The following is a 115,343-nucleotide window of genomic DNA, read 5'->3' as shown; positions in this document are numbered from 1 at the left end:
GGTTCTTTGGCTTTTTCAACGATATCTTGCAGCTCTTTTAAGAATACAGACATATCCTTGAACTGACGATAGACACTGGCAAAGCGAATATAAGCAATTTCATCTAGATCGACCAATTCTTCCATCACAAACTCGCCAATCATAGTGGTTGATACTTCATTCTCACCTAATGAGCGGACCCGTGACTCGACATGATCAACGATCGTTTCCATTTGATCCATTGTTACTGGACGTTTTTCAGCTGAGCGGATCAAGCCCCGCAAGATTTTTTCTCGATTAAACTCTTCTCGGGCACCATTTTTTTTGATCACAAGCAATGGTGCTTCTTCGATCCGTTCAAAAGTTGTAAAGCGGTAGCCGCAGTTTTCACATTCTCTACGTCGACGAATCACACGACCGTCATCTGCTTGACGGCTGTCAACGACCCGTGAATTGTTATGGTGACATTTTGGACATTGCATGGTTTCACCCCATTTTTTTCTCTTGTGCGTTTACGTTTTTCTCTAAAGTGATTAAATTATATAGATAATTATAACATGAAATGTATTGGTACAATAGGTAAAAACGCTCATTTAGTCCTTTTAATAGAAAATTTAAATAATAGAAAGCTTGTTTTTTTAAAGCAAAATGAAAAAACGGCAGAAAGTTTCCTACCGTTGTTTCCGTTATTTTTCTTTCATTTTGACCAGTGAAATAAATTCGTTCACATGGTGCCTATCTGTTAGTTGGGCATTGCATCGTTGACTGTCTCGGCAAATATAGTTGCCGCGTTTGGTATAGGTGCCATCCCCGCTTGATTTCGTCAAGGATAGAAACATCGACACATTGCTTTCATGCTGACAGATGGGACAGATTCCTTTTTTGACCTCTGTTGACATATGCCCGTGAACAGCAGTATAGCCTTCATCACCCGCCGCAATCAAAAATTTACTTTGACTGCCGATATCGTCCCAAGCCAAATACGTCGTTCCTTTCAAGTCAAACTGGTTAAAATCAGGGACTTTCAATTTTTTGACTTTGCGGAATAGCTTTTCCGTTTGTTTGACTGATGGTGTTTGAAAAGCTTCGACATAGGTTTTCAAATCAGCTAAATGCGCTTCCGCTTTTTTGATACTTAGTCCTCTCTGGAACATTTCTTTGACGATCAATAGGGCTTGCTCTTCTTGTGGATCGAATTGGCGCGTCACTACGTCTTTCGTCATATCTTCAATGGTTTTGATGGTTTGCGGATCATTGACAGATTGGTATGTGCGGACCAATTGAAACATTTGTTCTTTGATCAGATTGAATTGATAAGGTTGAATCATCTACTTGCCTCTTTCTTTTGAGAATACTATATACAGTCAGCACTTCTTCCTAGACACAATGCGAAAATCTGCATTTGATGACCACCACCTCATTGAACATGAATGACTAATTTGCACTAGGTATTGTATGCGTTCTGATCTCATTTGTCAAATGACGACTGAGAAGAGATCAATAAGAAACCCGCAGCCTCTGCAAAGAAGCTGCGGGGTTTGTTTATAATTTGTCTTCAATACCTGTGAAATGTTTTAATTGATCTGCATCACGCCGTTCAGTTGAAGTCATCTTGTTTAGATCTGGATGTTCTTCACTTAACAATTCTTCTTGGCCGATCGTTTCTGGTGTCGTACGGTCGTTACGGGCATCTCGTTCATCATTTTGTCGATCCAATTCATCCACCCGTTGTTCTCGGTGCTCTTGACCGATTCGTCCTTCCATTGCTTGTTCTTTACCCGATTGTTCCAATTCTTCGTTCTTGGTCCATCCACCGATTTTTTCTTTGGCGGAACCAACGATCACGTCTTTTTCATCTTTAAACGTTCCCATGAATATCCCTCCTACTGTATATATCTATCATAGCAAGGAACTGAAGATAAAACAAAAGATACGAATGCGGATACATCCTTTATCCTATGAAGATAAATATGGTATACTACACACCAGACGACAATCGTCAGAATATTCAGTTTCAAACAAAGGAGAAAATGATGCCGAAAATCGACTTTAAACATCTTACATTTATCCGCAACGAACAACCACTATTAGATGATATCTCATGGCAAGTCGATGAAGGACAGCATTGGGGAATTTTGGGACTTAATGGCGCCGGTAAAAGCTTGCTGCTTCAAATGATCACTGGTGCACTATGGCCATCTGCCGGTACCCGCAACGTCTTAGGAGAAATATTAGGCAAAACATCTGTACCAGACTTGCAAAGGCGCATCGGCTGGGTCAGCGCTGCTATCCAAGGTAAATTTTATGCTAGTGACCCTATCGAAGACATCGTTTTGTCAGGAAAATTTGCTAGTATAGGTCTCTATCAGCATTATGATCGTGCATTACTTGAACAGGCAAAGCACCATTTGTCTTCCCTTGGCATCAGTCATTTGATCGGCGCACCCTTCAGGCAGCTGTCTCAAGGAGAAAAGCAATTGGTGATGATTGCCAGAGCACTCATGGCTGACCCGGAAATCATGATTCTTGATGAACCTTGTACCGGCTTAGATCTTTTCGCTCGGGAAGAATTTTTGCATAGAATCTCGGCATTGCAATATGCTGAGCATCCGCCAACCTTTATTTATGTGACCCATCATACGGAAGAATTGCTGCCGTTTTTTGATCATTTGCTGCTGCTGAAAAAAGGAAAGGTCTATGCGTCTGGCCCAAGGAAACAGGTCTTTACTGAAGACAATTTGGCGGCATTTTATGAAAAACCGATCACTATCTATCCCTTCACCGAAGCGCGGCAAATCGTCTTACCAAAATAAGTAAAAGCATCCGAAGGGATTGGTTTTCTCTTAAACCCAATCCCTTCGGATGCTTTATTAGCTTTTCAGATGACCGTGTTTAAACTTGTACTTTTCCGATAAAATCCTCGATCCATGCATCGATCTGCTGTATCAAGTCCGCAACTGAGTCTTGATTATCAAAGACAACATCGGCACGAACCTTTTTCTTTTCAATCGGTAATTGACTGGCGATCCTCAAGTCTGCTTCTGCTTCACTTAATTGATTGCGTATCATCAAGCGCTGTTTTTGGATAGCTTCCGGCACATAAATCACTGCTACTTGGTCCATATATTGATCATACCCCGCTTCATAAAGCAGTGGGATATCCACGATCACGAGGGGCTGTTCCTTGAAAGTAGCCATCTGATGTAGAATTTCCTGACGAATAAAAGGCGAAAGCAATTGGTTCAACTGTTTTCTTTTGTCTCCGTCAGAAAAAACGATTTCTCCTAAAAAATCTCGATTCAAAGCGCCTTGATCAGTCAAAATCGTTTCGCCAAATGCCGCCACGACTGATGCTAATCCTGGTGTGCCAGGAAGAACGACTTCTCTAGCGATTAAGTCGGCATCAACAATCGGAAAGCCCAATTGTTGAAAATGAGCAACAGCCGTACTTTTCCCTGTCGCTATCCCACCAGTGATCCCCAAATAAAAACTCATAGGAAGTCCCTCATCTGCAATTGTTGGCAATGAGGACAAAAATGGGTTCCTCGTTGGGCAACTTTGATTTTGACGATTGGGGTGCCGCAACGGGGACATGGATTGCCTGTTTGACCATAGACATGCAGGGATTGTTGGAATTTACCTGCTTCTCCCAATGCATTTAGATACGTACGAATCGTTGTTCCACCGGCTTTTACAGCACGATCCAAGACATCAATGATTGCGGCATGCAGCAACACGATCTCATCTGAAGTCAATGTATTGGCCGGTTGTTCCGGATGGATCTTGGCTTCCCATAACGCTTCGTCCACATAGATATTCCCTAATCCTGTCACCAATTTTTGATCCAGCAATAAAGGTTTGATTGCTTTTTTGGCTTTCTTTAGACCGCGTTCAAATGCAGGCAGCAAAAACAGTTCCGGCTTTGGTTCAGGGCCCAGTTGCTGAATGCCTTTATACATGTTGCTTTGATCTTTATCAACGAGGGTCATTCGTCCAAATTTGCGGACATCATGATACTGCAATTGACTGCCATCCGTGAAATGAAAAATGATATGGGTATGCTTATCAATGATAGGTTCATTTGCAAAAAATTCATATTTGCCTTCCATGCGTAAATGTGAAATCAAATCATAATCGGTCAATTTGAAGATCAGAAATTTCCCTCTGCGATCGAATCCCAACAATTGCTGTCCTTTCAACAGTGCCGAAAACATCGGCACTTCGGGACTTTCAATGATTCGTGGCCAGCGTACATCTACGGAGGCAATGGTTTTGTTCAAGACTAATGACGCTAATCCTTTACGGACTGTTTCGACTTCCGGTAATTCTGGCACAACTTTCACCTCATTTATTTTGCTTCATACCATGTTTTGCCCCAATTGCTGTCAGTCAGCAATGGTACTTGTAAGGAAACAGCTTGTTCCATGACTTCTTTGACAAGGGCATCTAAACGTTCTAATTCATCCGCAGGCACCTCAAAGACCAACTCATCGTGGACTTGCAGCAGCATCGTGGCAGCCAAGTTTTCTTCTTTTAATCGTTTGGCTAAATCGATCATTGCGATTTTTAAAATATCTGCCGCACTTCCCTGGATTGGGGTATTGATGGCCGTGCGTTCCGCGAAGTTTCGAATATTGAAATTCCGTGAATTGATATCAGGCAAATAACGTCTACGGTTATACAAAGTTTCGACATACCCTTTGTCTTTGGCTTCTCGAACGACATCTTCCATGTATGTTTTGACCCCTGGGTATTTATCGAAATACGTATCGATGTATTGCTGCGCTTCTTTACGGCTGATTCCTAAGTTTTGAGATAGACCATAATCAGAGATACCATAGACGATACCGAAGTTGACAGCTTTGGCTTGTCGACGCATGTTGCCGGTGACTTCTTCCGGCGTTGAGATGCCAAAGACCCGCATCGCTGTGCTGGAATGGATATCTTGTCCTTCGATAAAGGCCTCTTTCAAATGGGTATCATTCGAAATATGGGCCAACACCCGCAATTCGATCTGAGAATAGTCGGAGGAATAAATCAACCAATCAGGATTTCTCGGCACAAAGGCTTCCCTAATCTTCCGGCCTTCTTCCAAACGAATCGGGATATTTTGCAAGTTCGGATCGACAGAACTCAAGCGACCTGTTTGAGTCAATGTTTGAACATAGCGGGTATGAACCTTGCCGTCACTTTGAATGACTTTCAACAGCCCTTCCACATAAGTCGATTGGATTTTAGCGATTTGACGATACGTCAAAATATCTTCAACGATTGGGGCTTGCTCTTTTAATTGTTCTAAGACATCCACCGCTGTGGAATAACCCGTCTTGGTTTTTTTGATCACTGGCAGACCCATTTTCTCAAATAAAATCACACCCAATTGCTTCGGTGAATTCAAATTAAAGGTTTCCCCGGCTTCTGCGTAGATTTTTTCTTCGATTTCTTGCAATCGTTGGGCAAATTCGCCTTTCATCGTATGCAGACGGGCTGCATCCACGTGAATACCTGTGATTTCCATCTCAGCCAAGATGATCGATAATGGCAATTCCATATCTTGGAACAAGGCAGTCTGATTTTTTTCTGCCAATTCATGTGTCAATTTTGGTGTTAAATCAACGATTGCCGCAGCTTTTCTGGCCAAGTGGGCGAAGAAAGCTTCTTCATCTGCCGGCAAACCTTTCTTGGCCCCTTTGCCGTAGACAGCTTCATCAGATTGGATATCTGTATAACCATAGTGGGCAGCGACACCTGCAATATCGTTGTTGTTGTCATTGGTATCTAAAAGGTAAGCTGCCAATAACACATCAAAGTTGATGCCAACAGGCGCTTTTGCATACCGATTCAATGCGACATAAGTGCGTTTTGCATCATAGACATTGATGTGTCGTTGCGGGTCTTGCAACCAAGCAATAAAATCCGGATGCTCAAATAATTGATCTTGTGTGGTCACATAAATTTTTTCTTTATTGCCCCAAGCGACGCCAACAATATCTTCCAAATGGTAGTTATCCCCTAGCATTTCAACATATAATGCCATATCGTTTTGGAACATATCTGGTGTGAACGCCTCCACTACATCAAATAAAATATCCGCCATTTCTACTGGTTCAGCAGTGATATTCAATTTTTCGAGGAATCCGTTAAAGTTCATTTCTTGGTAGAAAGGCACCAATTTATCTAAGTCTTTGCCTTCGTACTTTAAATCATCGATGTTGATTTCCACTGGCGCATGTACATTAATCGTGGCCAACTGTTTCGATAAAAGGGCAATGTCATGATCATTGATCAAGTTTTCCTTCATTTTGCTTTTCTTCAAGTCATCGATATGCTCATAAATACCTTCAACTGATCCATATTCCTTTAAGAGTTTGATCGCTGTTTTTTCGCCAATCTTGGTGACACCAGGAATATTGTCTGATGCATCACCGGCCAAGCCTTTCATATCAATGATCTGCAGTGGCGTCAAACCATCATACTTCTCTGCGACATGGGCTGGGGTATAGCTTTCGATCTCGCTGACACCTTTGACGGTAATGTCAACTTTGACATGATCTGTGGCAAGCTGAGTCAAATCTCGATCCCCCGATAATACCACTACATCAAATTGGTCTTTGTCTATTTGATGGGCCAACGTGCCGATGATATCATCTGCTTCATAGTTGGGCAATTCATAATGTTGCACACCTAATGCATTGATCAATTCGCGGATATACGGCATTTGTTCTCTAAATTCACCCGGTGTTTTGGCACGACCACCTTTATACGCGTGATACATGGAGGTACGGAAAGTCGTCTTGCCTGCATCAAAAGCCACAAGCACATGCGTAGGTTGTTCTTTGGCCATCACATTTTCGAACATATTATTGAAGGCATAGATCGCATTTGTATGCAATCCGTTATTGTTTTTGAAGCGTTCCAGTGAATTATGTAAAGCAAAGAATGCGCGAAAAGCGACACTGTTGCCATCCACAAGCAATAATTTATTTTTTGACATGATTTTAACCCCTTCTTAGAAAAAAGTTCTTCTTTATTTTAACAAAGAAATCGTGTAAAAGCGATGAATTGCTTTACTGATTCCATCATTGAATGCAAAAAAAAAGGCGCGTTTCAGCGCGCTTTTTTTTAGTTATTTTTACCAAAGATGCGCAATAGCGCCAAGAATAAGTTGATAAAGTCTAAGTATAGTTGCAATGCCATAAAGACAGCCACTCCGGTATTTGCGCCACCATTTGTTGCCATGTAGGTTGTACGGATCCGTTGATTGTCATACGCTGTGATGCCCATAAAGACAAACACTGTCACGATCGACAAGAAGAAATCAACCGGCTGGCTGTTTAAAATAAAGACATTCAATAAAGTTGAGATAATGATCCCGATCAATAAGCCATAACCGATCCGACCTACGACACTTAGATCACGTTTGGTCATGATCCCAAATGCCGACATGACACCGAAAGTCACAGCAGCTGAGATGAAGGCCCCAGCAATCGAGCCGAAATCATAAACCATCAAAGTGACAGACAATGTCAATCCGTTCAATAGTGAATAGACGAGATAGCCCGCCAATGTCAGCGAAGGATTTTTTTGTGCCTTGGCACCTAAGACTAAGACTAAAACGATTTGCACGAGCCACAATCCAGTGAATCCTAAAGGAAAGTTTTGAATAAATTGCAGCGTTTGAGTCGCAAAGACTTCTCCAAAAAAGTAAGCCGATATCGCACTGATCCCTAATCCTAAACCAAAGAATAGATAGACTTTTGAGTAAAAACGATTCAATCCTTGGGCTTGTACAGTTTCATTGTTCATATTATTCATGTTGCGCTTCCTCCTGTTCTGCCATTTCTTTTGGCGGTTGGACCATGACAACAGCGTCTAAGATACGATCTCCTTCGCCGTTGATGGCTTCCACTGAAATCGTCACGACATCTTTCATTTTATCAACTTTGATGACTTCAAAATCAAAAGTCAATGTTTCATAATGAAAAACTGGTTCTATAAAGTTCACCGAAAAATTCACGACATGAGAGCCTGGTCCAGGCAAGTGTTTGGACACCGCGCTGGTAATGATTCCCATCAGCATGACTGAAGGCACGATCGGACGTTGATAGTCCGTTTTTTGCGTGTAATCATGTTGAATGTAGAGCGGATTTGCATCATTCGTCAATCCTAAATAAAGCAATAGTTGATTGTCTTCGATCGACTCGGTTAAAGACAACGAATCGCCTTCCTCGATATCTTCGATACTTTTGCCGATCTTTCGCGGTTTACCTATGTTCAAGTGTGTTTCCTCCAAAAAAATAATTTTTATCTGCTTTCATTTTATCAGAAGCAGACAAAAGTGCAAGTTCGCAAGATTTATTTCACAAAATCTTCAATGTTTAAAAAAACTCTTGCAACCTTGAACGGTCACAAGAGTCTTGTCTATAGTACGTTGCGTGTCGTGTTGCTCAATAGTTTTTCGTAAGCTGCTTCGAATTTTTGAACATCCCCAGCGCCCATAAAAATCACCACTGCATTTTTATGGTCTAGAAGCGGAGACACATTGTCTTCTTTCAAAACGAAACCGCCTTTGCTGATTTTGTTGCCTAAATCCTCAATTTTGACATCGCCACGGTCTTCCCGTGCTGAGCCAAAGATATCACATAAGTAGACATTGTCTGCTAAATCAAGTGCTTCCGCAAAATCATCCATCAACGCAATCGTCCGTGTAAATGTATGGGGTTGGAAGACAGCGATGATTTCTTTGTCTGGATATTTTTGACGAGCACCATCAATGGTTGCTTTGATTTCAGCAGGATGATGGGCATAGTCATCAACGATTGTCATATCAGCGACGATTTTTTCGCTAAACCGACGTTTCACGCCAGGGAAAGATAACATTTCTTCCGCCACTTCGTGCATATCTAGCTCTTCTTTGTAGGCAACAGCAATCACACCCAACGCGTTGTTGATGTTATGTTGGCCATAGGCAGGCAATACAAAATGACCGATATTTTCACCGTGAACATAGACATCAAAAGCTGAGCCTTGCGTTGTCCGTTCAATATTTTTTGCTTGGACGTCATCGTCATCATTGATGCCATAGTAATAAATTGGGACATCTGCTTCCAACTTGCGCAAGAAAGTGTCATCGCCATAGGCAAAGATGCCTTTTTTGACTTGATTGGCCATTGATTGAAAAGCAGAAAACACATCTTCGATGGAATGATAGTAATCTGGATGATCGAAATCGATATTGGTCATAATGGCATAATCCGGAGAATAAGCCAGAAAATGACGGCGGTATTCACAGGCTTCAAAAGAGAAGAATTCGGCATTTGGATCGCCATGCCCGGTGCCATCCCCTATTAAATAACTTGTTGGCCGAACCCCGCTCAACACATGAGATAATAAACCGGTGGTACTGGTTTTTCCATGGGAGCCAGTTACGGCAATACTGGTATAGGGTTGAATAAACTTGCCGATGAAGTCATGATAACGGGTTACTTCCAGACCTAATTCATTGGCGCGAATGATTTCTGGATGTGTATCAGGAAAGGCATTTCCTTGAATGATGACCATCTCAGGTTGGATATTTTCTTTATCAAAAGGCAATAATAAAATGCCCGCTTTTTCTAAGTCACGCTGGGTAAAAAAGTATTCCTCAACATCTGAGCCTTGCACATGGTAGCCTTTTTCGTGCAGCACTAAAGCCAATGAGCTCATACCAGAACCTTTGATACCAACAAAATGATAAATTTTGTTTTGATTTTCCATTCTATAATCCTCTTTTCTCAATTCCACGATTGAATAAACGTGTATTTTGACAAATATCAGGTTGTCGCACGTCCTACATTATCATACAAAATGAAAAAAATAGCAATGAAATTTATTTTAGCGCTTGACTTTTCTCATTATTTCCTATATTTACCAAAGGTCCGCGGCACTTTCCACAGACGTATTTTTTGGTATCGATGCGTTTTTGACGACGGTATATGGCATGGCATTGTTGACATTGGTATTGATAGTTCGTTGTTTTTACAGAAGTTGGCGCGTAGCGCAGACCACCTGTTTTGGCCAACAATGCCTTAAACGCAGGGTCGCGATGCCGGTGTCCTTCCCCTGTTAGGTGCAAATGGTAATGACACAGCTCGTGTTTGATGATTCCGATGAACACCTCTTCCCCATGTTCTGCTAACATAGCTGGATTAAAATCTAAGTGATGATCGTTTAAATGATAACGACCGCCGGTGGATTTTAAGCGGCGATTAAAAACGGCTTTGTGTAAAAATGGCCGGCCAAAACAGTCGATAGAGACTTTTTCTACGTAATGCTGCAATTCTTGATTGGTCATTTTTTTGTAACAGGATCAACCATCGTAAGGCTGATACGCCCTTTTTTGCTATCTACTTGTTCGATCCAGACAGTTACTACATCCCCAACTGCGACAACATCTTTTGGGTGTTTGACAAAGGAGCGGCTCATTTTCGATAAATGGACCAGTCCATCTTGTTTAACACCAATATCAACGAAGGCGCCAAAATCGATCACATTGCGGACCGTCCCTTGTAATTCCATTCCGGGAAGCAGATCGTCCATGCTTAAGACATCTTTTCTTAATAACGGTGCTGGCATCTCGTCTCGCATATCGCGTCCGGGTTGCATCAATGCTTTCAAAATATCAATGATCGTTTCCTTCCCTACATTTAGGTTTATTGCCAACGTCGCCGGATCAAGAGTAGCCAATGCAGCTTTGTTTTCTTCTTGATTGCCTGAAGCGAGTGCTGACAAAGAAATACCGGCAATGCGCAAGACTTCTTTTGCTGTATCATAGCTTTCCGGATGGATCCCAGTTTGATCAAGAATCACTTTTCCGCCAGGAATCCGCATAAAACCAATCGCTTGTTCATAGGCTTTCGGTCCTAAGCGAGGGACTTTCTTCAATTGGGTCCGTTGGCTAAAGGCACCATTTTCTTCGCGATATAGGACGATGTTTTGTGCTGTCGTTTTGTTTAGACCAGCGACATGCTGCAGCAATTGGCCACTGGCTGTATTAACATCTACGCCAACTTGATTGACCGCTGTTTCTACTACGAAATCCAACTGTTCAGCTAAACGTTTTTGAGAGACATCATGCTGATATTGTCCAACACCGACGGATTGTGGATCGATTTTCACTAACTCCGCCAACGGATCTTGCAGGCGGCGTCCAATACTGATTGCACTGCGTTCTTCCACTTGAAGATCCGGAAATTCTTGCCGTGCCAACGGACTGGCAGAATAGACAGAAGCGCCTGCTTCGTTGACGATGACATAATAGACATCTTGATCGACTTGTTTGATTTGTTCCGCAACGAATTGTTCTGATTCGCGGCTAGCCGTGCCGTTACCGATGGCTACCATGTCGACATGAGAGGTTTCAAGTAGCCGTCGAAATGCCGGTCCGGCCGCTTCACGTTTGTTCATCGGCGCTGGCTTGTGGGGATAGATGACTTCAATGGCCAAAACTTTCCCTGTTGCATCGATCACGGCTAATTTACAGCCGGTACGGTAAGCAGGGTCAAACCCTAACACGACTTTGCCTTTTAATGGTGATTGTAATAATAAATTTCGTAAATTATCCCCAAAAATCGTGATGGCTTGTTCATCCGCCTGTTCCTTTAATTCATTGCGAATCTCCCGCTCAATGGCTGGAGCGATAAATCGTTTGTACGCATCTGCTATAGCCTCTTTGACGAAACCAGCAGCTGGTGAGGCTGTATTTCTGATCAGTTTTCGCGCCAAATAATCAAAGATTTTCGTGTCATCTACTTGCAGCGACACTTTTAAAATCCCCTCTTGCTCACCGCGGTTGGTAGCTAAAATACGATGAGAGACCATTTTGTTGATCGGATGCTGAAAGTCATAATACATTTCAAACACGCCTTTTTCATCTTTCTCCGCATCTTTTACAGTGCTCTTGTACAATCCTTTGTTTTGAAAATAACTTCTGATCCACGTCCGAAATTCAGCAGTATCGCCGATTATTTCTGCGATGATCTCATGCGCACCTTGCAATACATCCTCAATCTCAGGTACTGCTTCATTCAGATAGCCAACTGCTTCCTCTGTAATCGGCGTACCGACAGGAAACGTCAGTATCCATTCAGCAAAGCCACCTAAACCATTCTCTTTGGCAATCGTTGCCTTTGTCCGCCTTTTTTGTTTATATGGACGGTATAGGTCTTCTACTGTTTGCATTTTGGCAGCAGATTGAATTGCTTGCGTCAATTCAGGCGTTAATTTTTCTTGTTCTTCAATCAAACGCAGGACTTCTGCTTTTCGCTTCGATAGGTTTTCTAAATAGGTATAGCGTTCTTCAATGTCTCTGATTTGGACCTCATCCAATCCATTGGTCATCTCTTTACGATAACGGGCAATAAACGGTACCGTATTGCCATCTTGCAACAATTGAAGGACCGTCGTGATTTGTTTTTTTGTAAATGCCGTCATTTCTGCCGTCACTAATTGTAAAACATCTTGATTCATTTCAGCCATTTTTTGTTCACCTTTCTCGTTTCATATTCTTAATGATACCACAAAAAAAACAGCTGATGACGCTCAATCGTGATCGAGAGACAGCCAGTCTGTTCTTTTTATCGTATGCTTGTTTGTCAGGGTCCAGCAGAAATCTTTTAAAAGTCTGGTTGCCAAGGCCCTGCTAAATTTTGGTATTCGATGTCTTGCAAGATGCCCTGTTCATCAAAAATGACACCATGAACGGAACCGCCAAAAACTGCCCCACCATCAATACCAATTTTCTGATCACTGATCCATAAATCAGTGGTTTGCATATCGCCATGCAGCATCGGAGTGATCGTATGGCCAAAAACAATCGTTTTGCCCGTTTGATTCTTTCCTTGATGGAATGGTTCCCGGATCCAGATAAAATCATGATCTGATGTATCTTGCCAATTCGTCTTGGTCAAGTCAACCCCAGCATGGACAAACAGATACTGATGCCATTCATAATACAGGGGACGTTCCATCAAAAAGGCAATCAGCTCTTGGTAACGACTGCGTATCATCATAGCGATCTCGGTTGGGGAATATTCTTCAGTTGCCCCTTTGTGCAAAAGACTTTCTAACGTTTCTTTGCCGCCATTGCGCACATAAGGTGCAAACCAATCTTCTGGTGCTTGCAGGAATTGCAGGAAATATTCTTCATGATTTCCTCTCAAATAGATCGCTTGTTGTTCTTCGACAAGTTGTTTCCCTAATAAAAAACATTCTTTGGTTTTTGGCCCGCGGTCATTTAAATCGCCGATCAATACTAGTTGATGTCTCTCAGGGTCATAGTCTTGCAAAAGGTTTTTAAAAAGATCAGCCATACCATGGATATCGCTGATGGCATAGATCAAGTCTTTCATGAATCTTCCCTCCTCCAATAGCTGCATGTATGGCAGCAATGTAAATAAGCAAAACAGAACCTAACTAAAAAAATCTTTTAAAAGATTTTTTTAGCATCATCTTGTAAAGGGTATATTATTTGCCAGAGACCGCATAATAATTGCCGTCTGGGTCAGCAAAATTGAAGACCATCATTTCTTCCATTTGAATCAAGTCTCCGACTTCAACATTCGCCTCAAGCATCTGTTTGTAAAGTCCTGTGATGTCCTCTGAAAAGAACATGATTGATGGTGCATTCAATGCTACTTCCGGGGAATGTGACTCGATAAAGGTGCGGTCGTAGATCACAAATCGTGTATCCGCCTGCGCACTAGGTGCGATTTCCACGACTGACGTGCCATCGACTGATTGCTGGTCAATGATCACAAAACCAAATGATTGCCAAAATGCGACGGCCGCTGGCACATCTGCGACATAGATCATGACTTGCATTTTATTTGAAAACATCGTTTCCCCTCCTATCAGTCTTCTTTTGCTTCATTTTCTTGATTGTTATTGGTGTTAAAGTTCAATTGCAAACCAGGTTTGTCCGTAATGATTTCTGTTACTTCATAGGTCAATCGTTTGATGATATCAAATAACGGTTCGACCAAGCGATCTGTTTCAGCTTTTGATAAATCTTCACCTGACTCCACTTTGCGATTTAAGATATGATTGACTTGGCCCACACGGCCAGACAAAACATATTCTGGAAAGACCAATTGAAATTCTAATCGGGCACCGATAATGCTATTTTTTTCCATGTAAGCTTCATCTTTCACTTTTAAAGGGGCAAAGCCGACATTTAATTTTGTTTCCATTTCTTTGTCTTTTGGTTTCATATCGAAGTGATAGGCTTCGACGATTGGTTGTTGTCTTTTGATTTCCACTATTTTCACGCTCCTTAGATAAAAGTATAGCACAACAGATTCTATGCGCCTACTTGAATTCATGACAAGACAAAAAAAACGACCATTTTGGTCGTTTTCTGTCAGGTTATTCTGATAATCCAGCTAGATAATCCAACGCATCTTGTACATTGGATACAGGAACGATCTTCATATCTGTGCCCAATTTTTTGGCAGCCGCTAGCGCTTCTTCATAATTGGTTTTGATATCAGGATCCGCTGCTCGTTCATCATCCGTGATTTCGTCTTCTGGCGCAAAGAAAATCTCTGCCCCATTTTCGCTGGCACTTGCTACTTTTTTATCGATGCCGCCTATTCTGCCAACAGTGCCATCACTGGAAATCGTTCCAGTCCCAGCGATTTGATGGCCTTTGCGAATATCACCAGTTACTTGTTGATAAATCTCTAATGTAAACATCAATCCGGCTGACGGTCCACCAATATTCCCCGCATCGATCACGATGTCCTGATCTGAGGAAATCTCTGTATGATCGACAAGTGAGATGCCAATGCCAGCTTTTTGATTGGTAGAAAGTTCCATCAAATCGCCGGTTGCTTCTTTTTCTTCCCCATCTTGGGTATAAGTTACTGTCACTTGATCACCAATCGTCTGGCTCTGTACATAATCGATAAAGTCTTGGCTACTGGTAAAGGATTTGCCATTCACGGCAGTTACTGTATCTCCGACAGAGATTGTGTCTGCAAAGCTAGAGTCGGGGTCGACCCCCATCACATAGACGCCTTTATACGTCATTTCATAGGGTAGACCAGCCAGCTTTAGGGCTTGTTCAATGGCACTGTTTTGAGAAGATTCCATATAATATTGTTGAATGCGATTATACTCTTCATCGGTGGCTCCGCCCAGCAGGTCTTCTTCACTGACCAGTTCTTGGAATTGGTTGAACTTTGTGGCGATCGCACTGAAGACAGTTGCTTGTCGAATACCGACACTCGTCAGAGAAAAGGAGCCATCGGATGTGTCTTCTTTTTGATTGACAGTGATCAGTTCTTTTAGATCAATGGTTGCACCTGGTTGCTCGATATAATATGGAATGGGCAAAAAGGCAGCAGCTGCAATCAGTATGGCAAGGATAAATAGTGATACATATTTGATCGTAGATTTAAGATTCATCGGTTTCACGCTTCTTTACTATGGCTTCATAAATATTTTGTGGCAAATAGTCTGCCACATCCCCACCGAAAGTCAAAATCTCTTTTAACAGACTAGAACTAATAAAACTATGTTTGGCATCCGCTAATAAAAAGACTGTTTCAAGAGTGGGCTCCAAATGGTGATTCATTTCCATGATATCTCGTTCATATTCATAATCTTTGACACTACGGATCCCCCGTAAGAGAAACTGTGCCCCTAACTTCTTCGCGGCAACCACCGTCAACTCAGAAGCTTGAGCAATCACCCGGACGTTAGGGATGTGAGCCAGCGCCTCTTGAATCAATTGCACTTTTTCTTCGCTTGAAAAGAAGCTTTTTTTGTTGGTATTGACAAAGACCCCAACAATGATTTCGTCGAATAGCGTGGCACCGCGCTCGATCAAATCGACATGTCCTGCTGTGAGCGGGTCAAAGCTACCCGGAAATAAGGCGATTTTTTTCATATTATTCCTCATTTCTATAAATTGTGACCTGTGAGATGCCGTATGTTTGCTGCTTGATCTGGACCAAAGAAGCGATTTGTTCTGGCAAGTGAATCGATATGTCCGTTTCGCAGATGACTTTGGCGCCTTTAGACAACAAATCGGCAGACAGCATCTCGGTCAATTGATCAACGATTTGCTGTTTGGCATAAGGCGGATCTAAAAATAGATAGTCAAAGCATTGCGCCTCGTCAGTAAATTTTGCGATGGCATGTTTTGCATCCATTTTTAATACAGTAAACTTTTCTGGCTGTTTGGTAACCGCAATATTCTCGCGAATAATGTTGATCGCCGGAAAACTGCGATCGACACAAACTGCATGATCTGCGCCCCGTGAAACAGCTTCAATCGCTAATCCGCCGCTGCCGCTGAATAAATCGAGCACCCGACCGCCAGGTAAGTATTGGCCCAGCATATTAAAGATTGCTCCCTTGACTTTATCGGTTGTCGGCCGTGTATTATCGCCTGCCAAGCTTTTTAACTTTCGTCCACCAAATTCTCCTGCAACTATCCGCATCGTTCTCTCCTCCAACTTACATACATCTCTAAGGTAAAATAAATATAGCACTGTTTTTCAAAATAGCAAGCATGATTCTCCATTTCTTTTCATTGGTTACCCATACTTGCATATACAGCTGATTCTGAACAAAAAAATAGCGGCGTTGCGACACGCCACCATTTTCTACACATTCTCAGCTAAGCGAATCATCGTATTTTTTTCTTCAACATCAAACCCGTCACCTTTGCTAGGATATGCTTCATCCGTGCCGATTTTATCGGCAAAATCCATCGCCACATCCGGCCGATAAGAAGGTTCCACCTGACGCACAAAATGGAATTGTTCGATTTTGGCCTTTTTGGCTTCATATTCTTCTTCATTCAAGTACATGACAACATACTTCATCTTGCGGGAAACGTAATGGACAAAACCAAAACGACGCAAGTTTTTTAATTGACGCAAACTATAGACCCATACGATCAGTCCTCGGCGTTTCTGTATTTGAAAGGGTTCTTTTTCTTCATGCATGACAATTTCCTCCACAACTCGATTTTGAATGAAAAAACGGACTGCCGGCATCGACTTTGATAGAAGCGGAAAAACAGGTTGCGATCGATACAGTGATTTCATCCAGTAAGCGTTGTAAATTGGTTTCAGCCACACGGTACTCACTCACGCGATCATTCATAACCAACTCACGCTTGGCTAGACGCATCTTTCGCCTACGCTCTTTGAACCCTGGCGCGAATGCCCCATACGCTTCGATTTGTTCAAATGCCTGCTTTTCCACCACAAAGGATTGGATCAGCACTTGTACTTGATCGTCTTGATACATATTTTGTTGAGTTGCTGTATAGGCAGCAAAAGTGTCGCTGGACTTGATTGTCTGCGCCACATGATCGATTTGATCTGCAAGCTCAAAAAATTCGTTATTGTATATCATTCGTTGTACTAGCCTCGGTTTCTTCTTCTTGTTCTTGCACTAAGACTACCATATTTTCTTGCGAAAAAGCAATTCCTATCTTTTCTAATGTTTCGTGAGACAAACGATCGGCTGTGGCCGGATCACTGAACCAAGATAGGATACTGAATGTCGGGTCATAGACCGGTGCTTCAAAAATCGTTGCCGTTGCTTTGATATCTTGGTCATTCAGCAATTCGCGCCATTCATCATTGGTCAGGTTAAAATTACTGGTTTTTTCGCTGGATAAAGCCTTTTGATAAGAATGGATCCTTTGGGATGTCAGATGATCTGAAATATTATCAGTCAATTCTGCCAAAAGTGTGGCGGCCTCTTTTTGCGTCTCCAAATTCGCTGAATACGTCTCCAGCATTTGAAGATTGCGCAGCTTTTCGATGATTACGAAAGCCAACGTTTCTTTATCCAAACCTGCCTGATCCGCTGAAATCGTCTGGGAGGTCTGAAATAGCGGACGTTCGCCTTCAGTTATCGGATAGGGTGCTAACTTCAACAGTGTGGCTTGATCCAAGTAACTGATTCCTTGCAGCGTGGCCGTTACATGGTCAAAGAACAACACCGCAAATGTTCCATTGTCAAATGCGACCAATGGACGGTAATTCATATCTTCTTCCATCAATTCAAAACTGACAGTTCGATCATTTTGCTTCAGACTAAAATTGGGATAGATCATGGTCAAATCGGTTAGTTCCGCCAATGACATGCCCATCGTAAATGGCGCTAGTGAAGACCCTCCGTCACCTATGACTTTGATTGATTGAACGCTTTCACCATCTGTATTGATCTCAATGTATTGCTGATCATCCAGCTGATTATAGACCCGCACTTCAAAATCATAGCCGGTGCGATATGTTCGCACCGGCAAGCCATAATCTTCTTCGAAATCAGAAACTGGTTCACCAATCGCCTCAGCAAGGCCGCTGGCTTGAATCGTTTCATAATTCATTGTTGTAGGCGCCTTTATTGGATTCTCAGAAAGAAAACTTGTATCTGAAGCATGCTGGAAAAATACCGGTTGTAAATAGACCACCGCTAAAGCAAGGATGAACAAACCCCCGAACAACATACCTCTATGTTTCATTTTGAGTCAGCTCCCTACTTTTCTTTGATTTCAATCAACAAATCTCCAGATTGGATCGGTTCTCCAGCGGCAACATAGACATAATCTACTATGCCGGCAAAGCGCGCTTCAACTGAAGTTTCCATCTTCATCGCTTCCGTTACCATCAGCGTTTGGCCTTTCGCCACACGATCTCCTTTTTTAACAAGGACTTCTAGAACGGAACCGCTCATTGATGCTCCGATTTGTTCTTTGTTGGTTGGTTCTGCTTTACGCTTGGTTTGGACTGAACTGATAACTGAATTGTCTTTCACGACGATTTCACGGCGCTGTCCATTCAAATTGAAGAATAAGGTACGATTACCTTCGATATCCGCTTCACCGATCTCATCTAAACGAATGATCAGGATCTTGCCTTTCTCCAATTCAACGTTGATTGTTTCACCAAGACGCATACCATTGAAGAATGTAGGTGTATCCAACACTTTGACATCTGCAAATTGTTCATATGTTTTGCGATAATCTAAGAAGACTTGCGGATACATCAAGTAGCTTAAGACTTCTTCTTGTTTCGGTTGATAGCCGATTTTTTCAGCAAGTTCTTGTTTGACTGAATCAAAGTTGACAGGTTCTGCAAAAGCCCCTGGACGATCCGTATACGCTGGTCGGCCTTTCAGAATAATCTTTTGCAGTTTTTCAGGGAAACCGCCAACTGGTTGGCCCAATTCACCTTGGAAGAAGGTAACAACTGACTCTGGGAAGCTGAGGTTATCTCCTTGGTCATAGACATCTTGTTCGCTCAAACCATTTTGAACCATGAACAATGCCATATCCCCTACGACTTTCGATGAAGGCGTGACTTTGACGATATCGCCAAACATCATATTGACTTCATGATACACCTCTTTGATTTCGTCCCACTTCTCACCTAAGCCGACCGCTTTCGCTTGCTGCTGCAAGTTCGAATATTGTCCACCAGGCATTTCATGTTTATAGACTTCCGTTTGCGGTGCATTCAACCCATTTTCAAATGAATGGTAATACATTCGGACATCTTCCCAATAATGGTTCAATTGTTGAATGTTATCGACATTGATTTCTGGACAACGTTCGCCATTTACTAAGGCATAGTATAGACTGCTCATACTTGGCTGGCTGGTAGCGCCGCTGACTGCCGACATTGCCACATCAACGATATCGACACCGGCTTTTGTTGCAGCTGAATACGTAATGATACCATTGCCGCTGGTATCATGGGTATGCAAGTGGATCGGCACATCAATACTGTCTTTCAATTCGCTGATCAAACGGTACGCTGCTTGTGGTTTTAATAAGCCAGCCATATCTTTGATCGCTATGATATGGGCACCCAAGTTTTGCAATTCCTTAGCCATATCTTTGTAATATTGAACGGAGTATTTTTGACGTGTTGGATCGTTGATGTCTCCTGTATAACAAATGGTTGCTTCGGCAATTTTTCCAGTGTCTCGCACGGCTTGAATACTTTTCTCCATTTGCGGAATCCAGTTCAAACTGTCAAAAATACGGAACACATCGATGCCCTGATCTGCAGCTTCTTTGATAAATGCAACTAAGACATTATCAGGGTAGTTAGAATAACCCACAGCATTTGACCCTCTAAAGAGCATTTGCAACAACGTGTTCGGCATACGCTTTCTAAACATGCGTAATCTTTCCCACGGATCTTCAGTCAAGAAACGATAAGCAACGTCAAAAGTAGCTCCACCCCACATCTCACTTGAGAATAGTTGCGGAATTGCTGCTTCCGTTGCAGCAGCGATTTTCTTAAAGTCTTGGGTCCGAACCCGAGTCGCTAACAAGCTTTGGTGCGCATCACGGAAGGTCGTATCTGTCAAAAGAACATTCTTTTGGTCGCTGATCCATGAAACGACCGCATCAGCCCCTTGTTGGTCTAACACATGCTTGGCACTGGTATAATCAGACAATGTTTCGATGCGTTGCGGTAATCGTGGCTCATTGTAAAACGGCTTATTTTGTTTCTCGATCCCAGGGAATCCATTGATTGTGATTTCACCAATATATTTCATCGTTTTGTTGCCACGGTCACGAATACGCGGAAAATCAAATAATTCTGGTGTATTGTCGATAAAGGTCGTTTTGGCTTCGCCTGAACGAAATGCTGGATGTGAAACCACATTCCGCATAAAGAGGATGTTGGTTTTGACACCGCGGATCCGAAACTCTTTCAAACACCGCATCATCTTCTGAATAGCTTGATCAAAGGTCGCTGCATGGGTACAAACTTTGACTAAAAGTGAATCAAAGTAAGGCGTCACGACTGCACCTGCATAAGCGTTACCGACATCTAAACGGACGCCGAATCCACCTGGTGAACGATAGGTATCGATTTTCCCAGTGTCCGGCATGAATTGATTTGCAGGGTCCTCTGTGGTGACGCGGCATTGGATTGCCACACCTTCAAAATGAATATCTTTTTGTTGCGGAATACCGATTTCTTTGTGCAGGTCTTTGCCCTGCGCAATCAAAATTTGGGTAGTCACAATATCAAGATTGGTGATCATTTCAGTGATCGTATGCTCTACTTGGACCCGAGGATTGACTTCGATAAAATAAAATTTGTCGCCTTCAACTAAAAACTCAACAGTTCCCGCATTGATATAGCCAACGTGCTTCATCAGCTGCACCGCTGCTTGACAGATTTTTTCTCGTTGCGCTGCATCCATCGACACACATGGCGCTACTTCCACCACTTTCTGGTGGCGTCGCTGTACAGAACAGTCACGCTCGAACAAATGAACGACGTTTCCATGGGTATCCCCTAATATCTGTACTTCAATATGTTTGGGGTTGCTGATATATTTTTCAACATAGACTTCATCACTGCCAAAGGCAGCTTTGGCTTCACTTTTGGCACGATCATATCCGTCACGGGCTTCTTTTTCATTATGAGCGACCCGCATCCCGCGTCCACCGCCGCCAAGAGCTGCTTTGATCATAATGGGGTATTCATGAGTACTGGCAAAGTCCAAGACTTCGTCAATCGTGTCGACTGGTCCGTCAGAACCGGGGATCGATTGGATACCCGCTTCAACAGCCGCCGCTTTGGCTTTGATCTTGTCGCCAAAAATATCTAAATGGTGGGTAGAGGGACCGATGAAAATCAATCCTTCTTCTTCACAACGTTGTGCAAAACCAAGGTTTTCTGATAAAAAGCCGTAACCCGGGTGAATCCCTTCTGCGCCAGCTTTTTTTGCGGTACGAATGATATCCTCAATATCTAGATAAGCGTCGATCGGCCGTTTGCCTTTGCCGACTAAATAGGCTTCATCTGCTTTGAACCGATGCACTGAATATTCATCTTCAGCAGCATAGATCCCTACTGTTTTGATCCCTAATTCTGCACATGCACGAAAAACACGGATCGCGATCTCTCCGCGATTGGCAACAAGAATTTTTTTCATCTAACCACTCCATTCAATTGATCAATCGTTTAAACTATACTGTTTCCTCTTTTCTTCAGCGCTGATATTCAGCACAAAACCAATACATATCGACAACATCAACAAGCTTGATCCTCCTTGGCTAAGGAAAGGGAATGTGATCCCAGTCAAAGGGATGATTCCTGTGATCCCACCTAAGTTGATGAAAATCTGCGACATAAACAACATACCGATCCCCATACACATCATTGAGTTGAAAGAATCTCTGGAGCGAATACCAATCAAGAAAATTCGACCAACCATATAAAATAAAATCCCTAAAATAATGATTGAGGGAATCAATCCTAATTCTTCCATCACGATTGAAAAAATATAATCGGTATGGGCTTCATTTAGAAATCCGCGTTTTTGGATACTATTGCCCAGACCGCGACCAAATAATCCGCCGTTGAACATTGCGTAATAGCCATTGACCATTTGGTGTCCGGTATTATATTCATCCGCAAAGGGATTCAAATAAGAGGCAAATCGGCTATAGACATATGCTGGCAGGAACTTCCCACCTGTCAAACGGACGATGAAAATGATCAAACCGCTGGCAATCACACCGGCGCCGCCTAAGATCAGTGTATATAAATAATTCAATCCGCTAGACAATAGGACAGTGAAAGCCAAAAGCAAAACGATCACAGCATTCCCAAAATCGGGATAAAACCCTAAAATCGCGGTATAAACCAAGACAATCCCTATAGGCCGCCATACGGTCTTAACAAAATCTTGTTGTATACCTTTTTGACGGTACGACAATGTCATTGCCAAAAACCATACAACAATAAATTTCAGATATTCTGCTGGTTGCACTGAAAAACCGGCGATTGATAGCCAGCCATAAGCACCATTTCGTTTTTCAAAGAAAAAAGCGGCTATCAGCAAAACCAAAATCACGATCATCGCAATCTGGACAAACTTTTTGTGACGAAAGACGTCTGTTTTCATCTTGTACATGATCGTGATCAATATCAAACTTAAGACCCAAAAAATCCCTTGATTGATGACGTATGATACGGATGTTGTGGGGTTTTTTGCTGTCATTGCCACATAGGACGTTGAGCTGTAAACCATCATCAAACCGGTGATACACATAAAAATATAAGGTAATAAAATACTAAAATCTAATAAATGTCTTTTTTTTACTTTTTCCGGCAAGATTATGCCTCCTTGCCTATCTCATTTGTACGTTGGTCTTCATAGACATCACTGTACAACTGGTTCAAATCTTTTTCTAAATCTGCCATTAACTGTTGGCCTGTTTGATTATCGACGATCCCTAAGCGAATCGCGAAGGCAACTTGTCTTGATAACCCGTACATCTGGGTATCGACGACTTCTTCAAAGGCTTTACATTGCGCAATACATAAACTATTTTCTTGATTCTGAATCAACTTCTTGATTCGTTCTGCATCATCTTTCAGCAGATCAAGTGCTTTTGCGGAATCGATTTGCTCCATTCCAGTCCCCCCATTTCTTCGTTTCATTATTATAGCATACTCTATTGTTGAATTACATCCATTGCATGCAGATATTCTTTTTAAAAACGAACTATCCCGCAGAAATTTACATATAATTCGTCTTTTGCTTTTTTTAATCCGCAATACGATTGAATCATTCGGGAATTAACTGATATCCATCCAACAACCTGTGAAACAAAAGTCATTTATGAAACAATGACTACCGATGATTGATTTGCGCATTTGAAAGAAGCTTGTTCTATCAATGTTCATTCGTTTCCAATAGGATTATTTTTCCACAATTTGCAAAAAGAACAGAGGCAGTCGCCTCTGTTCTCTATCGCTTGTTCGTCAACCGATGGTCATTGTTCATCGCCGATTTTGCCATCGCCATTAATATCTTCATCAGATAAACGCTCCACTTCTTTAATGAAGCCTTCACTGATTTCTTGATAACTTTGATCGCCAACGACCGCTTGGTCTGGGATCTGATCAACGTTGGCATAAAACTCAATGTGGTTATGCAAGTTTTCAAAACGCATCGGCGCATCGCCGCCATACTCTCCGTCCAAATTGATCATTAACCGATTGGCTTGTTCTGGCGCATCGACCTCCAGAAAAGAGGTCTTGGTATAAATCAATCGACGATCATTGATGTGCTTGCCGCCATTCACCATCAACGCCAGCAAATGGACGATTTCAAATATATTGGCGGTTTTTACGATGATCAACGAAAATTTTCCATCATCTAACTTGGCATCTGGGGCGATTTGTTCAAATCCACCCACAGAATTGGTCAGCCCTAAGAAAAACATCGAAGCTCCACCAATATATTCACCATCTTCATACTTCAGATGCATTTTGATTGGTTTGACTCGCGGCAAAAGCTCAGCCCCCTTAGCCAAATAGGCCAAGTAGCCAAAGACACTCTTCAACTCAGACGGTACATCATAAGTCAACTCTGTTAAATGACCACCAGCAGCAATGTTGATAAAATAGGTATTCGGTGTTTTCCCAATATCCATTTTGACCGTTTGCTGTTTCAAAATGACCTCAGCAGCTGCTTTGATATCATTTCTAGGAATCTTCAAGGCGCGGGCGTAATCATTGGTGGTTCCCCCAGGAATGATCGCCATTTTAGGACGGACCGCCAAAGGGGCGATCCCATTGACGACTTCATTGATCGTTCCGTCACCACCAGCGGCAACGACTAGATCAAACCCCGCTTGACCAGCTCTGCTGGCTTCATCACGGGCTGAAAAAGGTGTTGCGGTGGTAGCGAAGGCACTGGCTTCATATCCGGCTGTTTCTAAAACATCTAGAATATCTGCCAAATGTTTGCGAATCAATTCTTTTCCAGATGTCGGGTTATAGATCACTCTTGCTCTTTTCATAGCTAGCCTCTTATCGTTTTGCTAATTCTTCTTGCAACAGTTTGTTGACGACACCCGGATTGGCTTGTCCTTTTGTTGCTTTCATGATTTGACCAACCAAGAAACCAACAGCACGATCTTTTCCGTTTTTGAAATCATCTACTGATTGTTGATTTTGATCCAAAACATCATTGATCATTGGTAATAATTGCGCTGGGTCAGACAATTGGATCAATCCTTTTGCTTTGACGACTTCTTCTGCATTGCCGCCATTGGTAATCAATTCTTTAAAGACTTTTTTGGCAATTTTTGAACTGATTGTACCATCTTCGATCAAACGGATCATACCTGCTAAGTTGTCCGGTGTTAACTTGGTATCTGGCAATTCGATTTTCTCACTGTTTAAATAGGCAGATACTTCCCCCATCAACCAGTTTGAGGCTTGCTTTGGATCAGCCCCAGCATCGATTGACGCTTCAAAGAAGTCTGACATTTCCTTGGTCAGTGTCAAGACCATTGCATCATACTCAGGCAAGCCTAACTCAGAGATGTAGCGTGCGCGACGTTTTTGCGGCATTTCCGGTAAAGCTTCGCGGACTCGTTCGATCCATTCATCATCAATCACAAAACGCGGAATATCTGGTTCTGGGAAGTAACGGTAGTCAGATGACCCTTCTTTGATCCGCATCAACAATGTTTTGCTAGTTGCTTCATCAAAGCGACGGGTTTCTTGTTGGATCTCGCCACCGGATAATAGAATTTTGGCTTGACGTTTTTCTTCAAAGGCTAACCCTTTTTTGACAAAAGACATCGAGTTTAGATTTTTCAATTCGGTTTTGGTACCGAAGGCTTCTTGGCCATAAGGGCGCAACGAGATATTGGCATCACAGCGCATAGACCCTTCTTCCATTTTGACATCCGATACTTCAGTAAACAAGATGATTGAGCGTAAAGCTTCTAAGTATGCATACGCTTCTTCAGGAGAACGCATGTCTGCTTCAGATACGATTTCAATCAATGGTGTACCTTGGCGATTCAGGTCGACATAAGAATACCCGCCTTTGCCGTGCATGTTTTTACCGGCATCTTCTTCTAAATGGACGCGCTCGATCCGAATTTTTTTCTTTTTGCCTTCTACTTCGATTTCGATCCAGCCATCATGACCGATTGGTTGATCAAATTGAGAGATTTGGTACGCTTTGGGATTGTCAGGATAAAAATAGTTTTTGCGATCAAAATGGGTTTCCTTTGAAATTTCACAGTTCAAAGCCAATGCTGCCTTCATACCAAATTCAATGGCTGTCTTATTCATGACCGGCAGTACTCCTGGGTAACCCCAGTCGATGACGTTGGTATTGCTGTTTGGCTCCGCACCAAAATGAGCAGGCGCTGGAGAGAAAATTTTTGATTCAGTTTTTAATTCTACGTGGACTTCAAGCCCAATGACTGTTTCGAAGTTCATGCTTTGTCCCCTCCTAAAATCACTGGTTGTTTGGTATGGAAATCAGTGGCTTGTTCAAATGCATAAGCTGCTTTATACATGGTTGCTTCATCGAAATGTTTCCCGATGATCTGCAAGCCAACAGGCAGGCCTTCTGAGAAGCCGGCTGGAAGAGACATTCCTGGCAAACCAGCCAAGTTAACTGGAATGGTTAGGATATCGTTCATGTACATTGTGATTGGATCATTGATGTTTTCACCAATCCCAAAAGCCACTGTTGGAGAAGCTGGGCCAATGATCAAATCATATTGGTTAAAGACTTTATCGAAGTCTTGTTTGATCAGTGTCCGGACTTGACCGGCTTTTTTGAAGTAGGCGTCATAATAGCCAGCACTTAATGAGAATGTTCCCAACATGATCCGGCGTTTGACTTCTTCACCGAATCCTTCACTTCTTGAGTTGACATACACGTCTTCTAAGTTCGAAATATTTTCAGATCGGAAACCATAACGGATCCCATCAAAACGTTGCAGATTTGAGCTGGCTTCTGATGAGGCGATAATGTAATAAACAGCCACACCGTATTTTGAATGAGGCAAGCTGACCTCTTCGACCGTTGCGCCTAATGCGCGGAACGTGTCAGCAGCTTTCAAGATAGCTTCACGAACACCAGGTTGGATCCCTTCACCCATATATTCTTTCGGCAAAGCGACTTTCATTCCTTTGATATCACCAGTCAAACCAGCAGCAAAGTCAGGTACTGATGCACCCGCTGATGTGCTGTCTTTGGCATCGAACCCGCTGATTGCATTCAATACAAGCGCATTGTCTTTGACCGTACGGGTCATTGGTCCGATTTGGTCTAGTGACGATGCAAAAGCAATCAATCCATAACGAGAGACACGACCATACGTTGGTTTCAACCCAACGATTCCATTAAATGCAGCCGGTTGACGGATTGAACCGCCTGTGTCACTCCCTAAAGAAACCGGTACTTGTCCAGCGGCAACTGCAGCTGCAGAACCACCCGAAGATCCACCAGGTACTTTCGTTTGATCCCAAGCGTTCTTGGTTTTTTTGAAATATGAGGTTTCGGTACTCGCCCCCATAGCAAATTCATCCATGTTCAATTTACCAACTGGAATCAAATCTGATTGATAGACTTTATCCATAACAGTGGCATCATAGATTGGATCAAAGTTACCTAAGATTTTAGATGCTGCTGTTGTCCGCAGATCTTTGGTCACGATATTGTCTTTGATACCGATTGGGATACCAGACAAGACATTGCTTTCAGTAATGCCTTTGCGATCGATGGCTTGTGCCAAGTCTAGCGCTTTTTCTTCATTCAAAGCCAAGAAGGCATCGATTTGCGGTTCCGTTTCTTTGATGCGGGTATAAGTTTCCTTTGTTAGATCCGTTGCAGTGATTTCTTTGGAAACCAATAAACCATGCAATTCTTCAATACTTTTGTTAAACAATTCAGTCATTAGGCTCCGGCCTCCCCATTGTCGATAATTGCAGGCACTTTGATAAAGCCATCTTCTGATTCAGGTACATTTTTCATCAATTCATCCCGATCCCATCCGCCGATCGTTACATCTTCTCTCATCACATTGATCGTTTCAGCAACATTTGACGTAAATGGTACGCCTTGGGTATCAACTTCTTCAAGTGTTTCCACCATATCAATAATTTTTCCTAGCTGAGAAGTAAACTCATGTAATTCATCCTCTGAGAATGAGAGTTTCGCTAGTTTGGCAACGTGTTTGACTTGTTCTTCGCTGATCGCCATAAAATCCTCCTCTTTCTTGCATACGTATCATACGTTTTGCGTTTTTCCAATGTATTGTATCACTTTTTTCACGATTCATGAAATAGAAATTGAAAATTATCATAGTTAGTTGAAAACAAAACTCGAAATCGTTTCACCATCTGCGTCTCTTGACAGAAAGGCTTGTTGACCAGATATAGAGCCAATTTGGACTTCGATCACTCCTGGTACGTCACTGAAAACTGTTTCGACTTGTTTTCCCGCATATTGCGTAAAGCTGGTGACTTCTGTTTTGCTGTAGTAATTTGAATCAATCGTGATCACTAATTTTTGAACTTGATCATTCACATAATAGACTTTCCCACTGACCCCTGCTAAATCTGGGAAGAAAGAGATGATTGCATCTCTGAAAGTTATAAATTTACTATTCAGACCATCATCCGTTGCTGCATTTGCAGTTCCGGAAGCAACGGGCAATATGAGATGTGCTTCATTGACCGGCTCGAATTGGTCAATGGTCGTGCCGCCGTCTGTACTTACGGCCTGATAAATGTAATTGCCACCAGCTGTATCATTCTTCGCGCTTTGTTCAAATAAACCAATGACGATTGGTACAGAGGACAAACCATCGATTTGTCGAACATAGGTCAAAACCGTATTCACCGTTTTGAGGGCGTTGGCCATTAAAGTATCTCTGGAGATCGTCATCGTTTCCTCACTGCCGTAGTAAACACTGTTAAAAGCGAATCCTAAGCTGATTCCCCCTAATGTCTTGCCATCTTCTTTGAGAAAATTATGCTCCATCAACTGTTGAAATATGATTGGCTCATCCTCACTAGCCGGGTTCAATCCCTGGCTGTCTTGGTCATCCGTCCCACGTTTCAACCAATTCTTTATGATGTCTGCAGCAATATACTGCCCTTCTTGGAAGTAATGATCATCGACGGAGAACGTATCGTAGCACAACCGCAATAGACCATTTTCAAAATTTGTTTGATTAAAGCCATTATTCAACTTTTCGGCATTCAACTTGCGGGCGGCGCTCGTCTGATATTTGCCCTCCGTCATGACCGCTTGATAAACACCTTGATCGATGCGACCAGTGGTAATATTGCCGCCGGTGGTGACATCGCCTTGATCGATATTCGTGATCCCTTTTTCAAGATTCCCGCAGCCACTCAAAATCAAGCATACAGCTACTACAAATAGCCAGTTACGTTTCATTCACCTGACTCCCTTCAATAGCAGCAACCATTTGTGCTTCTTCCCACACAGTCACCCCTAAATTCTGGGCTTTCGTCAATTTACTGCCGGCATCTTCGCCAGCAACCACGATGTCAGTCTTCTTGGAAACACTGCCTGTTACTTTCCCACCGAGGGTTTCAATCTTTTCTTTCGCTTCATCACGGGTAAAGTGCGTCAATTTACCAGTCAAGACCACCGTTTTGTCTTTAAAGGGTGATTCAACAGCAGATAAATCAGCTTGCCGAATACCGTGATAGTTGAAATTGACACCCCCATTTTCAAATTCATCCAATAATTCATGCACTTCATGATTGGCAAAGTATGTGACCACACTTTCTGCAATCGTTGTGCCAATTGATTCAAGTGCGATGATCTCTGCTTCTTCCGCTTTTTGCAGGCTGCGCAGATCACCAAAATGTTCCGCTAAGATTTTGGCAGCTTTCGCGCCAACATGGCGAATCCCTAAGCCGAAAATCAAGCGTTCGACTGAATTGTTTTTGCTTGCTTGAATCGATTGCAATAAATTAGCTGCTGATTTTTCTTTGATTTTGTCTAGCGTCAACAATTGTTCTTCAGTTAGGAAATACAAGCCTGCCGCATCGTTGATCAAACCTTTGTCAAACATCTGTGCTAAGACTCTTGGACCCAAGCCATCAATATTCATCGCATTACGAGACACAAAATGACTCAATCCTTCTTTGATTTGTGCTGGGCATTTGGGATTGATACAACGCAATGCCACTTCTTCATCCAGATGGATCAACTCACTGTCACAGATTGGACAGTGGGTAGGCATGGGATACGGTTGACTATCTGCACTCCGTTTATCCACCAGCACTTTTGATACTTCGGGAATGATATCCCCTGCTTTATAAATAATCACAGCATCGTTTAGCCGGATGTCCTTCATCTGGATAAAGTCGACATTGTGCAGACTTGCCCGACTGACTGTTGTTCCAGCCACACGCACGGGGGTCATCACTGCAGTCGGTGTCACGACACCTGTTCGGCCAACGGTCCATTCAATCGTTTCAACCACGGTTTCTGCTTCTTCCGGTGGAAACTTATATGCTGCTGCCCAGCGCGGTGCTTTGACAGTAAAGCCCAGCTGATCTTGGTCTTCAAATTGATTGACTTTGATGACGACCCCATCGATCTCATAGGGGAGCTGACTGCGTTTTTCATGGAATTCTTCAATATAGGCCCAAACTTCTTCAATTGAATGACAAACTCGCCGTTCATGATTGGTACGAAAACCTAACTGATCCAATTCATGCAACGCTGCAAATTGGTCATGGGCCTCGATTGGACCAAAGTCGGCCAATGTATATAGGAATGTACTTAAATTACGCTGCGCAGCAATCCGCGTATCCAATTGCCGCAAACTGCCGGCAGCGGCATTGCGAGGATTGGCAAATACTTCTAAGCCATCTTCTTCCCGTTGTGCATTTAGCTTCAGAAAAGAAGCTTTTGGCATATAACATTCTCCACGAACTTCAAGAGAAATCGCTTCTTTCAGCACCAACGGAATGGATTTGACTGTTTTCAGATTTTCGGTGATATTTTCACCAACTGAACCATCTCCACGGGTGGCGCCACGAACAAAGCGGCCATTTTCATATTTCAATGAGATCGACAGCCCATCGATTTTTAATTCACAGACGTAGTCGACTGGTCTGCCTAATGCTTTTTGTACTCGGGCATCAAATGCGATGATTTCTTCTTTATCAAAGACATCATTCAAACTATATAATGGAATATCATGGGTGACTTTCTCAAACCCAGGTAAGATCACGCCGCCTACCCGTTGTGTAGGAGAATCTTCGGTCACAAGTTGCGGACATTGTGTTTCTAAGTCAACAAGTTCAGTATACAACTGATCATAGACATAATCTTCCACGGCTGGTTGATCTTTTACATAATAGGCGTAAGCATACTGATTCAATTCGGTGCGCAATGCCTCGGCGCGGTCCTGTTGCGCTTTTGTCGGAATATCCATGAGCAAGACCTCCTTACTTTTCGATTTTTTCGATTGGGGCAAATGCTGCCAACAATCGTTTGACCCCTTGTTGCGGGAAAGCCACATCTAATTCAGTATCTTGGGCGCTTCCTGATGTGCGTACGACCGTACCCACACCCCATTTTTTATGATTGACTTTCTCACCCACTTGCCATTGACTACCGGCTGTAGCTGTTGTTTGTTTGGAATTGACCGTCGTTTGACGGGGTTGTGTGTAGCCTGGTTTGAACACTTTGGGTTGGAACGGTATTTGGGCCTTAGGCTGCTGCCTTTCACCTAAAGACTGTACTAAGTCTTTTTCGATTTCTTCTATAAATCTTGACGGGCGGTTGTATTGGGTCCGACCATAGAGCGTGCGAGAAAACGCATTGGTCATGAACAATTCCTGTTCCGCTCGGGTGATCCCTACATAAGCCAACCGGCGCTCTTCTTCTAACTCGCTCTCTTCCATCAACGCTCGTGAAAGTGGGAAGACATTTTCTTCTAACCCGATCAAAAAGACCACCGGAAACTCAAGACCTTTTGCAGCATGCAGGGTCATCAAGGTGACTTGGCTGCTTTCTTCTTCATAGCTGTCGACATCTGATAATAATGCCAAGTCATTTAAGAACACGGTTAATTTTTCATCCGGAGCATCGGCATCATCTTCGTTCTGACTTTCAAAACGTTTGTCAAATTCTTGTGTGACAGATAAAAACTCTTCTAAGTTTTCTAATCGTGCTTGGGCTTCTAAACTGTTTTGGTTCTCAAGCTCTTTGCGATAGCCAGTTTTTTCTAAAATTTCTTTGGTCAATTCTGTGATGGACAGATAAGGGATCATTTGCGCAAAACCATCCATCATCATGCCAAAACTACCGATTTCTTTGCCCGCTTTTCCAGAAATATTGGCCAAATCGACATTGATGGCAGCTTCTAAAAGCGACCATTCATGCATCGCAGCAAATCCGCGCAATTTTTCGACAGATGTGGCACCGATGCTTCGTTTTGGCACATTGATGATACGTTCTAAGCTCAAAGAGTCGCTGGGATTGGCGATGGCTGATAAGTATGCAAGAATATCGCGAATTTCTTTGCGGTCATAAAACTTTCTGCCGCCAACCATCGTATAGGGTACATTGGCTTTCAACAGCATTTCTTCAATGATCCGTGATTGGGCATTGGTACGGTATAAGATCGCAAAATCGCCAAATTTCCGGTTCTTTTCAGCAATTTGCTTTTGCATTTCACTGACAATAAAGCGGGCTTCATCGCGTTCACTATCCCCGCGATAATAGGTGATTTTTTCGCCGGCAGTGTTTTCTGTCCACAATTTTTTATCTGGACGATTGCGATTGTTGCGGATCACTTGATTGGCAGCCGACAAAATCGTTTGGGTTGAGCGGTAATTTTGCTCTAATAAGATAGTTGTCGCATTGGGGTAATCTTTTTCGAAGTCCAAAATATTTTGCATGTTGGCCCCCCGCCAACCATAAATACTTTGATCCGCATCACCGACAACACAGAGATTTTTGAAGCGAGCGGCCAACAAATTGACCAATGTATATTGGGCTTGGTTGGTATCTTGATACTCATCGACATGGATATACTGGAATTTTCGTTGATAAAACTGTAAGGCATCTTCATTTTCTTGCAGCAAACGGATCGTGTTCATGATCAAATCATCAAAGTCCATACATTGATTGCTGCGGAGTTCCTTTTGATAACGCACATAGCAACGACCCACGATTTGCTCAAACAAACTACCTTCCAAAGCACTATAAGCTTCCGGCGTTTGCAACTCATTCTTTGCATGTGAGATCGCCCCTAAGATCGAACGAGGATCGTATTTTTTCGGATCAATATTCAATTCCTTCAAAATTCGTTTCATCAAGGTATTTTGCTCAGATGAGTCGACGATGGTAAAACTTTTGGCATAGCCGATCCGATCAACATCTCTGCGCAAAATACGGACACACATCGAGTGGAAGGTGGATACCCAGACATCTTCTCCCCCACTGCCTAATATATTGATGACCCGTTCCTTCATTTCTTTGGCTGCTTTATTGGTAAATGTGATCGCCAAGATATTCCATGGATTGACATCTTTTTCTTCAATCAAATAGGCAATGCGGTGAGTCAAGACCCGGGTTTTCCCACTGCCAGCACCCGCCATTAATAGAAGCGGTCCTTCAGTATGCATAACGGCTTCTTTTTGCCGTGGATTCATTCGTGCCAATAATTCATTTTTGGATGACATGTTTTTAAACATCCTTTCTTTCTCAATCTCTTCAATTATAGCATTATCCATGGTTTCGGAAAACCGAACGCATTGAAAAAAATCTTTGATTGGCAGGTTAATTGTCTTCTATTAAATCATACGTGCGGTTTCATCCTTTCTAATAAAATGTTTTACTGATTCATCTAATTTAGGCGCAACCCAATTGGCGCTGGCGCAAAAAAGATCATTATTCAAAGAGGATAGACTCAACATAAATATGAAAAAAAAAAGGAAAAGACGCTTGCCGGCCCCTTTTCCTTTTTTCTCTTCAATCATTGAAAATACTTTTCAACCAGTAACTGATTGACATAGATCGATACTTGTCCATCGTTGACCGGGAATGATCCTTTACCCGTATCATCAAGAACAACTTGTGCTTCATTGTTGCCTAAAATGTCTACGAAAGTTTCACCGCCGTGAATGGCGCTGATCGTCATTTCTTTTTCTGCCCCTTGTGCATTGGTCATCACAACCGCTAAGCCAGAAAGCTCATGCTCATAATCACCGGTCAAGACCCAACCGATGGCACTAGGATCATCGAAATAATCGATTTGATTGCCAAAAGCTAATTTTTCTCTTAATTTCAACAAATTGATTAAAGCATCCCCTACTGGACCAACGTCTTGTTCCGGAATCCCAAACAGGTCACCCCAGAAAACAACTGGTGTCCCTGCTTTACGTAACAGTATAAGCGCATAGGCATGGACTTTGAACCAGCCATCGACCCATGACTCTAAACTTTGACCGACTTGTGTATCATGGTTATCAACAAATGTTACGGCATAATCTTCTCTGGCATCAATCAATGTATTGGCAAAAATTTGGCTCATATCATATTCACCATTTGAATGTGACGCTTCATATAAATTGTAATGCAACGGGACATCAAACAAGTTGATCAAGTTCCCGGAAGAATCAAGATACTCCTCCAGCTTAGGCAGATCACCGGACCAATATTCGCCAACAACAAAAAGCGGTTCCCCTTTTTCTGCCCGTCGATTCAATAACCAGTCAGCATAATAGTTGAACTCGATATGTTTGACAGCGTCCAAGCGGAATCCATCTACATTGGTCAATTCTAAATACCATTTGCCCCACTTGTCTAATTGCTCCACAGTTTCAGGATTTTCCATGTCGAGGTCGCAACCCATTAAATAGTCGTAGTTGCCCATCTCGTCATCGACTTGATCCTCCCACCCCTTATCAGCGATGTTGAATAAGGCATGATCTTTCGTACGATCATCATAATCGACACCGGAAAAGTTTTTCCACGTCCAAATATAATCATTATACTTGCCTTTACGCCCTGGAAATGTAAACTTCGTCCAAGCTTCGATCTCCTCTTCACTACTGATTTGTTCATTCCGATTGTCCCAGTCATACTTGACTGCCGGGACCACCTCTTTTTCATCTCCGCCGATCAAGTGATTGAACACAATATCGGCATACACGTCAATGCCTTGTTCTTGCAATGCATGGATTGCGGCAATATATTCATCTTTGGTACCGTATTTCGTTGGGATCGAGCCCTTTTGATCAAACTCACCTAGATCATAATAGTCATAAACCCCATATCCGACATCTTTAGAGCCAGCTGTTCCTTTATATGCAGGAGGCAGCCAAATTGCTGTAAAGCCATATTCTTTTAATTCTTGACTCATTTCTTTCAACTTATTCCAATGTTGGCTATCTGCTGGTAAATCCCATTCAAAACCTTGTAAAATAATTTTGTTTGTCATTCAAATCCCCCCTTGAATTAATTAAGCCAAATAATAGCAGATCTTGTCAAATATTAGACTATTCTCATCCTATAAATGACGGGTTATTTGATTGCTTATGACCGTTTAAATATATTTACGCTTACATTTTGAATGTTTTTTGTTGATTATGATTGATTTTGAATGTTCTCTATGGTAATATGACATTTGAAGAGGTGATGAAAATGCTTACAGAAGAGCGACATCAGACGATTTTGAACCGTTTAGAGCTAGAGGAGATTGTGAAAGTCAGCGACCTTATTCTATTGCTTGAAGCGTCAGAATCTACCATTCGCAGAGATTTGCAAGACTTAGAAGATAAAGGCTTTCTTGTCCGGATCCACGGCGGCGCAAAGAAAAGCCAACAACTTGGATTTGAACCGAACATGAGTGAAAAAACGGCAAAGTTTCAATCTGAAAAACAAGTGATTGCAAAACATGCGGCGCAGTTGATCAAAGACGGTGAAGTCATATACTTAGATGCAGGAACAACCACCTTAGAAATGATCCCCTACCTGCAAAAGATTCAAAAGTTGAAAGTCGTTACAAATTCTGTTAAACATGCCTCGTTGTTGATTGATTATGGCATCGATACGTTGATTCTAGGTGGCACTATCAAGATTGCGACAAATGCAGTTTTAGGTATCAGTGCTGCTGAACAGTTGCGCAAGCTGCGTTTCAATCGCTGCTTCATGGGTATGAACGGCGGGCACACTGAGGCCGGCTTTACGACACCTGACCCAGAAGAAGCGACGATCAAACAGATCGCAATTGAGCAAAGCCAACAAGGGTATGTGCTTTTGGATCATTCGAAGTTTCAACAAACGACCTTTGCCCAAGTGGCGGCCATCGAAGCAGCAACGATCATTACCGATTATTGCCCGAAAAATTATCTTACCAAATTCCGAGCAAAAACAACTTTATTGGAGGTTTTCACATGATTTACACGGTAACACTCAATCCATCCATTGATTTTATAGTTCATGTCGATCAATTGGAGATTGGTGCCCTAAATAAAATGACGCAAGACTTTAAATTACCTGGCGGAAAAGGAATCAATGTTTCACGTATTTTGAAACGAATCAAGATTGAATCGACCGCACTTGGTTTTGTTGGTGGATTTACTGGAACATTTATCAGTGATTGGCTAACGGAAGAATCAATCCAGAACCAATTTACGACTGTCGCTGATGATACCAGAATCAATATCAAACTTAAATCGGGTGAAGAAACGGAGATCAACGGTTTAGGCCCTGCGATCACCGCTGATGAGATCGCTGATTTAAAAGCCAAATTCAGTCAGTTACACCCCAATGACATTGTGATTTTATCCGGCAGTAAACCAGCTGGACTCGCTGCTGATTTTTATGAAGAATTGATTGCTTTGGTTCAACAAGCTGGTGCTGATTTCGTGATCGATACCACTGGCGCTGAATTATTTGCCGCACTGCCTGCGCACCCACTGCTGATCAAACCGAATAATCATGAATTGGCGGAATTATACGACACATCATTCTCAAGTATCGAGGATATTTTGCCATATGGTCAAAAAATGTTACAAGACGGTGCCAAAAATGTCATCGTATCTTTAGGCGGCGACGGCGCATTATTATTCAGCGGCGACAAAATCTATCGAACAAATGTCTTGACACGCCCATTGAAGAATTCGGTTGGCGCCGGTGATTCAATGATAGCAGGTTTTATCGGACGTTATGCGCAGACGCAGGATGTCGTAGACGCATTTAAATGGGGAGTAGCTTGCGGGAGTGCAACGGCTTTTTCGGATGACTTGGCCCAAGCAGACTTTATCCAAGAATTATTACCTGAAGTCGAAGTCAAAGAGATCAATATCTAGGAGGATGGAAAAAATGAAAATCAATGAATTGCTGCTTAAAGATGCCATGATCATGGATTTGCAAGCTGTTGACAAAAAAGGTGCCATTGATGAAATGGTAGCAAAGTTACATGCGGTTGGGCGAATTTCAGATGAACAAATCTACAAGGACGGGATTTTAGCCCGTGAAGCACAAACATCAACTGGCTTGGGCGATGGTATCGCAATGCCCCATGCCAAAAATAGTGCAGTGAAAGAAGCAACGGTTTTGTTTGCCAAAAGCAAATCAGGTGTGGATTACGAAGCATTAGATGGTCAGCCGACCTATTTATTCTTTATGATTGCTGCCCCTGAAGGAGCCAACGACACACACTTGCAAGCTTTGGCTGGCTTATCTCGCCTATTGATCAACCCAGATTTTGTCGAAAAATTAAAAGCGGCATCTACACCTGAACAAGTCCAACATCTGTTCATTGAAGCGGAAGCACAACAAGAAGCCGATGCACTTGCTGAAGAACAAGCCGCGGCCACACCTGTCGAATCAACCAGTGATCGTCCTTATTTAGTCGCTGTTACAGCATGCCCAACTGGTATTGCTCATACGTATATGGCAGAAGATGCATTAAAGAAAAAAGCCAAAGAGTTAGGTATTGATATCAAAGTTGAAACCAACGGGTCTGAAGGAATCAAAAACCGACTGACCGAAGAAGATATCGCCCGTGCGGCTGGTGTCATCGTTGCGGCAGATAAGAAAGTTGAAATGGATCGTTTCGACGGCAAACACCTAGTCAATCGACCAGTCAGTGATGGTATCCGCAAAACAGAACAATTGATCAATGAAGCTTTAGGCGGCAAAGCCCCTATCTTCCACGGTTCTGGTCAAGCAGCTACAGGTGATGATGACGGATCTGCAGATGGTTCTATTGGTCAACGTATTTACAAAGATCTAATGAACGGTGTATCTCATATGCTGCCATTCGTTATCGCTGGCGGAATCATGATCGCTATCTCATTTATGATCGACCAATTTATGGGTGTCCCTCAAGATTCATTGAGTCAATTAGGCAACTATAATCAAGCGGCGGCTTGGTTCAACCAAATCGGTAGTGCTGCTTTCGGCTTCATGTTACCAGTATTGGCTGGATTTATTGCTTCAAGTATCAGTGACCGACCTGGTTTAATCGTTGGTTTTGCAGCTGGCGCGTTAGCAAGCAGCGGCGGTGCCGGTTTCTTAGGCGCTTTGATTGGTGGTTTCCTAGCAGGCTATGTCATCAAATTCTTACGCAACGTATTCAAAGGCTTGCCAAAATCATTGGATGGAATCAAAACGATTCTCTTCTACCCTGTTTTCGGTTTGTTGATTACTGGATTCTTGATGTTGATGATCAATGTACCAATGAAAGCAATCAATGATGGCTTGAATACATTCTTAACAGGTTTGAGCGGAACCAATGCAGCATTGCTAGGTGCATTATTGGCTGCTATGATGGCAGCAGATTTAGGTGGTCCAATCAATAAAGCCGCTTATGTCTTCGGTACAGCAACCTTAGCAACAACTGTTGCAGAAGGCGGCAGCGTCGTGATGGCTTCTGTTATGGCCGGTGGTATGGTTCCTCCTTTGGCTATCTTTGTAGCAACATTGTTATTCAAAAACAAATTCACAAAAGATCAAAAAGAAGCCGGTTTGACCAATATCGTTATGGGACTATCGTTTGTCACAGAAGGTGCAATTCCTTTTGCAGCAGCTGATCCCCTACGTGCCATCCCAAGTTTCATCGTTGGCTCTGCATTGACAGGTGCCTTAGTGGGTGCTTTTGATATTCAATTAATGGCGCCTCATGGCGGTATCTTTGTAGTCTTGCTACTGTCTAAACCATTACTATTCTTGTTGTTTATCTTGATTGGTGCGATCGTTTCAGGTATTATTTTCGGCTTATTGAAAAAAGAACCTGAAGTCATTGCTTAAATCACAAAAGGAACAGTTCACTTGACGTGAACTGTTCCTTTTTTTTATTCGTTTGCTGAAAAATGCTGATCAGCCAGTTTTTGAACATTCATAAAATAAACCCGCAGTTTTTTGCCATTCTTCTTTACGGTAACTCTGGTATAGGTGCTGCTTTTATGAAAGTAACCAAACCGAATGTCCGAAAGTGCTTCTTTCAAGGCAGTTATAGGCAAGTTCGCTATCGCTTCTGGTGGCAAATAAAATTGTAGGCATACGGCATATTCTTTAAAGGCATCTGCTGAAAAAGTGATATCCAGATGATTGCGAATATAAAATTCATACGCCGCAATGCCATCATCTAAGGTCAATTCAGGTTGCAAGATCACATAATCCATCATTCGCAATCGTTCCCGATCAATCCATGGAAAATATGCCTGCGCATTCAAATAGCCTTTGACACGCCTTTCTTGGTAATTTTGCTGTACCAAATCAAAACTGCGGGTCACAAAATGAGTCGCTTTCCGCTTTGTGGTTGGCTGCATCTGATCATTTTGATACTGGATCGTCTGAATGATTTGCGGGCCAAAGGCATACTCGATCAAAGGCTCTCTCAGCACGCCAACGCCATTGTCCCACGTCAGCTGATCGATACCCGTTTGATCTCGAAAGAGTTGTTGATACATTAAGTTTACCTGTTGATCCCATTGATCAGGCTCGCGATATAACTCCACCATCACGACATTTTGAGGCAAAACAAGCACCTTTTCAACTTGTTGGGCATCCTTTATGATCACGCTGGGTATAATTTGTTCATAATACGCCGAAAAATACATCCGCCAACAAGCGGTCAATGTATAGCCGTTATAAAAAACATCATAACCTGCAAATTGATTACAGTCGATCACGATTTCATGATTCAGATTTTTCCTTTTAGGTAATGACTCAATTTCCTTTGGGCTTTGAAAATTCTGGCGTTTCTCAATATTTTCAACATTATGGGCCAAATATTCATCATACGATCGAATATATGCAAATAGTCCATTGCTAGACATGGTGGTGTCAAAATAGTCTTGGATCACCTCTCTGAAGTTGCCAAAAACCTGTTTGGTCAATAAGTGCCTTTGCAATATTGCATCTTGAATAATATGGATACTAGACTCATTTTCACCATCTGTAACAATCAATTCGAAATTGGCTTGGTCTTTTCCCTCTTGTAGCAATCCCTTTACTACTTTGAAATCATACGCTTGTTTCAATTGCTGATTCACATAGTATTCTGTTGGCTGATAGCAAACACGGATCAGTACAAGCCAATTATCGATCTGCTTTTCAAGCGCAGCGGCTTCCAGAGGCGCTGACTGAATGAATCCATACATTTTCTCTGTCTTGATCAAATTGTTCACCTCATTTCACGCCTTTTAATTAATTATAGTAAAGCATGGGATGAATGAACACTATTTCGCTTAATTTTGATGAAAATCAGCAGGATTCATGGTAAACTAGAGTTCCTTGGAGGTGAACAATATGGGCTTAAAATTCCAACGAGAAGATTCCCTAGACAAAATGTTCGATGATTTTGCCTTTCTTCCCGACAATGACAAAGACAACAAAAAACAAGAACTTGATATTGAACGTTTTTTGAAAAATGAACCAAACAAAACAGCTGATACCAAGACAAAAGACGATAAAAAAACCAAATAAGTCAAAAAGAGAACTGACAGTTTGTCGGTTCTCTTTTTTTGACTATTGGCTCTACTTTTAAACATGATCGATTATAAACTGTGCTCTAAATTGCAAAACACCAATGATCACAAAAGAGAGAATGATGATTATAAACAAGATAATCAGCAAAACAAATATGACGATTTGCATTGGAGAATTGATGAAATGGAGCAAAGGTTCTAAAATTAGCACTTTGATTCGAACAGGCAAATCTTGATCTAACAAATGTTGAATGGCAATTTGCAAAGCGAAATCATCTTGTCCGCTTACAGGAGTCAATGCCAAAAAACTGCCGATACCCGTATTTGCGACTCCAATCCAAGCAATCAGAACATTCCCTAATCCGATGATACCCAGCCCCAGATTACCAATCACTAATGCACCGATCGCGATATTGCCAACGGCCAAAAATAGAGCCATACTCAAGTTTCCAACGCTAATCAACCCCAGACTCACAGAAGCAACAGAGAACAATCCGCAGGAAAACAAACCAAGGGACAACAACCCTATGGATAAGACACCAATGGACAAGCAGCCCTTGGCTTTGACCCCCAGACTGAACCAGCCTTTGGCCCACGGTAAATCCTTAAAATAATTGAAAAAATCGCTTACTGAATGAGACTCTTTGAAGATATAAAAGACATTTGGTATCAGAAGATGCATCAAAGGGACGTTCAGCCACATCTTTTGGCTTCGATAGTCAAAATACAGCTGTTCTTCACGGTAAACCAACAATTCTTCTACTGGTTTATTCAGCAATTTTGCCAATTGCAGCATCATTTCAATATCAGGCAGTCCACGACCACGTTCCCATTTGGATATTGCTTTGTCCGTGACATGCAGGATTGTGGCCAGCTCTTTTTGCGTTAACTGATTTTTGTCGCGATATTCTTTTAAGTGTTTTCCTAAGTTTTCTTGCATAACTTCCCTCCTCTTCTTGGATTTTATTGTATCAAAAAAGGAGCGGGATTCGTCAGAAAACCTAAGATTCCACACTCTACGAAACGTAGAATCAAAAAAACCGCAGATTTTATCTGCGGTCCATCGTTACGAAGCTATTTGATAGCATCCTCGATTGCTTGCCATGCTTCTTCTTTTCCTTGTTTGGTCACAGCGGAAAATAGAATAAAGGTATCATTGGCATCAAATGAGAGGGCCTTTTTGATCATACTTTCATGTTTGTTCCATTTGCCACGAGGAATCTTATCGGCTTTCGTGGCAACGACGATCACGGGAATCTCATAGTATTTCAAAAAATCATACATTTGAATATCTTCTTGCGAAGGTGCGTGGCGTAAATCAACCAAAGAAACGACTGCCCGCAACTGCTGGCGTTCAGCAAGATAGGTTTCAATCATTTTCCCCCATTTGGCACGCTCTGTTTTTGACACTTTCGCATAACCGTATCCTGGGACATCGACAAAATGCAATGCTTGTTCAATCAAATAAAAATTAAGGGTTTGTGTTTTCCCCGGTTTAGAAGACGTCCGGGCCAAATTTTTACGATCGATCAATGTATTGATAAAAGAAGATTTGCCGACATTGGAACGACCTGCTAGGGCGATTTCTGGTAAGTTGGTATCTGGGTACTGGGCTGGTGCTACGGCACTAATAACAATTTCAGCTTGATGTACTTTCATCCACTCACTCCTTTCCTGACTCTTTATTTTACTCAAAAAAAAGCCGGATAGCAATAAGACTATCCGACTATGTCTGAATTAGACTGCTTTCTTGGTTTCTTCATTGTAGATGATTTTCGGTTCCCCTTGTTCTTTCGCCGCTTCTTCTGTGATAATGACCTTTTCGATCGTTTCATCAGAAGGAACATTGAACATAACATCCATCATGATATTTTCAATGATAGACCGTAAGCCGCGGGCACCGGTATTGCGTTCAATTGCTTGGTCAGCGATCGAGCGCAACGCTTCAGGTTCGAAGCTCAACTCAGTGTCATCTAATGCCATTAATTTTTGGTATTGTTTGACCAACGCATTTTTCGGTTCAGTTAGGATATGGACCAAATCATCCGTAGTTAATTTTTCTAAAGCGGCCATTACAGGCAAGCGACCGATAAATTCAGGAATCAAACCAAACTTCAATAAGTCTTCTGGGATGATTTGCTGCATGACGCTTTCGCCTTCAGAAAAACGTTGGTTCTTCGTCCCGAAACCAATCGTTTTTTCACCTAAACGGTTTTTGACGATCGTTTCGATCCCATCAAATGCACCACCCACGATGAATAAAATATTGGTCGTATCGATTTGGATCATTTCTTGATGTGGATGTTTGCGTCCACCTTGAGGCGGTACACTAGCTGTTGTGCCTTCCAAGATTTTCAGCAATGCTTGTTGGACACCTTCCCCAGATACATCGCGAGTGATCGATACATTTTCGCTCTTGCGGGCGATCTTATCGATTTCATCGATATAAATAATGCCTTTTTCAGCCATTTCCACATTGTAATCCGCTGCTTGTAGCAGTTTCAACAGAATGTTTTCAACATCTTCACCGACATACCCTGCTTCTGTCAAACTTGTAGCATCTGCAATAGCAAATGGGACATTCAACGAACGAGCAAGTGTCTGTGCTAGAAATGTCTTACCAGACCCAGTAGGTCCGATCAAACAAATATTGCTTTTTTGCAATTCAACATCTTCCGCGGATGCTTCCACGTTGACACGTTTATAATGATTATAGACAGCGACCGCCAACGTACGTTTGGCACGGTCTTGCCCAATAACATATTCATTCAGCACATTCAACAATTCTTGTGGTTTAGGCACTTCAGTAAACTCACGGATTGCTTCTTCATAAAACTCTTCATCGATAATGTCTTTACAAAGATCGATACATTCGTTACAAATATAGACCCCAGGTCCAGCAACAATCTTTTTGACTTCTTCTTGTGTTTTGCCGCAAAAAGAACAACGAACAGCTTCATTTCCATTTGTGTTATCGTACATACTGTTCACCCCTTGAATATTTTCCAACCTGTGTGAAAGGAGTGGAATTTTGTAGATCAACTTTACAGTCTTCATCAATCATATCATAACTTTTTTGAAAGAAAAAGTTCTTTTTACTTTCTATAAGTCTTTCTTATCATTTGTTAGTAAAGTGGCCATTTTCTCCTTCAAATCCATAGTAAAAAGCGGCAAACACCAAATGATGTTCGCCGCAAATGTCATACCTGATTACGCTTCTTTGGCAGTTCCAGTTACAAGTTCAACTGCTTTTTTCATCGTAATGTCATGTTTCAACATATCTTCTGTTAAGACACGTTTGATTTGATCAACTGGCATGTTGTATGCTTCAGATAATTCTTTGATTTCGTTATCGATATCTTCATCTGATGCTTCCAAGCCTTCCGCTTTAGCGATTGCTTCGATCACAAGATTTGTTTTGACGCGTGTTTCTGCTTCGCCTTCAAATTGTGTGTGCAAATCAGCTTCAGTAGAACCAGTTAATTGATAGTACATTTCAGGAGAGATTCCTTGTTGTTGCATATTGTTCAAGAACTCATCCATTGAACGGTGTACTTCATCATGAACCATTGAGTGAGGCAATTCAACGATTTCTGCGTTTTCAACTGCTTGACGGATCGCAGCTTCATCTTTCGCATCTTCTGCTGCTTTTTCTTTGGTTTCTGTTAATTCTGTGCGATATTTTTCTTTCAATTCTGCCAATGATTCAACGCTGTCGTCGATATCTTTTGCGAATTCATCGTCTAGTTCTGGTAATTCTTTTGCTTTAACTTCATGAACAGTTACTTTGAAGACTGCTTCTTTGCCAGCTAAGTCTTCCGCTTGGTAGTCTTCAGGGAAAGTCACAGTAACGTCTTTGCTTTCGCCTGCTTTTGTACCAACAAGTTGTTCTTCAAAGCCAGGAATAAATGAATTAGAACCTAATTCTAATGAATAGTTTTCACCTTTTCCGCCTTCAAATGTTTCTTCACCTAAGAAGCCTTCGAAATCGATGACGACAGTATCGCCATCTTCTGCTGCTTCGTCTTCTTTGATGACCAATTCAGCTTGTGCTTCTTGTTCACGTGTGATGCGTGCGTCCACGTCTTCATCCGTTACTTCGCGGTCTTGTTTTTCAACAGTTAAATCTTTGTAATCGCCAAGTTTCACTTCAGGTTTGACAGTGACTTCAGCTTTGATTGTCCAATCTTCGCCTTTTTCCATGCTGACAACATCGATTTTAGGTTGAGAAACTGGATCGATTCCTGCTTCTTTGACAGCTGCTTCATACGCTTCTGGCAATACAGCGTTCAATGCATCTTCGTACAATGCTTCTTCACCGTACATACGGTTGAAGACTTGACGTGATACTTTCCCTTTACGGAAGCCTGGTACGTTCAAGCTGCCTTTCACTTTGTTGAATGCAGTTGTTAAGCCTTTTTGGATTTCAGCTTGTGCAATCGTAAATGTTAAAGCACCATCATTCGTGCCTGTTTTTTCCCAATTTGCAGTCATTTATTTCCCTCCGAATATAAATTATGTTTGACATATGAAATAGCTTCATGCATACCTTTAAATAGTACACTAACGTTGTTTAATTGTAAACATTTTACAATGAAAGTTGCAAATTTTTCTTTTAAAACTGGGTTTCTTGTAAGATTCTTCGCAATCTTTCTTTGCGGATTTGAATGCTATTTTTTGCTTTGGTCTGTGATTCTTGTTCGTTCTCGCCACGATAATCAGCTACATAGCTGTCGATCCATGCATTGACTTGCCTTTCTGGCGGCAGAAATGGATAACTGATCGCTAAGTGATCACTGATTTCTGCAATCACACTCTCTGCCAAAATCGGATCGTCTTGTGCGATCGTGTCATTGATTCGTGCCATGATCTGCTGGTAGACCGGCATGTCTGGCAAGACAGCTAATTTACTGGGATCGATTGTTTTGGTCTCTCCCATGTAATCCACGACTGAAAATGTCTCATGGACATCTAAGCGAACCAGTTCTTCTACCAGCTTGGGAATCAGATAAAGATTCCTCATCCGTGGCAACAGATCACGGACCAAATCAATAAATTGCTGGCTCGTCATCCCTTGTACAAGGCTTTGCCATGAATGATAGTTGACGGGCTGGCGAAGATTATCGATGTTCAACAGCAGTTCCTTTTTGGCTAAATGGTCTTCCATCCCTAGTATTTGCTGGACTTCTTCTACTTTTTCGATCTCAAAGCGCAACTGCTGTAGCATTTCCGTGTCAACTTGTTGACGATGTCCAAGGTGCAGCCATCGATGCGCCTTTAGATATTGACCATCTAAGACATACAAATGGCCCACTTGCAAAAAACCATCTCGGTCCTTCAGATAGTCATCCAAATAGTCATCTGCGGTGTCCAATGCTTCGCTGAATTCCTTTAATTGCTGCAGACATTCAACCAACCATTGATTGATCGCATACGTATGCTCTAAGGTATAGAGCTCGCGATATAGACGATAGGCTTGCAAAAATTCTTTCGCTTGATAGGCTTTTTCTGCAGCTAGTTGCAGTCTTTGTTCTGGACCTGGAAAGTCGATTGTTTCTCCCATTGATAACACCTCAGTCTTCTTTGATCGTATAGCTATCTAACCTTAGCCAGCAGACTATACTTCTTGATGCACATCCGCATGCTTATTGAACGCTTTGATCAGGTTGATCGTCACTACACTTGTATCCGCAAAGTAATCGGCTGCATGCTGCTTGTTTTTGCTGAAGATCGTTGGCAAATAGCCTACATAAAACAACCAGTAAAATTGCAACACATAGCGGCCGCATAGCTCCCTGATCAAAACGGTTTGCCAACTTAACTGCGCTTCTCGAAAAGAAATCACGCGAATACCGAATATCATTTTTCCAACCGTCTGACCATGATTGTATTTTGTCAGCAAGACAAAATAGGCCAAGTAGATTGCTAATGAAACCAACTGATACAGACCGAATGGGTGCGTGCCGATTGATAACCCACTGAGTCTATATACACTGCCAATCGTGATTGCAGTGATCGAATGGATCACGCTCAAATCGATGACGAATGCAAACAGGCGGATCCAAAAGCCAGCAAAGAAATAGTCGGGAAAGTCATTGATCAGTGGTGCCTGTGCCACTTGCCGATCCGGCTCCTCAAAATGCTGCCATGCTTGTTGATTGTCTTTGATCGTTTCTTCAGTATACGCTTCTTTTTCGAAAGACGACAATACTTGTTGATAAAAATCGTCTGGATGTGACGGACCGGCATGCGTTTGTTTTGGGTTCGGATGCTGATCGATTTGTTTGTCTTTATCCAATTTACGCACCTCCGTAATAATACAAAGGTTTCGGTGCATCACTGGTACCCAGACTTTCCATCAATTCCAAAATACGTTCTGTGTTAGAGGCTTTCAGCCCTTGGAATTCAGCCAATCTCGAGCCAAGCCAAGTGGCTGCAAAACCTGTATTGTCGACATCATAGGTAAAGATTTCTGCATTTTCCAAGTGCAAATCTTGCTGCATCGCAGACAATGCATCTTCTGGAAAACCAATCTCATCGATCAAACCAACTTCCAATGCCTGTTGACCATCATAAATTCGGCCATCAGCAATTTTGCGCACAGCTTCTTCCGTCATCCCTCGACCTTCAGCGACAATGGAAACAAAACGACCATACGCATTGTCAACGTACGTTTGCAACACTTCTTTGTCAGCTTCTGTTGCCTCTCTTGTTGCCGATCCGACATCTTTCAAAGCGCCACTTTTATAAGTACTGTCCTCGATACCAAGTTTTTCAAATAAGCCCGCATAATTGATGCCCGACATGATCACACCGATTGATCCGGTCACAGTTTCTTCCGTCGCAAAAATCTTGTCAGCCCCTGCAGAAATATAGTATCCGCCACTAGCAGCCATATTTTTCATTGATACATACATCGGGATCTCTTGTTCTTTGATCTTCGCCAACTCACGGGCAATCTCCGCACTTTCATAGACGCCGCCTCCTGGCGTATTGACTTCTAGCAAAATCCCGCTGATCGTTGGGTCTTGCTGGATCATGCGCAGCTCTTCCAAAAAGCGTTGATGATCGTAGGTTTCTGAAGTAAACAAGCCGCCACTTGATGTACTTGCGATTGTTCCTTCCAATGTCAAACGGACGATCCGTTGTGTTTCATCCCCAGCCACAACAGGTGTTTCTGCAATTGTGTTACTGCCATAAAACAGTGCATTTAATCCTTGTAGCGCTGAAGTGTCTTCTGTTGTTTCTCTGGTGGTCATCAATGAAAACACACCTGAACAAATAAATAACCCCGCCGCAATACCTACGGCAATCCATCTTCTTTTATTCATTGTTTCCTCCTGCCTAAGTTTTATTTATAAATGATCAATATAGATTCTTGATCACGATCACATCTTCAGCTGAACCGCTGCTATCAAACTTCTCACTTTTTTCCGCTAACACATACCCGCCAAAATATTCCTTTGTCAATTCGTCTTGCACTTGAAAGGGTTGCGCCGATGCCACAGACACTGCCCCTGGCAAAATCTCTTGCAAACTATCCCAACCCGTATCTAAGAAAATTTTGGTTTCGTCTGTTACTTTGTCGTTGGCCGCTAAAGCCGCCACCAATTCTTTCAATTCTGAAAATTTCATACAATTCACTTGTTCTGCCATTTGATTTCCTCACTTTCTTTCAGTTTAATTGTAGCGAAATTGAAAAAAAAAGGATAGCCATATGGGCAAATTTCATCGGATTCTTTTCTAAGCTCAAAACAGGTTGACGACTGCTGAGACACGCCATGCTTGTTTATTTTTAGTGTCATCTATACCAATTTTATTTATTTTTTGTAATCTGTTGACAGGCGTTTCTATAAATAGTATCATATTGCTTGTATTTCTATAAAATAATGTCAAGGAGGATAGATAGACCAATACGGATAGCGCCTGATCTGGCAACAGATGACGAGGAAAGAGTTGATCGAAGTTTTCGGCGGATGGCTCTAGGGACTGCACTCTACAAGCAAACACAAACCCACATTGAAACATGTGCACAAAAGTTTGCTACGCAGATAGAAATACATAATCGACAGAAAAAATTTTTGAAAGTAGGATTGTCATTATGTGTGGAATTGTAGGAATTGTTGGAAAGTCAAATGCAGAACAGATTATTTTGAATGGATTGGAACGTTTGGAATATCGCGGCTATGATTCAGCGGGAATGTACGTTGCAGATCGTACTTCTGATCACTTGATCAAGGCACAAGGAAGAATCAAAAACTTGGAAGCCAAAGTGACACCAGAGGTAACAGGAACGATCGGTATCGGCCATACACGTTGGGCAACCCACGGTAAGCCATCAGAAAGAAATGCCCATCCCCATACGTCAGGTAATGAAGAATTGGTTTTGGTCCATAACGGCGTGATCGAAAACTTTGAGGAATTACACGACACCTATTTGGCAGATCATCACTTTGCTGGCCAAACAGATACCGAAATCGTTGTTCACCTGATCGAAGTCTTGAAAGCACAAAACAGCAGCACAACAAAAGAAGCCTTCAAACAAGCGTTGACTTTGATTCGCGGCTCATACGCATTTGCATTAGTCGACAAAAAAGATTCAGAAACAATCTATGTTGCAAAAAACAAAAGCCCATTGTTGATTGGTCTTGGCGACGGCTTCAATGTCATCTGCAGTGATGCATTGGCGATGTTGGATCAAACCACCCACTTTGTTGAAATCGAAGACGGTGAAATGGTGACTGTCCAAGCGGATGAAATCACCATCGAAGACTTAAAAGGCAACTTAGTCTATCGTGAATCTTACGAAGCACAACTTGATTTGACTGATATTGAAAAAGGCACATACCCATACTATATGTTGAAAGAAATCGATGACCAACCCACTGTGATGCGTCGTCTCATTCAAGAATATCAAGGAACGAATGGCCAAGTGACCATTGATCCGCAATTAAAAGCAGAAATGATTGCAAGCGACCGGATCTATATCATCGCATGCGGCACCAGCAATCATGCCGGTTGGGCAGCAAAAGCCATCCTTGAAACATTGACGCAAATTCCAGTCGAAGTCCATTTGTCTAGTGAGTTTGGGTACAATACACCATTGCTTTCAGCCAAACCTTTCTTTATTTTCTTGACTCAAAGCGGAGAAACTGCTGACAGCCGTCAAGTATTGGTTAAAATCAATGCATTAGGTTTGCCAAGTCTCACAATCACCAATGTAGCCGGTTCTACATTGTCTCGGGAAGCCAAACATACATTGTTGTTACATGCTGGTCCTGAAATCGCCGTCGCATCAACAAAAGCTTATACAGCACAAATCGCAGTCATGACTTTATTGGCCAAAGCGATTGGTGATGAAAAAGCCGTACAAGCAGCGTTTGATTTTGATGTCTTTCATGAATTAAGTATCGTTGCATCAACCATGGAAACATTGGTGGATGAAAAAGCAGTCATCAGTCAATTTGCCGAAGACTTCTTATCAACAAGCCGTAACGCCTTTTATATCGGACGTGGCAATGATTACTATGTATCTATGGAAGCAGCCTTAAAACTGAAAGAAATCTCTTATATCCAAGCCGAAGGTTTCGCAGCTGGCGAATTGAAACATGGAACGATTGCCTTGATTGAAGAAGGTACGCCGGTGATCGGTATTATTTCAGAAGCAGTCACTGGTTCTCATACCCGAGGCAACTTGAAAGAAGTTGAATCCCGTGGTGCCCATACGTTGGTCATAGCCAGTCAAGAACTCGCGAAACCAACCGATCAAATTATCATCCCGAATGTGCACCCATTAGTCACGAGCTTAGTATCGGTGATTCCTACACAACTACTCGCTTACTTTGCAACATTGCAACGGGGTTATGATGTAGACAAACCCCGTAACTTGGCAAAATCAGTAACAGTTGAATAAAGTTTTTTAAACGTTTATTACTTTAAATGAACTGAATACAAACCAATCCCCAGTGCCTGCAGTATCGACACTGGGGATTGGTTTGTTCTGGTTGGTTTTCTAAAAGTTTTCTACATATCCTGTTCTGAAAAATACTTTAACCCGATTGCCCCCTCACCGCTTCATACACCACGTACCATTAAGCACCACAATAACAATAAGCACGATAATGAAAAACACCAGAAACAACAACTGCCAAAGCATTGTCCTGTCGTCAACAAAAACATTCATGGTAGCCACCAATATACCTAATACAAGCATGCCGATCCCATTGACCAAATACAAACGTTGCAAATCATACTTGGCTTTCTTTTCTTTTGAAGCCGTATTATAACCTGCGATCAATCGCCAGCCATGACCAGTTAAGAATAAAATGCCTACAAAAACAAATACGATAACGATCAGCCATTCAACGGCAAACCCCATAAGCAGTCCTCCTTTGATTCAACAGTTTTTTGACCAATTATACTATCATTTTTCAGATTATATGCTCATTTTATCACAATGACTTTAGAACATCTCTTGAATCCAGAAAAAAAACCAACGAATCATCGTTGGTTTTGGCATTCTCTATTCAGCCCCGATTTCCTCACGGACAACCGCAGCGATTTTATCAACATAATAATCTACTTTTTCAATCGTTGGTGCTTCAGCCATGACACGGAGTAATGGTTCCGTTCCTGAAGGGCGAACCAAGATTCGGCCTTCGCCATTCATTTCAGCTTCAGCTTCAGCCACGATTTTGGCGATTGCTGGCACTTCCATGGCACCATTTTTATCAGTCACACGGATGTTGACCAATTTTTGTGGATAGATGGTGACTTCACCAGCTAGTTCAGATAGCTTCTTACCGGTTTGTTTCATAATATTCAATAATTGGATCCCCGACAATAAGCCGTCACCTGTTGTATTGAAATCCAAAAAGATCATATGACCCGATTGTTCGCCGCCAAAGTTATAATCATTTTTGCGCATTTCTTCAACCACATATCGGTCACCGACTTGTGTGATGACATCTTTCAAGCCAATTGCTTCAACGGCTTTATGGAAGCCAAGATTACTCATCACTGTCGTAACGATTGTGCCTTGATTCAAGCGTTTTTGTTCAGCTAAATACTTGGCACAGATATACATGATCTTATCGCCATCGACGATATTTCCTAATTCATCGACCGCGATCACACGGTCGCCATCACCATCAAAAGCCAAGCCTGCATCAGCGCCTTTTTCCACCACAAATGCAGCCAGTTTTTCTGGATGTGTCGAACCAACGCCGTCGTTGATGTTCAAGCCGTCAGGTGACGTACCCATCGTATAAAAATCAGTCTCCAAGTCTGCAAACAAACGATTGACGCTGGTTGCTGTGGCACCATTGGCTGCATCGACACAGACAGTGATTCCTTCTAGATCTCCCGGAATCGTTTGGCGCAAGAATTGAGAATACTTCAACAAGCCTTCTGGAAATTCATCCACCGTACCCAATCCTTCTGCTGAAGGACGTGGCAATGTGTCTTCTGGTGCATCAAGCAATGCTTCAATCTCCGCTTCTTGCTCATCCACCAATTTGAACCCATCATTTCCAAAAAACTTGATGCCGTTGTCCAAAGCTGGATTATGTGAAGCAGAAATCATGACACCGGCGCTTGCTTTTTGGACTTTCGTCAAGTAAGCCACACCCGGTGTGGAGATCACACCCAATTGGAAGACTTCGATCCCAACAGATAAAAGACCAGCAATAAGCGCATTTTCCAGCATTTGTCCCGAAATACGGGTGTCTCTACCCACCAAAACTCGTGGTTGACGGTCGTCCGTTTCGTGCTGGCTTAATACGTACCCACCGTATCGTCCTAATTTAAACGCTAATTCTGGCGTTAACTCCTTATTTGCTTCTCCTCGCACACCATCTGTACCAAAATATTTTCCCATTTTAAAAACCTCTCTTATTCGTACTCATTTCAATTTGTTGATTCAGTTTCACTGGTTGCTGCACTTTCAACGCTTTCTTGATCACTTTCTTGTCCAAGACTCGTTGACGACGCATTATCAGACGTTGCAGTCGACGAATCACTCGTTTGATCAGCAGCTGCTTCCTCACTGTCATTTGCTGATTGGGCAACTGGTGTGATTTGGATCGTCACTTCGACAGGATTGATCGTTGTGCCATCAGGTGCAGGTATTGTCACCGTTTGTTCAGTGGTTGCAGTGATCCCGCTGATATCTACCGGAACACCGATTTGCGTAGTTTGATCTAGTATATCCTGCGGTCCAGTTAAAGCAGCACTGATACTGCTCATGCGATAAATATAATGCGAAATACCGTTTGGCAACGTCCCTTGTTGTGTCACGAATAGCTCGACATCTTTAGTCGGTGCTTCCATTGTGATTGCGACATCTACCGTATCGGGATCCGCAACGATTGCCAATGGATTTTTGTTGATATCCCATGCTTCGATCACGGCAGAGACTGTACCTGAATCATTCGGAATATCATCAGGATCGATCACCGCTACAACACGATCGATATCAGCCGCTGTTTGTTCACCAGTAGTGATCGTCACTTCTTGGGGTGCAGCTACCATTGATTCGATCGCATAGCCGCTGCTATCATCTTCAGTCGAAACAACAGGTTCAACTGTATATGTTTTGGTGACTTTCTTCTCAATGGTCACCGTGACTGTTTTTGGCTCGATCTCAGCCGAAACACTGGAGCTGATGTTTTGAATTTCTAATGGCACTTCATGGGTGCCGACATCCAAATCAGATAAATCAGCCACAACCCGAAAGCTGCGGGTCTCTTCATTTTTTTCTGCATTCAATTGCACCCGATTGCGACTGCTCAATGTCACGTTGACGGTTGTTTCAAATCCTTGAATGAAATAATCATTCGTATCATATATGGTTTGAATCGGCACAGCATCAATTTCTTCTTGATAGGCATTGACTGAGCCAGACAGATCAACTTGTAAGGAGGATCCGCTAGCGATAAAAAATAATACCAAACTAAAGAACAGCGCTAGTATACCATAAAATAGATTCTGACGGCGATCCTTCTTAATCATTTTCTTCCCCCTTTATTGACCCCTTCTAGGAAAGATTGCAGGACATTGCGCTTGCCGATTTTGTCTTCAGGTACCAATTCGCGATTCAAGATTGCTAAGTATTCTTGTCTTGATAATTCAGTCATCATGCGATTATTCAAGGTAATACTGACATCTCCAGTTTCTTCAGAGACAATCAATGTCAAGGCATCACTGACTTCAGAGATCCCCACAGCCGCACGATGCCGCGTCCCAAATTCTTTAGGGATCAGCGGACTTTCAGATAGTGGCAAGTAGGCACTTGCTACAGCAATCTTGTCTTCTCTGATGATCACCGCACCATCATGTAGGGGTGTATTGGGAATAAAGATATTGATCAACAATTCTCCAGTCACATCTGCATCCAATGCAATCCCTGTTTCAATGTATTCTTCCAGACCTGTCGTCCGTTCGATGGTGATCAATGCACCAATTTTCCGTTTGGCCATGTATTGGACCGCTTTATCTAATGACTGGACCAACACTTCATCTTGATGCTTCTCATTCTTAGATGTTTTGAATAATGAACTGCGTCCTAAATGTTCTAGCCCTCGCCGGATCTCCGGTTGAAAAATAACAATCGCCGCTATCACACCATAGGTGATGACTTGATCCATCAACCAGGACAAGGTCTTTAATCCAATGATACCCGCTAAGAAACGCAAAACAATGAACAGGCCGACCCCTTTGAATAGTTGGATTGCTTTGGTGCCCCGCACCAGTTGGATCAATTTATAGACGAGATACCAAACAACGATGACATCCAAAAGATTGACAAAAAACGAGAGTGAAAATATATCAAATGAGAGTAAATCTCTCCAATAATCTAGGTTAAAAAAATCAGTAAAATTTATCGACATAAACAGCCTTCCTTTATTCTTAAGACTTCAAACAATAGTATAACATAGGTCTGTATTCAAAGATTCAAAAAAAAACAAAATTATGAAAAAGTTTCAAAAACAATGAAAATCCCTATTTTCAGTCTACCATGTTTTTCTCATCATCGTTGATGAGAAGGCCTGCCCTCAACCATTTATTTTCAAAAATGAGTCAAAAAGAAAAAACAGAAGTATGAAAAAGCTTGCTGCTTTCTATACTTCTGTTTTTTTGATGCAATAATCAAGCTTGAAAAGATCACTCTTGGCCTTGTTTACGACGAGCTGCTCTAGCCGCGCGTCTTGCCTCTTTTGCTGCCTGCTCTTCTGGTGTCAGTGTTCGTGCTTTGCCTTCTTTTTTTGCTTCTACTGGGGTTGATTCTGCTGCCTGATCAGGGTCAGCTTTTTTTGTAGCGCTATCTTGAATCGTTTTTTCCAATTTGGCGCGAATTTTTTCTTCCAGACCGGCCAGCCGTGCATAGCGATAAAAACGTGTTTGGGCGTCATTAACGGTTTTAGCAAACAAGCCTTCACTTGCTGCTGCATTGGCATTTTTTAATGATGAGAAACGGATTTGCGTATCCATAAAGGCTGGCATCAAAGCAAAATTAGGTTTCTTGTAATCTAGAATCATCGGAATTTTTCCGGCTTCTGCCAGTAGAGGATTGTACCGATATAGGGACCAATAACCTGAAGCCACTGCTTCTTTGGCTTCTTTCAATGATTGCCGCATCCCGCCAGCTAAGCCGTGGGTGATACATGGTGTATAGGCAATGATCAATGATGGTCCTGGGAAGCGTTCCGCTTCTTCAAAGGCTTTGATCGTCTGCATTTGATTGGCACCAGAAGCAATCTGAGCCACATACACATGCCCATACGTCATCGCCATCATCCCAAGATCTTTCTTCGCTGCATACTTGCCGTTCGCTGCAAATTTAGCAATAGCGGAAGCTGGCGTTGCTTTCGATACTTGGCCTCCGGTATTGGAATAGACTTCATTATCTAGAACCAAGATATTGACATCAGCACCGGATGCCAATACATGGTCAATCCCCCCAAAGCCAATATCATAGGCCCAACCATCTCCACCAATCATCCATTGACTCGGTTTCACGAATAAATCATTGTCTGTCAAAATAGTTGGAATCGATGGATGCTTGTCTGCGTCCTCAGTCAGAGCCGCTGTTAATTTGACTGCCCGTTGTTGTGTCCCAGCACTTTCTTCACGGTGTTCCTGCCAGTCGCTGATCAGTGCTTTGGTTGGATCAGAAACGAAGGCCTTCACTGCTTCTAATTGTTCTGCTAGTGCTTCTCTGCGGGTTTGATTGGCCAGGAACATACCATAGCCATATTCTGCATTGTCTTCGAATAATGAATTAGACCAAGCAGGACCCTGTCCCTCCTCATTCGTTGTATAAGGCGATACTGGTGCAGCTGCACCCCAGATAGATGAACAGCCGGTGGCATTGGCGATCATCATTCGGTCCCCAAACATTTGTGTCAACAGTTTGACATAGGGCGTTTCCCCGCATCCCGCACAAGCGCCGGAAAATTCTAGCAAAGGCTTGGTGAATTGCGAGCCCATGACCGTACCCGGTTTGGCAGGATTTTCTTTTTGGCGTAATGTCATCGCAAATGCCCAATTGACCGCTTGCTCTTTTTGTTCGTCATATGGACGCATCATCAACGCTTTGCCTTTGGCTGGACAAGCTTCCACACATAGCCCACATCCGGTACAATCTTCAACAGACACTTGGATACGGTACTTTTGACCATTAGCACCGCGCATTTCTCGAACGATGTAACCTTCTGGCGCTTCAGCCATTTCGTCTTCATCTGCCAAGAAAGGCCGTATAGCGGCATGAGGACAAACAAAGGCACATTCATTACACATCGTGCACCGATCAGCTAGCCATTCGGGCACTTCAACAGCAACGCCACGTTTTTCAACAGCGGTTGTCCCCAAAGGCATGGTACCTTCTGTCATATGATTACGCACGAGGGTCCCCACACTTAGTTCATTGCCTTCTTGACGATTGACAGGTTCAACGATTTCTCGTACATACCGTGAATCGGCATTAGAGGTTTTGACAGGTACAACGATCGTTGCCCATTCTTTAGGAATCTCGATTTTGTGCAATATTTCGATCGTTCGATCAATCGCAAGCTGATTTTTTTCAACGATGGCCATTGATTTGTGGCCATAACTTTTTCGCGCTTCTTCTTTCAAAATCGGTATAATCTGTTCGATAGGTATAATTCCAGCCAGATAAAAGAAGGCTGTCTCCATCGCCGTATTGATCCGACCACCTAGACCAACTTCCATTGCCAGTTGCATGGCATTGATCGTATAAAAATCGATGTCATTTTCTGCTAGATATCGCTTCATCTTTTTCGGCAGATTTTTCATGATCTGCGCTTCATTCCAGGTCGTATTCAGCAAGAATGTTCCGCCTTTTTTCAACCCTTTCAATAAATCATAGGTATGCAAATAGGCAGGTGTATGACAGGCAATAAAATCTGCATGTTCAATCAAATACGTCGAGCGAATCGGTGTATCGCCAAAGCGCAAATGTGATACGGTCAAACCGCCAGATTTTTTGGAATCATAATGAAAATAACCTTGTACATATTTATCTGTTCGGTCACCAATGATTTTGATAGCAGACTTATTGGCACCGACTGTCCCATCTGACCCGAAGCCCCAAAACTTCGCTTGAAAAGTAGCTGGGTTGGTCAGATCTAAAGTGCCTTTAGAAGGCAATGATAATGCTGTGACTTCATCAACGATACCGATGGTGAATCTTTTCTTCTGTAAGGCACTTGGCTTGATCAACTCATCATATACGGCCACGATTTGGTCTGGTGTGACATCCTTTGAACCCAGTCCATACCGTCCGCCAATGATTACTGGACGAATCACAGCATCATACATGGCACTTTGCACATCCAACAAGAGAGATTCGCCATTGGCACCGGGTTCTTTGCTGCGATCCAGCACTGCTATTGATTGAACAGTGTGGGGCAATTTCTCCAAAAAGACCGCCAATGGGAACGGACGGTATAAGTGAATCGTCAACAAGCCGACTTTACGCCCTTGTCGGTTGAGATAATCAACCGTCTGTTGAACCGTTTGTGCACAAGAGCCAATCGTAACGATGACCTCGGTTGCATCTTCAGCACCATAATAGTTCACCAAGTCATATGACGTTCCCCGCAGTTGGTTGATTTGCTGCATATAATGCCGAACGATTTCCGGCAATTGATCATAATAACGATTGACAGTTTCTCTTTGTTGAAAATGAATCTCAGGACTCTGATTTGTCCCGCTGACCGTTGGATGATTCGGGTTCATCGCTTTTTTGCGGAATGCGGCTACTTTCTCTTGATTGACCATTTTCGCCAAGTCTTCATATTCGATAACCTCGATTTTTTGGATCTCATGACTGGTTCGAAAGCCGTCAAAAAAGTTTAAGAACGGGACGTTGGCTTCGATAGCTGCCAAATGAGCTACTGGTGCTAAGTCCATGACTTCTTGCACAGAACTTTCTGCCAGCATCGCAAACCCCGTCTGTCTAGCAGCCATCACATCCGTATGGTCGCCAAAAATATTCAACGCATTGGTGGTCACAGCACGACTGGCCACATGAAATACGCCTGGTAAGAGCTCACCAGCGATCTTATACATATTCGGCAGCATCAAGAGCAAGCCTTGTGAAGCTGTATAGGTGGTCGTCAACGCACCCGTTTTCAGCGAACCGTGGACCACGCCTGCGGCACCTGCTTCTGACTGCATCTCCACGACTTTAACTGGCTGACCAAATATATTTTTCTTTCCTTGTGCCGACCATTGATCCACCAACTCTGCCATCGTTGAACTAGGCGTGATCGGATAAATCGCAGCTAATTCGGTAAAGGCATATGAAATATACGCAGCAGCTGTATTGCCGTCCATAGTTTTTCTCTTCATTATTATCTATCTTCCTTCAATCATTCGATTTGCACAATAAAACACAACTCATTATAGCTGATTCAGTTGAATTAATAAAGATTTCCTTGGTGATTCTCTTTAAATTCGTGAAATCACATACATATATTAATTGTCACCTTATTGATCAATTTGTCGTAGAAATAAAAGTGCGAGATGCTTTTCTTTCTCTTCTTTATTCGCTAAACTAAAGAAAAAGGAGGTTTTACAATGGATATATCAATTATTAAGGCCGAACAAACCAATGCCATCACAGGGATTCAGATCGGCGATGCTGATACTAAGCCGATCATCGAATTTATCAACGTTCGTTGCCCTTACTGCCGCCAATGGTTTGAAGAGTCCTCATCAATTTTGAATGAAGCTGTGGCTGCTGGCAAAATTCGCCGCGTAATCAAATTGTTTGATAAAGAAAAAGAATCATTACAACGTGGGAACGTTATGCATCGCTATATTTCCACCAATGATCAGGCTGCCGCGATTACTCAGTTGAGTAAAATTTTTCAAACACAAGATGCGTGGGGTCATTTAAGCTTAGCTGAAGTTGCTGAATATGCTGAAAACACCCTTGGGCTGACTCTAAGCGACCACCAGGCACAAGCAACAGCCATAGTCGAAGAAGCAAATGAAGCCAATATCCAATTTGTACCGACAGTGATCTTAGACGGACACATCTTTGATGAATCTATCAGCGGAGATGAATTGACTGAATTGATCAATCAATAAAATAAAACAGATAGTGACCAAAAGAAGCACTCTCTTTTGGTCACTATCTGTTTTTTAACTGACTTGTTCTCGCAAGCGATCCGCGAATTCATTGATTTTGCGGATTCGATGATTGATTCCTGATTTAGAGATAGCCCCAGATGGAATCATCTCGCCCAGTTCTTTCAAGCTCACTTCTGGATGTTCTAAACGCAATGCCGCAATTTCTTGTAGTTTATCTGGCAGTGCTTGCAAACCCACCCGAAGTTGAATAAATTCGATATTGTCGATTTGTTTAGACGCCGCGTCGATGGTTTTGTTCATATTGGCCGTTTCACAATTGACCAAGCGATTGACTGAATTGCGCATATCTCGTACGATACGGACGTCTTCGAATTTTAACATTGAATTGGTTGCACCAATCAATGTCAGGAAATCAGCAATCTTCTCGGCACCTTTCAAATAAGCAATACTGCCATTTCTGCGCTCTAAAGCTCTAGCATTCAATCCATAAGCATTCAGCATATCGCAAATATCTTGGTTATGCTCTTCATAGATTGAATAGATTTCCAAGTGATAACGACTGGTTTCAGGATTGTTGATTGACCCAGAAGCCATAAACGCGCCCCGCAAATATGAGCGCATTTTTTGGGTATTCCCCATGATTTCATCGGAAACATGGCTATTGAACATCATTCCATCCATGATATCTAAATCCAGCAGAACACGTTTCGTGTCTTGTTTTAATCGGACGATATAGACATTGTTTTTCTTTAGTTTCATTTTTCGCCGTACCAGCAACTCGCTGCGTACATCGTAATGATCTTTCAGCAGCGAATAAATACGCCTTGCGATTGCGGCATTTTCGGTTTGCACATTCAGCACAAACTGTTGATTGTTGATACTCAGTGAACCATTCATACGAATCAATGCCGCCAATTCGGCTTTGGCATGTTCACGATGCACTTCTAATGTTGTTAATTCTTTTTTTACTTCAGCAGCAAAGGACATCTAATCCCTTCCTTTCTCAATGACACACAAACTAGATTCTCGCGGCATAGACGATCCGCAGCAATTCCTCAATGACCTTTTCGCCATCATGGAAGACCCCGCCATTTTTCAGTGCCAGAAAATCTGCAGAAACAACGCGGCAAGCCTCGTCCCGCAACCCTTTGAAATCATGTTTGACTTGCACTAAATACTCGTCATAGATTTCAGGATCCATATAGCCTTCGGGTACTCTTTCGGTATTGACCAGCACTGTATCGATAAAGGGTTTGCCCAAATGTTGATGCAATACGCGTACGTGATCAGCATCCGTAAAATGCTCTGTTTCGCCTTTTTGCGTCATAATATTACAGATATAGACCGTTTCGGCCGTAGTTTCCAACAGCGCTTGACCGATTTCACTGATCATTAAATTGGGCAAAATACTGGTGAATAAGCTGCCAGGTCCCAAGACGATCATGTCTGCTTCCATGATTGACGAAACTACTTTGCGTGCTGCTTTCGGTGCGTCATTATTTTCTTGATTACGAACGAAGACATGATCGATGGTTTTGCGGTCGAGAGCAATTTTTGACTCCCCCACGGCTTCCGTTCCATCTTTAAAGACTGCATGCAATACAAGGGGCAGATCAGATGAAGGATATACTTGCCCATCGATGTGCATGATCTTCGATAAAATTTGGATGGCTTCATACGTACTGCTGCGCATTTCTGCGATGGCCGCAATGATCAGATTGCCTAACGCATGATTGGCCAAAAACTTGTCTTCTGCTTTAAATCGATACTGGAAAATATCATTGTAGAGTTGCGGCATATCTGACAAAGCTGCCAAGACATTGCGCAAATCCCCCGGAGGTGAAATCGATGACACCAGATTACGGATCTCACCGCTACTCCCGCCGTCATCAGCGACAGTGACGATGGCGGTGATATCAACGCCCTGATTACGCAGACTCTTCAAGATAACTGGCAAACCAGTTCCACCGCCCACCACGACGATTTTTGGTTTTCTAATACGATAGGTTTTCATCTTCATGATCGATTCACCGTTTCTTTACGTTTATCTTTGTCACGGTGGGTGATATTGACCTTATAATCCTCAGACAATGCTGCCCCTACTCGTTCAGATAAAGCCACCGATCGATGTTGTCCGCCAGTACAGCCGATTGCAACCGTTAAACTGCTTTTGCCCTCATTGACATACCCCGGCATGATCGTTTGCAATAAGCCGGTGAATCTTTGATAGAATTCTTCCGTTTCTGGAAAAGACATCACATACTCATAGACGGTTTGATCTTTTCCAGTCAATGGGCGTAATTCAGGAATATAGTGGGGATTTGGCAAAAACCGAACATCCATTACAATATCAGCATCGATGGGCAAGCCATATTTAAAGCCGAAAGAAATGATTTCGATTCGAAAACCTGTTTCATGAGAAGAACGAAATTCTTGATTGATTTTTTCTCTTAATTGTCTAGGTGTCAGCGTCGTTGTATCGATCACAATACTGGCACGGGTCTTTAAATCTTCTAAAATCGCACGTTCTTTGCGAATCCCTTCAGTGACTAATCCATCCATCGCCAACGGGTGTGCTCTGCGGGTTTCTTTATAACGTGAAACCAATTCACTATCCGAAGCATCCAAAAACAAAATGCGGGTATCGATGAAATTGGTGTTTTCAATATCGATCAGCATACTTTGGATTTCTTCAAAGAAAGAACGTGAACGCAAATCGACGACTAAGGCAATCTTGGTCACTTTACCAGACTCCTTGATTAATTCCCAAAATTTCGGTACCAGACTTGGCGGCATATTGTCGATACAAAAAAACCCCATATCTTCAAAACTCTGGATTGCAACAGTCTTACCTGCGCCACTCATTCCAGTGATAATTACTAATTCTAAATGATCTACTTCAGTCATTTTCACAAAACCCCTTTCTCCAACTCTTATATTATATCATGCCGGGCGTATCATTGGAATACTTGCCCACATAAAAAGACGTCAGCTCGCAGTACAAGCCAACGTCCGCTTCTTGTTCAATTACACTCTCAGCGCCAATGCTTTTTCGATCGTCAAGTCAACGATGATCGATTGCGCATCAACGACAGGATACGGATTATTTTCCGTAAACTCCTCCATCAATGAAAGTTCTGTACAGCCTAGAACAACTGCTTCACAGCCGATTTTTTTGGTGACTTTTTCCAAAATATCGAAGTAAAGTGCTTGATCCAGCTGACCATTTTCTTTGATGCGGTCATAAATCAACGTATTGACCATTTTCTGAATTTCCCGCGATGGCAAGTAGACATCAATACCCAAATCACGTAGTTCTTTTTCATAGATACCGGCCTTGATACTACCTTCCGTCCCCAACAAAGCAACTTTGCCTGTTATCCCTTGAGCTTTGACTGCTTCAGCGGCTGCCCGAGGCATATGCAGAATGGGAATGGGTGTGGCTGCTTGTAACGTATCGAAGAAATAGTGTGCAGTATTACACGTCAAAACGATAAATGCTGGCTGCAGCAAATTTTGTTTTGCAATATCATCTAGCAAATATGGCACTGGATTCTCTAATTGATCATCCAAAATATAAGCTGTTCGATCAGGGACTGTCGCATGATTGAATAACACATAATTCAAGTAATCTTGGTCTTTGTGGGCGTGGGTTCTTTGGTTCAAGATCCGAACATAACTTTCTGTGGCCATTGTACCCATACCGCCTAAAATACTAAAGAAATTCTCCATTAACTATCCTTCTTTCGTAGAGAAGAATGTTTTAAACCGTTTATTATATAGATAAAACATTCTTTTCAACAAGATCCATCGTTTAAGAGACATATCATTTTGATAAAAGACAGTCGTTCCCCAACGGTCTTGGGCCAATAGTTTTTTGGCACGTTCTTTGTCTTCATTTTCTTTGGCATAGGTCAAGAAAATATTTTTTGGCACACCAAGCCAGAGTTTGGCTTCCGGTGCATCTGCTTTGCCATAAATCGTTTCAACATACGGTTTTTCAAAGACTAGGTCTTCTGTCAAGAATTGCGCCAGGTTCAAACCGCTCAGCGTAATGAAGAAACTGCTGCGTCCTTGACGTAAATTGATTTCAAATAATTTGTACTGGCCATCTCGTCGATCATATTTCAAATCAAAGTTGGCGAAGCCGACGTAATTGATTTCTTTTAAAAAGGTCTGAATCATTTGATAGATTTGTTGATTTTCATCGGGAATGATCACAACATAGTTCCCTACAGCACCAGGTGTGGGATCTTCTAATAACGGATGCCCCAATGCCATTACACGGACGTCATGATTTTCATCAACATAGGCATTTAAAACCCGCATATTGCTGTCATCACCGGGAATAAAGTCTTGGACGATCATTTCATGTGTATAGCCTGCTTGGTAAATCCGGGCTACGATTGTTTCAAACTCTTGCCGATCATCAATAATAAAGGCTTTCTTCCGTCCTTCAAAATCAACAGATAACCATGCCACACTATTGGCAGGTTTCAATGCCACTGGAAAATCGAAAGGCAACGCTTCTTTGAATTGGCCATCCACCAATAAATCTTTGGTTAAAATAAAGGTCTTCGGATAAGGCAAGCCGTATTCTTCACAGACTTCATAGAAACTAACTTTGTTGATCAATCGTTTCAACAAGCTGTAATCATTGGCAATAAATGTGTAATAAGGCTTCAATGTTTCTTTATGTTTTGCCAGAAGTTCCGCATAGCCGTCACCGCAAGGAATCAACAGATAGCGCACGTCGGGATCATGATAAGTGGTTTTTGCCAAATCGACCAAAGTATCAATAAAGCCCGGATCATGGTCGAAACCTGCTACTTGATTGACTTTCACGATTTTACTGAAACGCGTTGGCGCCAATTCAGTACCTGCATAAGCAACTGATTGGATACCATAGGCTTCATGGAAAGCTCGTGCCATTCCATATACATTCATATCACTACCTAATAATATTGGTAGAAATTTGTCCTGACTCATTTAAACCACTCTCTCTTTTGGATACTAAAAATAATATTGTTTATATGCTACGTTTTACAATAGACTTATTCTACCACAAAGAAAAAAGCAATCAAAGCATATATCTTTGACTGCTTTCTTCTACTTTGAACGGATAGAACTTATAGGCTGTTTATTCAGTAAGAATATACGTATACCTATTGATATTCTAACAAAAATAATCTTAAATTCAAGAGACTTGAGGGAAATTTTTAAATAATTCACAATTGTTTAAAAATTAGTTAAACTTTAGCCTTATCAATGGAAGTCTACTTGATTTTTACGATTTTACAGCACTTTCTTCAAATAATGACCCGTGTAACTCTCAGGCACAGCAGCAATCTTCTCTGGTGTACCAGTTGCGATAATCGTCCCTCCACCATCTCCGCCTTCAGGACCTAAATCGATCACATAGTCAGCAGATTTGATCACATCAAGGTTGTGTTCGATCACTAATACCGTATTGCCGGCGTCAACAAACCGCTCTAATACTTGTAGTAAGCGGGCAATATCATCCGTATGCAAGCCCGTTGTCGGCTCGTCTAAGATATAAAAACTCTTGCCGTTTGAATTCTTGTGGAGTTCGCTAGCCAGTTTCATCCGCTGGGCTTCTCCGCCAGACAATGTTGTCGCTGGTTGACCCATTGTCACATAGCCCAACCCAACATCTACGATGGTTTGCAACTTGCGGTGGATCTTAGGAATATGCTTGAAGAATTCTACCGCATCTTCAACAGTCATATCCAAAATCTCCGCAATATTCTTACCTTTGTAATGTACTTCCAATGTTTCAGAGTTGTACCGTTTGCCATGACAAACTTCACATGGGACGTATACATCTGGCAAGAAGTGCATCTCGATTTTAATAATCCCATCGCCTTTACATGCTTCGCAACGGCCGCCTTTGACGTTAAAACTAAACCTACCTTTTTTGTAGCCGCGAACTTTGGCTTCATTGGTTTTCGCAAACAAATCACGTATGTCATCAAAGACACTTGTATACGTTGCTGGATTGCTTCGCGGTGTCCGCCCAATTGGGCTTTGATCGATATCGATCAGTTTTTCGATTTCTTCATAGCCAGTGATCGATTTGAATTTCCCTGGTTTATTTGAATTACGATTGATTTTTTGCGCCAACGATTTTTTCAAGATCTCATTGACCAGTGTTGATTTGCCAGAGCCAGATACACCAGTCACAGCAACAAATTTACCTAATGGAAAATCAACAGAAACATTCTTCAAATTGTTTTCTGTGGCGCCTGTGATACGAATGTCTTTCCCATTACCGGCACGTCGTTCCTTTGGTGTCGGGATGCTCTTTTTGCCAGATAAATATTGTCCGGTCAAAGATTTTTTGTTTTTTGCGACTTGCGCAGGTGTACCGGCAGCTACGATTTCTCCGCCAGCATGTCCAGCTCCTGGACCCACATCGATCAAGTAATCCGCTGCCCGCATCGTATCTTCATCATGTTCCACCACGATCAATGTGTTGCCTAGGTCTCGCATTTTGCGCAAGGATTCCAACAAACGGTCATTGTCTCGTTGGTGCAACCCAATCGAAGGCTCATCTAAGATATACAACACGCCAGAAAGGTTGGAACCGATTTGGGTCGCCAAACGGATCCGTTGTGCTTCCCCTCCTGACAGTGTACCGGACGCCCGACTCAATGTGAGGTAATCTAGCCCGACATTTTTCAAGAAACTCAAGCGATCATCGACTTCTTTGACGATTGGCTTGGCAATCGTTTGTTCAGATTCAGTCAATGTCAAATCCTCAACAAAAGTCAACGCATTGTTGATGGCCAATTCGTTCAATTCACCAATATGTTTGCCATTGACTTTGACACAGAGAGCTTGCGGGTTCAAACGATACCCTTTACAGGTTTTACAAGTCAACTCCGTCATATATAAGCGCATTTGATCCCGGGTGAAATCTGAATTGGTTTCATGATAACGTCGTTTGATATTCGGCAAAATGCCTTCGAAAGCGACTTCGACATCGCGGACACCGCCAAAATCATTTTCGTAATGGAAATGGAAGATTTCTCCGTTAGAGCCATTCAAAATAATATCTTGGTGTTCTTTCGGCAACTCTTCAAATGGTGTATCCATGTCGATATTGAATTCTAAACAAGCTTGTTCCAACATTTGCGGATAATATTGCGAACTGATGGGGTTCCAAGGCAGCAATGCCCCTTCCCGCAATGTTTTCGTTGGATCAGGAATCACCAAGTCGGTATCTACTTCTAATTTGATCCCTAAGCCGTCACAATCAGGACAAGCACCAAATGGCGCATTGAAAGAGAATAGTCGCGGTTCTAATTCACCAACGGTAAATCCACAATACGGGCATGAATAGTGCTCACTGAACAATAACTCTTTTTCACCGATCACATCAACGATCGCATAGCCGTCAGCCAATCTCAATGCTGCTTCAAAAGAATCGAATAGGCGGGAGCGAATGCCTTCTTTGACGACGATACGGTCAATAATAATAGCTATATCATGTTTTTTGTTCTTTTCCAGCTCTGGTGCTTCTGAGACATCGTAGGTCTCCCCGTCCACTCGCATCCGGACATACCCTTCCCGTTGAATACGCTCGAAGACTTTCTTGTGCTGGCCTTTCTTTTGATTGACCAAAGGTGCCATCAATTGAATCTTCGTACGCTCGGGCAATGCCAATACTTCGTCGACCATTTGCTCTACAGACTGACTCGTGATCTCAATATGATCATTGGGACAGATAGGATGACCGATCCGCGCATAAAGCAAGCGCAAATAGTCATTGATTTCGGTTACAGTACCGACAGTCGAACGCGGATTTTTGCTCGTCGTTTTCTGATCGATGGAAATGGCAGGGCTCAAACCGTCGATGCTATCGACATCTGGTTTGTCCATCTGACCCAAAAATTGTCGGGCATAAGCAGATAGACTTTCGACATATCTCCTTTGACCTTCCGCATATAAGGTATCAAAGGCCAAAGAACTTTTTCCTGACCCGGATAAACCGGTCACCACCACTAATTGATCACGGGGTATCGTCACATCAATATTTTTCAAATTATGAGCCCGAGCCCCATGGATCACGATTTTATCATTTGCCATAATGTATCTCCTTCTAATCTGCTGCTTTCAATTCTAGGATCGCATCCCGTAACGTCGCGGCAGTTTCAAAATCTAATGCTTTGGCTGCATCTTTCATTTCTTTTTCTAATTTAAGCAACAATGTTGCTTTTTCTTCACGGGTCAAATCGTCATAAGAAGCGGTGGTATATTCGCCCGTTTCTTCGGCGACCTTAGTAATAGCGATCAGATCCCGAATTTCTTTGATAATGGTTTTAGGCTCAATGCCGTGTTCTTGATTGTACGCCTCTTGGATACTGCGGCGGCGTGCAGTTTCATCGATAGCTCGCTGCATAGAATCCGTCATTTTATCTGCATACATGATTACTTTCCCGTCAGAATTACGAGCGGCCCGTCCAATTGTTTGGACCAACGAACGTTCACTGCGCAAGAAGCCTTCTTTATCAGCATCCAATATCGCTACCAGTGAAACTTCCGGTACATCGATTCCTTCCCGCAGCAAGTTGATACCGATCAAGACATCAAATTCACCCAATCGCAGATCGCGAATGATCTCCGTTCGCTCCAAAGTCTTGATGTCACTATGAAGATACTTGACCTTGATACCCAATTCTTTGAAATAATCGGTTAAATCTTCCGCCATCTTCTTAGTCAATGTCGTAACAAAGACCCGCTGATTCAGCTCGACACGTTCATTGATTTCACCCACCAAATCATCGATCTGTCCCATGATTGGTCGCACTTCGACGACAGGATCTAAGAGACCGGTTGGTCGAATGATTTGTTGGACGACTGTGTCGGTTTGATCATATTCATAAGGACCTGGTGTTGCTGATACATATACGATTTGATTGACATGTTCTTCAAACTCTTCAAGTCTTAATGGACGGTTATCCAAAGCAGACGGCAAACGGAAACCATAGTCTATAAGCATTTGCTTACGCGCCCGGTCACCGTTATACATCCCGCGGATCTGCGGCATCGTCACATGGGATTCATCAATCACCAGCAAGAAATCGTCTGGGAAGAAATCCAGTAACGTATAAGGCGGTTCCCCTTCTTTTCGGCCGTCCATATGACGGGAATAGTTTTCAATCCCTGAGGTGTAGCCCATTTCTCGCATCATCTCAATATCATAATTGGTTCGCTGTTCTAATCGTTGCGCTTCTAATAGTTTGTTTTCATCCCGCAAGACTGTCAAACGTGCATCCAATTCACTTTGAATCGTAGAGATCGCATGCTCCATATGGTCTTCATTTGTCACAAAGTGAGTGGCTGGGAAAATCGACACATGTTCTGTATCGCTCAAAATCTCACCAGTCAACGCATCGACTTCACGAATCCGATCGATCTCGTCACCAAAAAACTCAACCCGCAATGCCCGTTCATCTCTTGAAGCTGGGAAGATCTCAACGACATCCCCACGCACGCGAAATCGGCCCCGTTGAAAGTCGATATCATTGCGTTCAAATTGAATATCGATCATTTCTTTCAATAATTGATCACGGGATTTTTCCATTCCAACCCGTAACGAAACCACTTGGCGTGCATATTCAATAGGTGAACCCAAACCAAAGATACAAGACACAGATGCCACAACGATCACGTCATTACGCTCTAGCAATGAACTTGTTGCTGAGTGGCGTAATTTATCGATTTCATCATTGACGCTGGAATCTTTCTCAATGTAGGTATCACTAGAAGGCACATAGGCTTCTGGTTGATAATAATCATAATAACTCACAAAATATTCAACAGCATTATTGGGAAAGAAATCTTTGAACTCCCCATACAATTGTCCGGCTAATGTTTTGTTATGGGCAATGATCAATGTCGGTTTATTGACCTCTTTGATCAAATTGGAGACCGTATACGTCTTACCTGTACCAGTCGCTCCCAATAAAATCTGCGCCTTTTTTCCGTCGACGACACCGTCCACCAGTTGATGGATTGCTTCTGGCTGATCACCAGCAGGTTGATATTTTGAAACCAAATCAAACTTGTGGGAAGTTGTTCTTTCGATCATCTTCATTCCCCCTCACATATTCTAAAGGATGACAAAAAAAGAAAAAACGCCATCGCTTTTCCACTAATCAGTATACCATAGCGAACATACTTTCGCTATCATTTGCTTCGTCATTTTCCAAGCATTAACAGATACTTAAGATGTTATGATTTCTAACATACGATGTAAGATTTACATCACTTTGTCACGATTTTTTTCTGAAAAGCTTGTGTGTTGAGTGAAAAATTCATATAATCTATAAATACGTTACAACTAAAGGGGGAATTTTCTTGAACAGAAAACAAAGAGCCTTCGCTTTAGTTGCGCTGATTATCAGCTTTTTTGCTTTTTCAGCAAAGTCAGCCAACGCGGAGGAAACAACGTATAAGATAGGAACAGATTTAACATTCGCGCCTTTCGAATTCCAAAATGAAAACAATGAGTATGTTGGAATCGATATAGATTTATTACATGCAATTGCCGAAGATCAAGGGTTCAATGTTGATTTACGCCCGTTAGGGTTTGATTCTTCTATCCAAGGTGTCCAGTCCAATCAATTAGATGGTATGATCGCGGGTATGAGCATTACCGATGAGCGGAAAGAAACATTTGATTTTTCTGATCCATATTTTGACAGCGGCATCCAAATGGCGGTTGCTGCTGATAACGATAGTATCACCAGTTATGAGGATTTAGAAGGTGAAACGGTCGGCGCCAAAGTTGGGACTGAAAGTGCACGCTTCTTAGAAGAAAACAAAGACAAATATGGCTATGACATCAAAAACTATGATGATGCCAGCGGTTTGTATGGTGCTGTCCGCAATGGAACAGTTGTAGCGATCTTTGATGACTATCCGGTTCTAGGTTATGCCATCAACAATGGTGAAGCCATGAAACTAGTTGGCGAGCCAGAAGCAGGTGCTTCTTACGGTTTTGCAGTCAAAAAAGGCCAAAATGCAGATTTATTAGAAAAGTTCAATACAGGACTTGCTCACTTGAAAGAATCTGGCGAATATGACAAAATCGTTGCCACTTATATCAGCACATCTGATAGCACAACCTCCTCAGATGATAGTGAAATGGTCAAAGTTGAACCAAAGAAAGATGTCTACAAAATTGCCAGCGACTCTGCGTTCGCACCCTTTGAATTTCAAAACGAAGACAATGAATATGTTGGTATCGATGTGGATTTATTAACACGAGCGGCAGAAATGCAAGGCTTCAATATTGAATTTAACTTTATTGGGTTCTCTGGAGCCCTGCAAGCATTAGACGGCAATCAAGCCGATGGAATGATTGCTGGGATGAGTATTACAGATGAACGAAAAGCTTCATATGATTTCTCAGACTCTTACTTTGAAAGCGGCATTCAGTTAGCAGTCAAAGAAGGAAATGAAGATATTTCTTCATATGAAGATCTTGATGGCAAAACAGTTGGTGCCAAAGTTGGAACGGAAAGTGCTGACTTCTTGATTGCCAACGAAGACAAATATGGCTATTCAATCAAATATTATGACGCCGCAGACCAATTATATGCTGCAGTCAGCGGTGGTCAAATCGATGCCATGATGGATGACTATCCAGTTATTGGATACGCCATTGCGCAAGGTCAAAAATTGACCACTCCGATTGAAAAAGAAACCGGCGGCCAATATGGGTTTGCAGTCAAAAAAGGCCAAAATCCAGAATTGATCGAGATGTTCAACGAAGCCTTAAAAGAAATGAAACGAACTGGTGAATATGATCAAATCGTCGGTAAATATATCCAAGATGGTTCTGCCACGGAGAAAAAAGTCGATGAATCAACGATCAGTGGCTTAGTCAGCAATAACTATCAAGTATTATTGAAAGGCCTTTGGAACACATTGCTTCTAGCTTTGATTTCATTTGCTTTGGCTTTAGTGATTGGTATCATCTTAGGGCTGTTCAGTGTGGCACCCATCAAAGCACTACGAGTGATTGCTGGTATCTATGTTGATATTATTCGAGGCATCCCAATGATGGTACTGGCCTTCTTCATTTTCTTTGGTTTATCAGATGCGATCGGTATCACGATTCCCGACTTTGCAGCAGGTGTCATCACACTGACCCTGAACGCCAGTGCCTATATCGCGGAGATTGTTCGTGGCGGGATCAATGCCGTTCCGAATGGCCAAATGGAAGCCTCCCGCAGCTTGGGCATGACCTACACCCGCACAATGCAAAAAATCGTATTGCCGCAAGCGATAAAAATTATGATCCCATCTTTCGTCAATCAATTTGTCATTTCACTGAAAGATACAACGATCATTTCCGTTATCGGTGTGGTAGAACTATTGCAAACAGGTAAGATCATTGTTGCCCGCACAACGCAAAGTACCTATGTCTACTTGATTATCGCCATCATGTACTTGGTTGTGATCACTGCTTTAACTAAACTTGCCAAAGTTTTAGAAAAGAAGGTGAAATAAAGTGAAAGAAAAAATCTTAGTTGAAAATTTAGTTAAAAAATTCGGTAACAATACTGTACTTAACGATATCAATGTTTCTATTGAAGAGGGCGAAGTTGTTTGTGTGATTGGTCCTTCCGGTTCAGGAAAATCGACTTTCTTGCGTTGCTTGAACCGCTTGGAAGAACCAACAAGCGGTGACATCATCATTGATGGTGCACACTTGATGGATAAAAATACCAACATCAATGCTGTCCGTCAGCATATTGGGATGGTCTTCCAGCATTTCAACCTCTTCCCCCATCTATCTGTGTTAGAGAATATTATCCTAGCTCCGATGGATCTAAAAAATGCGACCCGTAAAGAAGCTGAAGCCAATGCCGTTCGTTTGCTTGAAACGGTCGGTCTAGCTGACAAAAAGGATATGTATCCAGACAATCTTTCAGGTGGACAAAAACAACGGGTAGCCATCGCTCGTGCTTTGGCGATGAATCCCGATGTCATGTTGTTCGATGAACCCACATCCGCACTTGACCCAGAAATGGTCGGCGATGTGTTGAATGTGATGAAGAAATTAGCCAAACAAGGAATGACGATGGTGATCGTTACCCATGAAATGGGCTTTGCCAAAGAAGTCGCCAATCGAGTGATGTTCATTGACGGCGGGAACTTCTTAGAAGATGGCACGCCAGAACAAATCTTCAGCAATCCTAAAAACGAACGGACCAAAGACTTCTTAGATAAGGTCTTGAATATCTGATTATTAAAATAGCGACCCTTAAAAGTTAGATTATTAGTCTACCTTTTAGGGGTCGCTTCATTTTGGGCATAATTTTTTGGTTAAATTGTTTGTTACATTTTCTACGTCTTGCTTTTATAGTATATATACACTGCCACAGACTAAAATCAATACGATAGTTGGAGAAATCAATTCTTTCAGCCAACTTTTGTCTCGCCAGGCCAAAAGAGCAATGCCTATGATACAAATGATCAATAAGATGGGATTGAATAGATAATAAAAAAATCCATTTCCAGCTGCCGCATCAACTGGCATATCAACAAGTGAAACAGTAAGATTTGTAATGGTCGAAAACAAAAATCGGATACATGCAAGGTAGAACAGATAAAGTAAGCTATACCCTTTTATGATGATTGACAGTATATGCCCATCATAATCAATTTTTTTCATATGAATTATCCTCCTATCGTGATTACTTGTTGCATCATCACATCTTGGACTTGTCTCACTTGTACCCGCATGATCATGGATGCTTGTTTTTGCAGCCAGTCAGCCAGTTCTGTGCCAGTACCGGTGATCAACACTGCATGTACCTTCACACCATTCTCTTCAACATAGCTTTGCAGATCTTGAAAATCGTGCAGTTGAATCGAATGAAGGCTATTACTAAGGAAACGCACATTTTCTTCATTATCCCATCCTAGATTCCCATAAGTATCGAAATGATCATTCAGATAGGCAATCCCTTCTTCCACCGCTGTCAACACTTGCTGATCATAATTGTTTGCTGATACTTGTTGTACCATCGCATCAGAATAGCCAAAATTGCTGCCCGACTGATAAGCAATCGTATAATGTTGGACAGCCAAATCTCCAACGATTTCTCTGATCGAACTTGGGGCTTGGTCATTTTTTAACGTAGCGGCTAGCGTCACTTGCTTCAAATCACCTAATCCAGTCAAATAATCAACTAATTCATCATAGGTGTTGACTTGCTGATCAGGGTTATACATATTTGCAGAAAACGCATAGGCATTCAAATCATTACTGTCCACCCGGGTTTGTGTGCGCTGATCAAATAAAAAACGATTGTATAAGGTATAGACAACCTGATCTTGGTTGCCGTTTTTTGCTATGAGGGGATAGAACTCTTTTTTGCCTAGGACGTTCAGGGACGCTTGCTGATTAAAGGGATCATAGTGCAAATTTTCTTGTCCCATCTCATACCATAAGTAACGATATTTTTCGAGCGCATCCTCCCGTAGGTAATCTTGATACGCATGTAAGTTGACCACAGATGGCAGACTTTGATAATCGACATCCTCCCGGAGAACCCACCGATAATATGCAGCTGGAACCATAAAAGAAAGGATGTATGCAACCACACTAAAAAATAGTAAATGATAAATCAACAACCAACCAAAACGATGTTTTGATCGCTGAACAGATTTTTGTAACCTTTGATAGTCCTTCTCTTTCATTTCATCACCTGCTTTTTGATTTTTTGACGCGCTTGGAAAACCCTTGACTTAACGGTACTCTCTTTGACATCTATGATTTCTGCTATTTCTTGATAGCTGTACCCTCTAATCGATAAAATAAACGGCCGGCGTAATTTATCTGACAATCGATTGATTGATTCCAACAAGATTGTTTGTTCCGTCAATACATGACCGAAGGATTGTTCTAGATCGATATAGTCCGAAAAATCTTCTGGCAAAAATACAAGTTTCTTTCGTCGATAAAAATCATACAAAGTAAACTTCGCAATCGTGAAAAGCCAGGCTTCAAAGTTTTCCGGCTGTTGCTTGGGTAAAGCCAGCAGAACTTTCAAAAACACTTCTTGCGTCAAATCTTCCGCATAATAACGATCCTTCACCCGCTGAATAAAATAGTATTGGATGCGATCGTAATAGGTTTGAACCAACTCCTCCAACACTATCCCTCCCCGCTACTTATAATGACGTTTGAACCGATAAAAAGTTGCAAAAAAGTTTTTCATGAAATGTAACCTATTTTGCCGCACAAAAAAACTGTATATTTGCTGGACAAATATACAGTCATTAGGCTTTTAACAAATCACGCAAATACCGTCGACCATTGCGCCCTTTGATCCAAAAATTCTTGTGCCAAGGCTTGGGCACCGCTCAATGTGTGATTGGCAGCCCAACCGCATTGTATTTCATTGCTGGCAGGGACTTCTGTCGCTGTCAACACATCTTTCATCGTTGCTTCTAATACATCTAAAATCTCATCATAATCATCATGATTCAATACTGTCAGATAAAATCCTGTTTGGCAGCCCATCGGTGACCAGTCTACGATATAATCCGCATGATTACGAATCAATTCGGCGGTCAAATGTTCCAATGAATGCAAACTAGCCATATCCATATGTTCTTGGTTTGGTTGTTTGAATCGGACATCATATTTGATGATCGTATCATTGGTCCCTTGCTTTTTGTCTGCTACCCTTACGTAGGGCGCCTTGACTAAGGTGTGATCTAAGTTAAAACTTTCAACATTCATTTTCATTGTTAACTTGCTCCTTTTACTTTGATTGCCTCTATTAACCAAACGAAAGCATTGATTTGTTTGAATCGGATACGAAACCCATGTTGACGGAAATAACGCTCAATATCTGGGACTAGAGGATAGTATTCTCGTTTCAGATCCGCGGATAATCGTAAATACCCTTGATTGATTGCTTCGTTGACCATTGCGTCTTTGTGATCTGAAGACAGAAACATCGTATCGCCGAAAATGACCTTACCACCTACTGGTAATAATGCAGCGTACTTCGCGATCGACCGTTGTTTTTCACTTTCGGTCAAATGATGAAAGACATAGCTAGAAACAATCGTATCGATTGGTTCCGAAAACATGGGAAAAACTTCCATATCTCCATCGATAATCGTAACATTCGTAAGGGCAGGTTTTCTTTGGGCGATTTCACGCATATCTTCCGACGGTTCAACAGCGATGACCTGTTTGCCTTGCTCAACCAGAGCTAGGGTCAAATTACCGGTCCCACTCCCAAATTCTACCACAAAGTCAGCTGATTTTTCAGCAATTTCTGCCAATAGTTCAGCATAATGATCGAATACTTCTTGATATTCTGGATCTTCTCCACCGACTGTCGCATCATAAGTATGCGCCCATTCTTTAAATATCGGTATAAACTCTCGCCCCATCTTTAGGCACCCGCTTCCTGCAACGCAGCTTGCAAATCAGACAATAGATCATCTACATGTTCAATCCCAACAGACAAACGAATCAACCCATCTTTGATACCGGCTTTTTCTCTGAGATCTTTTGGAATAGAGGCATGTGTCATGATTGCTGGCACTTCGATCAAACTTTCAACACCACCTAAACTTTCAGCCAGTGTAAAGATATGGAGCGACTCAACAAAAGGTGTCACTTTTGCTTCGTTTTTTAATTCAAATGAAATCATCCCGCTGAAACCAGCCATCTGTTGACGGGCGATTTCGTGACCCGGATGGCTCTTTAGGCCAGGATAATATACAGTAGCGATTGCAGGATGTTCAGCTAGCATGTGGGCTATCTTCAAGGCATTGCTTTGATGTGCTTCCATCCGTAATGCCAATGTTTTGATACTTCGTTGTATCAACCAACTATCGTGGGGCCCCAAGACGCCACCAATTGCATTTTGCATGAAACCAACTTGCTTGGCAATGGCCTTTGCTTTGACAACGGCCAATCCAGCCACGACATCACTATGACCACCTAAATATTTGGTGGCACTGTGGATCACGATGTCCGCCCCCAGATGTAACGGTTTTTGGAAATACGGCGTTGCAAATGTGTTGTCCACGATCGTCAATAGATCATGGGCTTTGGCAATAGCAGCCACTTGTGCAATGTCAGTGATCTTCAACAATGGATTCGTTGGTGTTTCTAAAAAGATAGCTTTCGTTTCGGTTTCAATGGCAGCTGCAATCGTTTCAGGTTTATTTGTTTCAACCAAAGTATACCGCAAACCATTTTTTTCAAATACTTGATGTAACAGTCTAAATGTGCCGCCGTATACATCATCTCCCAATAAAATATGATCACCAGATTGAAACAATGAAAAAATCGTATGGGTTGCCGCCAACCCAGAAGCGAAAGCAAAACCTTGCACACCGCCTTCTAATTCTTTGATCAATTCTTCTAATGCAAATCGAGTTGGATTGCCTGAGCGGCTATACTCATATTGTTTCGGTTGACCAACACCATTTTGACGATAGGTCGATGTCTGATAAATCGGTACACTAACCGCCCCTGTTTCTTTATCTTCACTCATACCGCCGTGGATCAATGTTGTATTAAAATGCATCTGTTTTTCCTCCATTATCGATCAGGTCTGATGGACCTTCGTATATTTTTTTTGATAAATAGCGATCGCCGCTATCAGGGAATAGGGTCACGATTTTGCTGCCACTCGGTAAGCGCCAGCTTTCTTTGACCGACGCGGCCAAGGCAGCGCCACTAGAGCTGCCCACAAGCAAGCCATACTGTTTGGCTAAATGACGTGTATAACGGAATCCTTCTTCGTCGCTGATGGTATCGATGGTGTCGATCGTCAAGCCATCAAAGAATTGCGGGATAAACTCAACCCCGATCCCCTCGATCTCATGACCATGAGCAGAACCACCGTTCAAGATCGAGCCTTCGGGTTCCACTGCGACCATTCGAATCTGGGCGTTTTGTTTTGCGAGGTATGTTGCCACACCAGCAAATGTTCCGCCACTACCAACACCGGCGACAAAACTATCGATGTTCCCATGTAATTCCTGATAAATCTCTGGTCCAAGTGTCTTGCTGTAAGCAAGAGGGTTCTCTGCATGATGAAATTGTAACGGCAAGTAACTATTGGGAATTTCCTTGGCTAATGATTTGGCTTTCTCGATTGCCCCTTGTATTCCATCAACAGTCGGTGTATGCACGATTTGCGCACCCAACGCGCGAATCAATTGCTGTTTTTCCAAACTGAATTTTTCTGGAATCACGAAAATCATCGACAACCCATGTTCGATGCCAGCCAAAGCCATCCCGATGCCAGTATTTCCTGCAGTTGGTTCGATGATCGTTGTCTGACGATCGATCTCTCCGCGTAAAATCGCTTGATGGATCAATTGCAAACCCAAACGGTCTTTGACGCTGCCTCCAGGATTGAGATATTCCAATTTGGCAAAAATCCGACTACCGGGTTTTCCACCTAATGCATCTGCATCAAATGCGAACAACGGTGTATTGCCTATCAGTTCTTTGACATCTGTAACGATCATGATGGACACTCCTTCAACTATTTCTCGTCTATTGTGCGCTTGCACGGTCGTCACCGATGAAAGCGGTCTATTTAAAACAACAAAAAAGAGGTACTGACTATTAAATCAGTACCTCTGGTATCGTCGTGTTATCCGGATAATCAAACCCTATCGATCAAAAATCAACAGTGTTCTACGACAAAGGAACTATTAATAGGCATGACAAATCGGTATGCTGCTTTTTGCACCATACAACAACAACATGAAGTTTGAACGTTGATGTTTGTCATGAGTAGTTCCCTCCTTTTTTGCTTGTATTCAAAATAGCACGACTAAAATCCCTTGTCAAATATTTTTTTAATGAAATTGAAAAATTTGCGTATTCAGCTAAAAAATAACACCGTGATTATCGAGGATAGTAACTAGTTACGTAAGCATCCACCGCTTTTAAAGCTGCGACCACATCTTCAGGTGTGACTGGGAAAGGCATATGATGAATGGTTTCGCCCTCAATACACGCTTGTTCGCCAATTTTCAACAAATCAGCATCCTTTGCTTCAGATAATGACATATCACTCAATGTTGTCGGTAGGTCCAGTGCTTGATAAAGTTCGATATAGGCGTCTAATTCATCGGGATCAGCATTTTCCAGCATCAACTGCGTTAATGTCCCATAGGCGACTTTCTCACCATGAGAAAGTGCATGAACCTCCCCATCTATCGCTGTCAACCCATTATGGATGGCATGTGCAGCTGCTAGACCCGCACTTTCGAAACCTAACCCACTTAACAAGGTGTTGGCTTCTACGATTTGTTCAAATGCTTCCGTCACCACTTGTTGCTGATTGGCTTGATAGGCTTTCAACGCATTGTCAAATAAAATCTCTTCACATTTTTCAGCAATCGCCATTCCTGCGATGGGTTGCATCCCCCCTACCATGTTCTCGCTATGGCTTCTAGCCACTGCTCGTGCTTCAACATACGTTGCCAAGGCATCAGCAATACCTGCTGCCAGTAATTTGGCTGGTGCTTTGGCAATGATTGCCGTATCAACCAAAACCAATTCAGGATTTTTGTTATAAAAACGATATTTTTCGAAGCGTCCTTCGTCTGAATAAATAACAGATAAAGAAGAAGTTGGTGCATCTGTAGACGCAATCGTTGGCAACACTGCAATTGGGACTTTCAACTCGTCTGCGACTGCTTTTCCAGTATCGATCGTTTTGCCACCGCCCAGCGCTGCAATCACTTCGATTGATTCATCTTGGGCTTTTTCGACGATTCGCTCAATTTCTTTGGCAGACGCTTCACCGCCAAAAATTTCCTTAACTGGGGACAAATCAGCTGCTTTGAGGTTGTCAAACAAGGTTTCACCGGCAATTTCCCAGACGTTTTCATCCGTTAAAAGCAACACTTTTTGGCCAAGATCTTTGATGTGGTGCAGCCCATTTTCCAAAACACCTTTGCCTTGTACATAACGCGACGGACTTGCGAATATTCGTTCCATATATCTTCCTCCTTTAATTGATCTACTTCCATTGTGACATAGCTCGTAACCGATTTCAAAAAAAAGACTCAAAAAAAGCGCAATTTTGATAATTACTTTCAAAATCGCGCTTTATTCTTATTTCTTTTTACCGCCAAAAGCATCTTTCATTTTATCAAAGAAGCCTTCTGGTTGTTGTTCGGTTGTTTCATGTCCGCTGGCTTTTGCATAGACCCGCAACGCATCTTTTTGTTCGTCGTTCAAATTCTTTGGTGTGATCAATTTGACTTTGACTTGTTGATCACCATTTCCGCCACCCCGCAAACGAGGGGCACCCTTGCCGCGCAAACGGAAATTGGTACCTGTTTGTGTACCAGCAGGAATTTTCAATTTGACATTGCCATGGACAGTTGGCACATTGACTTCATCACCTAAAGCAGCTTGAACGAAATTCAATGGCAACTCGTAATAAATCTCAGACCCATCTCGGTCAAAGATGTCACTTTCTTCCACACGGAAAATCACATATAGATCGCCGTAAGGCCCGCCATTGGTACCAGCTTCACCTTGTCCAGACAAACGCATTTGTTGGCCATCTTCCACACCGGCAGGTACGTTGACTTTGACATTGTGGTTTTTCTTTTCATGACCTGTTCCGTGACATGTCGTACAAGGTTCTTTGATTTCTTTCCCAGTTCCATGACACACATCACATGTTTGACGGCTCATCACACGTCCTAATGGGGTTTGACGTTCCACGTTGATTGTGCCGTTCCCATGACATTTGTGACAAGTCTCAGGTGATGTACCAGGTTTGGCACCACTGCCATCGCAGGTATGACAAGTTTCTTCACGGTTGTACTGGACATTTTTTTCGACACCAAAGATGGCTTCTTCGAAAGAAAGGTCCACAGCGTATTGCAAATCTGCGCCTTGACGAGGTGCATTTGGATTGGCTGATCGACCACCGCCGCCGCCAAAGAAGGATTCAAAAATATCTTCGAAACCGCCAGAAAAGCCGCCACCGTTAAAGCCGCCGAATCCGCCGCCATAACCGCCACCATAATTCGGATCAGTTCCTGCATGACCATATTGATCATAGGCTGCACGTTTTTGTGCATCGCTTAAAATTTCATAGGCTTCTGAGATCTCTTTAAATTTGGCTTCTGCATCATCAGCTTTGTTGATGTCTGGATGATATTGTTTAGAAAGCTTACGGTACGCTTTCTTGATTTCATCATCCGAAGCCCCTTTTTGTAGACCTAAGACCTCATAATAATCTCTTTTGTCTGCCATCGGCTTCCCTCCACTATTTTCTCACGTCTATCGTATTTTAGCACATATCGCTTAGGATAAAAATACGTTTCTTGCATTCATAAGAAAAAGCCAAAGTGGTGACTTTGGCTTTTTCACAAACAGCGATTATTTATCGTCACCGTCTACTTCTTCGAAATCGGCGTCAACCACATCGTCTGCGCCGCCTTGTGCAGCTTCTGGATTTTCTTGTGCTTGTTGTTGTGCTGCTTGTTCATATAATTTGACCGTTAAGTTTTGGACGATCTCATTTAATGAATCACGTTTGGTTTTCATTTCTTCCAAGTTGTTGGCTTCAACAGCAGCTTTCAATTCATCGCGGGCTTCTTCCGCTTTTTTGACTTCGTCTGCGTCAACTTTGCCTTCTAATTCTTTCAAGGTTTTGTCAACAGTGAACAACAATGCATCAACGTCGTTGCGCAAGTCAACTTCTTCTTTGCGTTGTTTGTCCGCTTCAGCATTTGCTTCGGCGTCTTTCACCATACGTTCGATTTCTTCATCTGATAAGCCTGAAGATGATTTGATTGTGATTTTTTGTTCTTTTTGCGTACCAAGATCTTTCGCTGATACATTCACGATACCGTTTTTATCAATATCGAAAGTTACTTCGATTTGAGGGATACCACGAGGTGCTGGTGGAATATCCGTTAATTGGAATCTGCCTAATGTTTTGTTATCAGAAGCCATTGGACGTTCACCTTGCAAGACATGGATGTCTACTGCTGGTTGATTGTCAGCGGCTGTTGAGAAGACTTGTGATTTGCTTGTTGGGATTGTCGTATTGCGATCGATCAATTTAGTGAAGACTGATCCCATTGTTTCAATACCTAATGATAATGGTGTAACATCTAATAATACGACGTCTTTGACATCACCAGTGATCACGCCACCTTGGATTGCTGCACCCATAGCGACAACTTCATCCGGGTTGACTGATTTGTTTGGCTCTTTGTTGGTTTCTTTACGTACAGCGTCAACAACAGCTGGGATACGTGTAGAACCACCGACTAAGATCACTTCATCGATTTCTGATTGAGATAAACCAGCATCTTTCAATGCTTGGCGAACCGGAATTTTTGTGCGTTCAACTAAGTCAGCTGTCAATTCATCAAATTTAGCACGTGTCAATGTCATTTCCAAGTGCAATGGACCTGCGTCCCCTGCTGTGATAAATGGTAGGCTGATTTGTGTGCTTGTTACACCTGATAAATCTTTTTTGGCTTTTTCAGCAGCATCTTTCAGACGTTGCAGCGCCATTTTGTCTTTACCTAAATCAATGCCGTTTTCTTTTTTGAATTCAGCAACCATGTGATCAATGATTTTGTTATCAAAGTCATCGCCACCTAAGTTGTTGTCACCAGCTGTTGACAATACATCGAATACGCCGTCGCCTAATTCAAGGATCGAGACGTCAAATGTACCGCCGCCTAAGTCAAAGACTAAGATTTTTTCATCTTTGTCTGTTTTGTCTAAACCATACGCCAAAGCAGCAGCAGTTGGTTCATTAACGATCCGTTCTACTTCTAAGCCGGCGATTTTACCCGCATCTTTGGTTGCTTGACGTTGTGCATCATTGAAGTAAGCTGGAACAGTAATAACTGCTTTTTCAACTTTTTCACCAAGATAATCTTCAGCGAATCCTTTGATGTATTGTAATACCATTGCTGAAACTTCTTGTGGTGTATAAGATTTGCCGTCTACTTCTACTTTATAGCCTGCTTCACCCATGTGGCGTTTGATGGAAGAAATCGTGTGTGGGTTAGTCACTGCTTGACGTTTTGCCACTTCACCGACTTGGATCTCACCATTTTTAAATGATACAACAGAAGGTGTTGTCCGATTTCCTTCAGGGTTTGTGATGATTTTTGCTTCGCCGCCTTCAAGAACAGCGACTGCTGAGTTAGTTGTTCCTAAGTCAATACCGATAATTTTACTCATGTGTATACGCTCCTTTTCAATTTAAACGAATGATTCGTACTGATTTTATTGTGCTACGATAACCATACTTGCACGCAAGACACGGTCATGCAGTTTGTACCCTTTTTGCAAAACATTGACAATGGTATCTGCTGGCACGTCATCAGTCGCAGGGACTGTTTGGACAGCTTGATGCAGATTTGGATCAAATGAAACACCTTCTGCTGGAATTTCTTCAATACCTTCTTCTTTCAATGCTTGACGCAAACTCTCAAGGACCATTTCGACCCCTTTTTTCAAGTTCGCTGCTTGTTCTTCGCCTACATCTGCAGCCATTGCTCGTTCTAGATTATCGATCGCCGGCAAAAGTTTTTTGCCAAGATCTTGTGAACGATATTTTTGCAGTGTTTCACGTTCGTTGCGGTTGCGAGAAGTAATATTGGCGATTTCTGCTCGTGCCCGTAAAAACTGATCTTCTAATTCATTGTTTTTTTCTTGCAGCAATTCAACTTCTGTTTTTTCAACTTCAGTCTCAGAGATGCCTGCTGTATCGATTGCTTCTTCTGAAGGTTCGATTGTTTCTTCTGTTCCTTGAACGACATCTTCATTTACTTGTTCATCTTTTTCCGTCACGCTCGTACCATCCCTTCTTTATCCAATTTCCGCTATGCATCAGAATGATCCAATGTGCGGTAATACTCAGCTAATTTGCTGGCTAATTCGCTTCGAAAAACATCCATCAACCCAAACATCCGCGAGTATGGCATACTGGAAGGCCCTAATAACGCAATGGTTCCTTGCCCATGCCCTTCGATTTCATAACTTGCTTGGATCAAGCTCATATTTTGCAGCAAATCATTGCCCAGTTCAGAGCCAATCCGAATCTGGATCGATTGATCTCTAGGCGCCAATAACTGCGTAAGCTGATCAGCATTTTTCATGAAAGAATACATCGACTTGAATTGGCTGACGTCTTGTGTCGGTTCAAAATCCAACAGATTCATCCGACCACCGACAAAGATCTTTTCTTCAAAAATATGACTCAACATGGCATCAAATAAATCGACGATGCCATCCGTGGTTTGAAAATACTTATGCAAAATCATAGGTATTTCCGTCCTTAAACGATGATAGACTGTCATCAATGGTTCACCGATCAACTTATCATTGATGATCCGAACCATTTTTTCTAGGTCTTCACCACTTAAAGAGGCTGGCAAGGTGAAAACTTGATTTTCAACATTTCCTTTGTCCGTCACGATAATCGCGATGATTTGCCGGGCATTCAAAGGAACGATCCGAAAACCAGTCAACTTGCGTTCTTTGACATCTGGCCCTAAAGACAACGCTGTATAGCTTGTCAAGTTGGATAAGATAGTCGCAGACTGTTGAATGATCTCATTGATTTCATGAAAATCTTTGCCAAAAGAATGACGAATCGTTTGCAACTCCGTAGGTCCCACTTGGGAAGGCTTCAGCAAGTGATCCACATAATAGCGATACCCTTGTATAGAAGGAACCCGTCCTGATGATGAATGTGTCTTCAACAAGAATCCAGCAGCTTCTAACGCCTTCATCTCATTGCGGATGGTTGCAGAACTCGCTTCAACCCCATCCTCCATCAATCGTTTTGACCCCGTAGGCTGGCCAGTATTCGTATAATTTTGGATGATGAGGTGCAATATCATTTGTTGTCTAGGTGTCAACATTATATCCACTCCTCAATTAGCACTCATTCCTACTAAGTGCTAATACGATTATAAATATACCACATCTCATTTGATTGTCAAGCATTTGCCTCACTTTTTTAGCACTCTTTACATGAGAGTGCTAACTGTGTACCAAAATAAAAAAAGCAGCTGCGACTGCTTTTTCATTTTGCCTCTGAATCGATTAAAAACGCCTCAAAGACATCATTGCCGATGAACATGCCCGCTTTTGTTAGATAGATCCTATCTAGTTCTTCAGCCAACCAACCTTTTTGAACCAACTCTTGTGTCACTTTCCCATATACGTCTTGATAAGAAGTGTCAAATTTTTGTTGAAAGTGTGTTTTCGAAATACCGCATTTTTTCCGCAACCCTAAAAACAACTCTTCTTCCATCTGATTCGCTTTTGTTAACACTTCTCGTTCATGAATCGGCAATGTATCGTGTCGCAATGGTTCAAGATAATGTTGGATCGGTCCTTTGTTTTTGTAACGAGTTTGTCCCAAATACCCACTGGCACCAGCACCGAATCCAAAGTAATGGGCGTTGTTCCAATACACCATATTGTGTTTGGATTCATACCCCGGACGAGCAAAATTACTGATTTCGTATTGATTTAAACCAGCCCTTGCCATTGCTTCGATGGCCTCATCAAACATTTGGGTTTCTGCTTCTTGAGAAGGCAATGCCATGCGCCCCTGTCTGACCCAGTTCATAAACATTGTTTTATTCTCAAGAATCAATGAATACATCGCATAATGGGGTAATCCAAGATCAATTGCGCGTGTCAATGTATCACGAAAGCTCTCCATTGTTTGGCCTGGCAATGCATAGATCAAGTCAATCGTTACATTTTGAAAATCATGCTTTTCTAACATATTGATCGTTTGGTAAACATCCGCTGCTGTATGCTTGCGGCCAATTTTCTTCAGTAATCGGTCATCAAATGTTTGGACGCCCATCGACAAACGATTGATACCATGACTTTTAAGGACAACCATTTTATCTTCGCTTAAATCACCAGGGTTTGCTTCTACAGTAAATTCTTTCGTCGTTGATGTAGGCAAAATCTGATGGATGCCAGTCAACAAGCGGTCTAACTGCTGGGCGGTTAAAGAAGTTGGTGTACCCCCACCGACATAGATCGTTTCACTTGCATCAATCGGATGTTTCTTTAGCGTCTGCGCCATTTCTTTCAGTAGCGCTTCAATGTATTCATCGACTGGTTGTCCTTCCAAAAATACTTTATTAAAGTCGCAGTAGTAGCAGATATGTTCACAGAATGGAATATGTATGTATGCTGAAATATTTTTTTCTGCTGTATCTTCTATATCTTTAGCTGTATCTTCTATAATAGCGTGGTTCATGTTTCGCGTTTCTCCTTTGTTTAAACCAGACTTTCTTTTGTACCGTCACTCATTGTAGCACAGATCTTTTGGTTCTCCTACCTAGGACTTCCAGCGCAAAAAAGGTTTTCCTGCATGACAGGAAAACCCTAGGTCTTGTATAAATATAAGATACCTGCACTTGTTAAGTACGGTCCAAAGACCGATTCCGCTCTTCCTTTCGTCAGAAATCTCTTCCGTGATGAAAGCAAGAACTAACACTTCCCCCAAATTGTTAGCGCCACAATCAAATATGCAGTTGTTGACGGCTTACTTTACGCGTGCAGGACCTGTTGTTCGAAAAGACATTGACTGCCTTTTGTGCTTTTAGTATACCTTTTTGCGCATCAAATGTCCTATCATTTTTTTCACCAAACAGCGAAAATCGTGAAATGGGCGGGACTAAAACATGACTTGGAGGATTTGAATCACATAGCGAATCAATCGATAAATGATAAACAGGAAAAAAGATTGCCTAATAAGAAACGAAAACCATTGCCGATTGAATCTCGGAAGCTACGGAAACTAAAAAGATGCGACCATCGTTGAAAACCGTTTTGACGATTCCGTTTCAAACGATAGGCTTCATCGAACTTCGTTGCCAGCATATCATAATACAATAGTACAAATGGCTGTTTCAAAAAATAGCCCTTCTGGTAACCAGCCATCAAAGTCAACCTTTTATCATTTGAGGGGAAATTCCGATTGCCTCTTTTTTTGATCCGTCCTATTGTGCCGTCCTCTTGTTCGAAGGCATAGACATCTTCAAATTCTGTCAATTGCAGGACTTTAGGCGGTGTATTGTCTTTCAAGTACACATCAATGACTTGATCCGCTGCTTGATACCTTTTGAACAGCCATCCTTCTAATGCACTCAGCAATACCAGCAACAATCCGTTGATCAAATAGCCCTCTTGCATCAACAACAGATAACCAATGATGATCAGCATCGCTGTAGCGATCACCAGTATCCGTCGCCGAAAATAGACTTGATACATTTGGATAAGCGAGCGCTTGTAATAGGTAAAATCTTGTTCGGCAGTATTCATGCTATTCTCCTTTTGTCCTATTTTTGTCAATTTACCAAATCTTATCTAGACTGTCAACAGGTTGCTGCAATCGTTAGGATTGTCTTGAAGAAGAAAACGTTTTATAATAAATAATGGAACATCTAATATATATGAAAGCAGGTAGATATAGTGATATTACAAGATACGTTTACATTGCAAAACCAGTTGAACATTCCTAAAATTGGTTTAGGAACATGGCAGTCTTCACCTGAGGATGCTTACAACGCAGTAAAAATCGCCTTAGCAAATGGGTATCGCCACGTTGACACAGCAGCTGCCTACAAGAATGAAGAAGCCGTTGGAAAAGCCGTACGTGATTCTGGCCTGACACGAGAAGACATCTTCGTTACAACAAAAGTCCCCGCTGAATTAAAGAGTTATCAAGAAGCAGTTGACAGCATTGATGCTTCACTTGCTAAATTAGATTTGGGATATATCGATTTAATTCTGATCCATGCCCCTCGTCCTTGGTCAATCATGCGAGACAATCCAGAAAACAAAGATTTCTTTTTAGAAAATATCGATGTCTGGAAAGCGCTTGAAGAAGCTTACTTAAGCGGTAAAGTAAAATCGATCGGTGTATCCAACTTTGATGAAAAAGACTTGCAAAATATCTTTGATCATTGTGATGTGAAACCAATGGTCAACCAATATATCTATCACATTGGCCGCACCAATGAAGATTTATTGGCATTCTGCAAAGAAAATGACATTTTAGTCGAAGGCTATTCGCCAATTGCTACTGGTCGTTTATTGGACAATGACGATATCCAACAAATTGCTGATAGCTACAATGCTTCTATCCCGCAAGTATCTATTCGCTACTTATTACAAAAAGGGATCTTGCCATTGCCAAAATCGGTCCATGAAGCCTATATTATCGACAATGCAAAAGTTGATTTTGAGATTTCCGAAGATGATATGGCACGTTTGGATCAATTAGACGCATAAAAGGAAACAAATAGTCCCAACGAAAGAGAGGTATCTCTTTCGTTGGGACTTTATTTTATGTTAATTGTTCGAAGGTACCCCAAACTTTGACTTTTTGATCTGCCACCATCACTTGGCCTTTAGCAATGACAGTATCAATGCGTAATGTATCTTTTTGCAACAAGCAAATGTCTGCATCCAGCCCTCGGGCAAGCCGTCCTTTTCCTTCTAGTTTCAATATCTTCGCTGGATTACTTGTGATCGCCCTTAACGCGATTTCCAATGGAATCTGTTCTTTTTCTACTGCTTCTTTGATCCCCACCATCAATGCTTTGGAACTACCGACACCCAAACCGATAAATTGATTGTGTTCATCAAAATAAGGTAGACTGCCTTGACCATCCGAGGTCATTGTAAATTGATCCAATCCCACACCTTCAGCCAACAATCGTTTTAATCCTTTACTATAACGGACTTCATCGTCTTCTTTTTCCCAAAAATCCGGATCTTCACTGGCAGTGAAGTCGATCGTCCCACCCATTTTTGCAAAAGCAATACTGGCTTCAAATAATTCACTGGTACGGTTTGCATGTGTGGGCAGAAATTGACTGATTGGTATTTCAGTTTCTGCAATCGTCCGCAAAATCATGTCGTACTTCTTTTTACCGCCGCCTAGATGAACATTGATGATCCCAGCTTTTCCAGAAAGCATGCCACCCACCCGCGCATCCGCCGCTGCCCGGGTGAATTCATCAAACGTTGGTTGTGAAGAGCGGTGATCTGAAATCGCGATTTCACCAATGCCGATCACTTCTTCGATCAGTAAGAAATCTTTGATAAGGGAATCTGTGACAGGATCAAGGGGCAAGCGATAGGAACCGTCATAGACATAGGCAGAGATACCTTCTGCTTTTAACCCTTTTGCTTTACTGATCAAAGCCGCCATATCACGACCGACACCATCTGTACCTAGACAGCCGACGACTGTAGTCACCCCAGCGGTCGTCAATTGACTAAGTTTCACTTCTGGTGTTCTATTTTGATAGCCACCCTCACCGCCGCCACCTAGAATATGAAAATGACAATCGATAAATCCGGGTGTCGCAAGCATCCCTCTGCCGTCGATCACCGCTATTTCAACACCTGTTACATCGATCTGGATCTCATCATCGATTGCTAAAATTTTGTCACCGCTGAGCAAAATATCTTTGACGCCAAGATGTTCCGGTGCATAGACATCCACTTGTTTGATCAATTTCATTATTCGTCGTCTCCTTTTGTGTAGATTATTGTAAACCGATTGCTACAGCAATCATGATAAAAATCGTCCCTAATACAAATAGAAAACCTTGCATTTTGATTTGGAATTTGGCCCATTTGGCCCATTCGATCCGTGCTACACCAAGGACACCAATCAGGCTCGCAGACACTGGCGTGAAGGCATCCATGAAGCCGGAACCGAGTTGATAGGCCAAAACAGCGATTTGTCTTGAAACGCCTAATAAATCTGCCAAAGGTGCCATGATTGGCATAGTCAAAGCAGCTTGACCGGAGTTCGACGTCACGACCAAATTGAATAAACTTTGGAAAATATACATAAACCATGCACCGATCACTGCCGGCACATTGTTCAACAAGCCACCGATACTATGCAAAATAGTATTCAAGGCAGAAGGCACATTGGCATCAGAACCGCCTAATACTAACAAGATTCCTTTCGCCATACCGACAACGATTGCTGTGCCTGCTAAATCGGCAGCACCCGATTGAAACGAGCTAGCCACATCATTCAATCCCATATTTTCTAACTTGAAGACAACAGCAATCAGACCCGCACCCAGTCCCATCACAAAGAACTGCGATGCGATTTCAGGAATGTAATACCCCTTTTGTGTCACACCCCATACGATCCAAATCAAGACTGCCAACATTTCTACTAATATCAATTTATGTCCGAGTAAGAATGGTTTTTGTTCATTAGAGGTTTGTTCTAGATGGTTACGGAAATACGCATCTGACTGATAGGTCAATGATTTCTTTGGTTGTTTCCGTACTTTTTCCGCATAGACCATCAGATACGCTGCAGACAGCGCCGTCACAACGACCCACATGATGATTCTGAAGGTCGCACCAGAAAGAACCGGAATACCCGCAATTCCTTGAGCAACAGCAACACTAAAAGGACTCATCCAAGACGTCGCATTCCCAATCTGTGAAGCGACATAGGTGACTGTGACCGCAACGATCGAATCATACCCCAATGCAATCACGAAAGGAACCATCACCATTGAAAATGGAATCACTTCTTCTGCCATCCCAAAAGTCGCGCCACCAAATGAAAAGGCAAAAAACAGCAACGGCAACGCCAAACGTTCTAAGCCGCGGGTTTTACTAATAAAGGCAAATATCCCAGCATCGATTGCTCCTGTTTGCATGATGATGCCAAAAGCACCACCGACAACCAAGATCAGTGCAGCAATCCCGACTGCTGATCCATACTTATCACCAGAAACCAAGCCTTCAAATACAAAGTTCAAAAAGCCGAATCCGCCAAAATCATCAGTTCCCCATACTTTGGCCGTCTTGTGCAATTTCTCTGAGGTATCATAGATTTTTTCGCCATACAAATCATATAATAGATCATCAGTCAGACCTACCTCATCTAACTGAGTCTGATCCAGTCCATCTGCCCCTTCTGCCAGCACCGCCTCTAGCGCCTCCGGATCAATCGATAACTCGGATAATTGCGCTGTATTTTCTTCCAAAGTCGTTAACTGGTCATAGACATACGCCTGCGCCAATGGATAGGCATACCGGAATGAGTCTTGGACCAAAACAGTTCTCGTACTGATTTCACCATTGGCATCCGTATATTCAATATCTTGTGTACTAAATTTCCCAGCTGGTACCAAAAACGTCAGTAGCCAAGCAATGATGACAACCCCAAATATAATGACATATGTATGCGGTGTTTTCATCTTTGTTAAATCTTTGTTGCGCTCTTTTTTTACCACTTTCCCCATCTATAATCTCCCTTTCTCTATACATTAAAATGCATAATCTTTCATCATTTCAATGATTTTAGTATATCGAAAATCGCAGAGCAACTCATTGGGAAATCATTAGAATTCGCGTAAGAGTTTACTTTTTTTTGTTGAGATAAAAAAATTAGATGAATGGCTTATAAATACGAAAAAAGGAGAGCGGGTATTCGCTTTCCTTTTTTTGATGCCATTCTATTCAGTTCACTTATGCAAAATAAGCTTCTGTATCCTGTTCATCTTGCTTCAATTGTTCAATCAGCGCAGCAGCACCATTGAAGGCCACTTGATCTCTCAGAAAATGATGCCAGCGAATCTCAACTGTTTCACCATAGATGTCCTGATGGAAATCCAAAATATAGATTTCTACTGTCAGCTGTCTGCCTTGTCCGAAGGTACCATTGTGACCAATCGATCCCATGGAAGGATACCAGCGATCTCCGACTTTCAGTTCAGTGACATAGACACCTTCTTTCGGCAAGCGTACCGTGCTTTTAACTTTGATATTGGCTGTTGGAAACCCTAATTCTCGGCCCCTTGCATCTCCATGAACAACGATTCCTTCGAAGGCATAGGTATAGCCCAATAGACGATTGACTTCGGCCATCTCGCCATTTTGCAATGCGGCTCGAATCCGCGTGGAACTGACTTTCTCTTCATTGATTGATTCTTGTGGTACTGTGACTACCTCAAAACGTTCTTGGGCATACGTTGGCAATAATGTCATATTGGCGGCTGCTTTTTTGCCGTATGTATAATCAAAGCCAGCGACCACCACTTTGGCATGCAAGCCAACCATATATTGGTCGACAAAATCTTGCGGTGAAAGATTAGCAAATGCAGAGGTAAATTCTACTTCGTACAAGTAATCGATACCTAAATCTGCCATATGCTGCTCTTTTTGTGGCAAACTAGTCAGGTATTGCATTGCATCAGGATCGACTTTTTGAAAAACGATTGAGGGGTGTTGGTTGAAGGTCATCAATGCTAATTTGTAGCCTTTTTCTCGGGCAATCTCACGTCCTGCAGCAATCACTTTCTGATGTCCAAGATGAACCCCATCAAAAAAACCAAGTACAAGGACAACCTCTTTATCAGGAATGATCTGTTGGTCATAAGGATGCCTAATTTCAATTATATCCATGTCTATTCTCCTATTTCTGTCCGGATCACTTTCGCCGGTTTTACGATGTCGTGGTATTTATCATGGGCTTTATAAATACTCACCAATTTATTTAGATAAAAAATAGCAATCAACTGTTCCGGTCGATCGGTCAATCCAAGATCGCGATAAGACAGGCGCATACCATTGCGGACTTTGCCCCAAAGCGCTTCGTCAATCGCCACCTGTTCAAAATCAGCTACACCATACTCGATTGGCAACAACAATTCATCAATCGTGCCATTTTCCATGGCCGTCCTGACTTCGTCGATCGTTACTGCTCGCTCTTTCGTAAAGCCGCCACTAGCCAATCTTGTCAAATCTGACATATGTGACGGCACGCCAAGATTTTTGCCAGTATCGACAGCCAATGTCCGCACGTAAGTCCCTTTGCCACAGGAAACGTCGAAACGCCATGATTGTGTGCCTTTTTGCGCATCATAGACTGGATCTGAGATACGGCTAAAAGCCGAGATCACTGCTTTGCGTTCTGGCCGTTCTACCGTTTCATTGTTTCTGGCATATTCATACAACCGTTTGCCTTTGACTTTGACCGCAGAATACATCGGTGGAATTTGGGTGATGGTACCGGTCATTTGTGCCATCGCTTCATCAATTTCTGCCACCGTAAATGGCGTGTCAAGCCTCACTTCTTCAACGACTTCTCCGGAAGCATCTTCGGTGGTAGTACTGATTCCTAACGTGATTTCACCGGTATAACGTTTACCAGAATCTACTAAGTATTCAACGACTTTGGTCCCCTTGCCAATACAGATCGGTAAAACACCGTCTACATCAGGGTCTAGGGTGCCACTGTGTCCAACTTTTTTCGTTTGTAAAATTTTTCTTAATTTAAATACGCAATCATGACTGGTTTGACCGCGTTCTTTCCATAACGGTAAAATGCCATCCATAAAATCCCTCCGATTCAATTCAACTAGATTATTATACCATAGAAAAATGACAACCCGGCACCAAATTACTTTTCGTATGATCCGCGCTCGTGATAAACTATCTCTATAAGGAGGTACGTACATGGTGTTTTTCACAGTACTCGCATTGTTAGGATTTGTTTTATTTTTAGTTCTCATACAAATAGGTATACTTCAGCAGAAAGAAGAAGCTTTTGCTGCATTGCTGATCAAGAATCGTACACCTTCTGTGACACGGATGATGTTATTCTTTACCAATCTAGGCAAAGCAGCACCGACCATTTGCATCGGGTTGTTATTGTTTGTCATTCCGGCGACCCGTTCCACGATTGCGCCGCAAACTGCCGCCAGTATTTTTGTCGTTTCTGGTCTGGCTTTTTTTATCAAAAAAATCGTCCGTCGCGAAAGACCGATCGACCATCGTCTGGTAGAAGAAAAAGACCACAGCTTTCCCAGCGCCCACGCTGCGACTTCAGCAGCTCTTTATGGGACACTAGCAATGACGATTGGCACGATCTTGCCAGCTGCGGTTTTCCCAATGGCCCTTTTTGCATGTTTGATCGCTTTTCTGATTGGCTTTAGTCGTGTGTATCTCGGCATACACTTTCTGACCGATGTGGTTGGCGGCTGGTGTTTAGGTGCAGCGACTGCCGGTCTTATCACACTATTATTCACGCATTATTAAAAATGCCCAGCATAAAAAAAGGCTGTACCGAAAAGGTACAGCCTTTTGATTAATCTTCCTTGTGTAACGAGCGAATCATTTCATCGATCTTGTTTCCATATTGTACAGATTGATCCAATTCAAATTGGATTTCCGGTACTTTATAAAGGGACAAGGCTTGACCAAGCTCTCTGCGCACCAAACCGGTTGCTTTTTCAAGACCGGCTTGGGCTTTTTGCTTGTCAGAAGCAAGATCAGTCAATGTGCTGTAATAGATGGTTGCTTGCTGCAAATCACCTGTGACCCGCACATCAGTGATCGTTACATCTTGGACCCGCGGATCCCGAACACTTTTGCGAAGAATTTGATTGACTTCTTTTAAAATTTCTTGTGCGACTCTTCGATCACGATAGTTAGCCATTTGGAATGCCTCCTTACGTTTTGTTGTTGCGTTTACTTCACTGGTACTTCTTCCATAATGTAGCCTTCGATGACATCATCGACTTTGACATCGTTGAAATTCTCGATCATTGCGCCACATTCAAAGCCAAGTTTGACTTCTTTGACATCATCTTTGAACCGTTTCAGACTTGCAAGTTTGCCTTCAAAAATGACGATGCCATCACGAATCAGACGGATACCGCTATCTCTCTTGACACTGCCTTCTGTTACATAACAACCTGCAATCGTTCCAACTTTAGAGACTTTATAGGTTTCACGAACAACCATTTGACCAGTGATTTTTTCTTCAAACTCTGGATCAAGCATCCCTTTCATAGCTGTTTCGATTTCTTCAATGGCTTTGTAGATGATTCTGTGTAAACGAATATCAACGACTTCAGCATCTGCTTGTTGTTTGGCTTGAGGCGTAGGGCGTACGTTGAAACCGATGATGATTGCATTACTAGCTGCGGCTAAAGTAACATCACTTTCATTGATAGCACCAACTGCTGAATGGACGATATTGACACGTACGCCTTCAACGTCGATTTTCTTCAATGAGGCAGCTAATGCTTCAGCAGAACCTTGAACATCGGCTTTGATAATCACATTAACTTCTTTTAGTTCGCCTTCTTTTAGACTTTCAAACAAGTTATCCAGTGTCACACGGCTTGTTGATGAACGTTGCTCCATCAATGCGCGTTTGGCACGTTCTTCACCTGCAGCTCGGGCTGTCTTTTCATCTTCAAAGGTAACAAAACGATCTCCAGCTTGTGGAACATCATTCAATCCAGTGATTTCAACTGGTGTTGCTGGACCAGCTGCTTTATCACGGCGTCCTAAGTCATTGGTCATGACACGTACACGACCAAACGTATTTCCGACGACGATTGGATCACCTACATGTAAGGTACCTTGTTGCACCAACAATGTCGCAACGGGGCCTTTTCCTTTATCAAGACGGGCTTCGATCACAGTACCGATGGCACGTTGTGTTGGATCAGCTTTTAGATCTTCTACTTCAGCGACCAAAAGGATCATTTCTAGTAATTCTTCGATATTTTGACCGAACTTCGCTGAAATCTCAACAAAGATCGTATCGCCGCCCCATGCTTCAGGAATCAATTCATGTTCACTCAACTCTTGCATCACATGTTGTGGATTGGCACCTGGTTTATCAATCTTGTTGACCGCTACGATGATTGGCACTTTTGCCGCTTTTGCATGGTTGATTGCCTCAACTGTTTGTGGCATAACACCGTCATCTGCAGCAACAACTAAGATCGTGATATCTGTGATACTAGCACCACGTGCACGCATGCTGGTGAAGGCCGCATGTCCTGGTGTATCCAAGAATGTGATTGGTTTGCCATTGATATCGATTTGGTAAGCACCGATATGCTGTGTGATACCGCCTGCTTCTCCACTTGTTACACGTGAATGACGTAAGGTATCCAACAAGGTTGTTTTCCCGTGGTCAACGTGTCCCATGATTGTGACAACTGGTGGACGAGAAACTAGGTTTTCAGCTACTTGTTCTTCAGGCTCGAAGAATTTATCGATGTCAGCGATATCGATTTGTACTTTTTCTTGTGGGTCGATACCGTAATCAGTTGCCAACAATTCGATTGTATCTTTGTCTAGTGGTTGGTTTTGGTTGACCATAACCCCCATCATAAAGAGTTTCTTGATGATTTCAGCTGGTTCACGATAGATTTTTTTCGCAATATCCGCTACATTCATACCTTCTGTATATTCTAATACTTCTGGTAACTCACGGAATTTACGTGCTGGAACTGGAGGTTTAGGCGTTTGGTTTTGACGACCTTTTTTGCCTTTTTTGTTAAATTTGTTGCGGTTGTTATTATTAAAGTTATTGTTGCGGCCACCAAAATTCGATTTGCCGCGGTTTTGACCGCCACCACGATTTTGGTTATCGCTGCTTGATGATGGTCCATTGTTGTTTGAGCGTGCAGGACCTTGGTTGTTATTCGCTGGACGATTTTGCTGTCCTTGGTTTGCTGGACGGTTTTGTTGTCCTTGATTTGCTGGACGGTTTTGCTGTCCTTGATTTGCTGGACGGTTTTGTTGTCCTTGGTTTGTTGGACGGTTTTGTTGTCCTTGGTTTGCTGGACGGTTTTGTTGTCCTTGGTTTGCTGGACGGTTTTGTTGTCCTTGGTTTGTTGGACGGTTTTGTTGTCCTTGGTTTGCTGGACGGTTTTGTTGTCCTTGGTTTGCTGGACGGTTTTGTTGTCCTTGGTTTGTTGGACGGTTTTGTTGTCCTTGGTTTGTTGGACGGTTTTGTTGTCCTTGATTTGTTGGACGGTTTTGTTGTCCTTGATTGTTATTATTATTTTGGTTATTCACTCGACTTTGACTTCCTTGGTTATTTGGCCGTGTTTGATTTCCTGCATTGTTGTTGCGCTCCACCTGTCCTTGACCAGTAGGACGTTGACTGCTTGCAGTGGACCGTTGTTGACTTTGATTATTGTGACGGTTTTGGAAGTTAGGATTATTTCTTTGCGTTTTAAACTTCTTTTGTTCCTGTCTTTCCGGCTGGTTGGCTGGTTTCTGATTTGCGGGAGTTGATTTTACTGATGCTGAATCATTTGGTTTGCCGCCTAGTGACTGTTGCAATTTTTGCGCCTCTCCATCTGAAACGGCGCCCATATGATTTTTGACATCAAAGCCTAAAGATTGCGCTTTTTCTACAATCTCTTTACTTGATTTGTTCCATTCTTTTGCAAGTTCGTAAATTCTTTTTTTCCCCATGCAATCACCTTCCTAACCTAATATTAATTCCTGCACCTTCCTCGCAAATCCTTGATCTAAGATGCCTATCACCATTCGCGGTTTGCCAATGGCAGCACTGATTTCATCAGTAGAAAATGCATCTAGGAGCGGAATTTCGTAATAAGAACTTTTGTCCTTGATTTTTTTTTGTGTGTTTTTACCAGCATCACTAGCGAGAATGATCAAAGCCGCTTTTTCATTGCGGATCTCTTTTAAGGTCATTTCTTCTCCAGTGACTAGTTTTCCAGCCCGCATGGCTAGTCCTAACATGTTTAAAGCTTTCGTTCTATTCATTTGCAAATAACTCTTTCCGCGCTTTTTGATGCGTCACATAATCCAACAACTCTTGATAAAAGTCATCGGTCAGCTGTGCTTCTAGTACACGATCTAATATTTTTTTATCCCAAGCTTTTTGCGCTTCCGCAGGATCAATTGCGATATAGGCACCGCGACCCGGCATTTTTCCAGTTGGATCGATAGAAACCACACCTTCTTTGGAACGAGTGATCCGCAACATATCCTTCTTCGGCAGCATCTCGCCTGAAACGACTGATTTACGTAATGGAACTTTTCGTTTTTTCATGTCGCTGTCACCTCAACTATTTTTCGTCGAAATCGTTGTTTTCATCATCATCTGCTGTCATATCAGAAGCAACGATGACTTCATCGCTTGATGCTTCTACTGAAGATTCTTCAATCACAGTGTCGTTGTTGCCTTCTTCTGGATTATATTCATCGATATAATCACCTTCGTCCAATTTCGCATAAAATTCTTCCATGTCTGACTCAGACTTGATATCGATTTTGTGGCTAGTCAATTTAGCAGCTAAACGGGCATTTTGTCCGCGTTTACCGATAGCTAATGACAATTGATAATCTGGTACCACTACTGTACAAGCTCTTGGATTGTCGACATCAAAAATCACATCACTGACTTCAGCTGGATTCAATGCATTGGCAATGAAAATCGCTGGATCTTCGTTCCATTCCACGATATCCATGTTTTCACCTTTCAATTCATTGACAATGGCTTGAACACGTTGGCCTTTAGGCCCCACACAAGTACCGACTGGATCAACATTGGCATCAAATGAACGGACAGCGACTTTCGCACGATCACCAGCTTCTCTAGCGATACTGACGATTTCTACGGTACCATCATATACTTCTGGCACTTCTTGCTCAAACAAGCGGCGCAATAAATCTGGATGGCTACGACTAACGAAGACTTGTGGTCCTTTAGATGTGTTTTCCACCCGAGATACGAACACTTTGATGCGGTCATGGGCTTGATAAAACTCATTCGGCATTTGATCTTGTTTAGATAAGACCGCTTCGATTTTTCCAAGATTCACGTAGATATAACGGTTGTCTTGGCGTTCAACGATCCCTTGCAAGATGTCTTTTTCGTAGGCACTGAATTCATTATAGATAATGTTTCGTTCTGCTTCACGCACACGTTGTAAGATGACTTGTTTGGCTGTTTGCGCTGCAATACGGCCGAAATCTTTTGGTGTCACTTCAAAACGAATTTTATCTCCGATTTCGTACGCTGGGTTGATTGTCATCGCTTCTTTCAAAGAGACTTCCAACTGTGAATCCATGACTTCTTCAGTGACTTCTTTTACTGCATATACATGGATATTGCCTTTTTTTTGATCAAATTCTACTTCAACGTTTTGTGCTTGGCCGTAATGGCGTTTATAAGCGGATACCAGTGCTGCTTCTAAAGCATCGATAACGATCTCTTTTGAAATGCCTTTCTCTGCTTCTAATGCATCCAATGCATTCAACATTTCTTTACTCATGATTCTTTCATTCCTCCGTGATTAAAATTGAATGGCTAAACGAGCTTTGGCAATGTTTTTCCGTTCGATCGTCCGTTCTTTTTCTCTGGTTTTGACACGGGTCTTGATGACCAGCTGATTCTCGTCAAACGACTGCAAAAATCCATCAAATTGTTTTTCCCCATCAACTGGTTGGTAGAGAGATACATGGATGTATTCTCCAACTGCCCGTTGATAATCTGCTTCTTTTTTTAGCGGCCGTTCAGCCCCTGGAGAAGAAACTTCCAAAAAATAGGCTTGTGGAATCGGGTCAGGCTCGATTTGATCAAGCTGTTCGCTTAATTGCTCACTGACAAACGCGCAATCTTCAATATCAATGCCGCCTTCTTTGTCAATAAACAAGCGTAAAAACCAGCTTTTCCCTTCCTTTACAAACTCCACTTCAACTAACTCAAAATTTTGTGCATCCAGAATTGGCATCACAATCTCTGTGACTGTTTCAACTACTGTACTCACACAACATCGCCTCCTTTAGTTCTCATCGAAACGAACTTCATTCCATTAAAAAGAGTGAGCGAAAAAACCGCTCACTCACTCTAAGTATCATTACTTTGTAAATATAACACAAATTTCCGTTACTTTCAACTATTGGCGCATTTATCGCGGTTTTTATGAAAATAAACTAGAATTTCTTAATGATTCTTCACCCATTCCCCCTACTTAAAACAGATGTGCGATCACTCTCGGAATCAAGGCTTTTGCATCAAAATCCATCGGTACTTGATTCGGAAAATACATGTACATGCGCAGCACATAAACCCCTAACACCAATAGGAGTCCACCTAACCAAAATTTGCGACTATCATAGATTTTTTTGACAAACGATCTACGGCGAAAAACGACAACAGCAAATAATACAGGTACGAGCCAAAATAATGGATGAAAAGAGAAAGCACCTAAGATATCCCCATCAATAAAATGTAAACATGCCCTAGTCATACCACATCCAGGACAAGGCAAACCAGTTACCGCTTTAAATGGACAAATCAATAGTCTGTCCAATCATCAAAGTCAGCCGCTTGATTTGGTACGATTTGATCTGCTTGTTTCCATAGTTGATTCATATCAGATTGCAAGATAGCCATGTTGATAATATCTAAGCCAAACAAAGTCAACACAACGAACAAAATTTTATTGTCATTGACCCGTGGGTATTTGGCTTTTTGTTGCGCACTAACAAAGACATCGGCGATGCGATACCACCAGTAGATTTGATAAAAGCCGCAAGTTACGATCGTCAATACAACTGAAAGACCCGGTGACAAACGGTCATCCTCACTGTACTCTGTCAATTCCTTCGTAACTTGATAAAACCAGAAGAAATAATAAATCCCACAGGTAATGATCGTTAGTAAGATGACCATCAAGACTGACCGTTGCTGTTTTGCATAATTTCCACCCATAAAAAAACGCCTCCTAATAAAACTTTTCGATTATGACATTTATTATACCTGATTCAGTTTGGGAAGGAAGCGTTTCTAGAAGATTCATCCATTTTTATCGGTATTTTTTACTGACACATGAAAAAAAAGCAGAAATCATGCTGATTTCTGCCTTTGAGTCCAATGATCAAACCCGACTATAATTCTTCACTTCCGCAGCCATTGCCTCTACAAAGAGATTCAATTCTTCTACGTGGGTTTCCTTGCTACCGTAACGACGGATATTGACTGTCGCATCATTGACTTCTTGATCGCCGACAACGATTTGATACGGAATTTTTTGTGTTTGAGATGCACGGATCTTATACCCCATCTTCTCGTTACGGTCATCGACTTCTACTCGTAGACCTTGTGCTTGCAAGCGCTCTTTGATTTCATAAGCATAATCACTGTGGGCCTCAACAGACACAGGAATGATCGATGCTTGAATTGGTGCTAACCAAGTTGGGAAAGCGCCTTTGTATACTTCTGTCAGATAGGCAACAAACCGTTCCATAGTCGACACGATTCCACGGTGGATCACGACAGGGCGTCGGTTATTTTCGCCATCTTCGCCAACATATGTCAAATCAAACCGTTCTGGTAATAGGAAATCTAGTTGGATTGTTGATAATGTTTCTTCCATGCCTAAAGCTGTTTTGACTTGGACATCTAATTTAGGACCATAGAAAGCAGCTTCACCATCCGCTTCAAAGTAATCTAGCGCCAATTCATCCATTGCTTCTTTTAACATCACTTGGGCATTTTCCCACATCGCATCATCATCGAAATATTTTTCTTTATTTTCAGGATCACGATAGCTCAAGCGGAAACGGTAATCTGTTACATTGAAGTCTTTGTATACTTCAACCATCAAGTCCAATGTCCGTTTGAACTCTTCTTTGATTTGGTCCGGTCTTACAAATGTATGCCCATCATTCAAAGTCATTTCCCGCACACGTTGCAATCCAGATAAAGCACCAGATTTTTCATAGCGGTGCATCATTCCTAATTCAGCAATGCGAATAGGCAGTTCACGATAAGAATGGATATCATTTTTATAGACCATCATGTGATGTGGGCAGTTCATTGGACGTAAAACAAGCATTTCGCCATCACCCATATCCATTGGCGGGAACATATCTTCATGGTAGTGATCCCAGTGTCCAGAAGTTTTGTATAGATCAACATTGGCCATGATCGGTGTATACACATGTTGGTAACCTAAGCTGACTTCTTTATCAACAATGTAGCGTTCGATCGTCCGTCTGATCGTTGCGCCTTTTGGCAACCAGAAGGGTAATCCGGCACCAACTTCAGGTGAAAGCATAAATAAATCAAGTTCTTTACCTAATTTACGATGATCGCGTTCCTTGGCTTCTTCACGCAAACGGATAAATTCTTTCAAATCTTTTTTATCAAAAAAGGCTGTACCATAGATCCTTTGCATCATTTGATTGTCTGAATTACCGCGCCAGTATGCGCCTGCTACTGACAATAGTTTATAGACTTGGATCCGACCAGTTGATGGCACGTGGGGGCCACGGCATAAATCAACAAATTCGCCTTGTTGATAGGCAGTAATCGTTTCATCTTCTGGCAGATCAGTGATCAATTCTACTTTATAAGGGTCTTCAGCAAAAACATCTAGTGCTTCAGCTTTCGTCAACACGCGACGTTCGATCGGCAGGTTTTCTTTGATGATCTTCATCATCTCAGCTTCGATGGCTGGTAAATCTTCCGCAGTCACTGGGTTTTCGCCATTGTCGGTATCATAGTAAAAACCGCTATCGATTGCTGGTCCGACGCCGAAATGGATTGATGGATACAAACGGCGCATTGCTTGTGCCATCAGATGGGCACTTGAATGACGCAAGAGTTGCAAGGCATCTTCATGATCTGGTGTGACAATTTCGATAGAGGCATCTGCTTCGATAGGGCGGTCCAAATCGATCAATTGACCATTCACTTTGCCAGCTAATGCTTTTTTGGCTAAACTTTTTGAAATACTTTCAGCAATGTCTTTTGTTGTTACGCCCACCGGAAATTCTTTGATGGCGCCGTCAGGAAATGTGATTGATAATGACATAGATATGTCCTCCTTTATTTTTTGATTGAATAAAAAAAGTCCTAGTATCTGTACAGATACTAGGACGATCACTCGTGGTTCCACCTAACATTTGAAAACAAGTTGCGTTTTCCTTGAGCGTGTTAACGGTACGACCGCCTTTGTTTCAACAAAGGTCAAAAAAAGTGGTCATCCTTTGGTTTTCTTCTAGGAAACTTTCAGCAAATGTTTCCCTCTCTTCTGGAAGACTCTCAAATTCAGTTGGCTTTTTTATCAATCAATTATGGCTTAATTAAACCACTCTTAGTATAAAATTGCAAGAGATTATTTCCAATCTCCATTGACTGCATACGTGCCTTTTTTCATTTCATTCACGATGACATGAATGTGTTCCTTCGGTGCACCGGTATTTTTGTGAACAGCATCGGTGATTTCTTTCATCATCGCTGTCAATTGCGCTTCAGAGCGACCTTCAACTAATTCTACATGGATAAATGGCATAAGATGACCTCCTTCAACTTTTTCTCAGTATACACCTTTTGTCTTGCACATGACAAGAAGCCTTGGGCAATCACTTCAGACACTTTCTTGATACACACAACAAAAGGTCTCGCAAACACAAGGGATGTTGTGATGAAACGAGCGTCCGGTCCCCTGATAGGCTGCTTTAAAGAAGATTTCATGGACTTGGCGCCAATACGTCAATGAGCGGTCTCCCTCACCTTCAAGATATGCAAATGCGGCAGATACTTCATTGAATGGACAAATAGCAACGGTTTCTGTATAAATCACGCCACAAGGTTCTTGCTGCCCATTTAACAAGATACTATAGGCCTGTTCTTTTGGCAGTGGTTCAGACTCAAGTGCATACAACTCAGCAGCTGAAGTTGTGGCGGTTTTCTTGCCGATCAGAACAAGTTCTGCCAGTTCATCAGCCATTGCAGGCGTATTACCGAACGCCCATGGCTCTTCATACATGAGACCTGGCGGCAGTTCTGGATGCTGCGCCAAAAACCTCTCCCAAAATTCATGGATCAACTCGTTATCCTTTTGGTGATCGTTTATTTTGTCGGTCACGCAGCTCGTCTCCCTTCGTTCTTCCCTTTTTTAAAAGTTTAGCACACTTTTTGATTTTTAACGACAACTCCTCCTGTTATATGCTATAATTTTATGTCGCAATTTTTTTAAGGAGGATCCCTAGTGAACGAACGTCAAAAAGAACAACAACATATCGATGATACTATTGCATTGATCCATAGAGAACAAACGATCCTTTCACAGCAAAAACAAGAACTTGCGGATAAGATGGAAGATCAATTGAAAGAAATCGCTGATAAAAAAATACGCGGTGGCGATAGTGAAGCTTTTTACGAATCAGTCATCGAATATCAGCAACATGAACAAGAGCTGTTGATCAAATATCAAACAGCAGAATCACAAGAAAAACGGGTGAAAACATTAGGCACGATGGCCAATAATCCTTATTTTGCCCGCATCGATTTTCAAGAAGAAGCAGAAAAAGAAACGCTTTATCTTGGTATCGCCTCTTTGCGAGATAAAGATGAAGAAACCATTGTGATCGACTGGCGGGCACCGATAGCCAACTTGTATTATGAAGGTGAACTGGGTGAAACATTTTATGAAACAGATACCGATCGCTTTACAGTCGAGCTACTCTTAAAACGACAATTCAAAATTCAAAACGGTCAGTTGCAATCCATGGTCGATACATCTGAGATCATCAACGACGAATTTCTATTGGAAATTTTGGATGACGCCTCTTCTTCTCAGATGCGCAATATCGTTTCCACGATCCAAAAAGCCCAAAACCAAATCATCCGCGACACTGACCATAAATTTTTATTGATCGAAGGAATTGCGGGAAGCGGCAAAACCTCTGCTTTGCTGCAACGGGTCGCTTTTTTGCTTTACCGCAACCGCAAATGGTTAGATGAGAAACAAGTACTGCTATTTTCACCAAACCATTTGTTCTCAGATTATATTTCCATGGTCTTGCCTTCTCTAGGTGAAAGCGAAGTGCCAACTCGTACATTCCACCATTTCTTGCAATTGATTTTGACAGGCTACGAAGTGACCAAAGAAACCCAACAAGAAGCCAATTTCCTCAGTGGTGATGATGATGCCATCGAAAAACTGAAAAGCAGTTTGTCATTGGTCAAAAAAATGGCCCAATACGTTCAATCGATTGCGCCTATCGGTCCCATGTTTAGAGACTTAAAGATCCAAGGTCAAACCTATATAACCAAAGAACAAATCAGAAATTGGTATCAAGATACAAATGCTGAATTGCCCATCTATCAAAGAAGCCAATTGTTACAAACGAAACTCTTGAAGAAAGTTGGCGGGTTAGAAAAAGATGAAGCCAAGAAAGAATGGGTCAAAGAAGAAGTCGAAGAACAGCTGCAGCAAGTCTTCGCCAATGACCCACATCAGGAATATTCTGAAGAAAACGAGCGCCGCTTACGCAAAAAACTGCGCCAACAAATCGTACGCAAAAAATTCCGTTCGTTGACCCGTGGCGTCAAACAGTTTCAGTTTATCAATCAACCAAAACAATATTTGCACTTTTTGCAATCCGTCCAAGGAACGGCGCAGAAAAATGCCGGGATAGCTGCAGAAAAATGGCAAGATTCCATACTGGGAATCAGACAAGATTTGCGCCAACGTCAGCTCAAACAAGAAGATGCCGTCTTATTTTTCTTACTGATCAAACAGCTGTATCCAATCCATGTGGAAGAAAAAGCCCGCTTTATCTTTATCGATGAAATGCAGGATTTCCCACCAGCACAAGTCGCTATGCTACGTCAATTGTATCCTAAAGCTGGCATCACACTATGTGGTGATCTGAATCAAAAAGTCTATGACAATGAGTCGATCGTAGGTGCCCTTGATGACCTCTTTCCACAAGATAGCGTCCAACGTTATCAATTAAAAACCAGTTATCGTTCGACAAAAGAAATCACTGATTTTGCCAATCAATTTTTGACTGGCGACGATCAAGTCGAGCTTACGGCTCGAGCAGGCGGACTGCCCAAAGTGATGACTACTGATTCAACTGCTAGCAGCTTCACTTTACTTGAAGAGCAAATCAAAGAAGCTGCCGGTAATCCGCAATGGCGTACCGCGATCATTTGCAAAACTGCTGCCGATTGCCAAGCGTTATATGAACAGTTATCGCAAAGTAGTCAGGATACCGTTCAACTGATCATTTCTGAAGAAGACTTCATGAAACGCAACGTCATGATCTTCCCAGCCTTTTTGGCCAAAGGATTGGAGTTCGATCAAGTCATCGTTTGGACACCGAATACAATCTTCGATGCGCCGCAAGATCAATTGATTTTCTACACTATGGCAACCCGTGCCATGCATCAATTAACTGTCATTGCCGATCGACAATTGTCAATTTTAGACAAAGCACAGCCGACAACTTATCAAAAGATCCACATATAAATAAAAAAACATCATTTGATTTCAGTCCAACTCTGGACAAAATCGAATGATGCTTTTTTTAGCCTTTTAATTCGCCAATAAATAAGTGCATTTCCGAATAGCGCAAACCAACAATGGATAAAATCATTTGCAGTTCGGCAATGTTTTCAGGATTTTCCGGATCAAAAATCTTGCTGTGCCGACCGATACTGCCATTGTCGATTAGTCTATATGTTCGATTCCAATCACTAAATTCTTCGATTGTTTCAAAACGACTGAGGGGAAAGCCAGCGCCGTCTAAAATTTCCGTTAAACGAAAAGCGATATACGCGCTGTCAATTACATATTCTTTACTTGGTTGGATGCCGCGTAGTTTTTGAAAATCAATGATGGCTTTCTCGGGTCTATGCTGCAACAACCATTCTAACAACAGGAAAAACCCTTCCATTCGATAGTCTTCCAAAAAAAGGCGTTCCGAAGCTTCAGTCTGACGAAAAACCAGCGGAATCAAAAATTGCTTTTTATAAATCAGTAAAGGTGCCCGATCAACAGTCACATTTAAATAACGATTTAAATAAGTAGAACCTCGATACCCACCTAATCGATACCCTTCAACGCCGAACGTTTGATACTTGCGACACAAAGCAGAACAATCAGCCACTGAAACAGACACTTCCGCAAGCTTTTCATAGCCGCTTAAAATACGGTTGAATGGTTCTAAAACGATTTTTTCTTCCATGTCTGCCTCCTTGCTTCACGTTTACATCTTGTGCATAAATCATAACATACAAGTATAGGAGAAACCAATAGAAAGGATGATTTGACTGGGAATTTTTTTTATTTAACGTAAGCTTTTTTCATTAAAATCAGCATTGAGCAAGCCAAAAAAACCAGTTAGGAAATCCCAACTGGCAGTGAAATTTAAAATATGTCTATCAATTTTGACTTATTCTTCGTCCGCCACATTGTGATAGACGTTTTGCACATCTTCTAAGTCTTCTAAGACATCGATCATTTTTTCAAACTTCTCAAGGTCTTCACCGGTCAATGTCACTTCATTTTGAGGAATCATTTGCATTTCAGCAATTGAAAAATCAGTAATGCCTTTTTCTTTCAATGCTTCTTGAATGGCATGGAAGTCACTTGGTTCACCGTAGACGATGATTTGACCATCTTCTTCCACGACATCACGGACATCGATTTCTTTGTCCATCAAATATTCCAACACTTCATCCGCATCATCACCTGCAAACCCAAATAAAGCAGTATTGTCAAACATGTATGCAACTGCACCTGATACGCCCATATTGCCGCCATTTTTACCGAAAGCTGCCCGTACATCTGCCGCAGTACGATTAACGTTGTTGGTTAATGTATCAACGATGACCATTGACCCGTTTGGACCAAAGCCTTCATATCTAAGTTCTGAATATTGTTCGTCGCCAGAGCCTTTGGCTTTTTCAATGGCCCGATCAATAATGTGTTTTGGTACATTATAGGTCTTTGCACGTTCAATGACAAAGCGCAATTTTTGGTTCGCATGAGGATCAGGATCACCTGATTTTGCTGCCGCGTATATTTCGATTCCAAATTTTGCATAAACTCGGCTATTATTTGCGTCTTTAGCAGTTTTCTTCGCTACGATATTTGCCCATTTACGACCCATGATTTCACTTCGCTTTCTAGTTTTTAAAAATCCCTATTTATTATACTTGTCAATTCTGTGAATGTGAAGCTTTTTTTCTAATTCTGTATAAATAGCGGCTGCCGACCGAAGTTCTGTTCCTTGATTCCCGCATCAGCCAATTGATAGATTTGATCAACCTTTAACGAAAATGCATACTGCGCCGCTTCTTTTTTACCGAACTTAGCCACCAATGGCAGCGATAAATCTCCTTTGACTTGCTTCAGATACGCTTGTCCAGCTCTGGTATACCCTAACACACGGATAAAGGGTTGGGCTTGCGCCTCTGCCATCTCAGTGTCTGTTACTTGAAACAATAAGTAACAAAGCAAGCGTTGCAATCGAACTTGTGCGTAGCGCTTCGTTTTTAGTTGCGCGATAAAGTCAGAAAAAGTGTCTGCAGATTGGACATAGGACTTGATACGATACTCGATGCCTTCAACCATTTGATAAATATTTGCCATTTCAGTTACTGGCGTTGCAATCATCTGATAGTGCAGCAGCGGCCAATAATCAGCCCAATTTACAACTAGAGATTGCAGGCTTTCGTAAGATTCTGCTGGAAGAAATGGCGCAATGTCTCTCTTGTTTTTGAGTCCGTTGCGGATAGCTGTGGCACTGGCAATCGATGTATGATCTAATGCCTCAGAGTGATAGGCAGCAGCTTTTCTGACAATCGGTACGATCGTCATCGGCTGCGGATAGCGCAATAGTTCTTTTGCATAACGCATGCCTAAGATGTGATTGGGTTGTTTGCTATTGGCCCCATACGCTGGATAGAGAGAACTAAGAACCGTATTCATCCGTTCACTGTAAGTCGCATTCTCTTGTGTCAGCCGTTGAAACGCTGCATTGATTTCATCTTGGTGACGCCATTCAAACTGCGCATAATCAAGATAATCAAAAGGTGTTTCGGCATCGGTACCAAAGCATAACCACTGACACTGCAAATCTTGTAAGATCGACACTGCGCCAGCAGCGAAGAGATCTGCGGATTGTACTGCCCAAGCCGCAGGCAGTTCGACAACTAAATCGGCCCCATTGGCTAGCGCTGCTTCAGCTCTTTGCCATTTATCAGTCACTGCCGGCTCGCCTCTTTGCAGAAAATTGCCACTCATGACTGCAATCACCACATCAGCACCTGTTTTGACTTTGGCTTGTTCGATATGGTATCGATGGCCATTGTGAAACGGATTGTATTCGACGATAATGCCACAAGCCCGCATATCCTTCCTCCTTGCTGCTATCAAATAGACTTACTTATGACAAACAAAGAACCAGCGTCGGCTTTTTTCATTCGGCGCAACATCGATGAAATCTGCATAACAAGTCACGGACGAAAAACCGGCATTTTCCAACATACGAACGTAGGTATCTAATGGATAGGTCCGTTCTTGATGTAATTCATCCAAACGATTGAACTGTCCATTTTCTTCTTGAACGAAGAACGTCAGAAAATGTTCGATGCTATGTTCAACTTCTCCTTGATAACTTTCCCATAAAAAGGCGAAATCATCTGTTTGGTAGTGATAACTGTAATCTGGGAAGACTTCATCGATCTGATAGGTCGAATGAACATCAAATAAAAAGACGCCATCTTCTGTCAAGGATTCAAACACACCATCAAACACTTGTTGAACACTGTGCTCATCTTCCATATAGCATAGGGAATCTGAATAACAAGTGATTGCTTCATAGTGGCCAACATCCACCAAATCGAGCATATCGCCTTCAACAAATTGAATATTCACGTCTTCCTCTTGTGCCCGCTGACTCGCGATCATCAGCATTTCTTCGGATAGATCCAATCCTGTCACTTGGTAACCGGCTTTGGCAAACTCGACTGCCAAAGCACCTGTACCACAGGCCAATTCCATAATTTGTTTCCGTTCTCCTAAATGACGACAAGAAAAATCCAGCCACTTTTTATAGAGACTGGAATCCATTACTTCGTCATAGACAAATGCGAAGGTTTCGTAGGCCATTATGCCACGACCCATTCGTTTAGATCCACAAGCGGTGCATCTGACCAAAGTTTTTCTAAATTGTAAAACGCACGCTCTGATGCATTGAAGACATGTACGATGACATCGCCTAAGTCGATCAAGACCCATTTTCCGCCATCTTTTCCTTCAACACGGCGCACATCCACTTGATTTTCTTCTTCTTTGTCTAAAACTTCGTCAATGATCGCATTGATCTGACGTTCACTGTTACCTGAACAGATCACAAAGTAATCCGCCAAAAGTGAAATTTCTCGCACGTCTAATGCCATAATATCCTCTGCATGCTTCGAATCTGCGGCACGTACGGCGATTTCTAATATTTTCTGACTATCTATGGTAATTCCCTCCTAAAGTTGGCTACCCAATAATTGTACGTTTCAATTGTTTTCGGGTAAATGACTGCTTCTTGATTGATCAAGTGCAGCAACGTATGTTTCGTTTCAAAAGCGACAGCTTGGTCCAAATCAACCAAAGCGATTTCTCTGGCTTCTTCTACACCTGGAAAATCACGACCAGGTTCGATGTAATCTGCCACATAGATGATTTTATCCAGCAGACTCATATCAGCAGCACCTGTGGTGTGCAAGCGAATCGCTTGGAGAATCTCTTCATCATCGATCAATAGTTCTCTTTGAACAAAATCTGCCCCTACGATACCATGCCAAATCGCATTATGCCAATGCAATAAATCTAAATCAAACCCGTTTTGACGAATCACTTGTTTAAATTCATCGTCACTGCGTTCTTTGGCATAGTCATGGGTCAATGCAGCAATACTGGCTTTGATTGGTGAAGCGCCATATATTTCTGCCAAAGCGACTGCCGTTTTTTCGACGCCCAGCACATGTTGGAATCGTTTGTTGCTCATCCGCATTTGTACTTTTTGCATCAACGCTTCTCGCTCAGCGTGTGTATAATGGTTAGACATCATCCAAGTATAGCCCCTTTTCTTGAATATAGTGTAACACACTTTCCGGTAATAAATAGCGTACCGAGCAACCTTGTTCCACTTTCTTACGAATTGTCGTGGAACTGACATCCATCAAAGGGACATCGATCCAAATGATTGGATAGTCGCTTTCAATGGGATATCCTGGCCGGCGCACGCCGACAAAGGTCACCAACTGCATCAATTCATCGATTTGGTGCCACTTAGGCAAGTACTGCACCATATCCCCGCCAATGATAAAATAATAATTGGTATCGGGATGCTGTGTGGTCAACGCCCGCATCGTATCGATCGTATAGCTTTTGCCTTTTCTCGCCAATTCAATGGGTTCGATAGCAAAACGCGGATTGTCTGCGATTGCAGCTTCTAACATGGCTAACCGATGTTCTGCAGGGATCGTTTGTTTTTCATCTATATGCGGGGGTAAATATTCAGGCATGAAATAGACTTTTTCTAATCCCAATGCTTGTCCGACTTGTTCGCCCATCACCAAGTGTGCATAATGAACTGGATTAAAGTTTCCACCAAGAATGCCCACTTGCTTTTTGGGTACATGAAATGCGTTTTGTGTATCTAAAACTGTCTGTACCTTACCAAATGAATGTCCTTGCATGCCTAAGCCTCCTAGATTGAACGTACTTTAGCAGAAATCGTTTGATATTTCTCTTTGCTTGAAGGTTTGAACAATACAATCACACGACCAATGATTTGAACGATCTCGCAATGGATTTGCTCTTGGATCGCCACAGCAGCTTCGTCTGCGACTTCATCGGTGTTTTGCAACAATGATACTTTGATCAATTCGCGTTTTTCTAATGCTTCGTCAATCTGTGCGATCATTGCATCATTCAATCCGCCTTTGCCAATTTGAAAAATTGGATTCAAATGATGTGCTTCACTACGTAAAAATCTCTTTTGTTTTCCTCTTAATTCCATGTTCTTCCTTCTTTCTTAAACCAATGCTTTTCTTCTGAGGACATCGACACCTTTTGGCGCCCAGCCAGCAACCACACAAGGTTTTGTGATTGTGATCCAGCCAAGTCCAGCAAATACGATATCCGTTTTTTCTTTGATTGAAAACTCAAAACGGACCAATTCAGGGAATGCTTCCACTTCGTCTTGACGCGGCGGTTGTAACAGACCGCCCACATGTTTTTGATAAAAAGCATCCGCTTTTTCAAGTTTTGTTCGATGGATCTCGACATCATTGGCTACATAAGCAATAAATGAACTGCGCGCTCCTTGGATGAAATCAAACCGAGCCAAACCACCTAAGAAAAGGGTTTGTTCAGGATTTAATTGATAGACTTTCGGCTTGATCTCTTTCATAGGCGCTGCAATTTTCAAGTCTTGTTTGCCTAAGTAATGGGCCATTTGATGCCGATGGATGATTCCTGGTGTATCGATCAAGAAATGACCGTCGTCTAAAGGAATCTCAATTTTGTCCAGTGTCGTACCAGGGAATCTTGACGTAGTGATCAATTCTTGCACACCGGCGGTTTGTTTGATGATTTGATTGATCAATGTCGATTTACCGACATTTGTGACACCGACAACATAGACATCACGGCCTTCACGATATTTCTCGATTGCTGCCAGCAAATCTTCCATTTCACCAGATTTTTTGGCACTTGTCAGTAAGACATCTATGGGTCTAAGTCCTGCTTCATGGGCCCGCTCTTTCATCCATTGCTTCATCTTCGGTTTCTTCAAAGACTTCGGCAAAATATCTACTTTATTGCCCACAAGCAAAACGGGATTGTCACCCACAAAGCGATGCAGACCTGGGATCAATGAACCATTGAAATCAAAAATATCCACGACATTTACGATCAATGCATCTTTTTGACCGATTTCATTCAATAAACGCAAGAAATCATCATCTGTCAGCGAGACATCTTGAATCTCGTTATAGTGACGCAAGCGAAAACAACGTTGACAATAGACTTCGCCACTTTCGATTCCTTTTTCTAATGCTGATTGCGGGGTATAGCCTAATTCATTTGGGGTAGTTGTTTGGATCAATGCCCCACATCCAATACAATGGATCGTTTCGATACTATCTGTCATTTAAATTCCTCCACGCCATTTTAACTCTGGGTTATGCTTCAATAAATACCGCATGATTTTGCGCTCAGCAGCTCGATTGATTTGGGTTTTCCAAGAATCTGTTGGAATAACTGGCTGAACCAAAATACTGCGAACCCCTGCCCCATTGGCAGCCTTGACATCTGTCATGATTTGATCACCGATCATCACGACATCTTCTTTCTTCAGACCAAGCAATTGATAGCCTTGCTTGATGCCGCGAGAAAAAGGTTTCAAGGCACGATGAACATACTGCAAACCAAATGGTGCCACTGCTTTAGCCACTCGTTCACTATTGTTGTTGGAAACGACCACCACTGGAATACCAGCGTTTTTCATTTCCAATAACCAGCTCTTCAACTCTTCCGTGCCATCTGGATTGTTCCAAGCAATCAACGTATTGTCGAGGTCAGTCAAGATCCCTTTGATTCCTTGTTTTTTTAATTGGCTGGGTGTGATTTTATATATCGCATCGACCATCCAAGTCGGTTTATAATTTGAAAACATAGAAACTCCTCTATTATTTATTCTGATCGTTACTAGGATAAAAGTAGCTCTTCAACCTGTAATTATACAATAGATTTTGTATGAATACTAGCAAGCAAGCCAACTTATCGGAGATTGACAAAAAAACACCCCGCAGGATGTTTTTTTGCTTTTATGATAATACTTTGCTTAAAAAATCGATTGTCCGCGGATTTTGCGGCTGGTCAAAAATCTCAGCCGGCGTGCCTTCTTCCATAATGACACCTTGGTCCATAAATAAGACACGATCAGCCACTTCTTTCGCGAAGCCCATTTCATGAGTCACAATGACCATTGTCATACCTTGCTGTGCCAGACGCTGCATCACGCCTAACACTTCGCCCACCATCTCAGGATCTAGTGCAGATGTAGGTTCATCAAACAGCATGACGTCTGGCTCCATCGCTAAGGCACGCGCAATCGCGATCCGCTGCATTTGTCCACCAGATAAACTTTGTGGAAAGGCAGCTGCTTTGTCCGGCAAACCAACATCTTGCAGCAATTGGTTCGCCAAAGTTTCCGCTTGTTTCTTTGCCATTTTCTTCACTTTGATTGGTGACAGCGTAATATTGTCTAAGACAGAAAGATTGGGAAATAAATTGAAGTTTTGAAACACCATTCCCATCTTTTCACGCATCTTATAAATATCATTCTTTGGATCTGTGATCGCAGTTCCTTCAAAGTAAATCGTGCCTTTTGTTGGTACTTCCAACAAATTCAGACAGCGTAAAAAGGTACTCTTTCCTGAACCAGAAGGCCCAATCACTACAACGACTTCGCCTTGATTGATCGTAGTAGAAATGCCTTTTAACACTTGATTGCTGCCAAAACTTTTGTGTAAATCTTGGATATCTAACATCTTCATTGTTTTCTCCTTTTAGCGACGGTATCCTTTACCCAATCTCTTTTCCCACATGTTTAATAAGCGCGATGTCGAAAATGTCAAAATGAAATAGATGACGGCTGCGACATAAAAAGGGGTCAGTGGTTGAAAAGAGCTGGTAACCACGATTTGTGCGCTATTCATCAATTCATAGATGCCAATCGTCGACAAAAGGGATGAGTCTTTGATCAAGACGATAAATTCATTACCCAAAGGCGGCAAAATATTCCGCAATGCTTGTGGAAAAATTACGTACCGCATCGCTTGCGCCGGACGTAGACCCAATGATCCCGCTGCTTCTGATTGACCAAAATCAACAGCATTGATCCCTGCCCGCACGATTTCAGCCACGTAAGCACCTGAGTTTAAAGATAAGGCGATCACACCTGGCAATAGTCGGCCAAAGTCTAAACTCAATACGCCGAAAGAAATCGTTGGCAAGGAAAAGATACCTTGTAGCAAACCAAAAGCAATCAGAATTTGCACCAGCATCGGTGTGCCGCGAATAATCTCAATATAGGCATTGGCAAACCAACGAAATACGGTAATTTTAGAAAGCTTCATCAACGCCAATAACACACCTAAAATCGTTCCTAAAATCACTGTAATGATCGATATCACAATCGTGATCAAGACACCTGAAATAAAATATGGGTAATACGTCGTCATAAAGGATAAATCCATCATTTGTTCTACTCCGTTCTATCTATTGGGCCGCATTTTCATTGGCTAAATCAGTATTTTTTTGAACATACTCGCTGATTGTACCATTTTCGTCCAATTCTTTCAAAATCCTGTTCAACTCAGCTTGTAATTCTGTGCTGCCTTTAGGCAATGCGATCGCGTATGAATCATCTGCAGATACTTCCAGCGCTATATCCGTTACCATCAAATCATCATTTTGCGCCACATAAGAATCAGCTACTGCACTTTCTAAGACTAACCCGTCGATTGAGCCTTGTTTCAGTTCATTTATCAAGTTTGGCACTTTTGCGATAGAGACAAGTTGAGAATCGGCAAATTGACTTTGAACGATGGATTCTTGGATCGATCCTTTTTGGGCGCCAACTTTTTTGCTAGCAAAGCTATCGATCGATGTATAGGCTGACGCATTGTCTTTATTGATGACTAATTTTTGCTCAGGTGTAAAGTAGTTGTCCGTAAAATCAAATGTTTGTTTTCTCTCTTCCGTAGCAGAAATACCAGAAACTGCAATATCCGCTTTGCCTTGTTGCAGAGCTGTCAATACAGCGTTGAAATCTAAATCCAAGATATTGACTGTAACCCCTAATTGGTCGGCGATTTCATTGACTAAATCAATATCCGCACCGACGATTTGGTCTTTGCCATCAATCAATGCATGAAATTCAAACGGGGCAAAGTCTGCTGAAGTGGCGACATTGATGACACCTGCCGATTTAATTGCTTCCAATTGATTATCCGCTGAAGCTGTATTGCTTGAACTGTCTGTATTGTTGGCACTGCTATTTCCACATGCACCCAATACTAAAACGCCTGCCAATACGATTAAAGAGCCAAATAATTTTTTCATTTTTCATTCTCCTTCAAAACAAATATTTATGCATTATAAACTTACATATTCAAACGGGGCAAAGTCTGCTGAAGTGGCGAC

General features: G+C 42.2%; 107 protein-coding genes (1 of these 107 cut by a window edge). 12 read left to right on the top strand and 95 right to left on the bottom strand.

The window, feature by feature from the left end:
* The 3 genes from nrdR to A5886_RS06965 all read right to left on the bottom strand — a co-directional run.
* Positions 1 to 461 carry the 5' portion of a transcriptional regulator NrdR gene (nrdR, locus tag A5886_RS06975; protein ID WP_054116231.1) on the bottom strand. 10 nt of this gene lie to the left of the window's left edge, so the window shows 461 of its 471 coding nt (coding positions 1-461); the start codon lies at positions 459 to 461; the stop codon falls past the left edge of the window.
* 204 nt (positions 462 to 665) lie between these two features.
* Positions 666 to 1,307 carry a FusB/FusC family EF-G-binding protein gene (locus tag A5886_RS06970; protein WP_086274287.1) on the bottom strand — a complete coding sequence of 214 codons (642 nt, stop codon included), beginning with the start codon at positions 1,305 to 1,307 and terminating at the stop codon, positions 666 to 668.
* A 214-nt stretch (positions 1,308 to 1,521) separates the two neighbouring features.
* Positions 1,522 to 1,851: a CsbD family protein gene (locus A5886_RS06965; protein WP_086274286.1), complete on the bottom strand. Its 330-nt coding sequence runs from the start codon at positions 1,849 to 1,851 to the stop codon at positions 1,522 to 1,524.
* 161 nt (positions 1,852 to 2,012) lie between these two features.
* On the opposite strand from A5886_RS06965, the gene A5886_RS06960 reads away from it, so the two are divergent.
* Positions 2,013 to 2,792: an ABC transporter ATP-binding protein gene (locus tag A5886_RS06960; protein WP_086274285.1), complete on the top strand. Its 780-nt coding sequence runs from the start codon at positions 2,013 to 2,015 to the stop codon at positions 2,790 to 2,792.
* A 79-nt stretch (positions 2,793 to 2,871) separates the two neighbouring features.
* Here A5886_RS06960 and coaE read toward each other — a convergent pair whose 3' ends face one another.
* The 29 genes from coaE to A5886_RS06815 all read right to left on the bottom strand — a co-directional run bounded on the left by coaE (position 2,872) and on the right by A5886_RS06815 (position 35,287).
* A complete protein-coding gene (coaE, locus tag A5886_RS06955; protein WP_086274284.1) occupies positions 2,872 to 3,474 on the bottom strand; it encodes a dephospho-CoA kinase in 603 nt (200 codons plus the stop codon).
* On the bottom strand, positions 3,471 to 4,313 hold the full coding sequence (mutM, locus tag A5886_RS06950; RefSeq protein WP_086274283.1) for a DNA-formamidopyrimidine glycosylase: 843 nt from the start codon (positions 4,311 to 4,313) through the stop codon (positions 3,471 to 3,473). Before mutM ends, coaE begins: the two co-directional genes overlap by 4 nt.
* A 14-nt stretch (positions 4,314 to 4,327) precedes the next feature.
* Complete coding sequence (gene polA / locus A5886_RS06945; protein WP_086274282.1) at positions 4,328 to 6,973, bottom strand: DNA polymerase I; 2,646 nt, start codon at positions 6,971 to 6,973, stop codon at positions 4,328 to 4,330.
* A gap of 128 nt (positions 6,974 to 7,101) precedes the next feature.
* Entirely contained in the window at positions 7,102 to 7,794 is a 693-nt protein-coding gene (locus A5886_RS06940; protein WP_086274281.1) for a Bax inhibitor-1/YccA family protein, read from the bottom strand.
* Positions 7,787 to 8,257 (bottom strand): MaoC family dehydratase, encoded by a 471-nt coding sequence (locus A5886_RS06935; protein ID WP_086274280.1) that lies wholly within the window; start codon positions 8,255 to 8,257, stop codon positions 7,787 to 7,789. The genes A5886_RS06940 and A5886_RS06935 overlap by 8 nt, the downstream gene beginning before the upstream one ends.
* Before the next feature lie 143 nt (positions 8,258 to 8,400).
* A complete protein-coding gene (gene murC / locus A5886_RS06930; RefSeq protein ID WP_086274279.1) occupies positions 8,401 to 9,735 on the bottom strand; it encodes a UDP-N-acetylmuramate--L-alanine ligase in 1,335 nt (444 codons plus the stop codon).
* Between the two features lie 112 nt (positions 9,736 to 9,847).
* A complete protein-coding gene (locus A5886_RS06925) occupies positions 9,848 to 10,312 on the bottom strand; it encodes a SprT family protein (protein WP_086274278.1) in 465 nt (154 codons plus the stop codon).
* On the bottom strand, positions 10,309 to 12,495 hold the full coding sequence (locus A5886_RS06920) for a Tex family protein (RefSeq protein ID WP_086274277.1): 2,187 nt from the start codon (positions 12,493 to 12,495) through the stop codon (positions 10,309 to 10,311). The genes A5886_RS06925 and A5886_RS06920 overlap by 4 nt, the downstream gene beginning before the upstream one ends.
* Before the next feature lie 137 nt (positions 12,496 to 12,632).
* Positions 12,633 to 13,367, bottom strand: coding sequence for a metallophosphoesterase family protein (locus A5886_RS06915; RefSeq protein WP_086274276.1), 735 nt, complete (start codon positions 13,365 to 13,367; stop codon positions 12,633 to 12,635).
* A gap of 115 nt (positions 13,368 to 13,482) precedes the next feature.
* On the bottom strand, positions 13,483 to 13,854 hold the full coding sequence (locus tag A5886_RS06910) for a VOC family protein (RefSeq protein WP_086274275.1): 372 nt from the start codon (positions 13,852 to 13,854) through the stop codon (positions 13,483 to 13,485).
* A 14-nt stretch (positions 13,855 to 13,868) separates the two neighbouring features.
* Complete coding sequence (locus tag A5886_RS06905; RefSeq protein ID WP_086274274.1) at positions 13,869 to 14,276, bottom strand: DUF1149 family protein; 408 nt, start codon at positions 14,274 to 14,276, stop codon at positions 13,869 to 13,871.
* A 106-nt stretch (positions 14,277 to 14,382) separates the two neighbouring features.
* Complete coding sequence (locus A5886_RS06900; RefSeq protein WP_086274273.1) at positions 14,383 to 15,426, bottom strand: SepM family pheromone-processing serine protease; 1,044 nt, start codon at positions 15,424 to 15,426, stop codon at positions 14,383 to 14,385.
* Entirely contained in the window at positions 15,416 to 15,910 is a 495-nt protein-coding gene (gene coaD / locus A5886_RS06895) for a pantetheine-phosphate adenylyltransferase (protein WP_086274272.1), read from the bottom strand. The genes A5886_RS06900 and coaD overlap by 11 nt, the downstream gene beginning before the upstream one ends.
* A gap of 1 nt (position 15,911) precedes the next feature.
* Entirely contained in the window at positions 15,912 to 16,466 is a 555-nt protein-coding gene (rsmD, locus tag A5886_RS06890) for a 16S rRNA (guanine(966)-N(2))-methyltransferase RsmD (RefSeq protein WP_086274271.1), read from the bottom strand.
* Between the two features lie 165 nt (positions 16,467 to 16,631).
* Positions 16,632 to 16,976, bottom strand: coding sequence for a YlbG family protein (locus A5886_RS06885; protein WP_086274270.1), 345 nt, complete (start codon positions 16,974 to 16,976; stop codon positions 16,632 to 16,634).
* A complete protein-coding gene (locus tag A5886_RS06880; protein WP_086274269.1) occupies positions 16,969 to 17,391 on the bottom strand; it encodes a YlbF/YmcA family competence regulator in 423 nt (140 codons plus the stop codon). The genes A5886_RS06885 and A5886_RS06880 overlap by 8 nt, the downstream gene beginning before the upstream one ends.
* Positions 17,378 to 18,508, bottom strand: a complete 1,131-nt coding sequence (locus A5886_RS06875; protein WP_086274268.1) for a CAP-associated domain-containing protein — start codon at positions 18,506 to 18,508, stop codon at positions 17,378 to 17,380. Before A5886_RS06875 ends, A5886_RS06880 begins: the two co-directional genes overlap by 14 nt.
* Before the next feature lie 14 nt (positions 18,509 to 18,522).
* Entirely contained in the window at positions 18,523 to 21,951 is a 3,429-nt protein-coding gene (locus A5886_RS06870) for a pyruvate carboxylase (RefSeq protein WP_086274267.1), read from the bottom strand.
* 21 nt (positions 21,952 to 21,972) lie between these two features.
* Positions 21,973 to 23,136: an FtsW/RodA/SpoVE family cell cycle protein gene (locus A5886_RS06865; protein ID WP_086274266.1), complete on the bottom strand. Its 1,164-nt coding sequence runs from the start codon at positions 23,134 to 23,136 to the stop codon at positions 21,973 to 21,975.
* Between the two features lie 2 nt (positions 23,137 to 23,138).
* Entirely contained in the window at positions 23,139 to 23,438 is a 300-nt protein-coding gene (locus A5886_RS06860) for an Fpa/YlaN family protein (protein WP_086274265.1), read from the bottom strand.
* Positions 23,439 to 23,800: 362 nt separating this feature from the next.
* Positions 23,801 to 24,832 (bottom strand): diacylglycerol kinase, encoded by a 1,032-nt coding sequence (locus tag A5886_RS06855; protein ID WP_086274264.1) that lies wholly within the window; start codon positions 24,830 to 24,832, stop codon positions 23,801 to 23,803.
* A 10-nt stretch (positions 24,833 to 24,842) separates the two neighbouring features.
* On the bottom strand, positions 24,843 to 26,273 hold the full coding sequence (gene gatB, locus A5886_RS06850; RefSeq protein WP_086274263.1) for an Asp-tRNA(Asn)/Glu-tRNA(Gln) amidotransferase subunit GatB: 1,431 nt from the start codon (positions 26,271 to 26,273) through the stop codon (positions 24,843 to 24,845).
* The gene (gene gatA, locus A5886_RS06845; protein ID WP_086274262.1) at positions 26,270 to 27,742 is read right to left on the bottom strand and encodes an Asp-tRNA(Asn)/Glu-tRNA(Gln) amidotransferase subunit GatA; all 1,473 of its coding nucleotides are present in this window, start codon (positions 27,740 to 27,742) and stop codon (positions 26,270 to 26,272) included. The genes gatB and gatA overlap by 4 nt, the downstream gene beginning before the upstream one ends.
* Entirely contained in the window at positions 27,742 to 28,047 is a 306-nt protein-coding gene (gene gatC, locus A5886_RS06840) for an Asp-tRNA(Asn)/Glu-tRNA(Gln) amidotransferase subunit GatC (RefSeq protein WP_086274261.1), read from the bottom strand. Before gatC ends, gatA begins: the two co-directional genes overlap by 1 nt.
* Positions 28,048 to 28,152: 105 nt before the next feature.
* Complete coding sequence (locus A5886_RS06835; RefSeq protein ID WP_086274260.1) at positions 28,153 to 29,250, bottom strand: CamS family sex pheromone protein; 1,098 nt, start codon at positions 29,248 to 29,250, stop codon at positions 28,153 to 28,155.
* Positions 29,240 to 31,270, bottom strand: coding sequence for an NAD-dependent DNA ligase LigA (ligA, locus tag A5886_RS06830; RefSeq protein WP_086274259.1), 2,031 nt, complete (start codon positions 31,268 to 31,270; stop codon positions 29,240 to 29,242). Before ligA ends, A5886_RS06835 begins: the two co-directional genes overlap by 11 nt.
* 13 nt (positions 31,271 to 31,283) lie before the next feature.
* Positions 31,284 to 33,527, bottom strand: a complete 2,244-nt coding sequence (gene pcrA / locus A5886_RS06825) for a DNA helicase PcrA (protein ID WP_086274258.1) — start codon at positions 33,525 to 33,527, stop codon at positions 31,284 to 31,286.
* A gap of 111 nt (positions 33,528 to 33,638) precedes the next feature.
* Positions 33,639 to 33,824: a hypothetical protein gene (locus A5886_RS06820; RefSeq protein ID WP_086274257.1), complete on the bottom strand. Its 186-nt coding sequence runs from the start codon at positions 33,822 to 33,824 to the stop codon at positions 33,639 to 33,641.
* Positions 33,821 to 35,287, bottom strand: coding sequence for an alpha-amylase (locus A5886_RS06815; protein ID WP_086274256.1), 1,467 nt, complete (start codon positions 35,285 to 35,287; stop codon positions 33,821 to 33,823). Before A5886_RS06815 ends, A5886_RS06820 begins: the two co-directional genes overlap by 4 nt.
* Before the next feature lie 203 nt (positions 35,288 to 35,490).
* Here A5886_RS06815 and A5886_RS06810 point away from each other — a divergent pair, with 203 nt between their 5' ends.
* The 3 genes from A5886_RS06810 to A5886_RS06800 are packed head-to-tail and all read left to right on the top strand — an operon-like array spanning position 35,491 to position 39,105.
* The gene (locus tag A5886_RS06810; protein ID WP_086274255.1) at positions 35,491 to 36,246 is read left to right on the top strand and encodes a DeoR/GlpR family DNA-binding transcription regulator; all 756 of its coding nucleotides are present in this window, start codon (positions 35,491 to 35,493) and stop codon (positions 36,244 to 36,246) included.
* Positions 36,243 to 37,160: a 1-phosphofructokinase gene (pfkB, locus tag A5886_RS06805; protein ID WP_086274254.1), complete on the top strand. Its 918-nt coding sequence runs from the start codon at positions 36,243 to 36,245 to the stop codon at positions 37,158 to 37,160. The genes A5886_RS06810 and pfkB overlap by 4 nt, the downstream gene beginning before the upstream one ends.
* A gap of 13 nt (positions 37,161 to 37,173) precedes the next feature.
* On the top strand, positions 37,174 to 39,105 hold the full coding sequence (locus A5886_RS06800; RefSeq protein ID WP_086274253.1) for a PTS fructose transporter subunit IIABC: 1,932 nt from the start codon (positions 37,174 to 37,176) through the stop codon (positions 39,103 to 39,105).
* Between the two features lie 44 nt (positions 39,106 to 39,149).
* Here A5886_RS06800 and A5886_RS06795 read toward each other — a convergent pair whose 3' ends face one another.
* On the bottom strand, positions 39,150 to 40,487 hold the full coding sequence (locus A5886_RS06795) for a hypothetical protein (protein ID WP_256926165.1): 1,338 nt from the start codon (positions 40,485 to 40,487) through the stop codon (positions 39,150 to 39,152).
* Between the two features lie 121 nt (positions 40,488 to 40,608).
* Here A5886_RS06795 and A5886_RS15790 point away from each other — a divergent pair, with 121 nt between their 5' ends.
* Positions 40,609 to 40,785, top strand: coding sequence for an SPJ_0845 family protein (locus A5886_RS15790; protein ID WP_179189986.1), 177 nt, complete (start codon positions 40,609 to 40,611; stop codon positions 40,783 to 40,785).
* 57 nt (positions 40,786 to 40,842) lie between these two features.
* Here the strand turns inward: A5886_RS15790 and A5886_RS06790 are convergent, their stop codons facing one another.
* From A5886_RS06790 to A5886_RS06755, 8 genes are all read right to left on the bottom strand, one after another.
* Entirely contained in the window at positions 40,843 to 41,727 is an 885-nt protein-coding gene (locus A5886_RS06790) for a helix-turn-helix transcriptional regulator (RefSeq protein ID WP_086274251.1), read from the bottom strand.
* Between the two features lie 134 nt (positions 41,728 to 41,861).
* Positions 41,862 to 42,446 (bottom strand): ribosome biogenesis GTP-binding protein YihA/YsxC, encoded by a 585-nt coding sequence (gene yihA / locus A5886_RS06785; protein ID WP_086274250.1) that lies wholly within the window; start codon positions 42,444 to 42,446, stop codon positions 41,862 to 41,864.
* A gap of 78 nt (positions 42,447 to 42,524) precedes the next feature.
* Positions 42,525 to 43,769: an ATP-dependent Clp protease ATP-binding subunit ClpX gene (clpX, locus tag A5886_RS06780; protein ID WP_086274249.1), complete on the bottom strand. Its 1,245-nt coding sequence runs from the start codon at positions 43,767 to 43,769 to the stop codon at positions 42,525 to 42,527.
* Positions 43,770 to 43,997: 228 nt separating this feature from the next.
* Positions 43,998 to 45,281 carry a trigger factor gene (tig, locus tag A5886_RS06775; RefSeq protein ID WP_086274248.1) on the bottom strand — a complete coding sequence of 428 codons (1,284 nt, stop codon included), beginning with the start codon at positions 45,279 to 45,281 and terminating at the stop codon, positions 43,998 to 44,000.
* A gap of 121 nt (positions 45,282 to 45,402) precedes the next feature.
* On the bottom strand, positions 45,403 to 46,350 hold the full coding sequence (locus A5886_RS06770) for a hypothetical protein (RefSeq protein WP_086274247.1): 948 nt from the start codon (positions 46,348 to 46,350) through the stop codon (positions 45,403 to 45,405).
* Positions 46,351 to 46,404: 54 nt separating this feature from the next.
* Complete coding sequence (locus tag A5886_RS06765; protein ID WP_373404599.1) at positions 46,405 to 47,103, bottom strand: RDD family protein; 699 nt, start codon at positions 47,101 to 47,103, stop codon at positions 46,405 to 46,407.
* On the bottom strand, positions 47,087 to 48,118 hold the full coding sequence (sppA, locus tag A5886_RS06760; protein ID WP_086274245.1) for a signal peptide peptidase SppA: 1,032 nt from the start codon (positions 48,116 to 48,118) through the stop codon (positions 47,087 to 47,089). Before sppA ends, A5886_RS06765 begins: the two co-directional genes overlap by 17 nt.
* 34 nt (positions 48,119 to 48,152) lie before the next feature.
* Positions 48,153 to 48,443, bottom strand: a complete 291-nt coding sequence (locus A5886_RS06755) for a hypothetical protein (RefSeq protein ID WP_086274244.1) — start codon at positions 48,441 to 48,443, stop codon at positions 48,153 to 48,155.
* A gap of 445 nt (positions 48,444 to 48,888) precedes the next feature.
* Here A5886_RS06755 and glmS point away from each other — a divergent pair, with 445 nt between their 5' ends.
* Positions 48,889 to 50,700, top strand: coding sequence for a glutamine--fructose-6-phosphate transaminase (isomerizing) (gene glmS / locus A5886_RS06750; protein ID WP_086274243.1), 1,812 nt, complete (start codon positions 48,889 to 48,891; stop codon positions 50,698 to 50,700).
* 153 nt (positions 50,701 to 50,853) lie between these two features.
* On the opposite strand, the gene A5886_RS06745 is transcribed toward glmS, so the two are convergent.
* From A5886_RS06745 to nifJ, 5 genes are all read right to left on the bottom strand, one after another.
* Positions 50,854 to 51,165 (bottom strand): DUF3784 domain-containing protein, encoded by a 312-nt coding sequence (locus A5886_RS06745; protein WP_086274242.1) that lies wholly within the window; start codon positions 51,163 to 51,165, stop codon positions 50,854 to 50,856.
* Between the two features lie 144 nt (positions 51,166 to 51,309).
* The gene (gene glmM, locus A5886_RS06740; protein WP_086274241.1) at positions 51,310 to 52,665 is read right to left on the bottom strand and encodes a phosphoglucosamine mutase; all 1,356 of its coding nucleotides are present in this window, start codon (positions 52,663 to 52,665) and stop codon (positions 51,310 to 51,312) included.
* 29 nt (positions 52,666 to 52,694) lie between these two features.
* Positions 52,695 to 53,798, bottom strand: coding sequence for a CdaR family protein (locus A5886_RS06735; RefSeq protein WP_086274240.1), 1,104 nt, complete (start codon positions 53,796 to 53,798; stop codon positions 52,695 to 52,697).
* Complete coding sequence (cdaA, locus tag A5886_RS06730) at positions 53,795 to 54,676, bottom strand: diadenylate cyclase CdaA (protein ID WP_086274239.1); 882 nt, start codon at positions 54,674 to 54,676, stop codon at positions 53,795 to 53,797. Before cdaA ends, A5886_RS06735 begins: the two co-directional genes overlap by 4 nt.
* 274 nt (positions 54,677 to 54,950) lie before the next feature.
* The gene (gene nifJ / locus A5886_RS06725) at positions 54,951 to 58,664 is read right to left on the bottom strand and encodes a pyruvate:ferredoxin (flavodoxin) oxidoreductase (protein ID WP_086274238.1); all 3,714 of its coding nucleotides are present in this window, start codon (positions 58,662 to 58,664) and stop codon (positions 54,951 to 54,953) included.
* Between the two features lie 225 nt (positions 58,665 to 58,889).
* Here nifJ and A5886_RS06720 point away from each other — a divergent pair, with 225 nt between their 5' ends.
* The gene (locus A5886_RS06720) at positions 58,890 to 59,405 is read left to right on the top strand and encodes a DsbA family protein (protein ID WP_086274237.1); all 516 of its coding nucleotides are present in this window, start codon (positions 58,890 to 58,892) and stop codon (positions 59,403 to 59,405) included.
* A gap of 54 nt (positions 59,406 to 59,459) precedes the next feature.
* On the opposite strand, the gene whiA is transcribed toward A5886_RS06720, so the two are convergent.
* The 7 genes from whiA to uvrB all read right to left on the bottom strand — a co-directional run bounded on the left by whiA (position 59,460) and on the right by uvrB (position 69,525).
* Complete coding sequence (gene whiA, locus A5886_RS06715) at positions 59,460 to 60,395, bottom strand: DNA-binding protein WhiA (RefSeq protein WP_086274236.1); 936 nt, start codon at positions 60,393 to 60,395, stop codon at positions 59,460 to 59,462.
* A gap of 31 nt (positions 60,396 to 60,426) precedes the next feature.
* Complete coding sequence (locus A5886_RS06710; protein WP_086274235.1) at positions 60,427 to 61,428, bottom strand: gluconeogenesis factor YvcK family protein; 1,002 nt, start codon at positions 61,426 to 61,428, stop codon at positions 60,427 to 60,429.
* On the bottom strand, positions 61,425 to 62,315 hold the full coding sequence (gene rapZ / locus A5886_RS06705) for an RNase adapter RapZ (protein WP_086274234.1): 891 nt from the start codon (positions 62,313 to 62,315) through the stop codon (positions 61,425 to 61,427). Before rapZ ends, A5886_RS06710 begins: the two co-directional genes overlap by 4 nt.
* 120 nt (positions 62,316 to 62,435) lie before the next feature.
* Positions 62,436 to 63,140 (bottom strand): amino acid racemase, encoded by a 705-nt coding sequence (locus A5886_RS06700; RefSeq protein ID WP_086274233.1) that lies wholly within the window; start codon positions 63,138 to 63,140, stop codon positions 62,436 to 62,438.
* A gap of 3 nt (positions 63,141 to 63,143) precedes the next feature.
* Entirely contained in the window at positions 63,144 to 64,397 is a 1,254-nt protein-coding gene (locus A5886_RS06695) for a carboxylate--amine ligase (RefSeq protein WP_086274232.1), read from the bottom strand.
* 306 nt (positions 64,398 to 64,703) lie between these two features.
* The gene (uvrA, locus tag A5886_RS06690) at positions 64,704 to 67,520 is read right to left on the bottom strand and encodes an excinuclease ABC subunit UvrA (protein WP_086274231.1); all 2,817 of its coding nucleotides are present in this window, start codon (positions 67,518 to 67,520) and stop codon (positions 64,704 to 64,706) included.
* A 13-nt stretch (positions 67,521 to 67,533) separates the two neighbouring features.
* Complete coding sequence (uvrB, locus tag A5886_RS06685) at positions 67,534 to 69,525, bottom strand: excinuclease ABC subunit UvrB (protein ID WP_086274230.1); 1,992 nt, start codon at positions 69,523 to 69,525, stop codon at positions 67,534 to 67,536.
* Between the two features lie 305 nt (positions 69,526 to 69,830).
* On the opposite strand from uvrB, the gene A5886_RS06680 reads away from it, so the two are divergent.
* On the top strand, positions 69,831 to 71,954 hold the full coding sequence (locus A5886_RS06680) for an amino acid ABC transporter substrate-binding protein/permease (RefSeq protein ID WP_373404598.1): 2,124 nt from the start codon (positions 69,831 to 69,833) through the stop codon (positions 71,952 to 71,954).
* A gap of 1 nt (position 71,955) precedes the next feature.
* Positions 71,956 to 72,693, top strand: coding sequence for an amino acid ABC transporter ATP-binding protein (locus A5886_RS06675; RefSeq protein ID WP_086274228.1), 738 nt, complete (start codon positions 71,956 to 71,958; stop codon positions 72,691 to 72,693).
* A gap of 114 nt (positions 72,694 to 72,807) precedes the next feature.
* Here the strand turns inward: A5886_RS06675 and A5886_RS06670 are convergent, their stop codons facing one another.
* The 14 genes from A5886_RS06670 to A5886_RS06605 form a co-directional block, all read right to left on the bottom strand.
* Positions 72,808 to 73,122, bottom strand: a complete 315-nt coding sequence (locus tag A5886_RS06670) for a hypothetical protein (RefSeq protein WP_086274227.1) — start codon at positions 73,120 to 73,122, stop codon at positions 72,808 to 72,810.
* A 5-nt stretch (positions 73,123 to 73,127) separates the two neighbouring features.
* Complete coding sequence (locus A5886_RS06665; RefSeq protein ID WP_086274226.1) at positions 73,128 to 74,153, bottom strand: hypothetical protein; 1,026 nt, start codon at positions 74,151 to 74,153, stop codon at positions 73,128 to 73,130.
* Positions 74,150 to 74,611, bottom strand: a complete 462-nt coding sequence (locus A5886_RS06660) for an RNA polymerase sigma factor (RefSeq protein ID WP_086274225.1) — start codon at positions 74,609 to 74,611, stop codon at positions 74,150 to 74,152. Before A5886_RS06660 ends, A5886_RS06665 begins: the two co-directional genes overlap by 4 nt.
* 140 nt (positions 74,612 to 74,751) lie before the next feature.
* A complete protein-coding gene (locus A5886_RS06655; RefSeq protein WP_086274224.1) occupies positions 74,752 to 75,207 on the bottom strand; it encodes an S-ribosylhomocysteine lyase in 456 nt (151 codons plus the stop codon).
* A gap of 2 nt (positions 75,208 to 75,209) precedes the next feature.
* Positions 75,210 to 75,866 carry a class I SAM-dependent methyltransferase gene (locus A5886_RS06650; protein WP_086274223.1) on the bottom strand — a complete coding sequence of 219 codons (657 nt, stop codon included), beginning with the start codon at positions 75,864 to 75,866 and terminating at the stop codon, positions 75,210 to 75,212.
* Between the two features lie 2 nt (positions 75,867 to 75,868).
* A complete protein-coding gene (locus tag A5886_RS06645) occupies positions 75,869 to 77,014 on the bottom strand; it encodes a cystathionine gamma-synthase (RefSeq protein ID WP_086274222.1) in 1,146 nt (381 codons plus the stop codon).
* Positions 77,004 to 77,966: a PLP-dependent cysteine synthase family protein gene (locus A5886_RS06640; RefSeq protein ID WP_086274221.1), complete on the bottom strand. Its 963-nt coding sequence runs from the start codon at positions 77,964 to 77,966 to the stop codon at positions 77,004 to 77,006. Before A5886_RS06640 ends, A5886_RS06645 begins: the two co-directional genes overlap by 11 nt.
* Positions 77,967 to 78,351: 385 nt before the next feature.
* The gene (locus tag A5886_RS06635; protein WP_086274220.1) at positions 78,352 to 79,452 is read right to left on the bottom strand and encodes a glycerol dehydrogenase; all 1,101 of its coding nucleotides are present in this window, start codon (positions 79,450 to 79,452) and stop codon (positions 78,352 to 78,354) included.
* Between the two features lie 117 nt (positions 79,453 to 79,569).
* Positions 79,570 to 80,727, bottom strand: a complete 1,158-nt coding sequence (gene dnaJ, locus A5886_RS06630) for a molecular chaperone DnaJ (protein WP_086274219.1) — start codon at positions 80,725 to 80,727, stop codon at positions 79,570 to 79,572.
* A gap of 126 nt (positions 80,728 to 80,853) precedes the next feature.
* Entirely contained in the window at positions 80,854 to 82,683 is a 1,830-nt protein-coding gene (dnaK, locus tag A5886_RS06625; protein WP_086274218.1) for a molecular chaperone DnaK, read from the bottom strand.
* A 45-nt stretch (positions 82,684 to 82,728) separates the two neighbouring features.
* On the bottom strand, positions 82,729 to 83,295 hold the full coding sequence (grpE, locus tag A5886_RS06620; protein WP_086274217.1) for a nucleotide exchange factor GrpE: 567 nt from the start codon (positions 83,293 to 83,295) through the stop codon (positions 82,729 to 82,731).
* Between the two features lie 32 nt (positions 83,296 to 83,327).
* A complete protein-coding gene (gene hrcA / locus A5886_RS06615; protein ID WP_086274216.1) occupies positions 83,328 to 84,371 on the bottom strand; it encodes a heat-inducible transcriptional repressor HrcA in 1,044 nt (347 codons plus the stop codon).
* Positions 84,372 to 84,535: 164 nt separating this feature from the next.
* A complete protein-coding gene (gene hemW, locus A5886_RS06610; protein ID WP_086274215.1) occupies positions 84,536 to 85,738 on the bottom strand; it encodes a radical SAM family heme chaperone HemW in 1,203 nt (400 codons plus the stop codon).
* 458 nt (positions 85,739 to 86,196) lie between these two features.
* Positions 86,197 to 86,805, bottom strand: coding sequence for a hypothetical protein (locus A5886_RS06605; protein ID WP_256926163.1), 609 nt, complete (start codon positions 86,803 to 86,805; stop codon positions 86,197 to 86,199).
* Positions 86,806 to 86,955: 150 nt separating this feature from the next.
* On the opposite strand from A5886_RS06605, the gene A5886_RS06600 reads away from it, so the two are divergent.
* The gene (locus A5886_RS06600; RefSeq protein ID WP_086274214.1) at positions 86,956 to 87,777 is read left to right on the top strand and encodes an aldo/keto reductase; all 822 of its coding nucleotides are present in this window, start codon (positions 86,956 to 86,958) and stop codon (positions 87,775 to 87,777) included.
* A gap of 55 nt (positions 87,778 to 87,832) precedes the next feature.
* On the opposite strand, the gene iadA is transcribed toward A5886_RS06600, so the two are convergent.
* The 4 genes from iadA to truB all read right to left on the bottom strand — a co-directional run bounded on the left by iadA (position 87,833) and on the right by truB (position 92,873).
* Positions 87,833 to 89,017, bottom strand: coding sequence for a beta-aspartyl-peptidase (gene iadA / locus A5886_RS06595; RefSeq protein ID WP_086274213.1), 1,185 nt, complete (start codon positions 89,015 to 89,017; stop codon positions 87,833 to 87,835).
* Between the two features lie 25 nt (positions 89,018 to 89,042).
* Positions 89,043 to 90,779 carry a putative basic amino acid antiporter YfcC gene (yfcC, locus tag A5886_RS06590; RefSeq protein WP_086274212.1) on the bottom strand — a complete coding sequence of 579 codons (1,737 nt, stop codon included), beginning with the start codon at positions 90,777 to 90,779 and terminating at the stop codon, positions 89,043 to 89,045.
* Between the two features lie 226 nt (positions 90,780 to 91,005).
* Entirely contained in the window at positions 91,006 to 91,941 is a 936-nt protein-coding gene (gene ribF / locus A5886_RS06585; protein WP_086274211.1) for a riboflavin biosynthesis protein RibF, read from the bottom strand.
* 2 nt (positions 91,942 to 91,943) lie between these two features.
* Positions 91,944 to 92,873 carry a tRNA pseudouridine(55) synthase TruB gene (gene truB, locus A5886_RS06580; RefSeq protein ID WP_086274210.1) on the bottom strand — a complete coding sequence of 310 codons (930 nt, stop codon included), beginning with the start codon at positions 92,871 to 92,873 and terminating at the stop codon, positions 91,944 to 91,946.
* A 121-nt stretch (positions 92,874 to 92,994) separates the two neighbouring features.
* Between truB and A5886_RS06575 the strand changes: the two genes are divergently transcribed.
* Positions 92,995 to 93,576: a phosphatase PAP2 family protein gene (locus A5886_RS06575; protein WP_086274209.1), complete on the top strand. Its 582-nt coding sequence runs from the start codon at positions 92,995 to 92,997 to the stop codon at positions 93,574 to 93,576.
* Between the two features lie 49 nt (positions 93,577 to 93,625).
* Here A5886_RS06575 and rbfA read toward each other — a convergent pair whose 3' ends face one another.
* From rbfA to A5886_RS06515, 11 genes are all read right to left on the bottom strand, one after another.
* Complete coding sequence (gene rbfA / locus A5886_RS06570; protein WP_086274208.1) at positions 93,626 to 93,976, bottom strand: 30S ribosome-binding factor RbfA; 351 nt, start codon at positions 93,974 to 93,976, stop codon at positions 93,626 to 93,628.
* Between the two features lie 32 nt (positions 93,977 to 94,008).
* A complete protein-coding gene (gene infB, locus A5886_RS06565) occupies positions 94,009 to 96,768 on the bottom strand; it encodes a translation initiation factor IF-2 (RefSeq protein ID WP_086274207.1) in 2,760 nt (919 codons plus the stop codon).
* 12 nt (positions 96,769 to 96,780) lie between these two features.
* On the bottom strand, positions 96,781 to 97,083 hold the full coding sequence (locus tag A5886_RS06560; RefSeq protein ID WP_086274206.1) for a YlxQ-related RNA-binding protein: 303 nt from the start codon (positions 97,081 to 97,083) through the stop codon (positions 96,781 to 96,783).
* Positions 97,076 to 97,372: an RNase P modulator RnpM gene (gene rnpM, locus A5886_RS06555; RefSeq protein WP_086274205.1), complete on the bottom strand. Its 297-nt coding sequence runs from the start codon at positions 97,370 to 97,372 to the stop codon at positions 97,076 to 97,078. Before rnpM ends, A5886_RS06560 begins: the two co-directional genes overlap by 8 nt.
* 16 nt (positions 97,373 to 97,388) lie before the next feature.
* The gene (gene nusA, locus A5886_RS06550; RefSeq protein ID WP_086274204.1) at positions 97,389 to 98,597 is read right to left on the bottom strand and encodes a transcription termination factor NusA; all 1,209 of its coding nucleotides are present in this window, start codon (positions 98,595 to 98,597) and stop codon (positions 97,389 to 97,391) included.
* Positions 98,598 to 98,618: 21 nt separating this feature from the next.
* Complete coding sequence (rimP, locus tag A5886_RS06545) at positions 98,619 to 99,092, bottom strand: ribosome maturation factor RimP (RefSeq protein WP_086274203.1); 474 nt, start codon at positions 99,090 to 99,092, stop codon at positions 98,619 to 98,621.
* A 204-nt stretch (positions 99,093 to 99,296) separates the two neighbouring features.
* On the bottom strand, positions 99,297 to 99,626 hold the full coding sequence (locus A5886_RS06540) for a DUF2752 domain-containing protein (protein WP_256926162.1): 330 nt from the start codon (positions 99,624 to 99,626) through the stop codon (positions 99,297 to 99,299).
* The gene (locus tag A5886_RS06535; protein WP_086274201.1) at positions 99,623 to 100,039 is read right to left on the bottom strand and encodes a DUF4234 domain-containing protein; all 417 of its coding nucleotides are present in this window, start codon (positions 100,037 to 100,039) and stop codon (positions 99,623 to 99,625) included. Before A5886_RS06535 ends, A5886_RS06540 begins: the two co-directional genes overlap by 4 nt.
* A gap of 166 nt (positions 100,040 to 100,205) precedes the next feature.
* A complete protein-coding gene (gene thrS / locus A5886_RS06530) occupies positions 100,206 to 102,146 on the bottom strand; it encodes a threonine--tRNA ligase (RefSeq protein ID WP_086274200.1) in 1,941 nt (646 codons plus the stop codon).
* A gap of 303 nt (positions 102,147 to 102,449) precedes the next feature.
* Positions 102,450 to 102,626, bottom strand: a complete 177-nt coding sequence (thmT, locus tag A5886_RS06520; protein ID WP_086274199.1) for a 2-hydroxymuconate tautomerase — start codon at positions 102,624 to 102,626, stop codon at positions 102,450 to 102,452.
* 75 nt (positions 102,627 to 102,701) lie between these two features.
* Positions 102,702 to 103,202: an ASCH domain-containing protein gene (locus tag A5886_RS06515; protein ID WP_373404587.1), complete on the bottom strand. Its 501-nt coding sequence runs from the start codon at positions 103,200 to 103,202 to the stop codon at positions 102,702 to 102,704.
* A 123-nt stretch (positions 103,203 to 103,325) separates the two neighbouring features.
* On the opposite strand from A5886_RS06515, the gene helD reads away from it, so the two are divergent.
* Positions 103,326 to 105,596, top strand: a complete 2,271-nt coding sequence (helD, locus tag A5886_RS06510; RefSeq protein ID WP_086274198.1) for an RNA polymerase recycling motor HelD — start codon at positions 103,326 to 103,328, stop codon at positions 105,594 to 105,596.
* A gap of 58 nt (positions 105,597 to 105,654) precedes the next feature.
* Here the strand turns inward: helD and A5886_RS06505 are convergent, their stop codons facing one another.
* From A5886_RS06505 to A5886_RS06445, 13 genes are all read right to left on the bottom strand, one after another.
* Entirely contained in the window at positions 105,655 to 106,314 is a 660-nt protein-coding gene (locus A5886_RS06505) for a hypothetical protein (protein WP_086274197.1), read from the bottom strand.
* A gap of 207 nt (positions 106,315 to 106,521) precedes the next feature.
* A complete protein-coding gene (locus tag A5886_RS06500; protein ID WP_086274196.1) occupies positions 106,522 to 107,241 on the bottom strand; it encodes a YebC/PmpR family DNA-binding transcriptional regulator in 720 nt (239 codons plus the stop codon).
* A gap of 77 nt (positions 107,242 to 107,318) precedes the next feature.
* Complete coding sequence (locus tag A5886_RS06495; protein ID WP_086274195.1) at positions 107,319 to 108,485, bottom strand: nucleotidyltransferase; 1,167 nt, start codon at positions 108,483 to 108,485, stop codon at positions 107,319 to 107,321.
* A 30-nt stretch (positions 108,486 to 108,515) separates the two neighbouring features.
* Entirely contained in the window at positions 108,516 to 109,244 is a 729-nt protein-coding gene (locus tag A5886_RS06490; protein WP_086274194.1) for a class I SAM-dependent DNA methyltransferase, read from the bottom strand.
* Complete coding sequence (rsfS, locus tag A5886_RS06485; RefSeq protein WP_082348652.1) at positions 109,244 to 109,585, bottom strand: ribosome silencing factor; 342 nt, start codon at positions 109,583 to 109,585, stop codon at positions 109,244 to 109,246. The genes A5886_RS06490 and rsfS overlap by 1 nt, the downstream gene beginning before the upstream one ends.
* Before the next feature lie 11 nt (positions 109,586 to 109,596).
* The gene (gene yqeK / locus A5886_RS06480) at positions 109,597 to 110,196 is read right to left on the bottom strand and encodes a bis(5'-nucleosyl)-tetraphosphatase (symmetrical) YqeK (RefSeq protein WP_086274193.1); all 600 of its coding nucleotides are present in this window, start codon (positions 110,194 to 110,196) and stop codon (positions 109,597 to 109,599) included.
* Complete coding sequence (locus A5886_RS06475; RefSeq protein ID WP_086274192.1) at positions 110,186 to 110,827, bottom strand: nicotinate-nucleotide adenylyltransferase; 642 nt, start codon at positions 110,825 to 110,827, stop codon at positions 110,186 to 110,188. Before A5886_RS06475 ends, yqeK begins: the two co-directional genes overlap by 11 nt.
* 11 nt (positions 110,828 to 110,838) lie before the next feature.
* On the bottom strand, positions 110,839 to 111,150 hold the full coding sequence (gene yhbY / locus A5886_RS06470) for a ribosome assembly RNA-binding protein YhbY (protein ID WP_086274191.1): 312 nt from the start codon (positions 111,148 to 111,150) through the stop codon (positions 110,839 to 110,841).
* A gap of 15 nt (positions 111,151 to 111,165) precedes the next feature.
* Entirely contained in the window at positions 111,166 to 112,284 is a 1,119-nt protein-coding gene (gene yqeH / locus A5886_RS06465) for a ribosome biogenesis GTPase YqeH (protein WP_086274190.1), read from the bottom strand.
* Positions 112,285 to 112,809 (bottom strand): YqeG family HAD IIIA-type phosphatase, encoded by a 525-nt coding sequence (locus A5886_RS06460; RefSeq protein ID WP_086274189.1) that lies wholly within the window; start codon positions 112,807 to 112,809, stop codon positions 112,285 to 112,287.
* A 151-nt stretch (positions 112,810 to 112,960) separates the two neighbouring features.
* On the bottom strand, positions 112,961 to 113,692 hold the full coding sequence (locus A5886_RS06455) for an amino acid ABC transporter ATP-binding protein (protein WP_086274188.1): 732 nt from the start codon (positions 113,690 to 113,692) through the stop codon (positions 112,961 to 112,963).
* 12 nt (positions 113,693 to 113,704) lie between these two features.
* Complete coding sequence (locus A5886_RS06450) at positions 113,705 to 114,394, bottom strand: amino acid ABC transporter permease (RefSeq protein WP_086276008.1); 690 nt, start codon at positions 114,392 to 114,394, stop codon at positions 113,705 to 113,707.
* Positions 114,395 to 114,416: 22 nt separating this feature from the next.
* On the bottom strand, positions 114,417 to 115,262 hold the full coding sequence (locus A5886_RS06445) for a transporter substrate-binding domain-containing protein (RefSeq protein ID WP_086274187.1): 846 nt from the start codon (positions 115,260 to 115,262) through the stop codon (positions 114,417 to 114,419).
* Between the last annotated feature and the right edge of the window lie 81 nt (positions 115,263 to 115,343).

It is taken from the genome of Candidatus Enterococcus testudinis, from assembly GCF_002140915.1.
Classification (GTDB): Bacteria; Bacillota; Bacilli; order Lactobacillales; family Enterococcaceae; genus Enterococcus_D; species Enterococcus_D testudinis.
Note: the sequence above shows the minus strand (reverse complement) of the source record. Positions and strands in the feature narration are given on the sequence as shown.

What these genes read in the sequence shown, in the direction of transcription:
- A5886_RS06505 (WP_086274197.1), bottom strand. Translation starts at nt 106,314, where the DNA reads ATGGAAGAAAAAATCGTTTTAGAACCATTCAACCGTATTTTAAGCGGC.
- A5886_RS06445 (WP_086274187.1), bottom strand. Translation starts at nt 115,262, where the DNA reads ATGAAAAAATTATTTGGCTCTTTAATCGTATTGGCAGGCGTTTTAGTA.
- A5886_RS06450 (WP_086276008.1), bottom strand. Translation starts at nt 114,394, where the DNA reads ATGGATTTATCCTTTATGACGACGTATTACCCATATTTTATTTCAGGT.
- A5886_RS06790 (WP_086274251.1), bottom strand. Translation starts at nt 41,727, where the DNA reads ATGCAAGAAAACTTAGGAAAACACTTAAAAGAATATCGCGACAAAAAT.
- sppA (WP_086274245.1), bottom strand. Translation starts at nt 48,118, where the DNA reads ATGAATAAAAGAAGATGGATTGCCGTAGGTATTGCGGCGGGGTTATTT.
- A5886_RS06710 (WP_086274235.1), bottom strand. Translation starts at nt 61,428, where the DNA reads ATGAAGATGAAAACCTATCGTATTAGAAAACCAAAAATCGTCGTGGTG.
- A5886_RS06815 (WP_086274256.1), bottom strand. Translation starts at nt 35,287, where the DNA reads ATGACAAACAAAATTATTTTACAAGGTTTTGAATGGGATTTACCAGCA.
- glmS (WP_086274243.1), top strand. Translation starts at nt 48,889, where the DNA reads ATGTGTGGAATTGTAGGAATTGTTGGAAAGTCAAATGCAGAACAGATT.
- A5886_RS06755 (WP_086274244.1), bottom strand. Translation starts at nt 48,443, where the DNA reads ATGGCAGAACAAGTGAATTGTATGAAATTTTCAGAATTGAAAGAATTG.
- yfcC (WP_086274212.1), bottom strand. Translation starts at nt 90,779, where the DNA reads ATGGGGAAAGTGGTAAAAAAAGAGCGCAACAAAGATTTAACAAAGATG.
- rbfA (WP_086274208.1), bottom strand. Translation starts at nt 93,976, where the DNA reads ATGGCTAACTATCGTGATCGAAGAGTCGCACAAGAAATTTTAAAAGAA.
- A5886_RS06910 (WP_086274275.1), bottom strand. Translation starts at nt 13,854, where the DNA reads ATGTTTTCAAATAAAATGCAAGTCATGATCTATGTCGCAGATGTGCCA.
- A5886_RS06695 (WP_086274232.1), bottom strand. Translation starts at nt 64,397, where the DNA reads ATGAGTCAGGACAAATTTCTACCAATATTATTAGGTAGTGATATGAAT.
- A5886_RS06635 (WP_086274220.1), bottom strand. Translation starts at nt 79,452, where the DNA reads ATGGAACGAATATTCGCAAGTCCGTCGCGTTATGTACAAGGCAAAGGT.
- A5886_RS06455 (WP_086274188.1), bottom strand. Translation starts at nt 113,692, where the DNA reads ATGAAGATGTTAGATATCCAAGATTTACACAAAAGTTTTGGCAGCAAT.
- yqeK (WP_086274193.1), bottom strand. Translation starts at nt 110,196, where the DNA reads ATGATGTCTAACCATTATACACACGCTGAGCGAGAAGCGTTGATGCAA.
- A5886_RS06535 (WP_086274201.1), bottom strand. Translation starts at nt 100,039, where the DNA reads ATGGGTGGAAATTATGCAAAACAGCAACGGTCAGTCTTGATGGTCATC.
- A5886_RS06670 (WP_086274227.1), bottom strand. Translation starts at nt 73,122, where the DNA reads ATGAAAAAAATTGATTATGATGGGCATATACTGTCAATCATCATAAAA.
- hrcA (WP_086274216.1), bottom strand. Translation starts at nt 84,371, where the DNA reads ATGTTGACACCTAGACAACAAATGATATTGCACCTCATCATCCAAAAT.
- A5886_RS06745 (WP_086274242.1), bottom strand. Translation starts at nt 51,165, where the DNA reads ATGGGGTTTGCCGTTGAATGGCTGATCGTTATCGTATTTGTTTTTGTA.
- A5886_RS06870 (WP_086274267.1), bottom strand. Translation starts at nt 21,951, where the DNA reads ATGAAAAAAATTCTTGTTGCCAATCGCGGAGAGATCGCGATCCGTGTT.
- thrS (WP_086274200.1), bottom strand. Translation starts at nt 102,146, where the DNA reads ATGTCATTATCAATCACATTTCCTGACGGCGCCATCAAAGAATTTCCG.
- A5886_RS06885 (WP_086274270.1), bottom strand. Translation starts at nt 16,976, where the DNA reads ATGCATGAAGAAAAAGAACCCTTTCAAATACAGAAACGCCGAGGACTG.
- yqeH (WP_086274190.1), bottom strand. Translation starts at nt 112,284, where the DNA reads ATGACAGATAGTATCGAAACGATCCATTGTATTGGATGTGGGGCATTG.
- A5886_RS06875 (WP_086274268.1), bottom strand. Translation starts at nt 18,508, where the DNA reads ATGAAACATAGAGGTATGTTGTTCGGGGGTTTGTTCATCCTTGCTTTA.
- A5886_RS06575 (WP_086274209.1), top strand. Translation starts at nt 92,995, where the DNA reads ATGGTGTTTTTCACAGTACTCGCATTGTTAGGATTTGTTTTATTTTTA.
- gatA (WP_086274262.1), bottom strand. Translation starts at nt 27,742, where the DNA reads ATGACTGAATTGTTTAACAAAAGTATTGAAGAATTGCATGGTTTATTG.
- A5886_RS06960 (WP_086274285.1), top strand. Translation starts at nt 2,013, where the DNA reads ATGCCGAAAATCGACTTTAAACATCTTACATTTATCCGCAACGAACAA.
- ligA (WP_086274259.1), bottom strand. Translation starts at nt 31,270, where the DNA reads ATGGATATTCCGACAAAAGCGCAACAGGACCGCGCCGAGGCATTGCGC.
- A5886_RS06490 (WP_086274194.1), bottom strand. Translation starts at nt 109,244, where the DNA reads ATGGCCTACGAAACCTTCGCATTTGTCTATGACGAAGTAATGGATTCC.
- polA (WP_086274282.1), bottom strand. Translation starts at nt 6,973, where the DNA reads ATGTCAAAAAATAAATTATTGCTTGTGGATGGCAACAGTGTCGCTTTT.
- A5886_RS06640 (WP_086274221.1), bottom strand. Translation starts at nt 77,966, where the DNA reads ATGATCGTTACAGATGTCAAAGAACTGATAGGCAATACACCGTTGTTC.
- A5886_RS06720 (WP_086274237.1), top strand. Translation starts at nt 58,890, where the DNA reads ATGGATATATCAATTATTAAGGCCGAACAAACCAATGCCATCACAGGG.
- uvrB (WP_086274230.1), bottom strand. Translation starts at nt 69,525, where the DNA reads ATGATCGAAAGAACAACTTCCCACAAGTTTGATTTGGTTTCAAAATAT.
- A5886_RS06770 (WP_086274247.1), bottom strand. Translation starts at nt 46,350, where the DNA reads ATGGGAGAAACAATCGACTTTCCAGGTCCAGAACAAAGACTGCAACTA.
- A5886_RS06835 (WP_086274260.1), bottom strand. Translation starts at nt 29,250, where the DNA reads ATGAAACGTAACTGGCTATTTGTAGTAGCTGTATGCTTGATTTTGAGT.
- A5886_RS06495 (WP_086274195.1), bottom strand. Translation starts at nt 108,485, where the DNA reads ATGCGGGCTTGTGGCATTATCGTCGAATACAATCCGTTTCACAATGGC.
- yhbY (WP_086274191.1), bottom strand. Translation starts at nt 111,150, where the DNA reads ATGGAATTAAGAGGAAAACAAAAGAGATTTTTACGTAGTGAAGCACAT.
- A5886_RS06665 (WP_086274226.1), bottom strand. Translation starts at nt 74,153, where the DNA reads ATGAAAGAGAAGGACTATCAAAGGTTACAAAAATCTGTTCAGCGATCA.
- dnaK (WP_086274218.1), bottom strand. Translation starts at nt 82,683, where the DNA reads ATGAGTAAAATTATCGGTATTGACTTAGGAACAACTAACTCAGCAGTC.
- A5886_RS06860 (WP_086274265.1), bottom strand. Translation starts at nt 23,438, where the DNA reads ATGGAGCAAATCGATTCCGCAAAAGCACTTGATCTGCTGAAAGATGAT.
- A5886_RS06645 (WP_086274222.1), bottom strand. Translation starts at nt 77,014, where the DNA reads ATGCATTTTAATACAACATTGATCCACGGCGGTATGAGTGAAGATAAA.
- pfkB (WP_086274254.1), top strand. Translation starts at nt 36,243, where the DNA reads ATGATTTACACGGTAACACTCAATCCATCCATTGATTTTATAGTTCAT.
- A5886_RS06475 (WP_086274192.1), bottom strand. Translation starts at nt 110,827, where the DNA reads ATGCAAGGACATTCATTTGGTAAGGTACAGACAGTTTTAGATACACAA.
- gatB (WP_086274263.1), bottom strand. Translation starts at nt 26,273, where the DNA reads ATGAACTTCGAAACAGTCATTGGGCTTGAAGTCCACGTAGAATTAAAA.
- A5886_RS06810 (WP_086274255.1), top strand. Translation starts at nt 35,491, where the DNA reads ATGCTTACAGAAGAGCGACATCAGACGATTTTGAACCGTTTAGAGCTA.
- uvrA (WP_086274231.1), bottom strand. Translation starts at nt 67,520, where the DNA reads ATGGCAAATGATAAAATCGTGATCCATGGGGCTCGGGCTCATAATTTG.
- ribF (WP_086274211.1), bottom strand. Translation starts at nt 91,941, where the DNA reads ATGGATATAATTGAAATTAGGCATCCTTATGACCAACAGATCATTCCT.
- whiA (WP_086274236.1), bottom strand. Translation starts at nt 60,395, where the DNA reads ATGTCCTTTGCTGCTGAAGTAAAAAAAGAATTAACAACATTAGAAGTG.
- A5886_RS06700 (WP_086274233.1), bottom strand. Translation starts at nt 63,140, where the DNA reads ATGGAGAATTTCTTTAGTATTTTAGGCGGTATGGGTACAATGGCCACA.
- dnaJ (WP_086274219.1), bottom strand. Translation starts at nt 80,727, where the DNA reads ATGGCAGACAAAAGAGATTATTATGAGGTCTTAGGTCTACAAAAAGGG.
- A5886_RS06925 (WP_086274278.1), bottom strand. Translation starts at nt 10,312, where the DNA reads ATGACCAATCAAGAATTGCAGCATTACGTAGAAAAAGTCTCTATCGAC.
- rsmD (WP_086274271.1), bottom strand. Translation starts at nt 16,466, where the DNA reads ATGCGGATAGTTGCAGGAGAATTTGGTGGACGAAAGTTAAAAAGCTTG.
- murC (WP_086274279.1), bottom strand. Translation starts at nt 9,735, where the DNA reads ATGGAAAATCAAAACAAAATTTATCATTTTGTTGGTATCAAAGGTTCT.
- rnpM (WP_086274205.1), bottom strand. Translation starts at nt 97,372, where the DNA reads ATGAAAAAACGAAAAGTTCCATTACGTAAATCAGTCGTTTCAGGCGAG.
- A5886_RS06560 (WP_086274206.1), bottom strand. Translation starts at nt 97,083, where the DNA reads ATGAATAGAACGAAAGCTTTAAACATGTTAGGACTAGCCATGCGGGCT.
- A5886_RS06460 (WP_086274189.1), bottom strand. Translation starts at nt 112,809, where the DNA reads ATGTTTTCAAATTATAAACCGACTTGGATGGTCGATGCGATATATAAA.
- A5886_RS06970 (WP_086274287.1), bottom strand. Translation starts at nt 1,307, where the DNA reads ATGATTCAACCTTATCAATTCAATCTGATCAAAGAACAAATGTTTCAA.
- tig (WP_086274248.1), bottom strand. Translation starts at nt 45,281, where the DNA reads ATGACTGCAAATTGGGAAAAAACAGGCACGAATGATGGTGCTTTAACA.
- iadA (WP_086274213.1), bottom strand. Translation starts at nt 89,017, where the DNA reads ATGAAATTGATCAAACAAGTGGATGTCTATGCACCGGAACATCTTGGC.
- A5886_RS06655 (WP_086274224.1), bottom strand. Translation starts at nt 75,207, where the DNA reads ATGAAAATGAATGTTGAAAGTTTTAACTTAGATCACACCTTAGTCAAG.
- A5886_RS06900 (WP_086274273.1), bottom strand. Translation starts at nt 15,426, where the DNA reads ATGAATCTTAAATCTACGATCAAATATGTATCACTATTTATCCTTGCC.
- truB (WP_086274210.1), bottom strand. Translation starts at nt 92,873, where the DNA reads ATGGATGGCATTTTACCGTTATGGAAAGAACGCGGTCAAACCAGTCAT.
- A5886_RS06940 (WP_086274281.1), bottom strand. Translation starts at nt 7,794, where the DNA reads ATGAATAATATGAACAATGAAACTGTACAAGCCCAAGGATTGAATCGT.
- rapZ (WP_086274234.1), bottom strand. Translation starts at nt 62,315, where the DNA reads ATGACTGAAGTAGATCATTTAGAATTAGTAATTATCACTGGAATGAGT.
- coaE (WP_086274284.1), bottom strand. Translation starts at nt 3,474, where the DNA reads ATGAGTTTTTATTTGGGGATCACTGGTGGGATAGCGACAGGGAAAAGT.
- A5886_RS06880 (WP_086274269.1), bottom strand. Translation starts at nt 17,391, where the DNA reads ATGATATACAATAACGAATTTTTTGAGCTTGCAGATCAAATCGATCAT.
- cdaA (WP_086274239.1), bottom strand. Translation starts at nt 54,676, where the DNA reads ATGTCGATAAATTTTACTGATTTTTTTAACCTAGATTATTGGAGAGAT.
- pcrA (WP_086274258.1), bottom strand. Translation starts at nt 33,527, where the DNA reads ATGTCATCCAAAAATGAATTATTGGCACGAATGAATCCACGGCAAAAA.
- nusA (WP_086274204.1), bottom strand. Translation starts at nt 98,597, where the DNA reads ATGAGTAAAGAAATGTTGAATGCATTGGATGCATTAGAAGCAGAGAAA.
- A5886_RS06855 (WP_086274264.1), bottom strand. Translation starts at nt 24,832, where the DNA reads ATGAAAAGAGCAAGAGTGATCTATAACCCGACATCTGGAAAAGAATTG.
- A5886_RS06820 (WP_086274257.1), bottom strand. Translation starts at nt 33,824, where the DNA reads ATGATTGAAGAGAAAAAAGGAAAAGGGGCCGGCAAGCGTCTTTTCCTT.
- thmT (WP_086274199.1), bottom strand. Translation starts at nt 102,626, where the DNA reads ATGCCATTTATCCATGTAGAATTAGTTGAAGGTCGCTCTGAAGCGCAA.
- A5886_RS06500 (WP_086274196.1), bottom strand. Translation starts at nt 107,241, where the DNA reads ATGGGTCGTAAATGGGCAAATATCGTAGCGAAGAAAACTGCTAAAGAC.
- hemW (WP_086274215.1), bottom strand. Translation starts at nt 85,738, where the DNA reads ATGAACCACGCTATTATAGAAGATACAGCTAAAGATATAGAAGATACA.
- yihA (WP_086274250.1), bottom strand. Translation starts at nt 42,446, where the DNA reads ATGAAAGTACATCAAGCTGAAATTGTTATTAGTGCCGTAGCACCAGCC.
- A5886_RS06965 (WP_086274286.1), bottom strand. Translation starts at nt 1,851, where the DNA reads ATGGGAACGTTTAAAGATGAAAAAGACGTGATCGTTGGTTCCGCCAAA.
- gatC (WP_086274261.1), bottom strand. Translation starts at nt 28,047, where the DNA reads ATGGCGATCAGCGAAGAACAAGTCAAACACGTTGCCAAACTAGCGAAA.
- A5886_RS06800 (WP_086274253.1), top strand. Translation starts at nt 37,174, where the DNA reads ATGAAAATCAATGAATTGCTGCTTAAAGATGCCATGATCATGGATTTG.
- coaD (WP_086274272.1), bottom strand. Translation starts at nt 15,910, where the DNA reads ATGAAAAAAATCGCCTTATTTCCGGGTAGCTTTGACCCGCTCACAGCA.
- A5886_RS15790 (WP_179189986.1), top strand. Translation starts at nt 40,609, where the DNA reads ATGGGCTTAAAATTCCAACGAGAAGATTCCCTAGACAAAATGTTCGAT.
- glmM (WP_086274241.1), bottom strand. Translation starts at nt 52,665, where the DNA reads ATGGGAAAATATTTTGGTACAGATGGTGTGCGAGGAGAAGCAAATAAG.
- A5886_RS06915 (WP_086274276.1), bottom strand. Translation starts at nt 13,367, where the DNA reads ATGAAAGACTTGATCTATGCCATCAGCGATATCCATGGTATGGCTGAT.
- A5886_RS06920 (WP_086274277.1), bottom strand. Translation starts at nt 12,495, where the DNA reads ATGGCTGAAATGAATCAAGATGTTTTACAATTAGTGACGGCAGAAATG.
- clpX (WP_086274249.1), bottom strand. Translation starts at nt 43,769, where the DNA reads ATGTACGATAACACAAATGGAAATGAAGCTGTTCGTTGTTCTTTTTGC.
- A5886_RS06735 (WP_086274240.1), bottom strand. Translation starts at nt 53,798, where the DNA reads ATGATTAAGAAGGATCGCCGTCAGAATCTATTTTATGGTATACTAGCG.
- infB (WP_086274207.1), bottom strand. Translation starts at nt 96,768, where the DNA reads ATGGGGAAAAAAAGAATTTACGAACTTGCAAAAGAATGGAACAAATCA.
- A5886_RS06605 (WP_256926163.1), bottom strand. Translation starts at nt 86,805, where the DNA reads ATGAATACTGCCGAACAAGATTTTACCTATTACAAGCGCTCGCTTATC.
- A5886_RS06650 (WP_086274223.1), bottom strand. Translation starts at nt 75,866, where the DNA reads ATGGGGCGAGAGTTTATACCGATATTTAAAGAATGGGCGCATACTTAT.